The sequence below is a fragment of the Pukyongiella litopenaei genome (assembly GCF_003008555.2).
Taxonomy (GTDB): Bacteria; Pseudomonadota; Alphaproteobacteria; order Rhodobacterales; family Rhodobacteraceae; genus Pukyongiella; species Pukyongiella litopenaei.
This window is the reverse complement of sequence record NZ_CP027665.1, coordinates 893178-1004094: the sequence shown is the minus strand read 5'-3', so window position 1 is coordinate 1004094 and position 110917 is coordinate 893178. Positions and strand designations below refer to the sequence as shown.

Genomic DNA, 110917 nt, shown 5'->3' with positions numbered 1-110917 from the left:
AGCAGGACGATCACGGTGGTGACCTTGATGCCGCCGGCGGTCGAGGTGCTGCCGCCGCCGATCACCATCAGGGTCATGACCATGATGGTGGTGCTGTCATGCATCCCGCCCATGTCGAGCGTGTTGAACCCGGCGGTGCGCGGCGTCACCCCCTGGAACCAGCTGGCCCAGAGCCGGGCGCCGGTGCTGTCCAGCGCGCCCAGCGTGGCGGGGTTGTTCCATTCCAGCGCGGCGAACCCCAGGCCGCCCACCGCGATCAGCGTCGCGGTCCCGGCCAGCATCAGCTTGCTGTGCACCATCAGCCGGGACCAGCGCCGTTTCTGCCAGAGATCGCCCAGCACGATGAAGCCCAGCCCGCCGAGGATGAACAGCAGCGGTATCGCGAGGTTGATGACCGGGTTGCCGACCCAGTGCGCCAACCCGTCGGGAAACAGCGCGAACCCGGCATTGTTGAAGGCCGAGACCGAGTGGAAGACGGAATGCCAGCCACCTTCGGCCCAGCCGAACTCGGGCACGAAGACGGTGGCCAGGACAACCGCGCCCGCCGCTTCGCAGGCCAGCGCGACTGCGGCGATCACCCGCAACAGCCCCATCAGGTTGCTGACCGAGGTCTGGTTGACCTCTTCGCGCAGCACCAGACGGTGCGGCAGGCCGATCGGGATACCCAGCGCCGAAACCAGCAGCACCGCGAATGTCATCAGCCCAAGGCCGCCGAGCTGGATCAGGACCGCGATCACGATTTCGCCGAACAGGGTGAAGGTGCTGCCCACGTCCACCAGCGACAGGCCGGTCACCGTCACCGCCGAGGTCGAGGTGAACACCGCCGCGCCCCAGCTGAGCGGCTGCACATGCGACACCGGCAGCCACAGCAGGAACGCCCCGGTCAGCACCGCCGCGAGATAGAACAGCGCCAGCGTCAGCGGCGGCGGTAGGCGCCACAGCAACGCGGCGCGGCGTCCCGATGGCCAACGCTTGCGCATCGTCAGAGCGACGCGGCGAAGTCGCGCAGGTCCTTGCGCTGACCGAGAAAGACCAGGCGGTCGTCCGGGTTGAGCTGGCAATCCGCGTCGTCGCTGCCCACGAATTCCGATCCGCGCATCACCGCGAGACAGCGCAGGCTGAATGCGCTGGCATGGTTCAGCTCGGACAGCCGGCGGCCCTCCAGCGCCTCGGGGGTGCGGAAATGCACCACCAGGTATCCGTTGCCGAGGCTGACATAGTCCCGCACCATCGGGTTGTTCAGAACCTGCGCGATCTGCTGGCCCACCTCTTCCTCGGGGTGGATGACGCGATCGACGCCCAGCCGGCTGAGAATGCGGTGATGGGTGCGGCTGGTCGCCTTGGCCCAGACCAGCGGTACGCCGACCAGCTTCAGGTTCATCGCCGCCAGGACGCTGCTTTCCACATCGGAGCCGATGGCGACCACCGCCGCGCAGCAATCGCCGATGCCCGCTTCGCGCAGGGCCGCGTCGTCCCGCGCATCCGCGATCAACGCCTGATCCAGCCGTTCAACATAGGAGCCGACCAGATCCCGGTCGACATCCAGCCCGATCACATGATTGCCCAGCCGCACCAGTTCCGAGGCCACCGTGCCGCCGAAATTGCCCAGCCCGATCACGGCAAAGGTCCGGTTTCGCGATAACTTGAATTTGCCCACGCGCCTTGTCACCCGACAGTTCAGTGCCGCAGGCAGGTTAGACACAGCCGGAGCGCTCTGCCAAGCCCGACATCGCGGCGCGCCGGGGTTGAACTGTCTCCGAAACCGGCCAAGATCGGCACAGGAAAGGAATCCCGCCCCATGCCCCATGCCCATACCGACCGCTCCGCGCCGACACCGATAGGGCCGGGTGACGCCCCGCGCGAAAAGCTCGAGGGCGGCAAGCGATTCGTGATGCATACCGAGTTTGCGCCCGCCGGGGACCAGCCCGCCGCGATCGACGAGATCAGCCGCGCGGTCCTGGACGGGGAACGCAACCAGGTGCTGCTGGGGGCCACCGGCACCGGCAAGACCTTTACCATGGCCAAGGTGATCGAGGAAACCCAGCGCCCGGCGATCATTCTCGCGCCCAACAAGACCCTGGCGGCGCAATTATACGGGGAATTCAAGGGGTTCTTTCCCGACAACGCCGTCGAGTATTTCGTCAGCTACTACGATTACTACCAGCCCGAGGCCTATGTGCCGCGCTCGGACACCTATATCGAAAAGGAATCCCAGATCAACGAACAGATCGACCGGATGCGCCATTCGGCCACGCGGGCGCTGCTGGAACGCGATGACGTGATCATCGTGGCATCGGTGTCCTGTATCTATGGGATCGGATCGGTCGAAACCTACGGCGCGATGACGCAGGACCTGAAGGTCGGCAAGACCTATGACCAGCGGCAGGTGATGGCGGACCTGGTGGCCCAGCAATACCGCCGCAACGACCAGGCCTTCCAGCGCGGCAGTTTCCGGGTGCGCGGCGACAGCCTGGAGATCTTTCCCGCCCATCTCGAAGACCGCGCGTGGAAGCTCAGCTTCTTCGGCGAAGAGCTCGAGTCGATCACCGAGTTCGACCCGCTCACCGGCGAAAAGACCGATACGTTCGAGCAGATCCGCGTCTATGCCAATTCGCATTACGTCACGCCGAAACCGACCATGCAGCAGGCGGTCATCGGTATTCGCAAGGAGTTGCGGCAGCGGCTCGATCAGCTGGTCGGCGAAGGCCGGCTGCTGGAGGCGCAGCGGCTGGAGCAGCGGACCAATTTCGATCTCGAGATGCTGGAGGCGACCGGCGTCTGCAACGGCATCGAGAACTATTCGCGCTATCTGACCGGCCGGGCGCCGGGCGAACCGCCGCCGACCCTGTTCGAATTCATCCCCGATCACGCCATCGTCTTTGCCGACGAATCCCATGTCAGCGTGCCGCAGATCGGCGGCATGTATCGCGGCGACTACCGGCGCAAGTTCACGCTGGCCGAACATGGATTCCGGCTGCCCTCCTGCATGGACAACCGGCCGCTGAAATTCGAGGAATGGGACGCGATGCGGCCGCAATCGGTATTCGTGTCGGCCACGCCGCAGAACTGGGAACTGGACCAGTCCGGCGGCGTGTTCACCGAACAGGTGATCCGGCCCACGGGGCTGCTCGATCCCGAGGTCGAGATCCGCCCGGTCGAAACCCAGGTCGACGACCTGCTGGACGAGGTCCGCCGCGTCACCGCCGCGGGGTATCGCACGCTCGTCACCACCCTGACCAAGCGCATGGCCGAGGACCTGACCGAGTATCTGCACGAACAGGGTATCCGCGTGCGCTACATGCATTCCGACATCGACACGCTGGAGCGGATCGAGATCCTGCGCGACCTGCGGCTGGGGGCCTTCGACGTGCTGGTGGGCATCAACCTGTTGCGCGAGGGGCTGGATATTCCCGAATGCGGGCTGGTGGCGATCCTCGACGCGGACAAGGAAGGGTTCCTGCGGTCCGAAACCTCGCTGATCCAGACCATCGGTCGCGCGGCGCGCAACGCCGACGGCCGGGTGATCATGTATGCCGACCGGGTGACCGGCAGCATGGAACGCGCGCTCGGCGAAACCAACCGCCGCCGCGAAAAGCAGATGGCCTACAACACTGAACACGGCATCACCCCCGAAACGGTCAGGAAGAATGTCGAGGACGTGCTGTCGGGGCTCTACGAGGGCGATACCGACATGGCGCGTGTCACCGCCACGGTGGACAAACCCCTGCATGGCGCCAATCTCGAAACCGTGCTGGATGGCATGCGCACCGACATGCGCAAGGCGGCGGAGAACCTGGAATTCGAAGAGGCGGCCCGGTTGCGCGACGAGATCAAGCGGCTGGAAGCGGTCGACCTGGCGGTGGCCGACGACCCGATGGCGCGGCAATGGGCGGTGGAAAAGGCCGGCGACGAGGCAAAGCGCGCGCGCGGGCGGTCCACCGCCGGGCGACCGGGCCAGCGCGGCGGCAACGTGAAACGCAAGCGGCGATAGCGTCCGCGACACCCCGCCTGCCAGCCGCCGGGTGGCGGTGGCCGTTACTCGGTCAGATGCGGCGATTGCGCGGCAAAGCGCTGGATGGCGGCTTCGACATGGCCCCGGCAGGCCGCGCGCAGGGCCTCGATATCGCGCCGTTCCAGCGCGTCCACGATGGCGTCATGTTCCCCGACGACCTGCGCATAGCGGTCGCGCGCGTGATGGCGCTTCAGGCGCATCACTTGCAGCAGCACGCCGGTCTGGCGATAGCGGTCCGAGACCACCGCATTTCCGGCCAGGTCGATGATCGTGTTGTGGAACCGGGCGTCGAGCGGAAGAAAGCCGCGGATCATCTCTTCGGTATCGGCCTGGTCGCTCAGCCGCCGCATTTCGGCGTTGAGCGCGCGCAGGGTCCGGACGGCATCCGTGCCGACATTGGCGACGATCTCGGTCGCGCAGCCCACTTCGAGCGCGAGCCGGAACCAGAAATTCTGGACCGTTCGTTCCGGGTCGATGGTGCTGACAAAGGTTCCGCTGCGCGGTTTCACCTCGATCATGCCGTTTTCGATCAGCCGCTGGATCGCTTCTTTCACCGGCGTCTTGCTGACACCCATGTCGGTGGCCATTTGCGTCAGGTCCAGCCGCGCCCCCGGCGCCAGCGCGCCGCTGAGGATTAGCTCCAGAAGTTTCTCATAGACCTGATCCCGGATCGAACTGCTGTCGATCTTCATCGCCGGTGAATTCTGCATCCTTGCCTCGAACTGTGCTGGGCCTGGCGATCGCCAGGTGGGTGAAGTTTAGCTTGACTCGGTTGCCATGATAACCCTAAGAAATCTGAAATATCAGATTTCAAATGAGGGCGATCACGAAATGGCAAACTGGTACTTCGACAAGGACGCGGACCTCGCCTGGGTTGAGGGAAAGACCATCGGCATCTTCGGATATGGCAACCAGGGGCGCAGCCAGGCGCTGAACATGCGTGATGCCGGTCTGAACGTGATCGTCGGGTCCCGCAGCGACGATTCGGCCCGGAAATCCCGTGACGACGGGTTCGAGACCCTGCCGCTGGCCGAGGCCGCGGAAAAGGCCGATGTGCTTTTCATCCTGGTGCCCGACGAGGTGATGCCGCAGATCTACGAGGAAAGCCTCGCGCCGGGGTTGAGCGCCGGGAACACGCTCGTCTTTGCCAGCGGCTACAACATCCATTTCAAATACATCCAGCCGCGTGCGGACGTGAACGTGATCATGATCGCACCGCGCATGGTGGGGCAGGGCGTGCGCGACACGGTTGTCGCGGGCACCGGGTTCCCCAGCCTCGTTGCGGTTCACCAGGATGCCGACGGCAGCGCCGCGAAAACGATGCTCGGCCTGTCGCGGGCCATCGGATCCACCAGGATGGGCGTGATCGAATCGAGTTTCGAGGAGGAAACGATCGTCGATCTGTTCCACGAACAGTTCGGGTCGCTGCACGCCATCCGCCGCGCGCTGGAAGTGCTGACCGAGGCCGGGTGCAGCCCCGAGGCCGCGATGCTCGAGATGTATGCCTCGGGCGAGGTACGCGAGATCGGCCAGTATTATGTCGATCACGGCCTGTTCGGGCAGCTCAAGCTGCATTCGCGGACCAGCGAATACGGCCAGCTCGTCTATGCCCGCGGCAAGCCCGAGCAGGAGGAGGCGCACAAGAACCAGCTTCGCGCCATTGTCGAACGGATCCGCGATGGCAGTTTCGCGCGGGAATGGACCGAGGTCCAGGCCAATGGCATGACCGCGATGAAAGAGGCGCAGGAAGAAATCGAAAACCATCCGATGATGGTCGAGGAACGCAAGCTCTACGAACGGCTGGGGCGGTTTTCGTCCTGATACCGGGCTGCGGACGGGCCGGGCCGCATGTTTACTGAGGAGGAGAAACGATGAAACACCTATTCGCAGGGCTTGCCCTGAGCGGTCTGGCGGGAACCGCCGCGCTGGCGGTCGACGGCACGCTGCCGAACCAGCTGGCGATCACGTCCTACGGCACCGGGTCGTCGGGCTACAACCAGTCGGTGGCGATCGGCGCGGCTCTGCAGGACAAGCGCGGCGTCAACCTGCGCATCCTGCCCGCCAAGAACGATGTCGCCCGGACCGAGCCGCTGCGCCAGGGCAAGGTCGATTTCTCGATGAACGGCGTCGGCGGCACCTTCATGGCACAGGAAGGCGTCTACCAGTTCGGCGCGAAGTCCTGGGGTCCGCTGCCGATCCGCGCGCTGGCCTCGAACAACAGCGGGACGGTCGGCATCTCGCTGGGCGTCGCGGCCGAGGTCTGCGAGAAGGTCGGCAAACCCGGATGCGAAGGCTTTACCTATGCCGACCTCAAGGGCATGCGCGTGGCCTGGCTGAAGGGGGCGCCGTCGATGAACGTCAACGCCCAGGCCTACCTGGCCTATGCCGGGCTGACGATCGACGATGTGGAACTGGTGGAATTCGGCGGCTTCGGCCCGTCTTGGAAGGGCATGGTCGATGGCAGCGTCGATGCGGCCATCGCCTCGACAAGCTCGGGCAAGGGCTATGAGGCCGCCAGCGGCCCGCGCGGGCTGTTCTGGCCCGAGATCGACCCGGACAACGCCGAGGGCCTGACCCGGATGCAGGAAATCGCGCCGTTCTTTGCCCCGATGACGGCCAAGGTCGGGGCCACCATCGACGGCACCGACGGGGTGCGCACCGCCGGCTATGCGTTCCCGGTCCTGATGACGCTCGCCGATCGCGATGCGGACCTGGTCTATGGCGTCACCAAAGCGATGTTCGAGCTCTACGACACCTACAAGGGCACATCGCCGGGTATCGATGGCTGGTCGCTGGATCATCAGGCGCTGGAATGGGTGGTGCCCTATCACGACGGCGCGATCCGGTATTTCCGCGAGGCCGGTGTCTGGACCGAGGCGCATGACGCCCACAACGCCCGCCTGATCGAACGCCAGAAGGTCCTGAGCGACGCCTGGGCGGCACAGCAGGCCGAAAACCCGGCGGACTGGGACGCGGTTTGGCCCGAACGGCGCCGCGCGGCATTGCAGGCGGCAGGCTTTCAGGTCTTCTACTGATACGCCGGACCGTTTCGGGGGCGTCGAGCCCCCGAAACCCAATTCAGATCGGAACATTCCCAATGCCTGAGACCGTTCAAAGCGCCGGGGCCGGTGCGTCGGGGCCGAGCCCGGCCAGCACGGGCAGCACCGTCCTCGATGCGGAACTGACGACCGCCAATCTGCGCCTGGACGGCGTTCTGCGGTGGTATGTGATCGCGGCGACGCTGGGCGCGGTCCTGCTGTCGGTGAACCAGCTGTTCAACTTGCGGCTGGGCAACTACACCATGCTCGAGGGGCAGTATCTCTACCTGCTGGCCGGGGTGTTCCTTTCGATTGCCTTCGTCTGTTTCCGGATCGACGGCAAGGCGTCGGCGCGGGCGCCGTGGTATGACTGGTTGCTTGCGCTGGTGTCGCTGGTGGTGGCCGCGTTTTTCGCCGCGACCGCGAATGAAAGCCTCGACAGCGGCTGGGAATACGCGGCCCCGCCCTCCGCGGTCTGGTTCTCGGTCCTGTTCTACGGCCTGATCCTCGAGGCCACGCGCCGCGCGGGGGGCTGGGTGCTGTTCGCGATCGTCGGGGTGTTTTCGCTCTATCCCACCTTCGCCGGGTCGATGCCCGACCCGCTCTCGGGGTTCCAGAGCCCGTTTCTCGATCTCGTTCCCTATTTCATGATCTCGTCCGAGGCCTCCTTCGGCATCCCGATGAACGCGTTTGGCAATCTCGTCATCGGCTTCGTCCTTTTCGGCGCGATCCTGCAATTCACCGGCGGCGGCAAGTTCTTCAACAACCTCGCGCTGGCGCTGGTCGGCCAGTTCCGCGGCGGGGCGGCCAAGGTGGCGATATTCGCATCGGGTTTCATGGGGTCGATGTCGGGGTCGGTGATCTCCAACGTGCTGACCACCGGCGCGGTGTCGATCCCGGCGATGAAGCGCACCGGGTTTTCGGCCCGCTATGCCGCCGCGACCGAAGCCTGCGCCTCGACCGGCGGCGTGCTGATGCCGCCGATCATGGGGGCCACCGCCTTTGTCATGGCGGCCTGGCTGTCGCGGCCGTATGTCGAGATCATGATGGCGGCGGCGGTGCCGTCGCTGCTCTACTATTTCGGCCTGTTCGTGCAGATCGACGCCTATGCCGCGCGCAACGGCCTGCGAGGGCTGCCGCGCCAGGATCTGCCCCGGCTGGGCGAGACCATGCGTGGCGGCTGGCAGTATATCGCGGTGTTTGCGGTGCTGATCTTCCTGATGGTCGCGTTCCGGTGGGAAACCACCGCGCCGTTCTATGCCATCGTGCTGCTGCTGGTGATCAACCAGCTGTCGCGCAGGGACCGGTTTTCGCGCGATGCGTTTCTCGACATGATCGTGTCGGTCGGGCGCACCCTGGCCGAACTGACCGCCATCGTCCTGGGGATCGGGATCATCGTCGGCGCCTTCCAGGCAACCGGGCTGACCGGGCCGCTGGCGACCGAGCTGATCTTCATCGCGGGCGACAACCTGTTCGTGCTGCTGGTCATGGGGGCGATCACCAGTTTCGTCTTCGGCATGGGGATGCCGGTGACGGCCTGCTACATCTTTCTCGCCGTGGTGCTGGCACCGACGCTGGTGCAGGCGGGGCTGAACGAACTGGCAGTGCACCTGTTCATTCTCTATTGGGGCATGGTCAGTTTCATCACGCCGCCGGTCGCCATCGGCGCATTCGGGGCGGCGACGCTGGCCGGCGCGGCGCCGATGCGCACCGGGATCGAGGCCATGCGCCTGGGCGGGGTGATCTATATCGTGCCGTTCTTCTTCGTGCTCAACCCGGCGCTGATCGGCGAAGGGACCGTGCCCGAGATGATCGTTATGTTCCTCGGCGCGCTGATCGGCATCTGGCTGATCTCGGCGGCGCTGCAGGGCTATGTCAGCTTTTTCGGGCCGTTGCCGCAGGGTGTCGCGGGCGCTGTGCTGCGCCTGCTGCTCTTTGCCGGCGGGATGCTGATCGCGGCACCCGTAGGGGGCGCCTTCAGCCTGCTGCATCTCGGGGTGACCGGCGCCGGCGTGGCGCTGGCGACCCTTCCCGCGATCGTTGCGCGGCGGACCCGACACCGGGTATCGGGGACCGGCCAGCCCGTCGCGCAATAGTGACTGCGCGGGGCTGGCGCAATCTGGACCGGTCGGCCGACATGGCACCGGGTATCGAGCGAGGGGGGCATCATGCAGGATGATCTGGACAAGCTGGCGGCGCAGATCCTGCCGGGCATGCGGGTCGCGGTGCCGGTCGATTACGGCGGGGTGCCGATGGCCCTGACGCGGCGGGTGATCGCGCAAGGGACGGCGAAAGACCTGCACCTGGTCTGCGTGCCCACCGGCGGGCTGCAGGTCGACATGCTGATCGGCGCCGGGATGGTGGCGACCGTCGAGACCAGCGCGGTCTCGCTTGGCGAGGCCGGCGGCGCGCCGAGGTTCAACGCGGCCGTGCGCGCGGGCGACATTCGCATTCTGGACGCGACCTGCCCGGCGATCCATGCCGGGCTGCTGGCGGCGCAGAAGGCGGTGCCGTTCATGCCGATCCGCGGGTTGCTGGGCTCGGACGTGCTGGACCGCCGCCCGGACTGGACCGTGATCGACAATCCGCTGGCAGGCGGCGGCGATCCGATCGTGCTGATCCCGGCGATCCATCCCGATATCGCGGTGTTCCACGCTCCCATGGCCGACCGGGCGGGGAATGTGTGGATAGGGCGGCGGCGGGAACTGGCGGCGATGGCCTATGCCGCGCGCAGCACGCTGGTGACGGTCGAACGGATCGTGGAAACCGACCTGATGGCCGACGAAACGACAGCGGCGGGCACATTGCCGGCGCTTTATGTAACGGATGTGGCAGAGGCCAGACGCGGGGCGTGGCCGCACGGGTTGTGGGGGGAACACGATCCCGACACGGGTGAAATGCACCGCTACGCCGCCGCCGCCCGAACGCCCGAGGGATTTGCCTCCTACATGGCCGGAACCACGCCGGAGATGTCGGCATGACCCGGCCCGCCACCGCCCGCGAGACCCTGATCACCTGCATCGCCCGCCTGCTGCAAGGCACCCGCCATGTGGCCGTGGGCGCCGCGTCGCCGATCCCCGCCGCCGGCGCCATGCTGGCCCGGGCGCAGGCCGAGGCGGCGGGCGCGCCGCCGCTGCGCATCTCGATCCTGGGGTCGGTCGCGCATAACTTCTTTACCAACGGGTCGGCCGAACTGTTCGACTGCGCGGGTCAGGGGCGGATCGACGCCTTTTTCCTGGGCGGAGGGCAGATCGACGGGGCGGGCAATGTCAACCTGGTCGGTGTCGGCGATTACCCGCAGACCAAGGTGCGCTGGCCGGGGTCGTTCGGCTCGGCCTACCTGTATTTTACCATTCCCCGCGTGATCCTGTTCCGCGAAGAGCATACGCCCCGGGTGATGGTCGACAAGGTCGATTTCGTCAGCGCCCCGGGAACCAGCGCGCCGGGGATCTGGCGCAAGGGCGGGCCCCATGCGCTGCTGACCAGCCGGGGGCTGTTCTCGTTCGATGCCGACCGGCCCGGTTTCCGGCTCGAAAGCCTGCACCGGGGCCAGTCGCTGGCGGGGATCACCGCGGCCACCGGCTTTGTTTTCGAACATGACGACACGCCGCCCGAGACAACGCCGCCGGATGGCTCGACCCTGGCGCTGATCCGGGGCAGGGTGCTGGACGAATTGCAGGAAACCTATCCCGGTTTCGCCGCGACGCTGCGGGCCGGGATCGAGGAAGGCGCACAAGAGGAGCCCACGCCATGACCGAGCCGACCGAACCGACCGGATCGCTTTCGCATCTCAGGGTGATCGACGCCAGCCGTGTGCTGGGCGGGCCCTATGCCGGCCAGATCCTGGCCGATCACGGCGCCGATGTCATCAAGGTCGAACCGCCCGCGGGCGACGAAACGCGCGGCTGGGGGCCGCCGTTCCTGGAGGACACGGCCAGCTATTTCCTCGGCGTGAACCGCAACAAGCGGGGCATGGCGCTGGACCTGTCGAAACCGGCGGGGCAGGAACTGCTGTCGCGGTTGCTCGACGATGCGGATGTGCTGATCGAGAATTTCAAGACCGGCACGCTGGACAAATGGGGGCTGTCGCATGCCGAGATCGAACGCCGTTTCCCGCGGTTGATCCATTGCCGGGTATCCGGGTTCGGCGCCGATGGTCCGATGGGCGGATTGCCCGGGTATGATGCGGCGATCCAGGCCAGTTGCGGCATCATGAGCGTGAATGGCGACAAGGGCGGCGACGGGCTGCGGGTCGGGCTGCCGGTGGTCGATCTGGCAACCGGGCTGAACGCCGTGATCGGCATCCTGATGGCGCTGGCCGAGCGCGAACAAAGCGGCAGGGGCCAGTTCGTCGAGACCGCGCTCTACGATTGCGGAATGTCCCTGCTGCACCCGCATCTGCCCAATTACTACCTCTCGGGCAAGGTCGCCGAACCATCCGGCAACGCGCATCCGAACATCTCTCCCTATGACACGTTCGCCACCCGGACCGAGCCTCTGTTCCTGGCGGTGGGAAACAACCGCCAGTTCGCCACGCTCTGCCGGGTGATCGGTCGCCCCGACCTGCCCGGGGATCCGCGGTTTGCCGACAACAGCGACCGCAACCGGAACCGCGACGCGCTCAAGGCCGAACTGGAACGGGCGATGCGCGGCCATGACTGCGCGGAGCTGGCCGATGAGCTGATCCAGGCCGGCGTGCCCTGCGGTGCGGTGCGCCCCATCGACCGGGTGGTCGATGACGCCCATACGCGGCACCGCGAGATGGTCGTCGATATCGGCGCCTATCGCGGCACGGGCAGCCCGATCAAGCTGTCGCGCACGCCCGCCTCCTACCGGCGCGCGCCGCCGGGCTTTGCCGAGCATAGCCGCGAGATCCTGCAATCGCTGGGCGTGGATCCGGCGGAGTTTCCCGGCGCGGTTCCCGATGTGGTTCCCGGTGCGTTTCCCGGCGGCGGGAAAGGCGGCTGAGATCACCGTTGACCGCAGGCGGGCCGCCCCGCCTGTTGCCCGATGCCCGTCGCGGCTGCGCGACCTTCCAACCTGATGACGAGGACGACCATGAACGGCGCTGACCTGCTCTGCGAAACCCTGCTGGCCAACGACATAGACACCTGTTTCGCCAATCCCGGCACCTCCGAGATGCATTTTGTCGCGGCGCTGGACCGCCAGCCGCGGATGCGCTGCGTGCTGGGGCTGAGCGAGGGCGTGGTCACCGGTGCCGCGGACGGGTATGCGCGCATGGCCGGGAAACCGGCGGCGACGCTGCTGCACCTGGGGCCGGGGCTCGCCAACGGCATCGCCAACCTGCACAATGCCCGCCGCGCGGCTTCGCCGATCGTCAACGTGGTGGGCGATCACGCCACCTATCACCTCGCACTGGACGCGCCGCTGACCTCGGATATCGATTCGCTGGCGCGGCCGGTGTCGCAATGGCTGGGGCGGGCCGAACAGGCGGACCAGGTCGGTGCGCAGACCGCCCGGGCGGTCGCCGCCGCGCGGCAGCGGCCCGGCCATGTCTCGACCCTGATCCTGCACGCGGACGCGGCGTGGAACGAAACCTCGGCCCCCGTTCCCGCGCCTGTAGCACCTGACGCCCCGACCGTCCCGGACGATGCGCGGATCCGCGCGGCGGCGCAGGTGCTGAAATCCGGGCGCAACGTGACCCTGATCGTGTCCGGTGCGGCGCTGATGGCCGGGCCGCTGGACCGGCTGGCGCGGATCGCGGCGGCAACGGGCGCGCGGCTGATGGCCCAGCAGTCGAACGCGCGGATGCAGCGGGGCAGGGGGCGGCCCGATATCGACCGCGTTCCCTATCCGATCGACCCGGCGCTGGCGACATTTGCCGACACCGAGCATGTCATCCTGATCGGCGCCCGCGAACCGGTTGCGTTCTTTGCCTATCCCGGCAAACCGGGCCGATTGCTGCCCGAGGGCTGCGAGGTCCTGACGCTGACGCAGGACGGCGACGATCTGGCGGCCGCGATCGACGCGCTGGCGCAGGAAACGGGGGCCGATGGTGCAACGCTGCCGGATCAACCCGCCGGCCCGCCGCTCGACCTGCCAACCGGGGCGCTGACGCCCGAGGCGATCTTTGTCGCCGCCGCGCGGCACCTGCCCGAGAATGCCGTGATCTGTGACGAAAGCGTTTCGTCGGGGCGCGAATCCTTCCGCTATACCCACGCCGCCGCGCCGCATGATTTCCTGCAACTGACCGGCGGAGCCATCGGCATCGGCATGCCGATGGCCACCGGTGCCGCCATTGCCTGTCCCGATCGCAAGGTCGTGTCGCTTCAGGCCGATGGCAGCGGCATGTACACGGTGCAGGCGCTGTGGACCCAGGCCCGCGAGGCGCTGGACGTGGTCACGGTGATCTTTGCCAACCGGCGCTACCAGATCCTCCATGGCGAATTGCGGAATGTCGGTGCCAATGCACCCGGTGAAAATGCCCGCCGGATGCTGGATCTGGACGACCCGGCACTGAACTGGGTCAGCATCGCCAACGGCATGGGGGTCGAGGCCGCCCGTGCCGAAACCCCGCAGCAATTCGACGATCTTCTGGCGGCGGCCTGCAAACGCAGGGGGCCGTTCCTGATCGAAGCCATGATCTGATCCTACGGGCGCGTTGCCCGATCCCAATCATTCCGACGAGGAGACCACGACCGATGTCCGACCAACCCATCAGCCGCTTTCCGGTTCCCGATCTCGCCGATCTGCCCGACGACATCCGCGCGCGTATCGAGGCAGTTCAGGAAAAGTCGGGCTTCGTGCCCAACGTGTTCCTGACACTGGCCCATCGCCCCGACGAATTCCGGGCCTTCTTTGCCTACCATGATGCGCTGATGGACAAGCCGGGCCCGATCACCAAGGCCGAGCGCGAGATGATCGTGGTCGCCACCAGCAACCTGAACCAGTGCCAGTATTGCGTCGTCGCTCATGGCGCGATCCTGCGCATCCGCGCCAAGGACCCGCTGATCGCCGATCAGGTCGCGGTCAACTATCGCAAGGCGGATATCACGCCGCGCCAGCGCGCGATGCTGGATTTCGCGGTGAAAGTGTCCCGTCACGCCGAAGAGGTGGGCGACGCCGACATGGAGGTCTTGCGCGATCACGGTTTCGACGACGAAGACATCTGGGACATTGCCGCCATCTCGGCCTTCTTCGGCCTGTCGAACCGGATGGCGAATGTGACCAACATGCGTCCCAATGCCGAGTTCTTTGGCATGGCGCGATAGGATGGCGGGCGGCCGCGCCGTAACCGCGATGACCGGTCCGGCCGCCGCTTCATCCCGTCAGGGTCGCCTGCCGGTTTGGATTTCGAATCGTTCAGGCCAACCCGGCCCCTCCGACCAACCGGATTGAGGATATTGCGCAGCGCAGTATGATGCCCGTCACGGCGGTCCACCGGTCTCGCGGTTGGTTTGGCGTCCGGAGACGTGCGGGGGTCGTGCCTGCGCTGCAAAGGTTGGTTGATGATGACAGAGGTGCCGAATTGAGTGCGGAAAAACCGGCCAGGGGAGGTGAGGGCGTGCTGGACTATGACAGCGTGATCGAAACACAGGGTGTCCAGATCCCGTTCGTGCCCAGGATCATCACGCCCAAGATCGAGCGCCCCATGCGCAACAACCGCTATGAGGGGGGCGAAGTCGCATCGCTGCGCAGGTTGCTGAAACCGGGTGACCGCGTGCTCGAACTTGGCGCGGGGGTCGGCCTGTGCTCGACGATCGCGGCCCAGAACCCGGATGTCGACCGCGTCGTGGCCATCGAAGCAAACCCGGACATGATTCCGCTGATCCAGGAGACCTACCGGCTCAACGATGTGTGCGAGCAGGCGGAGCTTCGCAATGGCGTCGCTACGGTCCGGTCAGGGGCGGAGATTCCCTTCTACATCCGTCAGGATTTCTGGGGCTCGTCGATGGAGGCGGAGTCCCGTCCCTTCGCAAGGGTCGAGCAGGTGCCGGCCCTCGCAATTGACGACCTGCTTGCCGAGGTGAGGCCGACAGTGCTCGTCTGCGACATCGAAGGCGGGGAACTGGGGCTGTTCGACGACGCCGATCTGTCGTCGGTCAGAAACGCGATCCTCGAGCTTCATCCGAAGGTCTATGGCCGCGCAGGCAGCGCCAGGATCGTCGCTGCCCTGGCTCGCAAGGGGCTCTATCTGTCGCCGGAAAACAAACCCGACAGCAGTGTTCAGATATTCGAACGCCGCCCTCCACCCCAGCCGATCCGTACCCGGAGTGCCCTGAAAACTGGGTCGGACAGATGGTATGGCGACGAACCGAGAACCCTGATCACAACCTGCATGAAGGACGAAGGCCCCTTCATCCTGGAATGGGTGGCATGGCACAAGGCGCTTGGTATCACCGATCTTGTCGTTTTCACCAACGATTGCAGCGATGGCACGGACCTGATTCTGAACCGCCTGCAACAGATCGGGGTGCTGACACATCTTCCCAATCCGGCCGTTGTCGCGGGGCAAACCGTCTTTCAGCCCATTGCGTTGGCCTATACGCAGCTGATGCCGATCTTCTCGGACGTGGATTTCGTGATATCGATGGATGTCGATGAGTTCGTCAACATCCGGGCGGGCGATGGCCGGCTGACCGATCTGTTCGACGCCGCCGGCCCATTCGACGCGCTGTCGATATTCGAGTTGAACCACGGCTGCAATGGCCAGGTGAAATTCGAACCGGGGCTCATGCGCGACCAGTTTCCCGGTCATTCGACGGAAACCCCCGGCAAATGGCGGGCACATCGGGGGGCAAAGACGATCACCCGTATCTCGTCAAAACTGGTGAAACTGCGCAATCATCGTCCCGATATGGATGCGGGTGCCAATCCGGTCTGGCTCGACGGGTCGGCGCAACCGTTCGATGAATTTCAGTCTGACAGTTCCCTGAACGGGGCAGATGCGCGCGGGCGATACAATCTGGTGGTGCTTGACCATTACGCGCTCCGTTCGATGGAAAGCTACTTCATGAAAATGTTGCGCGGGGACGTTGTGGTTGCCGGCAAACGCGTATCGCTGCGCTATTGGCGTTTGCGCAACAAGTCGGAAGCCCGCACCTCGACGCCCAACCCTGCCCTGGTCGCCGCGGCCAATGCGTTTCACGAGACACATTTCGCGGGGGATCCAGAGTTGATGGCGCTACACGACCAATCCTGCCGCTGGCACAGCGAGCAGATTGAGAGAATTTCTGAACAACAAGAAATCAAAGACCGCCGCGATTGGATCATGGAGAACGCTTGGACCTAGGTGTTTGATCCCACGGTTCTATGGTGAGATCCAGTTGATGGATTGCAAGGAAGCAATATGAACCTCACCGGGTTTTCCGGAGGCTCCAAATCGAGGAAGGTGAGCCACTCCCCAAAGTCTGGACAGTTTTGCACGTAGACTAAGCTACTCTCTGCTCCTGCTGATCGGGTTGGGTTTCGTCTTTTCGCAGCCAACAGACCACGGCTGGGGGTTTGCCGCCAAGGGCGGAATGGGGGCGTTTTCGGTTGTAGAACTCGATCCATTTGCCGACGCCGCCCTTCGCCTCTGATCCTGTCTCCTAGGCATGCCGGTAGACACACTCATGTTTCAGGCTTCGCCAGAACCGCTCCACGAAGATGTTGTCGAGGAACCGGCCCTTGCCGTCCATCCACTGCCCCGGCAGTGCATGTTTACATGCATGAGAGGGGGATACGCACGCCGGATCGGCGCAGCAGGCCGGTCTAGGCAAAGGACGTGAACTGGCTGCCCTGGTCGGTGTTCATGATCTCGGGCGGGCCGAATCGATGACTCGCCTCGTTCAGCGCATCGACGCAGAACTCCGCTTCCAGCGTGTCCGATATCCGCCAGGCCAGCACCTTGCGGGTGTGCCAGTCCATTATTGCGACCAGATACAAGAACCCACGCCGCATCGGCAAACAGGTGATGTCGGCAGCCCAAACCTGATCGGGGCGGGTGACCCGCAGACCGCGCAGCAGATAGGGTTAGGTCTTGTGCCCTTCCGCCGTATTGCTCGTGTTGGGCTTCTGACAGATCGGCATCAGGCCCATGAGGCGCATCAGCCGTCTTTTCCGCTTCTCGTTCACCAGATGCCCCCGTTTCGGAGGTGCAGGGTCATCTGCCGAACACCAAAGAACGGTGTCTCAAGGAATTGTTCATCAATCTGGCGCATGAGCGCGAGGTTCATCACCGTCTCGCCCTTGGGTGTGTAATAGAACGACGACCGCGAGATCGACAGCAACTGGCACTGTTTGCCGATGGACGGGGCAGAATTGACTGGCTCGACCATCTTGTGCCTCACTTGCCGATCCACGGCTTGAGCTTTCTGGACAAAAAACCGTTGGCCACAGCCGGCTCCCCGATCTTGGCAGGCAGCTCCCTCACCTGCTCTTCGTCAATCTCAGGGGCCTTCCTGCCGCCGCGTTCAAACTCACCAGAGGCCCCTTCCAGAAATGCCCGCTTCCAGCTATCGATAACCGTCGGATGAACCCCGAACCGGCTCGCCAGATCGACCACCGTCTGCTCACCCTTCAACGCTTCCAGCGCCACCTTCGCCCTGAACTCAGGCGCATGTTGATCGCGTTTCGACATCTCTGATTGAACCGCCCCGGGTTTCCGAGAGGCTTTTTTGTTCAAGACCTACGCGGCTTTTTCAAGGGTGTTCATCTGTTCGTAGAATGTATCCTCCACTTCCTGTGGCGGCCGGTGCCCGATGGCGCTGTGTAGCCGCTCGTTGTTATACCGGCTGACCCATTGCAGGGTCTCCCATTCGACCTGAGCCATGGATTTCCAGGGGCCGAGGAAGTTGATCACCTCGGTCTTGAACAGGCCGATGACGCTCTCGGCCAGCGCGTTGTCATAGCTGTCGCCCACGCTGCCCACCGAAGTGTCGATACCGGCATCGGCCAGGCGCTCGGTGTAGCGGATGGACAGATACTGGCTGCCGCGATCGGAGTGATGGATCAACCCGCCGCCTGTTGGGCATCGCTGGCAGATGGCCTGGTTCAGGGCATCCAGCACGAAGCCTGTCGTCATCGAGGTCGAGACGCGCCAGCCCACGATCTTGCGGGCGAAGACATCGATGATGAAGGCCACATAGACCATCCCCGCCCATGTCGACACATAGGTGAAGTCCGACACCCAGAGCTGATCGGGCATGGCAGCCACGAACTGCCGGTTGACCTTGTCATCAGGGCAAGGCTGCGCTGGATCGGGGATGGTTGTCTTCTTCTGGCCCCGCACAACCCCTTGCAATCCATGAAGATGCATGAGCCTTTCCACGGTGCAACGCGCGATGTCGTGCTCATCGCGCCGAAGCTGGTGCCAGATCTTGCGGGCACCATAACGGCCCCGGCTCTTGCCGTGGACTGCCTTGATTTTCTCAATATCCACAGCATCCTGCCTGGTGCGGTCCGAGGCAAGCTGGGGATTGCGCGCGATGGCGGCATGGCGATGGAAGGTTGCTGGGGCAATCTGCAGGACACGGCAGATCGGCTCGACCCCAAAGACCCCGCGATGCTTCTCGATGAAGGCGATCATTTGCGGAACAGGCGGTCGAGCTCCGCCTGGGCAAAATAAGCCGACGCCTTCTTCAGGATCTCGTTGGCCGTGCGCAGTTCCTTCACCTCGCGCTCCAGCGCCTTGAGGCGGGCCTTCTGCTCGCTGGTCAGCCCGTCGCGCTCGCCTGCATCGCGTGCCGCCTGGATGCACCAGGCGCGCAGTGTGTCGTGCGAGCAGCCAAGCTTCGGGGCGATCGCCCGATACGCCGCGTTGTCACTGGTGTAATCGGGCCGCCGTTCGCGGAATAGCCGGACGCCGCGCTCGCGGAACTCGGCCGTATATGCCGGCGTGCGCTTCTTCTTCGATTCCATAAGGATCATCCTCTGAGAGTTCTACTCTCTCGGAAACCCGGGGCGGTTCAGATCTCCTCTTCGTCAAAGATCAGCAGACAACAAATCGTAGCTTACGTCAGTGTCCGAAGCTCGGAGGGTAGGTCAACACTGGCTGTTCCCGCATTGATGCAGTTCGCCTCCGCTGGCAGAGCGTGATTGGTTCCCGCATCCAATATCGGTGGCTGAAAACTGAACGATATTCAGAGGTGGTTGTGGATATCCCGATCCACCCAGACCTTCAGAGGGTGCTGGATACGCTGCCCATGTCCAAAATGACTTTCCTTGAAACGACTGGTGGACGGTCGCGTTCAGCAAACGGCTTGGGTAACGCAATGCGCAAATGGTGTAACGCTGCCGGTCTGCCCGACAACACGTCTCACGGGCTGCGCAAGGCTTGTGCCGCTCGTTTGGCCGAGGCAGGGGCATCGGAGCGGGAAATCATGGCGTGGACAGGCCATGCCTCGCCTCAGATGGTTCAGATTTACGCAGGGAAGGCGCGGCGCGGTCTGATGGCCGATCAGGGCTTTGCCAAACTGCGACAGAACGAAACGGGTTCAAATGTTGACGAACCTAGTGGCAATGGTTCGACAAGATGAACAAAAATCTTAATGAAATCAAGTGCAAGGGGGTTGAAGTGGCGGACCGAGGAGGATTCGAACCCCCGACCCCTTGATTCGTAGTCAAGTACTCTATCCAGCTGAGCTATCGGTCCACTGAGGCCCTGCATGTATCCCCGGCATTCGGGTAATGCAACCCCGATTGTGGCTTTTTCCGGATGTTGCGAAGGTTGGCGTTTCGGCGGTACCGGGCGGTTTCGATGGGTGAGGTGGGAAACTAGGGTGACATGGCAATTCAAGGGGTTGGGAATGCGGGGAAAATCTCGGTTTCTTCTGGGTACTGTAGGTTACCCGCGCATATCCGGGACGGCACGGTATGGCTGGTCCGGATAGGTGTTTTGGCCGGCCGAGAAAGGCTGCGCCGGTCCGGCCGGATATCGCCTGAAGCGGGGCGCGCCCGCGGGATCAGGTCCAGGCCAGTATCTCGACCTCGCCCGCGCGGCCCCGGATCGGCACGCGCGATTCGTGCGTGGGCGAAGGCGGCTTTGACAGTGCATCGGCGAAATCGCGGGTGGCCACGATGGTCGCGTGTTCGGACTTGGCCACTTCCATCAGGCGGCTTGCCAGGTTGACGCTGTCGCCGGTCACGGTGACCTGCTGGTGGGTGTCGGCTCCCAGCCGGGACAGTGTCGCGAGGCCCGCATGCAGCCCGATGCGGCAACCCGGCAGTCCTTCCGGCAACGCGTCGATGCGTAACCCGGCCAGCGCCCGGACGAGCGCAAAGGCCGCGGCCAGTGCGGTGTCGGCGGCGCGGTCGCGGTCGGACCGGTCGAGGCCGAACACGGCCAGCGCACCGTCGCCCATATAGTTCAAAACGTCGCCGCCCTGCGCCCCGACTGTTTCGTTTGTCAGGCCATGAAATGCGCGCAGCAATTCCTGCGTGCCCGCTGGCCCGAGCCGCTGCGACAGGCCGGTAAAGCCGGTGAGATCGACGAAGAAGATCACCAGGTGTTGCTCTTCCGGCGTGGCGAGCCAGTCGGGATCGTTTTCCAGGCGTCGCGCCAGCGCCGGTGACTGGAACCGCCGCAGCGAGGCTGCCGCGCGTTCGGTTTGCAACGCCAGGCTGCGCTCGCGCGAATACCGGACGATCCCGGCCACGGTGAGCGGCGGTAAGGCGGCCACCAGAGGCAGGGCGGCGCTCATCCACAGGCCAAAGGCAAAGGCGATCACCACCCCGGTCATGGAAAGCCCGACAAGGGCGAGCGCAACCGGGAGCCCGCGCGACAGTGGCAGCGACAGGGCCGCCAGCACGCAGAGTAGGGTCAGCCCGGCGGCGTGGATCACATCCCAGCGCCGGGTCCGGGCATCGCGCCGCAGCACCGGCCCCCCGGCCAGTTGCGATATCGCGGTCGCGATGATCTCGACCCCCGGGGTGGTGTCGCCGAACGGGGTCGCGAACCGGTCGCCCATGGCCGACGCGGTATAGCCCAGCACCACCAGTTTTCCACCGAGCGCATCGGGCAGGGGGCCGGTCAGCAGCTCGCTGGCGCTGTAGGTCGGCACCGTTCCCATCGGACCCAGATGGCGCAGCGGCATCGACTGCCCCAGATCCAGGGGAACCGCGCGATCGCCCAGCCTCAATCGGTCGGTTTCAACAACAGGCGTGTCACCGGTGAACGTCATGGCCGCGACCAGCGGCAGCGTGGGAAAGGTGCCCGCGCCGGTGGGGATGAGCAGCGGGACATATCGCGGCGTTCCGCCGGTATCCGTCGAGATGTTCACCAGGCCGGTGCGCGCCGCCTCGCGGAAGGACGGTTGCGGCTGGATGATGGTATCGGCACTTGCACCTTCGGCACCCAGGCTGGCCGCCGCCGCGATCACCGAGGGCAGCGCGCCAAGCGCCTGCGCCAGCGCGGCATCGGTGTCGGTATCACCTCCATCGGCCAGCAAGATGTCGACCGCGAGCGTTCCTGCCCGGCTGGCGGCAATATTGCCGATCACCCGGCCAAGCAATGCGCGACCGCTGACATCCGATTGCCCAAGCGTCCGGTCGTCGATGGCGACGATGACCACGTCGCCGGCGGGTTTCTGCGGGCCGATCAGCCTGTGGCGCAGGTCAAGCAGGCGGTATTCGAACCGATCGGTCGGCCCGGCATGTCCCGACAGGTAAGGCAGCCCGAACCCCGCCACCCACAGCGCCGCCACGATCAGCCCCGGGATCACCAGTCGATTGCGGCGCCGGGCGCGGGTTGTCATCTGCCAAAGCGGGCGAGCAGTCGTGCAGCGCGGTCGGCGTCCCAGCGTTTCACCTCGAGCCGGTCGGTCGCGGTGACGTCCGTTCCCTGTCCGGGACGCAGCTGCACAGTGTCCGAGCCGTCATCGAGCTTGCGCACCTCGACACGGCCGGCAATCACGAAGACCGATGTGCGCTGCGCCCCTGCGTCCACGACATAGGTGGTGCCGCGCACGGCGGCGATGGCATGGGGTGTCCTGATCTGGGTCGGGGCGGTTCCGGGCTGGACGTCGATCAGGATCGCGCCGCCTTCGATTTCGATCGCGCGGGGCGGTGCGGCGCCCGCCCGTTCGTCGATGGTCATCGAGGTGCCGGGTTCGCGTTCCACGATCAGGGTTCCGTCGCAGGTCATTACCTGCCGCGCCGGTTCGGTGGCCATCGTGAAGGTGCATGTTCCTTGGGCCGCTGCCCCGCTGCCCAGCGCCAACGCGACGCCAACAGCCAAGTGCCGGGCGATACGAAAATCAGGGAGCAGGCTCGCGGGCATGGCATCACCTTTCAGGCGGTGGTTTCATCTTTGGCCAGGGCCCGGTTGCGCAGGCCTGCCGGTGTCGTTCACACGGGGCAACCGTAATGCAGCAATCCCTGCCCGGCCAGATCAATCTGCCAACCGGCCACGCCCCTGTCGTCCATATGGCCGTGGACAGGAGGGTGTCATCCGGTCCCGCCCGTCGATTGACCGTCATCCGTTTTCCGAATGGGATACCCGGTCGGATGACGATATCTGGCAGGGACGCGTTCGGGGGGCGAACAGGAACCTGTTGCAGTGGGTTCTCAAACATGGGGCGGGACCAAGCGAACATAAGTCATAAAACGAATAGTCGGGGTGCTCTGCGGGACGGGCATGATTGCCCAACTCGCTTACAAAGGATTCTCAGCGCGACTCCTGCGGAGTATGGGCCGAACTGTCGGTATCTTGTTTCATGGCGCGATCTCCCCGCCGGTTGCAGCCGCCGGTTGGGTGGGGGCCGGGTCAACCCGGAGACCACGCCACCTTCCACCACATTCGAGGCACGGCCTGGGGTCCCAAAGATACTCTTTGGCCTGTAAAAGCCGAAAACAATGCTGTATGGAGGCGACGGATTTTAGTGGTTAGATTTTAACTGCTTACGGGAAGGGTCATCCGATGGAACCTGAGCGCCTTACGATCTTGTATATCGCGCGATCGGCCTTCGGCATCATGGGCGAGGCGGCAATCAGCAACTATGTGCGCGTCATGTCACGGTTTCATGATGTGCATGTGGTCCAGACCAAGGCCCCCGGGGAAACCCATGGCCAGCCCCCCGAAGGCGTGCGGCTGCACAGCCTGGCGTCCCGAGAGACGCCGACGCGCAGGCGGGCGCTGTTCGATGTCCTGCGCAAGGTTCGGCCGGACATCGTGCATTTGGTTCAAAGCCCGTATTGCTACGATGACGTGATGATGCTGCAGCCGGTTTTCTCGGAAGCCTCCTGGTGTCTTGATTTTCGCTCACCGCATATCGGGGCGCCCGATGCGCCTGCTTTGGCCAACTATCATGACATGCAGTTGCAGATCGATTGTTTGTTGACCCACTCCATGGAAAGTCTGCGGACCAATTTGCCTAACCGGTATCTCAAGGCAATCGAGATTCCACCCGGCGTTGATATGGCCGCCATTCAAGACGCGACCGCCAACGGGCCTGATGTCCGGCGAGAGGCAGCGATACGTCGTCTGGTTTACGTTGGAAGCCTGTCGCGAACCCGCAAAATGGACCTGCTGTTGCAGATGTTTGCAAAGGCGCTTTCCAGCAACAAGGGACTGACCCTGGACATCTATGGCCAGGGAAATGCGGAAGAACATCTGCAAAATCTCGCGCGTGAACTCGGGGTGGAAGACCATGTATTCTTCCGGGGCATGCTCGACCAAAGCGAACTTTGGAAACGGCTGACCGGCTATGACGCCGGAATAGCCTACGTTCCCGAGGAAATGTTCGGAACCGCGCCATCGTTGAAGTCAATCGAATATGCGGCGGTGGGTTTGCCGGTCTTGGCGTCCGATACCGAGGGCCATCGCGCATTCGCAGGCCGTTTTGGTTTCGATTTTGACCTTTTCAGGAACACCCCCGAAGGTCTGCATGAGGCGTTGACGGCCAATAGGAAAACCGCTTGGGACAAGAAGCGGCTCGACGCAAATATTGCGGCCTCGCAAGCCCTTGATTGGGAACGCGTTGTCATAGATCGTCTCATGCCCGTCTACCGCCAGTTGCGGGCGTAAGATATCGACCTGAACGGCAGTAGCGCAGAAATCCGGCGTTGATCGCACGTCCCTTTTCCCCGGACGGGCTTATCCAGCTGGTTTTGTGATGAATACGCCACGAGCGGTGCAGCGATCGAGCGTGGCGACGCGGATCCGGAATTCCACAACCTGCCGGTCAAAGTCCCTTGCCATCAGGGTTTGGCCGAGGAGTTCGAAGAAATTTATCTACCGCGCTGGTTCACGAGATGAATTCCCCAAACGCATATGGGAAAAGCCTCCCGAACCCGGGCGGTGCCACCGCTGAGGCGGCGGTTTTTCGTTTCGGGTCGGTCGGTGTCAGCCGGCGAACATCTGGTCCATGTTGACCGAGGGCTGGTCGCATCCGGCCTCGCCCACGATCCGCGCCGGGATGCCCGCCACGGTCTTGCAGGGCGGCACGTCCTCCAGCACCACCGATCCGGCGGCAACGCGCGAACAATGGCCGACATGGATATTGCCCAGCACCTTGGCGCCGGCGCCGATCAGAACGCCGTCGGCGATCTTGGGGTGCCGGTCCTCTTCCTCCTTGCCGGTGCCGCCCAGCGTCACCGAATGCAGCATCGACACGTTGTCGCCCACCACGGCGGTTTCGCCGATCACGATGGAATGGGCGTGGTCGATCATGATCCCCTTGCCGATGCGGGCGGCGGGGTGGATGTCGATGCCGAAGATCTCGGAAATCCGCATCTGGAAGAAATAGGCCAGGTCCTTCTTGCCCTGTTCCCACAGCCAGTGCCCGACCCGATAGGCCTGCATCGCCTGATACCCCTTGAAATAGAGGATCGGCTGCAACAGCCGGTGGCAGGCGGGATCGCGTTCATAGACCGCGACCAGATCGGCGCGGGCGGCCTCGACCAGTCCCGGCGCGTCGGCATAGGCCGCATCCGCGATCTCGCGCAGGATCACCATCGACATCTCGTTCGAGGTCAGCTTGGCCGCGATCCGGTAGGACAGCGCCTTGTCCAGCCGCGAATGGTGCAGGATGCAGGCATGGATCAGCCCGCCCATCAGCGGCTCGGACGCCACCGCGTCGCGCGCCTCCGAGGTGATCCGGCTCCAGACCGGATCGACGGGCGCGAGGCTTCTTTTCGGTTCGGTCATGGCCTATCCCCCAGAATACCCCTTAGAATAGTCATTCGCGCCGGGTTTCCCAAACGCAATGCCGTGATGAGGTCCATCTGCACCATGAATGACCGTGACCGCAACCATATTGCCGGGCTGATCCGCGACCGGTTGACCGCCATCGCCGGGGAAAACGACCTGGGCCGCGACGGGCAGGCGGTGGTACAACTCGACCAGCAGGCGGTGGGGCGGCTGTCGCGGATGGACGCGGTGCAGATGCAGGCGATGGCCAAGGCCCAGCAGGCGCGCCGCGATGCCGAGGCCGCCCGCCTGCGTGCCGCTCTGGCCCGGATCGAATCCGGCGATGAGGAATACGGCTATTGTGACGGGTGCGGCGAGGAAATCGCCCGTGCCCGGCTGCATCTGAACCCGGCGGTCGCCACCTGCATTGCCTGCGCCCGCGGCTGAGCCGTCACGACCCGCGCCGGGCGAATTTCTCCAGCGTGATGCCCTCGGCCAGCAGCCGCGCCTTCAATGCGCGGGCCATCGCCACCGCTTCGGCGCCATCGCCATGCAGGCAGATCGTGTCGATGCGGGTGGGGATGCGCTTGCCCGATTCCGCGATGATCGCGCCTTCGCCGAGCATCCCGAGTATCCGCTCGGCGGCGGCATCGGCGTCATGCAGCACCGCGCCCGGCTTGCCGCGGGCGACCAGGGTGGCGTCGTCCTCATAGGCGCGGTCGGCAAAGATCTCGCCCGCCCAGTTGCAGCCCAGATCGCGCACGACCTGTTCCATCGGCGTGGCGGCCAGCACCATGATGATGATGTCCGGGTCGACCTTCAGCGCCGCCTCGTAGCAGGCCCGCGCCATGCCCGCATCCGCCGAGGCCATGTTGGACAGCGCGCCGTGCAGCTTCAGGTGCCGGACCCGCCCCCCGGCGGCATGGGCCATCGCCCGCGCCGCACCCAGCTGGTAGGTGACGAGATTGGCCAGTTCCTCATGCGACAGGGCCATCCGCCGCCTGCCAAAGCCTTGCAGGTCGGGAAAGCCCGGATGCGCGCCGATGCCGACATCCCGCTGCACCGCACGCGCCATCGTCGTCGCCATCACGTCGGCGTCGCCCGCGTGATAGCCGCAGGCGATATTGGCCGATGTGACCACGTTCAGCAGCGCCACGTCGTTGCCCATCACCCACGGGCCAAAGCTCTCACCCATATCGGCGTTCAGATCGACGCTGCGTGTCATGGTTCAGTCCCTTTCCAGATCGTCCCCGGCGGTTGCGCCCGAGACCAGTTGATAGCTCAGAAGATCGGCGATGTCGCAGGGATCGCGCACCAGCGGATGAACGGCGCGGCGCAGATCGGCCAGCATTGCGGGCTCGTCCCGCCAGAGCGCGTCCGCAGCGTCGGTCGTCAGCAACTCGAATCTCAGCGCGGCGCCCGGCGGGGCCTGCGCGATGCGCGGCAGGTCCGCGTCGATCACCGTGGCCAGGCGTGGATAGCCGCCGATGGTCTGGCATTCCGACAGCAGCACATAGGGCGTGCCGTCGCCGGTCATCTGCACGTCCCCGTGCCGGATCATGTCCGAGGCCAGCCCGGCGGCCAGCGCCGAGGTAAAGCCCGCGCCGTCGTGATCCAGCCGCACGCCCTGCCGGTTGCCCGCCGGATTGCGGGTAAACGGCGTCGCCAGGAACCGCGCCAGCGTGGCGTCGTCGAACAGGGCGGTCTGCGGGCCGGGCCGCAGCCGCACCATGCCGCCGGCAAAGCGGTCCGGGGGGGGCAGGCCCAGCAGCGGCGCGGCCGGCTCCGGGTCGTCGCCCAGCGGCAGGGTGTCGCCCGCCTGCAGCAACGCGCCGATCCCGGCGGTCAGATGCACCGCGCGGCTGCCCAGCCAGTCTGGCGTGTCGATGCCCCCCGCCGGGGTCAGGTAGCCATAGACCCCCGAGGTGGCGCCGCCGATGCGCAGCACCTGGCCCGGCGCCAGCAGATGCGCCGCGTTCCAGCGCAGCGGTGTGCCGTCGAGGCTCGCCCGCATCGGCGCCCCGGTCAGCGCCACGCGCATCGGGGCGGTCACGGCAAACTCGCCGCCGGCACCGGCCATCTCGACCGCCGGCGCTACGCGCGGCAGGTTCAGCAGCGCGGTTGCTTCCAGCAGCGCCAGCCGGTCGGCGGCGCCGCCGCGCGACAGCCCCTCGGCGAGATGGCCGGGGCGGCCCGTATCCTGCACGCTCAGCCCGGGCCCGGCGCGGTGGATCTGCAACGCGGCGTTCATGCCAGGACCTCGCAGCGGGCGCCGCCCAGCCCGTCGGGATCGTTGCGGGCCAGGTCCTGCATCTCGCCGTCGGGCACCGCGCTCAGGCGCAGCTCGTCCCCGGGCCGCAGGGCAAAGGGCTGGGCCCGGTCGGCCTTGAACGGGCGGAACCCGGTCAGCCCGACCTGCCGCCAGCCGGTGGTCGACGGGTTGGCAAAGAGCACGATCTGCCGCACCGCCGCGCAGAGCGCGCCCGCGGGCACGGTGGGTGTCAGTTCGGGCTGGCGGGGAAAATCCCAGTGTTCGGGCAGCAGCCCCAGATATGGCTGGCCGGGGGCAAAGCCGATCGCCAGCACCCGCAGCGGCGTGGCCGTGAGCTCGGCCACCGCGCGGGTTTCGTCCAGCCCCGCCAGCCCGGCCGTTTCGGACAGTTGCGGCCCCGCCGACCCGCCGAACGCCGCCGGGATGGTCCAGCGCCGCGCCGGGGGCGGCATGTCGGCGGCGCACCAGTCGCGGCCCGCCACGAGCGCCCGCAACCCGGTTGCGAGGTCGTCGCGGGTGGTTCGGGCCGGGTCGAACCGCACCAGCACCGAGGCCAGCGCCGGGGCAATCTCGTTCACGCCGGGCAGGTCTGCCGCTTCGAGCGCCGCGCGCAGCGCCTGCACTCCGGCGGTTGCGCCCGGATCGGGGCGCAGCGCCAGTCTCAGGACGATCCCGTCGCGCCCCAGCGGCAACAGCTCCGGCGCTTTCGTGGTCCTGTTCTGCAACTGCGTTCCCCCCTTGCCCCAGCGTGATCCACATGGATGGGCTTGCCAAGCTCCCTTTGCATTACAATGGCAAAATGTCAACGATATGTCATCGTGGGGTGAGTGACAGTTCGCGGCGGACCACGGGCGATGGTCCCGCTGCCTGCGATCCGGCCTGCCCGCTGCGAGCCGGGCTCTGGCCTGCCCGCGCGACCGGTGCTAGGGCAGGGCAGAACGCATCGGGAGGGGATATCATGGATCTGGGAATCAGCGGAAAACGGGCGCTGGTCTGCGCCAGCAGCAAGGGGCTGGGGCTGGGCTGCGCCGAGGCACTGGCAGGGGCCGGTGTGAACCTGGTGATGAACGCGCGCGGTTCCGAGGCGCTGGAGGCCAGTGCCGCCGCGATCCGGGCGGAACACGGGGTCGAGGTCGACACCGTCGCGGCGGACGTGGCCACGGCAGACGGTCAGGCGGCGGTGATCGAGGTCGCGCAGGGGGTCGATATCCTTGTCAACAATGCCGGCGGCCCGCCGCCGGGCCTGTGGTCCGACTGGGACCGCGAGGATTTCATCCGCGCGCTCGATGCGAACATGCTGGCCCCGATCGCGTTGATCAAGGCGCTGGTGCCGGGGATGATGGAGCGCGGCTGGGGCCGGGTGGTGAACATCACCAGCCAGTCCGTGCGCGCGCCGATCCCGGTTTTGGGCCTGTCGAACTCGGCGCGCGCCGGGTTGACCGGCTATGTCGCGGGCACGTCGCGGCAGGTGGCGGGCAAGGGCGTGACGATCAACAACCTGTTGCCCGGCATCCATGCCACCGACCGGGCCGATTCGCTCGACCGTGCCGTGGGCGAGGCCAGGGGCACCACGCTGGAAGACGCGCGGGCCGAGCGGGCCGCGACCATTCCCGCCGGTCGCTATGGCACCCGGACCGAGTTCGGCGCGGCCTGTGCGTTCCTGTGTTCCCAGCATGCCGGGTTCATCGTCGGCCAGAACATTCTGCTCGACGGTGGCGCCACCAACCAGACCATGTGACATGGCATCGGGCTTTTCGCTGAAGGACCAGTTGTTCAACCGCGACAAGGTCCGCTACCTGGGCGGGCTGATGGCTGGGGCCAGCGCGGATTTCGATGCCGCCGCCTTCGAGGCGGCGGTGATGTCCCGGCTGCCCGAGCTCGAACTCAAGGCGCGGATGCGCTGGATCGCCGAATGCCTGGCCTATGCGGTGCCGGGTCCGTTGCCGCAGGTGGCGCCGGTGATCCGCGCCGCGCTGCCGCCGCCGCTGGACCCGGATGCCCATGACGGTGAATTCGGCGATTTCATCCACGCGCCGTTCGGTGACTGGGTGGCGGAACTGGCCGGGCCACGGGACACGGCGCTGGCGCTGGACCTGCTCGCCGACATCACCCAGAGGTTCTCGATGGAATGGGCGGTGCGGCCGTTCCTGACGCGCGAACCGGCGGTCGTGCTGGCCCGGATGCGGGACTGGACCACGCATCCCAGCGTGCATGTGCGCCGTCTGGCCAGCGAAGGCAGCCGTCCGCGCCTGCCCTGGGGGCAGGCGGTGGGGCTGGCGCCGGGCGCCACGCTGCCGATCCTCGACGCGTTGCACGGCGACCGCGCACGCTATGTCACCCGGTCGGTCGCCAACCATCTCAACGACATCGCGCGCTCCGATCCCCAGATGGTGCTGGACCGGCTGGGCGACTGGCGCGGGCGGGATGATCAGGCGGCGCGGGAACTGGCGTGGATGGCGGGCCACGCCCTGCGCGGGCTGGTGAAGGCGGGGCATCCCGGCGCGATGGCGGCGCTGGGTTTCGATCCCGATGCCGCCATCGTCGTCGAGGATTTCGCCGTGCCCGGACGGGTGGCGATCGGCGAGATGCTGATGATCACGGCAACGCTGCGCGCCGATGCAGGCGCGCGCGCGCTGGTCGATTGCGTGTTCCGCCGCCGCCGCGCCGATGGCAGCGAGGGGCGCAAGGTGATCAAGCTCAAACAACTGACGCTGCCGCCGGGCGAGCAGGTCGAGATTGCCAAGGCGCACCGGCTCAAGGGGGATGCCACCACCTTCCGGCTGCATCCCGGCCCGCAGGGGATCGACCTGATGAGCAACGGACGGCTGCGGGCACAGGCGACGTTCGAATTGACCGGGGCCTGAACCGAAGCCTGAACCGGGGCCTGAGCGGCCCCGCACCGCGTGGCGGGGCTACTTGGCGTTTTCGTCCGGATCGGCGGCAGCGAGGTCCTCGTCGAACGCTTCCTCGTCGTCGTAATACCCTTCGGCCCGCAGGCGCTCCTCGCGCTTCTTCTCGACGCGGGCGACCAGGAAGATCGATACCTCGTAGAGCCCGTAGACGACCACGAACAGGATGATCTGGGTGATCACGTCAGGCGGCGTCACCAGCGCGGCGAGCACCAGGATCGCCACCACCGCGTATTTGCGCACGCCGCCCAGCCCTTCGGCGCTGACCAGCCCGGCCTTGCCCATCAGCGTCAGCAGCACCGGCAACTGGAAACACAGGCCGAAGGCGACGATGAACTTGATGGTCAGGTTGAGATATTCCTGCGCCGAGCCCTGGAACACCACCGACAGCGGCGCCGCCGCGTCGCCGGTGACCGCCTCGCCCTCGGTGCCGAATTGCTGGAACCCGAGGAAGAAATCATATGCCAGCGGCGTGACCACATAGAAGGCAAAGGCCGCGCCGGCCAGGAACATGAATGGCGACGCGATCAGGAACGGCAGGAACGCGCCCTTTTCGCTCTTGTAGAGCCCCGGCGCCACGAACCGCCACATTTGCAGCGCGATATAGGGAAAGGACAGGATGAGTCCGCCCAGCAGCGACACCTTGATCGCGACAAAGAACCCTTCCTGCGGGGAAATGAAGATCAGCCCGCAATCCTGCCCGCGTTCGGCCAGCACCTTGCACAGCGGCGCGGTCAGGAAATTGAACACCGGCGTCGCCACGGTAAAGCAGATCACCATGCCGACGATGAAGGCCACGACCGAATGGATCAGCCGCTGGCGCAGTTCGGCCAGGTGTTCGATCAGCGGGGCCGAACTGTCGTCGATCTCGTCGGTGGGGCTACTCATGTCGTCTTGTCTTGTCCGGTGCCGGCGGCCAGCGAAGCCTCGGCCTCTTCCGCCTTCTTCAGGGCGTCCTCGGCCTCGCGCGCCTTGCGGTCGGCGGCGGCGCGGGCGGTCGCGGCCTGTATCTTCCTGGCCGATTCGGCCCGGTCGGCGGCCAGTTTGCCGGTTTCGCTGTCGGGGTCGTATTTCGTCGGATCCATGCCCGATGTCAGGTCGCGCGCCGCGTCCTTGAGCCCGTCCATCGCGCTGCTCACCGGGTTGGTGGCAGCCTTCAGCCCCTTGGCCACGTCGTTGACGCCGGCCTCGTCGGCGGCATCATGCATCGCGCGGCTGAACTCGCGGGCCATGCCGCGCGCCTTGCCGACGAAACGGCCGACATTGCGGAACAGCACCGGCAGGTCCTTTGGCCCCACCACGATCAGCGCGACCACGCCGATCACCAGCAGTTCGGTCCAGCCCAGGTCGAACATCGGCGGTTACGCCTTGTCCTTGTCGTGGTCCGGGGTCACGTCCTTGGCCGCCTCCGCGGCGTCATGCTCAAGTTCCTCGGTGCCGTCCTTGACGCCTTTCTTGAACGCGGTGATGCCCTTGCCCACCTCGCCCATGAGCGAGCTGATCTTGCCGCGCCCGAACAGAACCAGCACCACCACCGCGATCAGCAGCAGGCCGGGAAGGCCGATATTGTTCAACATGTCCGTCTCCTCGAATGGAACGCCGGTGCGGTCACGCGCGGCGGTAATGTCTCGGGCCCGTTCTACGCAGCGCCGGGGCGCGGGAAAAGCGGCAATGCCCGGAGGCGGCGGTGAATCCCGTGCCCGGTTGCCGGTGTCGGGCCGGTCCTCTGATAAACTGACGCCATTTTGTCAGTAGATCTGGATATTCGCGGTCCGGTATGGCATGGAGTGCCCATGACCCGCGATGCCCGGCTGTTGCGCCTGATCGACCTGCTGCGTGACGGACAGACCCATCGCGCGGCCGATCTGGCCGTGGCGCTGGGCGTGTCCGACCGCACCATCTGGCGCGACATGGCGCGGCTGGAGCGGGCCGGCGTGCCGGTCGGCGGCACCCGTGGCAGCGGGTATCGGCTGGAACCGGCGATCGCGCTGCCGCCGCTGCAGCTGGCGCCGGGCGAGCTCGAGGCGCTGCTGCTGGGGCTGGCCATCGTGTCCCGCGCCGCCGACCCGGATCTGGCCGCGGCCGCCGCGGCGCTGGCCGACCGGGTCGACGCCGCGCTGCCCGCCGAAACCGTCGCCGAGGGCGCGGCCTGGAAAACCGCGCTGGAGCCGCTGTCGGACCCGGCCCGCGCCCTGCGCCACATGGCCACGCTGCGCGGCGCCATCGCCGGGCGGCAGAAACTGCGGCTGGGCCTGGCCGGACATAAGGAACGCCATGTGGTGCGGCCGCTGCGGCTGGAAAGCTGGGGGGCGCTCTGGGCGCTGACCGCCTGGTGCGACACCCATGCCCGTTTCGCGACCTTCCGGCTCGACCTGATCGAATCCGCCGCCGCGCTGCCCGAAACCTTCGTCGATGAGCCGGGCCGGCGCTATGACGACCATCTCGCCGCGCTCAGGCGCTGAAGCGGTTCAGAATTCCAGGCCCTTGTCCCAGATCATGTGATGGACCGCGCGCCAGGCCCCGTCACCGGCGGCGAACCACAAGGTGATGTTCTGGCTGTCCGAGTAGGACCATGTCCGTTCGCGGATCTGAACGCCCGCGCGGATATCGGCCTCGTCGAATAGCCCGGGCAGGTCGTTGCGAAACTCGGGCAGTTCCGGCGCCAGCGCGAATTCATCGCTGTCCGAAGGGGTGCCGAACCGGATCTCGGCCTGTTCCAGTGTGAGCCCCGCAAGGGTCTGTTCGTCGCTTGCCATGATCGGGATGGCCTCCATGTCCTGTGGTGCCCGCGGCTGGCCGGGCTGAACAGCCCCCAGCGCCAGCAGGCACGAAACGATTGCGGTCTGTCCGGTCATGCCGCGGGTCTACCCGACGCTCTTGACCGAAAAGGTGGTGTTCTTGATCATCTTGTTCAACTCCATGATGAGATGGTCGGCGTGGCGCTTCTTCAGCTTGTTGCCGATATTCATCATGCTGGCCTTGTCGGCGAAATGCGCGCTCGATTTCTTGTATTCGTCGCCATGCCCGGCGGGGCCGTATTTCGAGTTGCCGACCGCGTGGCCGAATTCATGGGCAAAGGGCGATTGCTTGTCATCCTTCTTGCCCGTGCCCTGAAGGTCCTTGAGCTTGGTATCCTCGGAATCGAGGTTGATCGTCTGCTTGTTCCAGTCCACCGAACTGGTCGGCGACTTGCTGCCCTTGGGCACCTTGGTCACGGTGACCTTCCAGTGGCCGCCGGACTTGACGTATTTGATGTCGAAACTGACGTCGAACACGGTGTCCTTGTAGACGCGGGCGAAATCGGACGTGCCCGAACAAGTGATCTTGTACTTGCCGCTCCACCGTGCCCAGATCGCCTTGTCGGCGGCGTTGTGGAAATCCTTCTTTTCCTTGCCCGTCCACTTGGAGACCCCTTTCTGGGTCACGAAGGTATATTCCCATTTCTGCTGCACGAAGATCAGCGCCTTGGTCGCATCGACCGAGATCGACATGCGCGGCATGTCCTTCTTGTGGATGTTCTTGACCGTCTTGGGCGACGGCGGCACGAAGAGCTTGCCGCCCGGCGAGATCTTGTTCGGGTCGGGGTTGTCCTTCTTGAACTTCTTGTTTTCCGGGGCCTCGTAGATGTCTTTCCATCCCTTGAGGCCGTATTTGCGGGCGATACCGCTCAGAGTATCGCCGCGTTTGATGGTATAGCTGGTCGCTGGCATAACGCACCCTCGGCAAAAATCGAACTGAACAAAAATACTGGGCAGTATGCTGAGACAGGCCCGATATCGCTGTCAAGGTTTCGATTCCGGCGCCTGCGTCACATGTGAGTTACGGGGAAAACAAAGCAGCGGTTGCGCGGCACGGTCAGCCACATCGTCTTGCCCGGTGCGGGCAGGAACACGTTGGGGACCGTGGCCTTCAGGATCGAGCCGTCGAAATCCATCCGGAACTCGACCAGGCTTTCATGGCCCATGAACCGCGCGCGCACCACCGTGCCGCGTGCGGGAACGCCATCGGTGGCGGTCGGCAGCGGGCCCGATCCGTTGCGGTCGAAATCCAGCCGGACATGCTGGGGCCGGAACACGATATCCACGTCGGTGCCGTCCGGCACGCCGGGGGCAAGGAACTGGCCAAAGGGCGTGTCGGCCAGCGCCCCGTTCACCTGCGCGCCCAGCACGTTGGCATCCGAGAAGAACGCCACCGCCGCGCGGTCCACGGGCCGGGTATAGACGTTGTAGGGCGCGCCCTGCTGGACGATCCGCCCGTCGCGCATCAGCGCGATCTCGTCGGCCATGCGCATGGCTTCCTCGGGTTCGTGGGTGACCAGCAGGACGGCGGTGTCCTCTTCCTTGAGCAAGGCCAGCGTGTCGTCGCGGATGCCGTCGCGCAGCCGGTTGTCGAGGCCCGAGAACGGTTCGTCCATCAACATGATCCGCGGCCGGGGCGCCAGCGACCGCGCCAGCGCCACGCGCTGCTGTTCGCCGCCGGACAGCTGGTGCGGATACCCGTCGACGAAGCGCAGCAGGTCCACCCGGTCGAGCAGCTCGACCACCCGCGCGCGTTTCTCCTCGGCGCTGCAGCTGCGCAGCCCGAAAGCCACGTTGTCGGCCACCGACAGGTGCGGAAACAGGGCGAAATCCTGGAACATCAGCCCGATGCCGCGACGTTCGGGCGGCACCCGGAATACCGTGTCGCAGACCAGTTTGCCGTCGACCCAGATTTCGCCGCTGTCCTGCATCTCGACACCGGCGATCATGCGCAGCGTCGTGGACTTGCCGCAGCCCGAGGGGCCAAGCAGGCAGGTCACCTGCCCGGGCATGATCGTCAGCGACACGTCATCGACGACCCGGCGGCCTTCGATCACCCGAACCAGATTGCGGATTTCCAGCCTGGGGGCCAGGCTCTGCGGGGGCTGGTGCTGCACGCTGTCCTATCCTGCCGGTTGCGGATGCTGCGGATCCTTGCGGCAGATAGCAACCGCGCACCGCCTGCGCAAGCGATGCCGCGGCGCCGGCGGGTTCCCGGCCGCGCCGGCCCCTTGCCGACATGGCGCGAAAGTGGTTTCAACAGCCGGACGCAGCAGGAGCCGACCAATGTGTGATGATCCCTTGCACCGTATCGCCGCCGCGCTGGAACGGATGTCGCCCGCGCCGTTGCCCACGCCCGATTTCTCGGCCGCGCCCGCCTTTGTCTGGCATGTCGACCCGGACCGGCTGGAGCCCGTGACCCGCGTCAACCGGGTGGCGCTGGACCTGCTGGTGGGGATCGACCGCGCCCGCGAAACCCTGCTCGACAATACCCGCCGCTTTGCCGAGGGGTTCGCCGCCAACAATGCGCTGCTCTGGGGCGCGCGCGGGATGGGCAAGTCGAGCCTGGTCAAGGCGGTGCATGGGCGGCTCGCACGCAGCCACCCGGAGCTGAAGCTGGTCGAGCTGCAACGCGAGGATCTGCCCAGTGTCGGGCGGCTGCTGAACCACCTGCGCGCGGCGCCGCAGCGGTTCGTCCTGTTTTGTGACGACCTGTCCTTTTCTCATGACGACCAGCATTACAAGTCGCTCAAGGCGGTGCTGGATGGCGGCATCGAGGGACGGCCGGAAAACGTGGTGTTCTATGCCACCTCCAACCGCCGCCACCTGATGCCGCGCGACATGATCGAGAACGAGCGTTCGAGCGCGATCAGCCCGTCCGAGGCGGTCGAGGAAAAGGTATCGCTGTCGGACCGGTTCGGGCTGTGGCTGGGGTTCCACCCGTGCAGCCAGGACGAGTTCCTCGCCATGATCGACGGCTATTGCGCCGCCCACGACCTGCGGATCGATCCCGAAACCCTGCGGGCCGAGGCGATCGAATGGCAGGCGACGCGCGGGTCGCGGTCGGGCCGGGTGGCGTGGCAGTTCTTTACCGATCTGGCCGGGCGGCACGGCATCCGTGGCGCGGACTGACCGGCCCTAGTGGTCGTTAACCGGCAACAGCCGGTCCACACCGGGGCCCATGAACTGGATATGCCGCCCATCGGGGCGCAGGATGGTGCGGATCTGGTGAATATCCGCTTCCCAGCCGTTGTCGGTCTGCGTCAGCGGAAAGCTCAGCGGTGTTTCGGTCTGGGCAAAGGCATCGCTGCCCGAAGACTGGAACACGATCTGGCTGCAATCCTGGTTCACGGCGAATTCCGCCCGGAAATCCGGTTCGCCGCCTTCATAGCTGCCTTCGGCCCAGGGGCAGATTTCTGCCGCGACAAGGGTCGCGATGGTGGCAATGCTGATGGCCGGCATCATGGCCATGCCTTTCTCATAGGAGGTCCCGCCCGCTGCCGGGGCGGAACCGGGTCCAACCGGGGCGCGGCGTCGGGCGCACCTATTTCAGATACAGCATCGGATCGACGCTATCGAGACCTTCGCGGACCTCGAAATGCACCGCCGAATTGCCGCCTGAGCGGGTCTGGGCCAGTTTCTGGCCGCGTTTGACGGTATCGCCCTTCTTGACCGCGATGCCGTCCACATTGGCATAGACCGTCACCAGCTTGTTCGAATGGCGCACGATGACGATCGACGTGCCCTCGGTATCTTCGGTGATGGCCAGCACGTTGCCATCCGCGGCGGCGGAAACCTGGGCGCCGGAACTGGCCGAGATGTCGATGCCGTTGTTGCGCCCCGGCGAATATTCGCGGACGATCTTGCCCGAAACCGGCATGCCCAGCCGGCCCGTCTGGGCGGGTTTCGTCGGCTTGTCCGCGGTGACGGTCGGCGGCTTGGACTGGGCGGCGGGTTTGACCTGTTCCGCCGGAAGCGGGCCGGTCGCGCTGGGCGGTGTCGGCGTGGGCGACCCTGCGCCCGGAGCGGTGGTCGCGGCCGCGGCGGCGACCCTGGGCGGCTTGGCGCCCTGAACCGGGATCAGCAGGTATTGACCTTCGCGCACCGCGAAATCCGAGCCCAGCCCGTTCCATTCGGCCAGCGATTTCACCGGCACCTGGTAGAGCCGCGATATCGTATAGGCGGTTTCCCCGCGGGCCACCTTGTGGCGCACCGGCTCCTGTCCCGATTGCGCCGCCGGTTTCGCCGGTTGCCCGCTGGCGGATGGCAGGGCCGTGGTCTGCACCGCGCCGGGTTCGGGTGCGCTGTCGATGGCGCTGCCGGCCAGCGCCGCGATATCCACCCCGCCGCTGGCGGGAACGCGGCGGGGCAGGGCGACCACTTCGCCCTCGCGCAGCGTCGCGTTCGGGTCGAGGCCGTTGTAGCGGGCCAGTTCGGCGGGGGGCAGGCCGACACGGTTCGCAACCGTTCCGACGGTGTCGCCGCGCCGCGCCACTGCGACCTGGTAATTCGGGTAGGAGATCACCCCGCGATCGTCCGGCCTGGGCCGGTCGGCGGTGGCCTGCGATGCCGCGGGCGCGGTGCTGAACGCGCCGATATGGCCGCGCAGGTCATAGTCCAGCGGCTTGGAGCAGGCCGAAACCAGCGCCAGCACCGCAACCGGCGCGCCGACACGGGCGATCTTGCGGGTTCGGGGAAAATTCATCATGCCATCCTCAATCTGCCGCCCCCTGTTCACCGGGGTTTCGGCGCTCAACCCGGGTTCACTCGTCCTTGCCCAGCCCTTCGAGAAGCGGGACGAACCGCACCGGGCGCAATTCATCATAGTCATAGCCGGTATCGTGCCGCCGTACCCGGATCAGGGTCTGCACGGCGTCGGACTGGCCGACCGGCACCACCATGATACCGCCGATCCTGAGTTGCGCCAAGAGCGGCCCCGGCGGATCTTCGGCCGCCGCCGTGACCATGATCCGGTCGAACGGCGCCTGTTCGGGCAGGCCATGCGATCCGTCGCCCACCATCGCGGTGATATTGGCCAGCCCCATCGCGTCGAAAACCGCCTGCGCCTCGCGCACCAGCCGCGCGTGACGGTCCAGCGTATAGACCCGGCGTGCCAGCCGGGACAGCACCGCCGCCTGGTAGCCCGACCCGGTGCCGACCTCGAGCACCTTGTCGCGCGGCCCGACCCCCAGCGCCTGGGTCATCAGCCCGACCACCGAGGGCTGGCTGATGGTCTGGCCGCAGGCGATGGGCAGCGGCGTGTCGTCATAGGCGCGTTCCGAGAACAGCCCGGTGACGAACGGGCCGCGGTCGATCGCCTCCATCACCTCGAGCACGCGGGCATCCGTCACCCCGTGCGAACGCAGCGCGAACAGGAACTGCATCCGGGTCTCGGCGTCGGGACCGGTCATTCAATACCCCGCAGCGCGTCGAGCGCGTCATGGGCGGTCAGGTCCGCGCGCATCGGCGTGACCGAGATGTAGCCGTCCAGGTTCAGGGCCGCGTCCGTGCCCGGCAGCGTCGGCACATGCTGTTCGCCGCCCCGGATCCAGAGAAACCGCCGCCCCGAGGGCGACAGGTGCGGTTCGACCCCGAACCTCGTGCCGCGCCGGTAGCCCTGGGTGGCGATGCGCGTGCCCTTCACCTCGTCCGCCGGGATCGGCGGAAAGTTGACGTTGTAGAACAGCCGGTAGTCGTCGCCGGCCTCGGGGGCCGCGTCCAGGATGCGCCGGATCACCCCGGCGCCATGCCGTGCCGCGGCCTCGAACGGGTTTTCGGCCGAAAAGGTGCGCGGGCCGAGATATTGCGACAGCGCGATGGCGGGCAGGCCCTGCAGCGCGGCTTCCATCGCGCCGCCCAGCGTGCCGGAATAGAGCGCGTTCTCGGCCGAATTGTTGCCACGGTTGACACCGGACAGCACCAGGTCGGGCGGGGCGTCCTTCATCACGTCGTGCAGCCCGGCCATCACGCAGTCGGCGGGGCTGCCCTCGGCGGCATAGCTGCGTTCGCTCATCCGGGCGATCATCATCGGGTGCGAATAGCTGATGCAATGGGCCACGCCGGATTGCTCGAACGCCGGGGCCACGGTCCAGACCTCGCCGTCGGGGCCGGCGAGATCGGCGGCGATATCCGCAAGCACCTGCAACCCCGGAGCGTTGATGCCGTCGTCATTCGTGATCAGGATGCGCATGAAATTCCGCCTCTTTGGCCCTTTGATAGTCGCGGGGCCGAATCAGGGCAAGCGGCGTTGCGCCTGTGGCCCGGCGTCCTAGCGCAACTGCAACAGGTCGAGAAGGCGAGCCGCCTCGTCCGCGGGCCGCGCCAGCCGGTCCCGGTCTTCGCCGGGATGGAACCGGGCGCGGGTCGCGGTCGCCATCGGGCGCGGTTCGACCACCTCGACGCGCGGCCCGGTGCGGACGGTCTCTGCCGCCCAGCTGCGGGCCAGCGCCATCTGCGCCGCCTTGGTCGCGCCATAGGTGCCGTGGAATTTCTCGCCCGCCTGCGGATCGTCGAAGAACACGGCCCGGCCGCTGTCGCCCAAAAGCGGCGATACATAGGGGATCAGCACCGACGTGGCCGTGGCATTCACGGCGACCGATTTCGACCAGTCCTTGGCGTCGATGAAATTGGCCGGTGTCAGCGGCGCGGCATGGATCGCGGCATGCAGCCAGAGGTCGACCTTGCCCCAGCGGTCGTGGATGCCCCGGCACAGCGTCGCCATGGCGTTGGCGTCGGCAATGTCCATCGGCGCCAGCGTGGCCTGTCCGCCCCTGGCCTTGATACGGTCGTCCAGGTCCTCGAGCGCGCCGGTGGTGCGGGCGACGGCAACGATGTGATAGGCAGGCGCCAGCGCCTCGGCCAGCGCGGCGCCGAGCCCGCGCGAGGCGCCCGTGATCAGGGCGATCCGCGTGTCGGAATGGGTCATTGGGTCGGTCATGGGCGCGATCTGCCCCGTGCCGGCAGGCGGGTCAAGCCCGAACCGGCGCGGCTCAGGTGCCCGGCATGCCGATCAGCACCACCTCGCCGCGGCGCAGCAGGTGCACGCCGCGTTCGTCGATCGCCACCACGCGGCCCGACAGGATGCTGGTGCCGTTCTTCACCGTCCTGATCCGTCCGCCCGGCAGGCGCATCAGCGCCTCCATCCGCGTGGTCGGGCCGAACAGCCCGATCAGGACCGTTTCGTTGCGGTCCACGATCTTTTTCTTTGTGGCCATCGCGGCCACGTTCGAAGGCGTTGCGTTCGCCATTGCCTGTCTGCCTGTCTGTCTGCCATCGCATCGGGTGCGAAAACGCGGGCTAGCACCGTCCCGGGCGCGGCAAAAGGCGGACGCCACGACAGCGCGCGCGCGGCTGCGCGGGTTCCAGCGGATGACGTGGCGGTAATCGGCCGGATTTGGCCGGCATGTCGATTTGACGCAGGCCGGGCCTATTCGGCGGCCTTCATTTCGAACCCCTGCGCGATCATGTCGGCGGGTTCCACCGGATATTCGCCCGAGAAACAGGCATCGCAATATTGCGGGCAGGCGCTGTCGCGGCCCCGGGCTTCGCCGACCGCGCGGTAAAGCCCGTCGAGCGAGATGAATTTCAGGCTGTCCACCGCCAGGTATTCGCGCATCTCGTCTTCGGTCATGCTGGCGGCCAGCAGTTTCTCGCGCTGCGGCGTGTCGACCCCGTAGAAACAGGGCCAGGCGGTCGGCGGGCTGGCGATGCGGAAATGCACCTCCTTGGCGCCGGCATCCAGGATCATGTCCTTGATCTTGCGGCTGGTTGTGCCGCGCACCACCGAATCGTCGACCAGCACCACGCGTTTGCCCCGGATCAGGGCGCGGTTCACGTTCAGCTTCAGCCGCACGCCCATGTTGCGGATCTGTTCGGTCGGTTCGATGAAGGTCCGGCCCATATACTGGTTGCGGATGATCCCCATCGCATAGGGAATGCCCGATTCCAGCGAAAACCCGATCGCCGCGGGGGTGCCGCTGTCGGGCACCGGGCAGACCAGATCCGCGTCGACGAGGCTTTCCTTGGCCAGTTCGCGGCCGATCGCCTCGCGCGTTTCATAGACCGAACGGCCGCCCAGGATCGAATCGGGGCGCGAGAAATAGACATGCTCGAAGATGCAGAATTTCGACGGCTGCGGGCGGAACGGGAAATGGCTCTCGACCCCGTCCTCGGCGTTGATCACGACCATTTCGCCCGGTTCGATCTCGCGGATGAACTCGGCGCCGATGATGTCCAGCGCGCAGGTTTCCGAACTCAGCACCCAGCCGCAATCCGATTCCGCGCCGATGCGGCCCAGAACCAGCGGCCGCACGCCCAGGGGATCGCGCACGCCGATCAGCTTGGTCCGGGTCATCGCGACCACCGAAAACGCCCCCTCGACCCGGCGCAGCGCGTCCTCCATCCGCTCGGGGATGGTGCGCTGCAGGCTGCGGGCCATCAGGTGGATGATGCATTCGCTGTCGCTGCTGGACTGGAAGATGCTGCCGCGTTCGATCAGTTCGCGCCGCAGCGCGTTGGCGTTGGTGATGTTGCCGTTATGGGCGATCGCAGCGCCGCCCATGGAAAACTCGCCGAAAAACGGCTGCACGTCGCGGATCGCGGTCTGGCCCTTGGTCCCGGCGGTGGAATAGCGCACATGCCCGATCGCCACCGGGCCGGGTAGGGTCTCCATCACCTTCTGCGAGGTGAAATTGTCGCGGACATAGCCGAAACGGCGGGCGTTGTTGAACCCCTGTTCGGGGTCGTGGGCGACGATCCCGCCGGCTTCCTGCCCGCGATGCTGCAAGGCGTGTAGCCCCAGCGCGACGAAATTCGACGCGTCCTGCACCCCGACCACGCCGAAAATGCCGCATTCCTCTTTCAGCTTGTCGCCGTCGTCGGATGGCGTCCAGGCGTCGAAATCGAAAGGGTGGGCGGGAAGGGGCTTGTGGTCGGACAAGGCGGGCAGCTCCGAATCCGTGGACGGGTCAGCCCCCACATAGTCGCTTGCCGGGGCGGTGTCACGATCCCGTCGCAAATTCGTGGCCCGCGCCCGGTTCTTGATTTTGTCCGGTCCTTGATTTTGCCCTACCCTTGATTTCGCCCCGCCCTTGATTTCGGTCTGGCCGGCGGTTAGGCAGGGGGCATGAACCAGACCTGCACCATTTGCGGTTGCATTATTCCCTGCTGATCCTTCCAGCGGGCCGGTTTCTGTCGTTTTCTTCCACCTGACAAGTTGCTAAGCCCGCGCCGGGAGGCACAGTGCCTGATACCTGCGCCCGAGGTACGCGACATGACGACGATCCGACTGCACAACACCCGGACCCGGTCGAAAGAGGTCCTTGCGCCCATCGATCCCGGCAATGTCCGCATGTATGTCTGCGGCCCCACCGTCTATGACCGGGCGCATCTGGGCAATGCCCGCCCGGTGGTGGTGTTCGACGTGCTCTACCGGCTGCTGCGCCATGTCCATGGCCCCGATCACGTCACCTATGTGCGCAACTTCACCGACGTGGATGACAAGATCAACGCGCGGTCGGCCGAAAGCGGGCGGCCGATCGCCGAGATCACCGCCGAGACCACGCAATGGTTCCTCGACGACATGGCCGCGCTGGGGGCGCTGGAGCCGACGCATATGCCGCGCGCGACGCAGTATATCCCGCAGATGGTGGCGATGATCGAAAAGCTGATCGCCGACGGGTTCGCCTATGCGCGTGACGGGCATGTGCTGTTCCGGGTGCGCAACTATGCCGACTATGGCAGGCTGTCGGGCCGCTCGGTCGATGACATGATCGCCGGGGCGCGGGTCGAGGTCGCGCCCTACAAGGAAGACCCGATGGATTTCGTGCTGTGGAAGCCGTCATCGGAGGACCTGCCGGGGTGGGACAGCCCCTGGGGCCGGGGCCGCCCGGGCTGGCATATCGAATGCTCGGCCATGGCCTATGAATTGCTGGGCGACAGTTTCGACATTCACGGCGGCGGCAACGACCTGATGTTCCCGCACCATGAAAACGAGATCGCGCAAAGCTGCTGCGCGCATCCCGAGGGGCAGTTCGCGCGGGTCTGGCTGCATAACGAGATGCTGCAGGTCGAGGGCCGGAAGATGTCCAAGTCGCTGGGCAATTTCTTTACCGTCCGGGACCTTCTGGATGAGGGCGTGCCGGGTGAGGTGATCCGGTTCGTGTTCCTGTCGACGCATTACCGCAAGCCGATGGACTGGACGGCGGAGAAGGCGCGCGAGGCCGAAAAGACGTTGCGGAAATGGTATGCGCAGGCGTGTCAGGCAATTGGTCGGGGCGATGCCAGCCTATCGCTGGTTGCCGCGTTGGCCGACGACCTGAACACGGCCGGCGCCGTTGCCGAACTGCACAGGCTCTCGCAGGCGGATGACGTGGTCGCGCTGCGTCACTGCCTGCAATTCCTGGGGCTGATGGGCGACGAGGTGCCGGCATGGGCGGTGGCGCCGGATGTGGACCTGTCGGTGCTGGCCGACCGGCTGGCGGGCGCGCGGGCCGCCGCGATGGACAGCAAGAACTTTGCCGAGGTGGACCGGCTCAAGGCGGCATTGGTGGCGGCCGGGGTCGAGGTGCGGATGGGCAAGGCCGGGGTCGAGCTGTTGCCCGGTCCCGATTTCGACGCCGGCAAGCTGGAGGCGGTCTGATGGTCGGGTCATGTCTTGCATGCGATCTGGCGGGCAGGGGGGCTGTCTGCCCCCCGCCGGCTGGCGCCGGCTCCCCCCGAGGATATTTCGGGCAAGAGGAAGAGGGGTTGAAATCGTGACCCGCGAACGCCTCTACCTCTACGACACCACCCTGCGCGACGGGCAGCAGACGCAGGGGGTGCAGTTCTCGACCGCCGAAAAGGCCCAGATCGCCACCGCGCTGGACGCGCTGGGGGTTGACTACATCGAGGGCGGCTGGCCCGGCGCCAATCCCACCGACAGCGCGTTTTTCGATGTCGCGCCGCAGACACGGGCGCGGCTGACGGCTTTTGGCATGACCAAGCGGGCGGGCCGGTCGGCGGCGAATGACGAGGTTCTGGCCGCGGTGACGAATGCGGGCACGCAGGCGGTCTGCCTGGTCGGCAAGAGCCATGATTACCATGTCGAGGCGGCGCTGGGCATCACGCTCGACGAAAACCTGGACAATATCCGCGCATCGGTCGCGCATCTGGTCGCGCAGGGCCGCGAGGCGCTGTTCGATGCCGAGCATTTCTTTGACGGCTACAAGGCGAACCCGGATTACGCGCTGGCCTGTTGCCGCGCCGCGCTGGAGGCGGGCGCGCGTTGGGTGGTGCTGTGCGATACCAATGGCGGGGCGCTGCCGGCCGAGGTCGGGCGCATCACCGCCGCAACCATCGCCGCCGGCATTCCCGGCGACCGGCTGGGCATCCATACCCATAACGATACCGAACAGGCGGTGGCCTGTGCGCTGGCCGCCGTCGATGCGGGCGCGCGGCAGGTGCAGGGCACGCTGAACGGGCTGGGCGAACGCTGCGGCAATGCCAACCTGACCTCGCTGATCCCGACGCTGCTGCTGAAGGAACCCTATGCCAGCGCGTATCAGACCGGCGTGACCGCCGAGGCGCTGAGGGGGCTGACCCGGACCAGCCGGATGCTCGATGACATTCTCAACCGGGTGCCGGTGAAACAGGCCCCCTATGTGGGTGCCAGCGCCTTTGCCCACAAGGCGGGGCTGCATGCCAGCGCGATCCTGAAGGACCCAGGCACCTATGAACACGAGGACCCGAAGCTGGTCGGCAACGAACGTATCGTGCCGATGTCGAACCAGGCCGGGCAGTCGAACCTGCGCAAACGCCTGGCTGAGGCGGGGTTGGAGACCGAACCCGGCGACCCGGCGCTGGCGCGGATCCTCGACCGGATCAAGACCCGCGAGGACGAGGGCTACAGCTATGACACCGCGCAGGCGAGTTTCGAATTGCTGGCCCGGCAGGAACTGGGGCAGCTGCCCGAGTATTTCGAGGTCAAGCGCTACAAGGTCACGGTCGAGCGGCGCAAGAACAAGTATGACCGCATGGTCAGCCTGTCCGAGGCGGTCGTGGTGGTGAAGGTCGATGGCGAGAAGAAGCTGTCGGTGTCGGAATCGCTGGATGACACCGGCAGCGACCGCGGCCCCGTCAACGCGCTGTCCAAGGCGCTGGCCAAGGATCTGGGCCGCTATTCCGCGATCCTGGCGGATATGCGGCTGGTCGATTTCAAGGTGCGGATCACCCAGGGCGGCACCGAGGCGGTAACCCGCGTGATCATCGACAGCGAGGATGGCAAGGGCCGGCGCTGGTCGACGGTCGGGGTCAGCGCCAACATCGTCGATGCGTCCTTCGAGGCGCTTCTGGACGCGATCCGCTGGAAGCTCGTCCGTGACGTTCACCCCTGATCTCAACGCCTGCGCGGCGCTGGTCCGGCGCGCCGATCCGGACCGGTTCCTGGCCACGATGGCCGCCCCGGTGGCGACGCGGCGGGTGCTGTTCCCGCTCTGGGCGTTCAATGTCGAGGTGGCGCGTGCGCCCTGGGTCACCGCCGAGCCGATGATTGCCGAAATGCGCCTGCAATGGTGGCGCGACGCGCTGGAAGAAATCGCCGCCGGCGCGGGCGTGCGCCGCCACGAGGTGGTCACGCCGCTGGCCGACGCGCTGCCGCCCGGCCTGGCCCGCGCGCTGGATGCGGCCGTGGCGGCGCGGCGCTGGGATATCTACCGCGATCCGTTCGGGGATGCCGCAGATTTCGAGGCGTATCTCGACCAGACATCGGGCACGCTGCTCTGGGCCGCGGCGCGGGGCCTGGGCGATGCGGATGAAACCGTGGTGCGCGATTTTGCTTATGCCGCCGGGGTGGCGGGCTGGCTGCGGGCGATACCCGCGCTCGAGGCGCGGGGACGGATACCGTTGCTGGACGGGACGCCGGATGGCGTGCGGGCGCTGGCGGCGCAGGCGTCGGACCGGCTGGCGCGGGCGCGGGCGGCGCGGGCGCGGGTATCGCCCGAGGCGGCCCCGGCGCTGCTGTCGGGCTGGCAGGCCGGCGATATCCTGCGCCAGGCCGAGCGCGAGCCTGAACGCGTGGCGCGTGGTGCGCTTGGGCTCAGCGAAGCGCGCCGCCGCCTGTCGCTGATGCTACGGGCCGCCAGCGGCCGTTGGTAAGGGTCAGCGTTGGGCGGCCGGGTCCTCCGGCCGCAGCACCAGCCAGATCAGCGCGCCGCCCGCCAGCATCAGCGCCGGTGCCATCGCCATGTTGACGGCGGTCCAGCCTTCGGTCGGAGACCCGCCGGAACAGTTCATCAGGCCGCCCGAGGCCAGCGACGCCACCGTCACGCCGCCGAACACGATCAGGTCGTTCAGCCCCTGCATCCGTCCGCGTTCGTGGGGCTCATGGGCGCCCGCGAGCATCGTGGTGGCGCCGATGAACCCGAAATTCCAGCCCAGCCCGAGCAGCACGAGGGCGACGAAGAAATTGGACAATTCGACGCCCGCCATCGCCACGGCCCCGGCGCAGGCAAGGATCAGCAGCCCGGCGGCGACGATGCGTTCCACCCCGAACCGGGCGATCAGGTGGCCGGTGAAAAAGGACGGCGCGAACATGGCCAGCACATGCGCGGTGACGATATCCGCCGCGACGCCTTCGGAAAACCCGCAGCCGACCACCGCGAGCGGGGTCGAGGTCATGACCAGGTTCATCAGGGCGTAGGACACCATCGCGCAGATCACCGCCACCGCGATGCGCGGCGTGGTGATCAGTTCCCACCGCGTGCGCCCGCGCGGGCTGTCGGCGGTGACCGGCGGCGGTTTCGGGATGTCGAGCAGGAAGAACAGCGCCGCGCCGATCACGTTGACCGCGATCACCGCCATGTAGGTGCCCAGAAACGGGATCACGAAGGCCTGCGAGGTGGCCTTGACGATCTGCGGACCCAGCACCGCCGACAGCAGCCCGCCGGCCATCACATAGGAAATCGCCTTGGGCCGGAACGTATCTGATGCGGTGTCGGCGGCGGCGAAACGGTAGAACCCCTGTGCGCTCATGTAGATGCCGGTCAGGAAACTGCCCAGCAGGAACAGGGTGAACGATCCGTGGTAGAGGCCGAGAGCGCCCACCACACCGCCCGCGGCGCCCCCGGTCGCGCCCAGCAGGAACCCGGTCCGGCGCCCCCATCTCTGCATGATCGCCGAGATCGGCGTGGCGCTCAGCATCGAGCCGAGGACGATCAGGGAAATCGGCAGCGTGGCGAGGCAGGCATTGCTGGCCAGCGACTGCCCGGCCAGCCCGCCGATGGTGAATATCATCGGCATCTGCGAACCCAGGAACGCCTGCGCGGCCACCAGCACCGCCACGTTGCGGCGGGCGCGGCTGCTGTCGCTGAACTGGGCGGCCTGGTCCGTCATACTGTCGCCTTAGACGGGATCGCGGGGACGCACAAGCGGGGTTGCCCCGCGCGTCACGCATCCTATGGTCCGCTCATGTCCGCCCCGTCCCAGCCCGCGCCCGGTATCGGGCGCATCATCGAAACCCCGGCCTGCGTCGCCGAGGGCGCGGCGTGGCTGGCCGCCCGCGACGCGCGCCTGGCCGCCGCGCTGCGCAAAACCGGCCCGCTGCCGCTGCGCCGTCGTCCCGACGGGTTCGCGCCCCTGCTGTCGGCCATCGTCAGCCAGCAGGTATCCACCGCCTCGGCCGGTGCGATCTGGACCCGGATGAAGACGGCGCGGCTGACCGGGCCGCGCAAGATCATGTGGGCCAGCGACGACGACCTGCGCGCGGTCGGACTGAGCCGGCAGAAGATCCGATATGCCCGCGAACTGGCCGCGGCGCGGATCGATTTCGATGCCCTGCGCGCGATGCCGACCGAGGCGGTGGTGGCGCGGCTGACCGAGGTGCCCGGCATCGGGGTCTGGACGGCCGAGATCTATGCCATGTTCAGCCTCGGGCGCGCGGATGTCTTCGCACCCGGCGACCTGGCCTTGCAGGAGGCGGCCCGCGCCCTGTTCGATCTGCCGGAACGTCCGCGCGAACGCGCCCTGCGGGCGATGGCCGAGGACTGGGCGCCGTGGCGGTCGGTCGCGGCGCGGCTGCTCTGGGCCTATTACCGGGTGCTGACCGACCGCGAGGGCATCGCGCGATAGCGACCGTCTCGGCGGTTCGCGCCGGGGCGATGCGCCAATCCCCGCTTGCCCGTTGGGGCCGCCCATGGCAGAGGGCGAAGGACAACGATGCGCAAAAACAGGCGGGGACAGCTATGACACGGGTGCTGAACGCGGGCCGCAAGGGGCCGCAATCGGGCGAAACGAAATCGGTGGTGGTGTTCCTGCACGGCTATGGCGCCAACGGGGCGGACCTGCTGGGGATCGCGGATGCGCTGGGCGAACACCTGCCCGATACGCTGTTCGTGGCGCCGGATGCACCCGAGACCATCCCCGGCATGCCCTCCGGCTACCAGTGGTTCCCGATCCCGTGGATCGACGGGTCGTCCGAGGAAGAGGCGATGCGCGGCATGGCCGCGGCGGTGGACGATCTCAACGCGTTTCTCGATGCGCTGATGGTGGACGAGGACGTGCTGCCGGAACAGGTGGCCCTGTTCGGGTTCAGCCAGGGCACGATGATGAGCCTCTATGTCGCCCCGCGCCGCGAAGACCCGGTCGCGGGGATCGTGGCGATCTCCGGGCGGGTGCTGTCGCCGGAAACGCTGGCCGATGAAACGGTGTCGCGGATGCCGGTGCTGCTGGTGCATGGCGATGCCGATGACGTGGTGCCGCCGCAATCGCTGCCCGAGGCGGCCGAGGCGCTGCAGCAGGCCGGTTTCCAGGACGTGTTCGCCCATGTGATGAAAGGGACGGGCCACGGTATCGCGCCCGACGGCCTGGGCGTGGCGCTCGCGTTCCTGCGCGACAAGCTGGGGTTCTGAGCCGGTCCCGGCGATCATTCCCAGAGCCAGGGCTCCGCGAACTCGACCGAGTTTCCGGCCGGGTCGCGCACATAGAGCGACAGCGCCCCGTTGGGCCAGTCGAACCGGGCTTCGGTTTCTACACCTGCCGCTGCCAGCCGCGCGCCCATCGTGTCGATGGCGGCGCGATCCAGCGCAAGACAGACATGCCCCGGCCCGCGCGTGCCGTGGGGCGGGACCGGCAGTTTCGGGTTGCCCGTGGGGATCTCGCTGCGCGCGGGGTCAAAGACCAGCAGCACCCCGGCGCCGACGCGAAAGAACACATGACGGTCGCCGGCGCGCTGGATCCTCTCCAGCCCGATCAGCCCGCCATAGAAGGCCTCGGCGGCGTCGAGATCGTCGACATAGATCGCCGCTTCGAGAATGGCGGCGGGGCGCGGGGCAGCGGGCAGGTCGGTCATGGCCGCAGGCTATCAGCGCCGGGCGGGCTTGTCAGGGGGTCGGCTCAGGGGGCAGCTCAGGGAGTTGCTCTGGGGGGCGGCACGTCCTCCCACGAGCCGGGCGCCAGCCCCTCGGCCGACCACGGGCCGATGCGCCAGCGGATCAGCCGCAGGGTCGGGTGGCCCACGGCGGCGGTCATCCGGCGCACCTGGCGGTTGCGGCCTTCCGAGATCGTCAGCTCGATCCAGCAATCCGGCACCGATTGACGCACGCGGATCGGCGGCACCCGCGGCCAGAGCCCTGCCGGCGTGCCGATCCGCCGGACCCCGGCCGGGCGGGTCGGGCCGTCCCTGAGCGTCACCCCCCGGCGCAGCGCGTCCAGCGCGGCGTCATCGGGCAGGCCCTCGATCTGCACCAGGTAGGTTTTCGGCATCTTGTGGCGCGGATCGCTGATCCTGGCCTGCAACCGCCCGTCGTCGGTCAGCAGCATCAGCCCCTCGCTGTCGCGGTCGAGCCGGCCGGCGGGATAGACGCGCGGGATGTCGATGAAATCCGACAGTGTCGGGCGCGTGCTGCCGGCGAGCCCGCGATCGGTGAACTGGGGCAGCACGCCGAAGGGTTTGTTGAAACGGATCAGCCGGGCCATGCGCGCCCTTAACCCGCGCCGGCGGTGCGGCGCAACCACGCGTCATCCAGGCGGCGCGGAACCGTCACGCATCTGTTACCGAACGCGCCTATCACAGCGGCGAGATGTTGTGGGAATTCCATACTTGTCACGATCAAACCACGATATATAGTTGTGGATAAGCTGGGGCGGGGTTCCCCGCCCTGGTGCCGGGCAACGGGCAGGCAGGGCGGAGACGAAGTTCAATGATGGATGGCGATTTCAGAACCGAATTCGTGCGCGAACCGGGGGCACTGAAACACCACCCGGCGCTGGTGCTGAACGCGGATTACCGCCCGCTCTCCTACTATCCGCTGTCACTGTGGTCCTGGCAGGAGGCGATCAAGGCCGCCTGGCTGGACCGGGTGGCGATCGTGGCCGAATACGACACGGTTGTCCGAAGTCCGTCGACCGAGATCAGGATCCCCTCGGTCGTCGTCCTGAAAGACTATGTGAAACCCAGGAAGCGCGTGGCCTTTACGCGCTTCAATCTTTTTCTGAGGGACGAATTCCGCTGCCAGTATTGCGGCTCGCGCGGAGACCTGACCTTTGATCATGTGGTGCCGCGTGCGGCGGGCGGGGTGACCAGTTGGCAGAACGTGGTCGCCGCCTGTGCGCCCTGCAATCTCAGAAAAGGCTCGCGCAGCCTGCATCGCGCCGGCATGTCGCTGCGCCGCCCGCCGCGCCAGCCCGGCGCCGAGGAACTGCGCAATATCGGCCGCAAGTTCCCGCCCAACCACCTGCATGACAGCTGGATGGACTTTCTCTACTGGGATGCGGAACTGGAAGCCTGATCCGGTCCCGCCCGGCTGTTCATACAGTGCTACAAGCGAACGACGAACAGGCCGCCGCGCGGCCCGTCAGGCGACATGCGGGGCGGCCGGCATTACTGCGAACAGGCGCCGACCAGGTCCTCGTATTGGCGGGTGATCCAGCCCAGTGCCTGTTCCGGGTCGCGTTCCTCGATCCGCCCGGTGAGCCGGTCGAACACCTGCGCGGACCGGCTTTCGTCGATGATGGTGATGGCATCGGTGCTGACCACGGTATCGTAGACGAAAAAGGCGATCGCAACCAGCAGGATGCCGCGCAGAACCCCGAACAGGAACCCCACGCCCTGGTCGACGCCGCCCATGGCGGACCGCTGCACCAGGGTCGAAAACAGCGGGGTAAACACCCCGACCACGATCAGCGCGACGGCAAAGACGGCGGCAAAGGCGGCGATGATGCCCAGTTCGCAGCTCTCGGCGATGAGGTCGCCCAGCATCGGGATCTCGCGGACCAGCGGTTCGACCTGGGGGGCAAAGACAAAGGCCAGGATGGCGGCGGCGACCCAGCCGGCGATGGCCATGGCTTCGCGCACGAACCCCCGCGAATAGGCCAGCAGTGCCGACAGCACGATGACAACGGCCACGACCGCATCGATGATGGTGAATCCGTCCATGTTCCCGCCTGCGTTCCCTGTTCCGCGCGACTCTAACCGGCCCCGAAGGTTTCGCCAACGAACCCCGCCAGATCGGCATGTCGGGTCAGTGACAGCCTGCCTGCGGCCCCGGTCCTGCCCCCGGCGGGGGCAATAGCCGTCGTGAAACCAAGTTTTTGCGCTTCTTTCAACCTGTTTTCGGTCTGCGTCGCCGGTCGCAAGGCCCCGGAGAGGCTGATTTCGCCGAAAACCACCGTTTCCGGCGGCAGCGCGGCGTCCTCGCGTGCGCTCAGCAACGCCGCCGCGACCGCCAGATCCGCAGCGGGTTCGGATATCTTCAGCCCGCCGGCGACGTTGAGATAGACGTCGAGCCCGGCAAAGGGGATGCCGCAGCGCGCCTCGAGCACGGCGAGGATCATCGCCAGCCGTCCCGAATCCCAGCCCACCACGGCGCGGCGCGGCTGCGAATGGGGGCTGGGCGCCACCAGCGCCTGCAACTCGACCAGCACCGGGCGCGTGCCCTCGATCCCGGCAAAGACCACCGATCCGGGCGACGGCGTGCCGCGTTCGCCCAGAAACAGCGCCGAGGGGTTGGCCACCTCGGCCAGCCCGCCGCCGGTCATCTCGAACACGCCGATTTCGTCGGCGGGGCCGAACCGGTTCTTGACGCTGCGCAGGATGCGGAACTGGTGGCCGCGCTCGCCTTCGAAATACAGCACCGTGTCGACCATGTGTTCGACCACGCGCGGCCCCGCGATCTGGCCGTCCTTGGTGACGTGGCCGACCATGATCACCGAGATGCCGCGCCGCTTGGCGAACACGGTCAGTTCATGGGCGGCGGCGCGCACCTGCGCCACGCTGCCCGGCGCGCTGTCGACGTGATCGGCCCACATGGTCTGGATCGAATCGATGATGACCAGGCCGGGGCGTTCGCCTTCCAGCGTGGTCAGGATGTCGCGCAGGTTGGTGTCGGCGGCGAGTTTCACCGGCGCGTCGGCCAGCCCCAGCCGCCGCGCCCGCATCCGCACCTGCGCGCTGGCCTCTTCGCCCGAGACATAGACGGTCGGCAGCCCGCCCTGCGCGAACCGCGCCGCGGCCTGCAGCAGCAGGGTCGATTTGCCGATGCCCGGATCGCCCCCCACCAGTACCGCCGAGCCGGGCACCAGCCCGCCGCCCAGCACCCGGTCCAGTTCGGCCATGCCCGATGCCGCGCGGGGGGGCGGGGCCTCGTCGCTGGCCAGATCGGTCAGCGGCACCGCGGCACCCCGTCTCGCGCCCAGCGATTTGCCCGCCGGCCCGGTGGCCAGCGGCGCCTCTTCGGCGATGGTGTTCCACGCGCCGCAGCTTTCGCAGCGGCCCGACCACTTGGAAAAGGATGCGCCGCATTCCGCGCAGGTGAAAACGGTTCTTGCTTTGCCCATGACAGGGTTCTGCCGCAGCGGGCGCGGTGGCTCAAGCCCCCGCGCGCGCGCCCGTGGCCTATGTTGGTGAAACAGGGGCGCTGTGGTATCCTGGCGCCGGGCCCGAGGGACGGTCCGGACCCTTTTTCAACCGATTTCATTTGCAGGAGACAGATATGACAACCGACGCGGAATTCATGGACGCCATCACCGAGATCGACAGGGAACTGACCGGGCTGGAATCCGAGGCGCTGCCCAGCAAGGCCGAGCTGTGCGAACAGTTCAACAAGATCAAGCCCTGGGTGCAGAAGATCCTGCCCGTGGTCGAGGCGATCCCGGTCTGGGGCGGAACGCTGGCCAAGGTTCTGCGTCTGTTGCTGATGATCGGATCGTCGGTCTGTGCGGACTGATCCGGTGAGGGGCTCTCAGTTCCGCAGCGGGGTCAGGTAGGTGACCGCCAGCGAGGTCAGCACGCAGCCGGTGAACAGCCACAGCCCCCAGGCGGTTTCCACATAGCCGACGCCCACGCCCTTGGCGGCGAGGATGTAGAGCGCGATCAGAAAGATGTCGGCCATCGCCAGCCGGCCCATGACCTTCACCACCGGCATCGCGCGGGCGGTGAGCCATCCGAACTGCACCCCCATCAGCGACAGGGTCTTGGCATAGGGGGCAAAGAGCGCGAACAGCGCGACCAGTGCCGCGAGCGCCGGATCGACCTGCCAGAGCTCGGCCAGCCCGCTCAGAACGGTGATCTCGCTGCCGCCAAAGAACGGCAGCAACCCGGCCCGCAGCAGCGGCGCCGTCCATGCGACCGGGAACAGGACGAGCAGCGAGAGATTGACGAGACGCAGGATCATGCGGGCCTGGGTCCCGCGCGGGTCGGTGAGTGCACAACCGGTTTCATGATACGGCCCGGTAAAGCCTTTGATGGGGGAGAAGACAATGGGGTTTCTATCATTCCGCTCGGTGGTCGATCCGTCGAGCTGCGACTTTCTGGGGCATATGAATGTCTCGCGCTATTTTTTCGCGTGTTCCGACGCGGTCTTCGCGGTTCAAGGCGAACTCGGCCTGACGGCCGACGATATGAGGTCGGGGCGCCGCCTGTCCTTTGCCGTGGTCCGCGCCGAGAGCGATTTCCTCGCCGAACTGACAGCGGGCGATGCGATTTCCATGGAAACCGAAATCCTCGAGATCGGAGGCAAGTCGATGACGTTTCGGCACCGGCTGATCCGCGCCGCGGATCGCAAGGTGGCCTTTGAGACGGTATTCAAATGCGTATTGCTGAATCTCGAGAGCCGTAGGGCTGAAACCGTGCCCGACGATGTTCGTGAAAAGGCACTGGCCTATCTGGCGGCCGGCTGACGGCCGCCTCAGCGCACCGCTTCGATCGGACCTTCGGCGCGGCCGTGGATGAACTGGTCGAGATAGGGATCGCCCGAGTTGTCCATCTCGGAGACCGGCCCGGTCCACTGGATCACCCCGTCATGCAGCATCGCGACATTGTCGGCGATCGCGCGGACCGAGGACATGTCGTGGGTGATGGTCATCGCGGTGGCGCCCATTTCGGTGACGATTTCGCGGATCAGTTCGTTGATGACACCGGACATGATCGGATCGAGCCCGGTGGTCGGTTCGTCGAAGAAGATGATCTCGGGTTCGGCTGCGATGGCGCGGGCCAGGCCCACGCGTTTCTGCATCCCGCCGGACAGTTCGGCGGGGAACAGGTCGGCCACCTTGGCCCGCAGGCCGACACGGCGCAGTTTCTCGATCGCGATCTCGCGGGCCTCGTGGGCCGGGCGTTTCAGCGACCCGCGCAGCAGCCGGAACGCCACGTTCTGCCACACCGGCAGCGAATCGAACAGCGCGCCGCCCTGGAACAGCATCCCGAACCGGGCCAGGAACCGGTCGCGGTCGCCCGCATCGGCCGGGCGACCATCGACGAGGATGCGGCCCGCGTCGGGTTCGATCAGGCCCAGGATACATTTCAGCGCCACCGATTTGCCGGTCCCGGACCCGCCGATGATGACCATCGACGTGCCCTTAGGGATGTGCAGGTTCATCCCGCGCAGCACCTGGTTGTCCCCGAAGGACTTGGCGACGTTCTCCATCCGGATCATAGCGAGAAGAACACCCCCGTGAGCAGGAAGTTGGCGGCCAGGATCAGGACCGCGGCGGCCTCGACGCTGGTCTTGGTGGCACGACCGACGCCCTGGGCGCCCCGGCCCGAATTCATGCCGTAGAAACAGCCCATCACCGCCGCGATCAGGCCAAAGACCGCGCCCTTGACGAGGCTCGACACGATGTCGCGCATTTCGAGGAAATCCACCGTGTTCTGCAAATACGCCGCGGGGTTGAAGCCCAGGTTCTGCACCGCCACCGTATAGCCGCCCGCGATCCCGATCACGTCGCCCAGCGCCACCAGCAGCGGCACGGTGATCAGGGCCGCGACCACCCGTGGCACCACCAGGTATTTCATCGGGTGGGTCGAGAGCGTCACCAGCGCGTCGATCTGTTCCGTCACCTTCATGGTCGCGATTTCCGCCGCGATGGACGAGGTGACGCGGGCGGCGATCATCAGCCCGACCAGCACCGGGCCCAGTTCGCGGACCATGCCGATGGCGACGATCTGCGGCACCACCGCCTCGGCGTTGAACCGCGCGCCGCCGGCATAGATCTGCAGCGCCAGCGCGCCGCCGGTAAAGATCGCGGTCAGCCCCACCACCGGCAGCGACAGCCAGCCGATATTCATCAGCGACAGCAGCAATTCGCGCGGATACCAGGGCGGCCGCAGGACATGGGTGATCGCATCCGCTGCGAACAGGGCCACCCGCCCCACCGCGGCCAGAAACATCAGCACCGAGCGGCCGAGATGGCCGAGAGGGGATAGCAGCCTCATGCCGTGTAGCGCCTTTCATAGCGCCGCCCCAGCGCGGTCAGGATCTCGTATCCGATGGTGCCCGCGGCGCTGGCCAGAACATCGACGCCCTGCTGCGCACCGAGGATCGTCAGCGTTTCGGGGTCTTCCGCCAGGTCAGTCACGTCGACCGTGATCAGGTCCATCGAAACCCGTCCGACAACCGGGCAGGGCGTGGCCCCGGCGAACAGGCGCGCGGATGCGCCCATCGCCCGGATCAGCCCGTCGGCATAGCCCGCCGCCACCGTGGCGATGCGCGACGGCCGCGCCGCCGTCCAGCTGTTCGAATAGCCGACGGTTTCGCCGATGGCGACATCGCGGGTCTGGACCACCGGCAGGGTCAGCCCGACCACGGGCGCGGCATCAGCAAAGGGCATCCCGCCATAAAGCCCGACACCCGGCCGGCAGAGGTCGAAATGATAGTCGCGCCCCAGCAGGATGCCCCCGGTGGCCGATAGCGCACGCGGCAGGCCGGTGCCGTCGGTCATCGCCCGGAACGCGGCCAGTTGCCGGGCATTCATCGGGTGGTCCGGTTCGTCGGCGCAGGCCAGGTGCGACATCACCAGCGTCGGGCTCCGGGCCAGCGCCTCGACCCGCAGGGCGGCCCAGTCGACGGGTTCCAGCCCCAGCCGGTTCATGCCGGTGTCGAGCTGGATGCCAAAGGCATGACCGGGCAGCGCCTCGGCGTGGCGGCGCATCTGTTCGGGCGAATTCAGCACCGGCACCAGGTCATGGTCGCGCAGCGTTGCCGCATCGCCGGCCATATGTCCCGAAAACACCGAAATGCGCGGGCCGGGGCCGAGGGCGCGCCGCACCGCCGCGCCTTCGTCGGCCAGCGCGACAAAGAACTGCCGGGCGCCCGCCGCCGCCAGCGCCGGGGCAACCCGGTCGACGCCCAGCCCATAGGCATCCGCCTTGACCACGGCGCCGGTTTCGCCGGCGGTCATGGCATCAAGGGCGCGCCAGTTGGCGACGAGGGCGGCAAGGTCGATGGTCAGGACGGCGCGGGTCATGGGCCGTTCATGCCAGCCCCGCGCGGGGCGTCAAGGGCAAACGGGGCGGCAAACGGTGGCAAAGGGCGGCAATGGCGGGCAAACGGGGGCAATCGGCGCGGCGTGGCCGGTCAGAATTCGGCGTCCCCCGATTGCTGCCAGGGCTTCACCAGGTTGCCGAACCGGGTGAACCGGCCCTCAAAGGACAGCTCGACCGAGCCGATGGGGCCGTGCCGCTGCTTGCCGATGATCACCTCGGCCTTGCCGTGCAGGGCTTCCATGCGCTGCTGCCAGGCGGCGATCTCCTCGAGCTTGTCGTCCGAGGGCTTTTCGCGTTCGACATAGTATTCCTCGCGGAACACGAACATCACCACGTCGGCATCCTGTTCGATCGACCCGGATTCGCGCAGGTCCGACAGCTGCGGGCGCTTGTCCTCGCGGGATTCGACCTGGCGCGACAGCTGCGACAGCGCGATCACGGGAATGTCGAGCTCCTTGGCGATGGCCTTGAGGCCCTGCGTGATCTCCGACACCTCGTTCACCCGGCTGTCCTTGGCGGTGGCGGGGCGCACCAGTTGCAGGTAGTCGATGATCAGGCAATCCAGCCCGTGGGTGCGTTTCAGCCGCCGGGCGCGCGCGGCCAGCTGGCTGATCGGCAGCGCGGGCGTGTCGTCGATATAGAGCGGGCAGGCCTCGAGCGCCTTGGCCGCATCGACGAAGCGGCGGAATTCGGTCTCGGTCATGTCGCCCTTGCGGATCTGTTCCGAGGGCACCTCGGCGGCTTCCGACAGGATCCGCGCGGCGAGCTGCTCGGCGCTCATTTCCAGCGAATAGAATCCCACGACGCCGCCGTCCACGGCGCCCTCGGAGCCGTCCGTCAGCTTGCCGCGACGATAGGCCTTGGCGATGTTGAAGGCGATGTTGGTGGCCAGCGAGGTCTTGCCCATCGACGGGCGCCCGGCGAGGATCAGCAGATCGGACCGGTGCAGCCCGCCCAGTTTCTTGTCCATGTCGGTCAGCCCGGTGGACAGGCCGGCCAGCCCGCCATCGCGCTGATAGGCGGCATTGGCTACGTTCACCGCGTCGGTGACGGCCTTGAGGAAGCTCTGGAACCCGCTTTCGGTCTTGCCCTGTTCCGACAGCTTGTAAAGCTGCTGTTCGGCCTCGATGATCTGGTCGCGCGGTTCGCTGGTCACGGCGACCCGCGCGGCTTTCTCCGAGATGTCGCGGCCGAGACCGATCAGTTCGCGCCGGATCGCGTGATCATAGATCATCTGCGCATAGTCGCGCGCGGCAAAGGCCGAAATCGCGGCACCCGCCAGCCGGGCGAGATAGGACGGTCCCCCCAGCGCCTTGAGCCCCTCGTCATCCTCCATGAACGCCTTGAGCGTCACTGGCGAGGCCAGCTGGTTGCGGGCGATGCGGGCGCTGGCGATCTCGAAGATGCGGGCGTGAACCGGGTCATAGAAATGTTGCGGGCCGATCACGTCGGCGACCCGGTCGAACACGTCGTTGTTGGTCAGAAGCGCGCCGAGCAGCTGTTGTTCTGCCTCGACCGAATGCGGCATCGTATCGCCGCCCTGCGGTTCCGCGCCCTGCGTCTTTAGCCCTGCGATTTCATTCATGCGTCCTGCCCCCGCCACGTCTGTTCGTGGTCTTGCTTCTGAGGCCAACCTGATACCCCAAGGCGCGGCCCCGGGCAAATGGTATAACGATGTGGATAACGTGTGAACAAGTGGCGAGCCGCAAGGTATTGTGGCTCGCTGCCTGGGATTGTCTTTATGTTGTAGGGGCTTGGCCGCCCTGCCGGGCGTCCTGCCAGGCGCGGGGGGCATTCAGGAACGCCTCGACCTCGGCCAGCGTTTCGGCGTCGAAAGCGTCCATCCTCCGCGCTTCGGCCAGCACGTCATGCCAGGTGCACAGGTGATGCAGCGTGACCCCGTGATCGCCCAGCGTTTTTTCGGTTTCCGGGAAGATCCCGTAATAGAAGATCACGGCGGTATGGGCGCAGCTGGCCCCGGTGTCGCGAATCGCATCGACAAAGGACAGCTTCGATCCGCCATCGGTGGTCAGGTCCTCGACCAGCAGCGCCCGCTGGCCTTCGGTCATCACGCCCTCGATCCGGGCGTTTCGGCCGTAGCCCTTGGGTTTCTTGCGCACATAGGTCATCGGCAGGCCCATGCGTTCGGCCACCAGCGCGGCAAAGGGAATGCCCGCGGTTTCGCCGCCGGCGATGTTGTCGAACGCCTCGAAGCCCGCGTTCCGCATCACGGTCACGGTGAGAAAATCCATCAACGTCGACCGGATGCGCGGATACGAGATCAGCTTGCGGCAGTCGATATAGGTCGGGCTGGGCAGGCCCGAGGCCAGCGTGAACGGCTCGCGCGCGTTGAAATGCACCGCGCCGATTTCCAGCAGCATCCGCGCGGTGATCTGCGCCATGTCCTGCGCGGACGGGTAGGAAGAGGGGATCATGTCGGGTCTCCGGTCGGGGGCTCGGTCAGGCCGTCGCGGGCTGTCCTTGCCAGATGACGCCCGCAAGGGCCAGTTGGATCATGGCTCGACCCGCCAGTGCAGCGCAAAGCCGGGGTCGAACACCGTGACCGGGCCGTCGCCGGCGTCGATCGCGGCAGGATAGCTGACGGGATCGCCCCGGCGCAGGGTCAACGTGTTTTCGTTCACCGGCAGGCCATAGAAGGCCGGGCCGTGGCGCGATGCGAACCCTTCGAGCCGGTCCAGCGCGCCGTTGCGGTCGAACAGCTCGGCCAGCACCGACATCGTGTTGGGTGCGGTGAAACAGCCGGCGCAGCCGCAGGCGGTTTCCTTGTTGGCATCCGTATGCGGGGCGCTGTCGGTGCCGAGAAAGAACCGGGCGTCGCCCGATACCGCCGCCGCGACCAGCGCCTTGCGGTGTTCGTCGCGCTTGGCCACCGGCAGGCAGTAGTAATGCGGCTTGATTCCGCCAACCAGGATGTGGTTGCGGTTGATGACCAGGTGATGCGTGGTGATGGTGGCGCCCAGATCGCTGTCATGGGCGCGCACATAATCGGCGGCCCCGGCGGTGGTGATATGTTCCATCACCACCCGCAGCCCCGGCGTGGCGCGGCGGACCGGGTCCAGCACGCGGTCGATGAACACCGATTCGCGGTCGAAGATGTCGATCTCGGGGTCGGTGACCTCGCCATGCACGCAGAGCGGCAGGCCGATCGCGGCCATCCGGTCGAGCACGCCGCGCACCTTGTCGAAATCGCGCACGCCGCTGGCCGAATTGGTGGTCGCGCCCGCCGGGTAGAGCTTTACCGCCTTCACCAGCCCCGAGGCATGGGCCGCGGCCACATCGTCGGGGTCGGTCTCTTCGGTCAGGTAGAGCGTCATCAGCGGCTCGAACGCCATGCCGTCGGGCAGCGCGGCAAGGATGCGGTCGCGATAGGCGGCGGCCTGATCGCCGGTCACCACCGGCGGCACCAGGTTGGGCATGATGATCGCGCGGGCGAAATGCCGGGCGGTTTCCGGCAGGACGGCCCGCAGCATGGCGCCGTCGCGCAGGTGCAGATGCCAGTCGTCGGGGCGGCGGATGGTCAGCGTGTCACTCATGCGCCTCCGCTAGCACAGGCGGGCGGGGCGGGCCAGAGGGGCGCTCAGCCGCCGGCCTTCGCCATCCCGCGCCGGGCATGGTCGATCATCTGCCGCGCCTGCGCCGGTGTCAGCGGCCGCGCGGGCGGCGTCATCAGCAGCCGGGCATAAAGCGCGCGATTGGGTTCGTCCTCCATCAGCCTCCGGAACCGGGCCTGCCGCCACGCCACCGCCTGCCGGTGCAACTCGCCCAGGACCGGATCGTCCCTCAGTTCGGCGAGCAGCGCATCGCGCCGCGGCCGCAGCGCCGCAATCGAGGTGTCGGTGTCGCTGCAGTAATTGCGCTCGACCCAGTAATCCATGCCCAGGGCGCCGTCGCGGTTGACGCGCCCGCGATCGGCCTTGAGCACATAGCTGTCCATCGCGCCCAGCGGGTAGTGGTTCAGCTGCACCAGCGCGAAATTGTCCTGTCCATAATCGGAATACACCCGCTGTCTTGCGAAACCGGGGCCCAGCCGCCGCCCGGCGCCGTCGAACCAGCGCGCCTGCGCCACCCGGTCGGGGTCGGGGCTGCGGGGGCGGTGCACCCCGAGCTTCCGGTAGGTGCCGTCGTTGCGGTAGAGCGTCTTGAACATCGCCGCGCGCCAGGGCCAGTGGATCACGGATGGCGCGCAGGCCGTGAACCTGTCGGTGACCGGCATGTCCTCATGGGCGGCGATCCCGTCATTGCCGAACAGCCGCCAGGTCAGCGTGATCGCGGTCGCCCCGGGTAGCGCGCCCAGCAGGGCGGGCAGGGTTCGGTCGCCGGCATGGATGTTGACGAACTCGTCGATGTCGAGCACCGCGATCCAGTCGGCCTTGCGCACCGGCTCCAGCCGCGCGGCGCCATTCAGCGCGGTGAACTGGATGCCGCGTTCGTCATAGGGGCCGTCATTGCGGCAATGGGTCAGCCAGCCCATCGCCTGCAACCGGTCCAGCATGGCGTCGGTGCCGTCCTGGCAATCGTTCGAAAACACCAGGAACCCGGTGAACCCGCAGGCGCGGTGATGGGCCAGCCATTCCAGCAGGAACGCCGCCTCGTTGCGGACGGTCAGCACGGCGAGACTGCGCATCCCGCCCTATCCGTCCAGATCCCGCGCGCGGGTGCGCATGGTGCTCTGCATGTCGTCCTTCACCGGCTTGCCGGCCACCCTGATGCCACGGGGGCCGGCGCAGCGTCAACGCCGCCGCCGCGCTTGACGCCGTGGCCGTCGCATGAGTTGTTATGCCCGAAAGGGAGGCCACATGCAGATACCGAACTCGATCGACGCCGTGCAGGAGATGCTGGGCGCGCAGGGCTATGTCTGCGGCCGGGCGCTGGGCACCGTGGTCTACCTGTCGCTGACGTTGGGCCGGCCGCTGTTTCTCGAGGGCGAGGCCGGGGTGGGCAAGACCGAGATCGCCAAGGCGCTGGCCGCCGGGCTGAATCGCCGCCTGATCCGCCTGCAATGCTACGAGGGGCTCGACGCGTCCTCGGCGGTCTACGAATGGAACTTCCCGGCGCAGATGGTGGCGATTCGCACCGCCGAGGCCGGCGGCGGCGCCGACCGCGACGCGCTGCAGCGCGAATTGTTCGGACCCGACTACCTGATCGAACGCCCGCTGCTGCAGGCGATGCGCCCCGACGACCGCGGCGCGCCGGTGCTGCTGATCGACGAACTGGACCGCACCGACGAACCGTTCGAGGCATTCCTGCTCGAGGCGCTGTCCGATTTCCAGGTCACCATCCCCGAACTCGGCACGATCGCCGCACCGGAACCGCCGGTCGTGATCGTGACCTCGAACCGCACCCGCGAGGTGCATGACGCGCTGAAGCGCCGCTGCCTCTATCACTGGGTCGACTACCCCGATTTCGACCGCGAAATGGCGATCCTGCACGCCCGCGCCCCCGAGGCCGCCGCGGCCCTCAGCCGTGAGGTGGTCGCCTTCGTGCAGCAATTGCGCACCGAGGACCTGTTCAAGAAACCCGGCGTGGCCGAAACCATCGACTGGGCGAAATGCCTGCTGGCGCTCGACGCCATCGACCTCAGCCCCGAGGTGATCGCCGACACGCTGGGCGCGATCCTGAAATACCAGGACGACATCGCCAGGCTGCAGGGCTCCGAGGCCGCGCGGCTTCTCGACCAGGCAAGGGCCAGCCTGGAGCCGGCCTGATGCTTCCTCTTGCCGGAAATATCCCGGGGGTGTGGGGGCAGCGCCCCCACGAAAAAAGCCCGGAGACGGATACCGCGTTCCGGGACCGGCCGAATGGCTGAATACGCCCCGCTCGATCTTCCGGCCGATCCGAAACTGACCGCGAACATCACCCATTTCGCCCGCGCGCTGCGCAAGGCGGGCCTGCCCGCCGGGCCGGGCCGGGTGGTCGATGCCATCCGCGCGGTGCAGGCGGCCGGGTTCACCGGGAAACGCGATTTCTACTGGACGCTGCATGCCTGTTTCGTGAACCGTCCCGAACATCGCGCGGTGTTCGCGCAGATCTTCCGGCTCTACTGGCGCGACCCCCGGTTTCTCGAACACATGATGGCCGCTCTGCTGCCTGCGGTGCGCGGCGTGCAGGAAGACCGCGCCGCGAAACCGGCCGAGAAACGCGCCGCCGAGGCCCTGCTCGACGGTGTGGAGCGTGACCTGCCGGATCAGCCGGAACCGGATACCGAAGGCACCGGGATCGAGATCGACGCGAGCCTGACCATGTCCGCCGAGGAACGGCTGCGCGCGCTCGATTTCGAACAGATGAGCACCGACGAGATCGCGCAGGCGAAACGGATGCTGGCGCGGCTGCAACTGCCGGTCAAGCCGATCCCGTCGCGCCGCGCCGCGCCCAGCCTGACCGGCCACCGGATCGACTGGCGCCGGACCCTGCGCGGGTCGATGCGGCAGGGCGGCGAACTGCACGACATCGCCCTGCGCAGGCCACGCCCGCGCTGGCCCAACCTGGTGGCGCTGTGCGACATCTCCGGGTCGATGAGCCAGTACAGCCGGGTGATCCTGCATTTCCTGCACGCGGTTTCGAATGCGCGCGGCGCGGGCTGGGCGCGGGTGCACGCGTTCACCTTCGGCACCCGGCTGACCAACATCACCCGGCACCTGGCGCAGCGCGACGTGGACGCGGCGCTGGCGGCGGCGGGGGCCGAGGCGCAGGACTGGGAGGGCGGCACCCGGATCGGCGCCTGCCTGCACGCGTTCAACCGCGACTGGTCGCGCCGGGTGATGGGGCAGGGCGCGGTGGTGCTGCTGATCACCGACGGGCTGGACCGCGACGACCCCGACATGCTGTCGCGGGAAATGGAACGGCTGCACCTGTCGGCGCGCCGGCTGATCTGGGTCAACCCGCTGCTGCGCTGGGAAGGTTTCGCGCCGCGCGCCCGCGGCATCGCCGCCATGCTGCCCCATGTGGACAGCTTCCGCGCCGGCCATTCCGTCGCCACGCTCGAAGATCTCGCCGCGATGATCTCGCGCACGGACGACGCCGGCGAAAAGGCGCGGCTGCTGGCGACGCTGTAGAATGACGGATCCAACCGGAGGACATATAACACACATGGCTATCGGAAGACTTGAAAAGCAGGACATTCGGTCGATCTGGCCGCTGGAGGATCGGGATTTCACACCATGGCTCGCGCGGCCCGAGAACCTGAACGAACTGGCGGTCGCGCTGGATCTCGGTTCGCTCGACCAGATCGAGGAAGAGGTGCCGGTGGGAAGCTTCCGTGCCGACATCACCTGCCGTGATGAGGATGGGCGTGTGGTGGTCATCGAAAACCAGTTCGGGGTCAGTGATCACCGCCATCTGGGGCAGATCATGACATATCTTGCCGGACGCAAGGCTCATACGGTGGTCTGGGTGACGGAACATCTGCGGCAGGAGCACCGCGCGGCCATCGAATGGCTGAACGCCCATACCGACGAAGGCTATTGGTTCTTCGGCGTCGAGATCGAGGCTTGGCGCATCGGCGACAGCGCGGCGGCGCCAAAGTTCGAAGTGATCGAGCGCCCCAATGACTGGGTGAAGTCCCAGCGCCGCAGGATCGTTGCGGCGGCGGAGGATGCTCACCGGCGCATTGACTACTGGGCGGCGCTGCTCGACAGATTGCCGCGCGACTGGCCGCTGCGCATGCCCGGTGCCGCGCCGAATCAGGGCTGGATGATGGCCGTATTCACCGGGCAGGAGCGTTTGGAAATCTACAACTGCGGGATCTATGTGTATCGCAACGTGGCCAAGAAACGGATCGGCGCCTACCTGTCGCTTGGGCAGTTTCCCGAGGTTGATTTTGCCGATTGGAGCGCCCGCCATGCTGATCTTGACGCATTCGAGGGTGTCGAGTGGTCGGTCGGGAACCGGGGATATTGGCAGTTGCTGCTGAGTGAGCCGGGAGATCCGCTTGATGAGAGCGACTGGAGCAGACAGCATGACTGGATGATCGAGGCCATGCGGCGATTTCATTCGATCTGGCTGGAGCATCTGCGCGACCCGCTGTCGCAACTGATTGATTGACCGGCCGGTCCGGCGCAGACTGTGCCCCGCTGCGGGGGAGTGAGAACGGATGACGGCAACAGGTTACTCGCGTTTCGACCATGCGCCGGAAACCGCGCTGGGCTGGCATCGTGACGGGATCGGCGCGGCGCTGGCCACGGTCGTGGAAACCTGGGGCAGCGCCCCGCGCCGGACCGGCGCGCAGCTTGCCATCGGTGGCGACGGGTGTATCGAGGGCTCGGTCTCGGGCGGCTGCGTCGAAGGCGCGGTGATCGTCGAGGCGCTGGAGGCGCTCGACGAAGGGGATGCGCGGCTGCTCGAATTCGGGGTCAGCGACGCGGATGCCTTTGCCGTCGGGCTGGCCTGCGGCGGCACCATCCGGGTGCTGGTCGAACCGGTGGGGCATGTGCTGCCCGACACCATGCTGGAGGAACTGGTCGCCGCGCGGGCCGCGCGCGAGGCGCTGGCCTATGAGGTGAACGTGGAAACCGGGGCGCGGGCGTTGCGGCGCGGCGCCTATCCGGACCGGATGCGCCTGGACCGCTCGGGGTTCGAACCGGACGGCCGGACCTTCGTGGCGGTGCACAACCCGCCGCTGCGGCTGATCGTCGTGGGCGCGGTGCATATCGCCCAGGCGCTGCTGCCGATGGCGCGGATCGCCGGCTATGACCCGGTGATCGTCGACCCGCGCGAGGCCTTTGCCAGCGAGACCCGGTTTCCGGGCGAAACCATCCTGACCGACTGGCCCGACGAGGCGGTGGCCGCCCTGGGGCTGGATCCGCGCACCGCGCTGGTGCTGCTGACCCATGACCCGAAACTGGACGACCCGGCGCTGATGGCGGCGCTGCGGGCGGATGTGTTCTACATCGGCGCCCTGGGATCGACCCGCACCCATGCGAAACGGGTCGCGCGGCTGGAACAGGCGGGCTTCACCGGGGCCGAGATCGCCCGCATCCACGCCCCTGTCGGCCTCGATATCGGGGCGGCGGACCCGTCCGAGATCGCGGTGGCGATCCTGGCCGAGATGACCGCCGTGCTGCGCGGCAGGCGCCCGTGAGGTTCGGCCCGGTGCCCGTGGCCGAGGCCGAGGGCGCGCTGCTGGCCCATTCCATCCGCGTGGGCGGGCGGCGGCTGCGCAAGGGGCTGATGCTCGACGCGGACCACCTGGCGCAGCTGGCGGCGGCGGAGATCGCCGAGGTGGTGGTGGCCCGGCTCGACCCCGGCGACCTGCACGAAAACGAAGCCGCGCGGCGGCTGGCCGCGGCGCTGGCCCCCGATCCGGCGGCGGCGGGGCTGCGGCTGACCGAGGCGTTCACCGGCCGGGTGAACCTGCTCGCCGCCGGTCCGGGTGTGGCGCGGCTCGATGCCGGGGCGCTGGTGCGGTTCAACACCGTCCATCCGATGATCACGGTGGCCACGGTGCCGCCCTTTCAGCAGATGGCGCCGGGCGGGATGGTCGCCACCGTCAAGGTGATTTCATACGCGGTCGCGGAAACGGACGTGGCGGCGGCCTGCGACGCGGCGTGCGGGGCGGTGGCGCTGTCGGCGCCGGTGATCCGCAGCGCCGGCCTGGTGATCACCGAAATCCCCGGCGGCCCGACCGGCGACAAGGGGCGGCAGGCGATCGAAAACCGGCTGCGGGCGCTGGGCGCGGAGCTTGCCGATTGCCGGGTGGTGCCGCATGACAGCGCCGCGCTGGCGCGCGCGCTGGCCGGGATCGGGGGCGACTTGGTCCTGATCCTCACCGGCTCGGCGACCTCCGACCCCGATGACGTGGCCCCCGCCGCCCTGCGCGCCGCCGGTGGCCGGGTCGAGCGCTATGGCATGCCGGTCGATCCCGGCAACCTGCTGTTCCTGGGCGATCTGGGCGATCTTGGCGATCTGGGCGCGCGGCCGGTGATCGGCCTGCCCGGCAGCGTGCGCTCGCCCAAGCCCAGCGGCGCCGACTGGGTGCTCAGCCGCGTCGTCTGCGGGATCCGGGTTTCGGCCGTCGATATCGCGGCGATGGGGGTCGGCGGGTTGCTCAAGGAGATACCGACGCGCCCGCAGCCGCGCGCGGCACCTGCGACCAAAGACTGAGTTTCAAAGCAAGAATTCTGTTCTCAAGCGGGGAATGGCGTGATTTACTCCGCACAGGGAACCAGGAATACGAGGGGAGGATCCGATGCCACAGGTCTCGATGACCGTGAATGGAAAGCTACGCAGCGGGGAGGTCGAGGGGCGCACGCTTCTGTCCACCTTCCTGCGGGATGGGCTGGGCCTGACAGGAACGCATGTCGGGTGTGACACCAGCCAGTGCGGTGCCTGCGTCGTGCATGTGGATGGCGCGGCGGTGAAATCCTGCACCATGCTGGCGCTGGAGGCCGAGGGGGCCGAGGTCGCCACGATCGAGGGGCAGGCGGCGCCGGACGGCACGCTGAACGTGATCCAGCAGGCGTTCCAGGACCATCACGGGCTGCAATGCGGATTCTGCACGCCCGGCATGGTGATGTCGGCGGCGGCGCTGCTGAAGGACAATCCCAGGCCGACCGAAGCCGAGGTGCGTGACTATCTCGAAGGCAATATCTGCCGCTGCACCGGCTATCACAACATCGTCAAGGCGATCATGGCCGCGTCCGGTCAGGACGTGGGCGCCATCGCCGCCGAATGATCGGCGCGCCCGCCCGCCGGTGACGGGGGCAGCGCGCAGATGAAGGATACAGGGGAGGAGAACCAGCAAATGCCAAAGGACAGTGGCATCGGAGCCAGTTCGAAACGGCGCGAGGACGTGCGTTTCCTGACAGGCGCCGGCAATTACACCGACGACATCAACATGCCCGGCCAGGCCTATGCGTATTTCCTGCGCTCGGACGTGGCGCATGGCAGGATCAACAGCATCGACACCGCCGCGGCCGAGGCCATGCCCGGCGTGGTGCGGATTTTCACCGGCGCCGATTTCGAAGGCGTGGGCGGGCTGCCCTGCGGCTGGCAGGTGACCGACCGGCATGGCGAGCCGATGCAGGAACCCGGACACCCGGTGCTGGCGCAGGGCAAGGTGCGCCATGTGGGCGACCCGATCGCCGCCGTGGTTGCCGATAGCGCCGAACAGGCGCGCGACGCCGCCGAGGCCATCGAGGTCGATATCGAGGACCTGCCCGCGGTCGTGGACATGAAGGCGGCGCTGGAGGACGGCGCGCCCAAGGTGCATGACGACCTGACCAGCAACCTCTGCTACGACTGGGGGTTCGTCGAGGAAAACCGCGAGGCGGTGGACCAGGCGATCAAGGGCGCGGCCCATGTGACCACGCTGGACCTGGTGAACCAGCGCATGGTGGCGAACCCGATGGAACCGCGGGTGGCGATCGGCGATTACAATCGCGGCACCGGCGAGCACACGCTCTATACCTCCAGCCAGAACCCGCATGTGATCCGGCTGCTGATGGGCGCCTTCGTTCTCGGCATCCCGGAACACAAGCTGCGCGTGGTGGCGCCGGATGTAGGCGGCGGCTTTGGCTCCAAGATCTTCCACTATGCCGAGGAAGCCTTCTGCACCTTTGCCGCCAAGGCGGTGAACCGGCCGGTCAAATGGACCGCCAGCCGGTCCGAGGCTTTCATGACCGATGCCCATGGGCGCGATCATGTGACCCGGATCGAACTGGCGCTGGATGCCGACAACAATTTCGTGGCGCTGCGCACCGACACCCACGCGAATATGGGGGCCTATCTTTCGACCTTCGCCCCCTCGGTGCCGACCTGGCTGCACGGGACGCTGATGGCGGGCAACTACAAGACGCCGCTGATCTATGTGAACGTGAAGGCGGTGTTCACCAACACGGTGCCGGTCGATGCTTATCGCGGGGCCGGGCGGCCCGAGGCGACCTATCAATTGGAACGGGTGATCGACAAGGCGGCGCGTGAACTGGGTGTCGATCCGGTGGCGCTGCGGCGGCAGAATTTCGTGACCGAGTTCCCCTATGCCACCCCGGTGGCGGTGGAATACGACACCGGCGATTACAACGCGACGATGGACAAGCTCGAGGAGATCGCGGATTTCGCGGGCTTCCCGGCGCGGCGCGCGCAAAGCGAGGCAAAGGGCAAGCTGCGCGGCCTCGGCGTGAACTGCTATATCGAGGCCTGCGGCATCGCGCCCAGCAATCTCGTCGGCCAGCTGGGCGCGCGGGCGGGGCTATATGAATCGGCCACCGTGCGCGTCAACGCCACCGGCGGGCTGGTGGTGATGACCGGCAGCCACAGCCACGGGCAGGGGCATGAAACTGCCTTTCCGCAGGTGATCGCCGAGATGATCGGGATCGACGAAAGCATGGTCGAGGTCGTGCATGGCGATACCGCCAACACGCCGATGGGCATGGGCACCTACGGGTCGCGCTCGCTCGCGGTGGGCGGGTCCGCGATGGTGCGGGCGGCCGAGAAGATCATCAACAAGACCAAGAAGATCGCCGCCCATCTGATGGAGGCCGCCGAGGCCGATATCGAACTGAAGGACGGCCAGTTCTCGGTGGCGGGCACCGACAAGTCGGTGGCCTGGGGCGATGTCTGCCTGGCGGCCTATGTGCCGCATAACTACCCGCTGGAGGATATCGAACCGGGGCTGGAGGAGACCGCGTTCTATGACCCGGCCAACTTCACCTTCCCCGCCGGCGCCTATGCCTGCGAGGTCGAGGTCGATCCCGAAACCGGCAAGGTCAGCATCGAGCGGATGATGGCGGCGGATGATTTCGGCAATATCGTCAACCCGATGATCGTCGACGGCCAGGTTCATGGCGGGCTGGCGCAGGGGATCGGCCAGGCGCTGCTCGAAGGGTGCGTCTATGACGAGACCGGCCAGTTGCTGAGCGCGTCCTACATGGATTACGCGATGCCGCGCGCCGACGACCTGCCGAGTTTCGAGGTCGACCATTCCTGTTCGACGCCCTGCACCCACAACCCGCTGGGGGTGAAGGGCTGCGGCGAGGCCGGCGCCATCGGGTCGCCGCCCTCGGTGGTGAACGCGGTCGTGGACGCGCTGCGGTCGGCCGGCCGGGACGTGACCCATATCGACATGCCGCTGTCGCCGGCACGGGTCTGGGCGGCGCTGCAGGGCTGATCGGTGGGGATGCCGGGGGCGCTGCCCCCGGACCCCCGGGATATTTCTGGCAAGAGGAAGTGGGGCGGTCTGCCCCGCCTCTCGGAAAGGAAAACGAGATGTATGAGTTTGAGTTTGTGAAGCCGGGAACGGTGGAAGAGGCGGTCGCGGCGCTGGCCGCCGAGGATGCGCAGGCGCTGGGCGGCGGTCAGACGCTGATCCCGACGCTGAAGCAGCGGCTGGCGAGCCCGTCGAAACTGGTGTCGCTGGCGGGAATTGCCGGGATGCAGGGCATCAGTGCGGGCGATGGCGGGGTGCGGATCGGCGGGGCCGCCACCCATGGCGCAGTTGCGGCCGGCGCGGGGGCCTATCCGGCGCTGGCGGCGCTGGCGAGCCATATCGGCGATCCGGCGGTGCGCAATCGTGGCACCATCGGGGGCAGTCTGGCCAACAATGACCCGTCGGCCGATTACCCGGCGGCGGCGTTGGCCTCGGGTGCGACCATCGTCACCGACCGGCGCGAGATCGCGGCGGACGACTATTTCACCGGCCTGTTCGAAACCGCGCTGGACGAAGGTGAGATCATCACGGCGGTGAATTTCCCGATCCCGCAGGCGGCGGCCTATCAGAAGTTCGAGCAGCCCGCGTCGCGTTTTGCGCTGGTCGGCGTGTTCGTGGCCAGGTTCGCCGATGGCGTGCGGGTCGCGGTCACCGGCGCGTCGGAGGGTGGCGTGTTCCGCTGGAGCGATGCGGAGGCGGCGCTGGATGCCGGGTTCTCGGCCGCGGCGCTGGACGGGCTGAGCCTGTCCGCCGACGGCATGATCGGCGATCTGCACGGCACGCCGGAATACCGGGCGCATCTGGTCGGCGTGATGGCAAAACGCGCGGTGGCGGCCGCCGGCTGAGCGGTCTGCCGATGGAAAGACGGACGCCCCGGTCCCGGCCGGGGCGTATCGCGTTCAGGCGCGGGTGCCGGCGAAACGGCCCTGCCAGTCTTCGCGCTGGTCGTCGGTGATCTTGGCGAACAGCACGTCGGGCACGGCAAAGGCGTGGCCCGGTGACAGGGTGGACAATGCGGCGGCGACGTCGTCGGGCCAGCTGTCGTCGTCGCTGCCCATCGCGGCCAGCATCCGGGCGCCGGCATCGGGAATGAACGGCATCGACAGCACCGCGTAGAGCCGGACCAGGTTCAGCCCCAGCCGCACCTGCGCCGCCGCGCGGTCGGGATCGGTCTTGAACGTGGACCAGGGCGCGGCGGATTGGAGGTATTCGTTGCCGGCGACCCAGATCGCCCGCAATTCCTGCGCGGATTTGCGCACCTCCATCGCCTCCATGTGGCGTTCATAGGCGCGGATGCGGGTGGTCAGATCGGCGATCAGGGCCTGTTCCTTTTCGCCGTAGGCGCCGGCCGGGACCTCTTCGCCGAATTTCGAGCGGCAGAACTTGGTGATCCGTGACACGAAATTGCCCAGAACGTCGGCCAGGTCCTTGTTCACCCCCTGCTGGAAGTTTTCCCAGGTGAATTCGGCATCCGAGCTTTCCGGGCAGTTCGACAGCAGCCACCAGCGCCAGTAATCCGCCGGCAGGATCTCCAGCGCCTGATCCATGAACACGCCACGGCCCTGCGAGGTGCTGAACTGGCCGCCATCATAGTTGAGATAGTTGAAGCTCTTGAGGTGATCGACCAGTTTCCACGGCTCGCCGGACCCGATGATCGTGGCCGGGAAGGACAGGGTGTGGAATGGCACGTTGTCCTTGCCCATGAACTGGACGTAGCGCACGTCCTCGGCGCCCTTGTCCGTGCGCCACCAGCGTTGCCAGTCGGCATCCGGCCTGCCATGGGCCTCGGCCCATTCGGCGGCGCAGGCGATGTATTCGATGGGCGCGTCGAACCAGACGTAGAACACCTTGCCTTCCATGCCGGGCCAGTCCCGGTCGCCACGTTTCACCGGGATGCCCCAGTCGAGATCGCGGGTGATGCCGCGATCCTGCAACCCGTCGCCGTCATGCAGCCATTTCTTGGCGATCGAGGTGGTCAGCACCGGCCAGTCGGACTTGCTGTCGATCCAGGCGTCCAGCCGGTCCTTCAGCGCCGACTGGCGCAGGTAGAGATGCTTGGTTTCGCGCACCTCCAGGTCGGTCGAGCCCGAGATCGCGCTGCGCGGGTCGATCAGGTCGGTCGGGTCGAGTTGCTTGGTGCAGTTTTCGCACTGGTCGCCACGGGCGCGGTCGTAGCCGCAATTGGGGCAGGTGCCTTCGATATAGCGGTCGGGCAGGAACCGCCCGTCGGCGTTGGAATAGACCTGTTTCTCCGCAACCTCGCGGATCAGCCCGGCATCGGCCAGCCGGCCCGCGAAATGCTGGGTCAGCGCGTGGTTCTGCGGGCTCGAGGATCGCCCGAAATGATCGAAGCTGAGCCCGAAACGGCGCGCGATATCCGCCTGCACCTCGTGCATCCCGGTGCAGTATTCGGCAACCGGCTGGCCGGCCTTGGCCGCGGCCAGTTCGGCCGGGGTGCCGTGTTCGTCGGTGGCGCAGAGGAACATCACCTCGTTGCCCCGGCCGCGCTGGTAGCGGGCGAACAGGTCGGCGGGCAGCTGGCTGCCGACGAGATTGCCCAAATGCTTGATCCCGTTGATATACGGGATTGCCGAGGTGATGAGGATCCGTGCCATGGGAATGTCCGTCCTGTGATGCGCGGGCGTATGTAGCGCAGGCGCGCAGGCCCGTCACCCCCGGAACGTGCGGCGCCGCTCAGCGGCCGCGGTCGCGGCGCTGGCCGAAGATCCGCCCGATCTGGAATGACGTGCGCGGGGTAAACACATAGCTGGTGCGGGTTCTTGCCGGGCGCGCGCGCATCCGGGCCAGCCCGAACACCAGCAGCCCCAGGTGGCCGACCGAGATGAACAGGAACAGGGCTTGCGGGCCGTAGGCGGCAATCAGCCCCGAGGTGACCAGCGGCGAGGCGATGGCACCGAGCGCATAGAGGAACATCAGCGCCGCCGACAACTCGACCCGTTCCTCGTTGCTGGCATAGTCATGCGCATGGGCCGCCGAGATCGAGAAGATCGGAAAGGTGGTCAGCCCGAACAGCCCGGCCGACAGCATGATCGCGGTTTGCGCCCCCATCGGCGCGGCGATGGTGACGCCGCAGGACAGGATCGCGGCGATGGAAAACCCGATCAGGACGTGGCGGCGGTCATACTTGTCCGCCAGCCACCCGGCCGGGTATTGCGCCAGCGCGCCGCCCAGCACGAAGGCGGCGAGGAACACGCCGATCTGGTCGGCGCGCAGCCCGACCTCCTGCCCGTAGAGCGGCCCGATCATGCGGAAGGCGGCGGTGCTCAGGCCGGCGACGATGACCCCGACTGCGGCAAGGGGCGACAGCCTGACGGCCAGCATCGGGCGCAGGCGCGGGGCGGCGGGCGTTTCGGGCTGGGTCACCCGCGTAAGCGTCAGCGGCAGCAGCGCGGCGCAGCAGATGATCGCCAGGATGTTGTAGGAAACATAGCTGGCCGGATCGAGCACGCCGATCAGCAGCTGCGCCACCAGCGACCCGGATGTGTCCACCATCCGGTAGATGCCCATCGTGCGGCCCCGGTTGGCATTGGTGGCCTTGGCGTTCAGCCAGGCCTCGATCACGGTATAGCAGCCCGCCACGCACAGCCCCGATGCCACCCGCATCGCGGCCCAGGCCCAGGGATCGATCACCAGCATATGTGCCAGCAGGCCGATCGAGCCGGCGGCGGTGAAGGCGGCGAAGGCGCGGGAATGGCCGACCGTTCCCAGCAGGCGGGGCGCCCACCAGCAGCCGATGAAGAACCCGAAGAAATGCGCCGAGCCGAGCAGGCCGATCTCGGCGGCGGTGAAATCCAGCGCCAGCCCCGACAGCGCGTCCAGCGGCCCGACGCCCCCGGTGGCCAGTTGCAGCAGCAATACGGACAGGAACAGGGCGGCAAAGGACAGGATGGTTCGCATGACCGGCCCAGAATGATCACCGCGCATGGCGGGGCTTGTGGAAAATCGACACGCTCGGGTCGTTTTTGCCCTCATCTGCGCGGCCACCGGTTCGCGGATCGAAGGTCCGGTGTGAACCCGGGGCCGTGTCAGGCGGCGCGGATGGCTGCGTCGATGCTCAGCCCGACGGTATCGCCGACCATGTCCGCATAGGCGGTCAGCCCGAAGGCGGCACGGCTCAGGTGGCCGCGCAGATGCACCGTCAGCCGGCTCAGATCGTCCGCCGCGCTGCCGCGCGGGCGATAGAGATCGGCGGCAAAGGTCAGCGGTCGCGTGATCCCATGCAGGGTCAGGTCGCCGGTGATCCCGGCGCCGTCGGACAGCCGCCCGCCAGCGCCCGGCCGGATCGCGGTGGAACGGAAGCGGATTTCGGGAAAGCGGCGGGCATCGAGCATCTGGGGGCCGATCAGGGTCGTGGTGACAAAGCCGATGCCGGTGCGCGCCCGCCCGGCATCCAGCCTCACATCGACCGACGAGGCGGTCAGCCGCGCCGGGTCGATCCGGATGTCGGCCTGGCGCACCGGCAGGGTTCCGCTCTGCGGGGTGCCGTTGAGAGTGAAGGTGAACCCGACCCGTGTCGCCCCCGGATCGAGGCGGTAACGCCGCGCCGCCGCGCCCGCCCGGACCGGCAGGACCATGCAGGCGGCCAGCGCCAGCAACAAGGTGCGGCGGGGCAGCCTATGGTGAAGCGGAGCGGTCATCGGGTCTCCTGCCCCGACTGCGGACGTGGCCAGTATGGACCCAGTATAGACCAGGCGCGGATGATGCGGGGCGATAGAGCACGGGGTGTCACCCGATTGTCATGCCGCCGTGATCTGCATCCCGATCCTGCCGCTGTCACGCCGCGCCGGGCGGGCAATCCATGCCTTGGGTGGCGCGCTGCGGGCGCGTCGGCGTTCCAGCTGCCAGGCCCGTCCCGGCGGATCATGTCGTCCGGCCATGTGCCAGCGGCTCTCGGCCCCGGCGGCGCCGCCATCGCCCGGGGTCAGCAGCAGGCCCAGCGGCGCCGCCCCCTTCGGCGCGGCCTCCGCCCCGGTCTCGGCGGCCAGATGCAGCCGCCGCACCGGGGTCAGCGGCGGCGGTTCGGGCAGTTCGGCCACCACCAGCGGCGCGGCGCCCGACCGCAGCGCCTCTTCGGCGCACCACAGCAGGTCGGGGGCGCGGTCGGGACGCACCAGCAGGACCCGCGCCGGGTCGGCCCAGGGCAGGATGCCCGCAGGGTGCAGCCCTTCGGCGGACCAGGACGGGGCGATCCACAGCACCGGCCCGGCGGCCCGGCCCATCACCCGCCCGGCCAGCCACATGGCAAAGGTCCAGCGCGCCGGGCCGCAGGCCTCATGTACCCGCGCCCGCGTCAGCGCGATCCCGTCCCCGAGGGTCAGGGCAGGGCGCGGGCGCGATCCGGACGGAATATGCAGGCGAGTCGGCATCGGCAGGAACCATACAAGTTCTTCCTTTGTTCTTGAAGGCGGAGCTGCGGTTGCCCGGTTTCCGGCTCCGAAAATTCGGTGGTTTACCCTGTCAGGAGGGCTGGCTAGTCTCCGGCCGGCAGCAATGGGGGAGCCGTCACATGCAGCTGAACGAACTGGGCCGCTCCGGTCTGAAGGTGAGCGAACTGTGCCTTGGCACCATGACCTTCGGCACCCAGACCGGCGAGGCCGAGGCCCATGCGCAGATCGACCATGCGCTGTCATCGGGGGTGAATTTCGTCGACACCGCCGAGGTCTATCCGGTCAATCCGGTCAGCCGCGACACTGCCGGGCGCACCGAGGACATCATCGGCAACTGGAACGCCGCCCATCCGGCGCGGCGGGGTGATTACATCCTGGCCACCAAACATTCGGGGCAAGGGCAGAAGGCGGTGCGCGACGGCGCCCCGATCACCGCCGAAACCATCCCCGTCGCGATCGAGGGGTCGCTGCGGCGGCTGCGCACCGACTATATCGACCTCTACCAGTTCCACTGGCCGAACCGGGGCAGCTACATGTTCCGCCAGCACTGGACCTACGACCCGTCGCGGCAGGATCCGGCGGCGGTGCGCGACAACATGCAGGACTGCCTGCAGGCATTGCAGCGCGAGGTGGACAGGGGCACCATCCGCCATTTCGGCCTGTCCAACGAAACCGCCTGGGGCATCGCGCAATGGCTGCGGCTGGCCGAGGCGGGGGCGGGTCCGCGCGCGGTTTCGGTGCAGAACGAATATTCGCTGCTCTGCCGGCTCTTCGACACGGACATGGCCGAACTGAGCGTCAACGAGGATGTGGGCCTGATGGCGTTTTCGCCGCTCGCGGCGGGGCTGCTGACCGGCAAGTACCAGGACGGCGCGGTGCCCGGCGGTAGCCGGATGACGCTGAACCCGGAACTGGGCGGACGCAGGACACCGCGCGCATTCACGGCGGTCGATGCCTGCCTGCAAGTGGCGCGCAAACACGGGCTGGACCCGGTTCACATGGCCCTGGCCTGGTGCCGGACCCGGCCGTTCATGGCGACGACGATCATCGGGGCGACCACGCTGGCGCAGCTCGACCATGCGCTGGGCTCGGTCGACGTGACGCTGACGCAGGAGGTGCTGGACGACATCGTCGCCGCGCACCGGCAGCACCCGATGCCCTTCTAGACGCGATGTCGGAAACCGACACGATACTTCGCTGGCGGAACAGATGGCGGCAGGCGGCTGGATGAGCCTGCCCGTGACAGACAGGAGAACCCGATGCCATTGACCATGAACAAGGAGGTGTTCATCACCTGCGCCGTAACCGGATCGGGCAGCACCCAGGACCGCAGCCCGCATGTCCCGCGCTCGCCCGCGCAGATCGCCGACAGCGCGATTGCCGCGGCCAGGGCCGGGGCGGCGGTGGTGCATTGCCATGTGCGCGACCCCGAGACCGGGGCGCCGAGCCGTAGGCTCGACCTTTACCGCGAAGTGACCGAGCGCATCCGCGATGCCGAGGTGGACGTGGTGCTGAACCTGACCGCCGGTATGGGCGGCGACATGGTGTTCGGCGGCGTGGAAAGCCCGCTGCCCACGGTTGCCGGCACCGACATGGTGGGGGCCAGCGAACGGGTGGCCCATGTGGCCGACTGCCTGCCCGAGATCTGCACGCTGGATTGCGGCACGATGAACTTCGCCGAGGCCGATTACGTCATGACCAACACGCCGGGCATGTTGCAGGCGATGGGCCGGATGATGACCGACCTGGGCGTCAAGCCCGAGATCGAGGCCTTTGACACCGGCCACCTGTGGTATGCCAGGCAACTGGTCGCCGACGGTATCCTCGAGCCGAACGCGCTGGTGCAGCTGTGCATGGGCGTGCCCTGGGGGGCGCCGGACGACCTGAACACCTTCATGGCGATGGTCAACAACGTGCCCGACGACTGGACCTTTTCGGCCTTCGCGCTGGGCCGCAACCAGATGGCCTATGTCGCGGCCAGCGTGCTGGCGGGTGGCAATGTGCGCGTGGGGCTCGAGGACAACCTGTGGCTCGAAAAGGGCGTGCTGGCCGAGAACTGGCAACTGGTCGAACGCGCGGCGAATATCGTCGAGAACATGGGCGCCCGCGTGATCGGCCCCGCCGAGGTGCGCGCGCGGCTGGGGCTGACCAAGCGCGCGCCCGGGTCATGAGGCACGCCGGATGCGGCATTGAAAGCAGTTGTTGCTGGCGCTGCGGACATCCGCGAAGGCGATGTCCGGGTTTTCGAACAGGCGGGCCGCATAGGCGGCGATCCCGGCGGTCGGAACGAGTTTTCCCGTGCCATAGAGAATGCGTTCCCCGGCCGAATAGCCGCGGACGAGATAGCTGTCGGCGCGCAGTATCGCGGGCAACCGGGCCGATGGTTCGGCGGTCGGGCAATCATCGGCGCACAGGAATATCGGGCCGGTTTCGGCATAGGGATTGCGCGTTTCGAATGGCCGATGCGCGAGGATCAGGTAATCATGGCCGGGTGGTGTCTCGGTCAGGCAATGGCGGCAGGGATAGCCGCCGCCATCCGACCTGTGCCGCTCGACCGGATTGCCATAGGCATCGATCCCGCTGTCGCGGATCTGCGCCACGACGGAACCCGGCAGCGGTAGAAACTCGATATCCATCATCTGTCTCCTTTTCCGCCATGCTGACCTGGCCGGGCAGAACGGGCGACCCGAAACATGCGGAAACAGGATCATGACGAAAACGGCTGCAATCATCGGTGGCGGTGTCATTGGCGGGGGCTGGGCCGCGCGGTTCCTGCTGAACGGCTGGAACGTGCGGGTGTTCGACCCGGACCCGCAGGCAGAACGCAAGATCGGCGAGGTTCTGGACAATGCCCGCCGGTCGCTGCCGGGGCTCAGCGATGTGCCGCTGCCGGATGAAGGGAAGCTCGGCTTTCACGACACCCTCGGCGAGGCCGTGCGCGGCGCGGTCTGGATACAGGAAAGCGTGCCGGAGCAGCTGGAACTGAAACGCGCGACTTATGCCGGGATCGAGGCCGCCTGCGACCCGGATGCGATCATCGGGTCGTCCACCAGCGGCTTCAAACCGTCGGAATTGCAGCAGGGACGGGCCGATCCGGGGCGGATCGTCGTGGCGCACCCGTTCAACCCGGTCTACCTGCTGCCGCTGGTCGAACTGGTGACGACCCCGGCCAACCCGGCGCCGGTCGTCGAACGGGCCTCTGCCCTTCTGTCGTCGCTGGGGCTCTACCCGCTGCACCTGAAACACGAGATCGACGCCCATGTGGCCGACCGGTTCCTCGAAGCGGTCTGGCGCGAGGCGTTGTGGCTGGTCAAGGACGGCATCGCCACCACCGGCGAAATCGACGAGGCGATCCGCATGGGCTTTGGCCTGCGCTGGGCGCAGATGGGCTTGTTCGAAACCTACCGGGTGGCGGGCGGCGAGGCCGGGATGCGTCATTTCATGGCCCAGTTCGGCCCGGCGCTGAAATGGCCGTGGACGAAACTGATGGACGTGCCCGAGTTCACCGACGACCTGGTGGACCTGATCGCCGGCCAGTCGGACGCGCAATCGGGCGCGCACGGCATTCGCGATCTCGAGCGTATCCGCGACAACAACCTGGTGTCGATCCTGCGTGGCCTGAAATACCACGACCAGGGCGCGGGGCGGGTGTTGCGCGAACATGATGCGCGGCTCAGGGCGCAGGGGCCGCTGGCGGGGCGGCTGGACGATATCGGCGACCTGTCGCGGCCGATCCTGACCCTGGCCCGCGCGGTGCCGATCGACTGGACCGACTACAACGGCCACATGACGGAATCGCGATATCTCGACGCCTTTGCCTGCGCCACCGATCGGTTCATGGAGATCATCGGATGCGATGACGCCTATATCGCGGCCGGCGGCAGCTATTTCACCGCCGAAACCCATATCCGCCATCTGGACGAGACCCATGCCGGCGCCCGGATCGAGGTGCGCACGCAGATGCTGCTGGGTGAGGGCAAGAAACTGCACCTGTTCCACTCGATGTATGAAGGCGACCGGCTGCTGGCCACCGGGGAACATTTCCTGCTGCATGTCAGCCTGGAAACCCGCCGGCCCTGCGCGCCCTCGGCCGGGATCGAAACCGCGATGGCCCGGATCGCGGCGGCGCAGGCAAACCTGCCCTATCCCGACGGCGCGGGCCACGCGATCCGCCGCCCGCGCTGACCCGCGGCGGCCCGGGTTCAGAGCGCCGCGAGATGGGCGGCGAAGGCGTCGGAGCGCATCAGCGCCTTGCAGCGGTCGAACCGGCCGGTCGCATAGGCCCAGAAATCCTCGGCAGGGTTGCCGTCTGCATGCTGGATCAGCCCCCACAGCGTCCAGAGCAGGTCGCACATGGCCTTGTAGATCACCATGCGGGCGGTTTCCGCCGCCTCCGGCGCGCGGCCGAAATAGGCGTGCATCATCTCGGCCTCCTGATCCGCGCCGAACCCGGCCTCGACCGACAGGTCGCCCAGATCCCATAGCGGATCGTTCATGCCGGAATATTCCCAGTCGACGATCCACATCCGTTTGCCGTCATCCAGGAAGTTCTCGCACAGCGGGTCGCAATGGCAGGGCGCCAGCGGCGCGGGGTTCGCGGCCAGCGCCGCCTTGACCGGTGCGGCGGCGCGGGCGATATCGTGGTAGCCTTCTGGCAACTCCGTGTTCCTGCCCGCGAGTATCCCGAGATAGTCGTCGATCATCGCGAACAGTTCGAACCGGAACCGGAATTCCCGCCCCGAGCCGTGCAGCCGTGCCAGCGCGGCACCCGCGCGCCCCGGTGAGCCGCTGCGGCTGGCGAACTGGTCCGGGGTCATCGTGGTGATGGGATCGAGGCTGCGGGTGATCATCACGCCGGTTGCGGCATCGGCCCACAGCACCTCCGGTGACACGCCCGCCGCCGCCGCCGCATGGGCGTTGTGCAACTCGACCGCACGGTCGATATAGTCGTCTGTGCCCACGCCCGCGATACGGACGATCACCGTCCCGGCGGAGGTTTCCGCGCGATACACCCGGTTGGTCAGCCCGCCGAGCCGCGTAAGGCGGCGGTCGGTCTCGGGAATGGCGGCCAGGTGCGGCAGGTTGGCCAGCGCGTCATGCACATCTGTCAGGTCATCCGGCATCGGGTCTCCTTCATGATTTCAGGCGCAGGTTCTCGGGATCATAGAGCGGCGCGGCAACGCGGCGGATCGGGTGGCGGGTGCCGAACGCTTCGAGTTCGAAATCGGTTTCGCCCCACAGCGCCCGGTCGAGATAGCCGTAGAGAATGGTCTGCCCGGTGGTGAACCCGTAGGCCGCCGAACTGGCCAGCGACACGGTCCGGCCCCCGTGCAGGATGGTTTCGCCCCCGTAGAGCGGCAGCCTGACACCGGAGGTGAAGCAGAACAATTGCCGGGCGATGCCCTGTTCCTTCTGCCGTTCCAGCGCGGCGCGGCCGATGAAATCGCCGCCCGTTCTGAAATGCACGCGCCCGCCCAGCCCGGCCTCGAACGGGGTATGATCGGGGGTGATGTCGGCGCTCCAGTAGAGATAGCCCTTTTCCATCCGCAGGCTCTCGATGGCCCGATACCCGATGTCCCGCAGCCCATGCGCCGCGCCCGCATCGCGCAGCCGGTCATGGACGTGGCAGGCAAACTCGGTTGGGATGTGCAGTTCCCAGCCCAGTTCGCCCACATAGCCGATGCGGATCGCCCGCACAGGTGCAGCACCGATCGCAACCTCGCGGCAGGTGGCAAAGGGGAACAGGTCGGGCGATACGTCCTCTTCGGCGACCGCCGCCAGCACGGCCCGCGCCTTTGGTCCGGCGAGGTTGAGCACGGCCATGCCCGATGTCACCTCGGTCAGCACCGCGTCGTCGGGCAGGTGGCGTCGGATCCAGTCGCCGTCATGCACGCCGAACCCCGCGCCGGTGACGATGTAGAACCGGTTTTCGGCCAGCCGGGTCACGGTCACGTCCGCCTCGATCCCGCCGCGGTCATTGCAAAGCTGGGTATGGATCACCGTGCCCGCGGGCCGGTCCATGTTCGACACTGCCAGCCGTTGCATGGCCGCCAGCGCGCCGGGTCCGGCCAGTTCGAATTTCGAGAAACTCGACTGGTCGCACAGCGTCACGCCATTGCGGGCCGCGCGGTGTTCCCCGGCCACGAAATCGAGCCAGCCGGGGTTCAGAAAATCCAGCCGGTCGCGTGGCGCGATGCCCTCGGGCGCGAACCACAGCGGGCGTTCCCAGCCGTTTTTCGACCCGAACACCGCCCCGCGCGCGGCCAGCCGGTCATGCACGGGGCTGAGCCGCAGGTTGCGCGCGGCCTCGGCTTCGGTCCCCGGCGGGCGCAGCTTGTAGTGATGGGCGTAATGTTCGACCGCGCGGGGATACATGAAGGCGTTGGTGCCGTGATGCGGGCCGAACCGGCGGTTGTCGAGCGGCCACAGGTCAAGGCCGGGGCGGCCCTCGGTCAGCCATTCGGCGATCATCTCGCCGGCGCCGCCGCCCGCGGCGATGCCATAGAGAAACCCAGTGGCCAGCATCAGGTTGTCGAAGCCGGGCGCCGGGCCCATCACGAAATCGCCATCCGCCGAATAGGGGATCGGACCGTTGATGACCTGCCGGATGCCGACCTGTCCGACGATGGGCGTGGTGATGGCGGCCTGTTCGGCCAGCGGCGCGAACCGGTCCAGATCGTCGGGCAGCAGCTGGCGCACGAAATCGCCCGGAATGCCGGTTTCGCCGAACCCCAGCGTGTTGTCCTCGTAGCCGCCGACCACCAGCCGCCCGCCCGCATCGGGTTTGTAATAGACCAGCCGGTCGGGGTCGCGCAGGGTCGGCAGATCGTCGGGGAAATCCGGGATCGGTTCGGTGACGACATATTGATGTTCGACCGCGCAGGCCGGGATGCGCAGGCCCAGCTTGCGCCCCAGTTCCCGGCTCCACATCCCGGCGGCAAGCGTGACGGTCTCGGCCTCCCAAATGCCCTCGCTGGTGTGGACCTGCGTGATGCGCCCGCCGCGCAGGGTGAAATCCAGCACCTTGACCCGCTGGCGCAGGTCGGCCCCATGCAGCCGCGCGCCCGCCGCGATGGACTGGCACAGGCCGCCGGGATCCACATGACCGTCGCTGGGAATATGGGCCGCGCCCTGCAGGCCGTCGGTCGAGATATAGGGAAACAACGCCTGCGCCTCGTCCGGCGAGATCAGCCGCATCTCGAGCCCGAAGCTGCGGGCCATCGTCGCCAGCCGCCGGTTTTCCAGCATGCGTTCGGGCGATGCCGCCAGGCGCAGGCTGCCGGTCTGTTTCCAGTCGCAGGCCAGCCCGGTCTCGGCCTCCAGCCGGTCATACATGGCAACCGAACGTTGCAGCATCCGCGTGGTGTTGCGCGACGACCGCAATTGCCCCACGAGCCCGGCCGCATGCCAGGTGGCGCCCTCGGTCAGCTGCGCCTTCTCCAGCAGCACCACGCCCTGTTCGCCGCGCCGGGCAAGGTGATAGGCAATCGAACAGCCGATGATGCCGCCGCCGATAATCAGATGTTTCGCGGCATGATCGGCCATGGCGTTACCCTTCGTTCAGCAGGCGAATGAGTTCGGCGTGCAATGCCGGGGTGGCGGCGCTGACCACCGCGACATCGCTGGCCAGCGCCGGCGGGCGCCCCTGCCAGTCGGTGACCACGCCGCCGGCGGCTTCGATCACCGGCACCAGCGGCAGATAGTCATAGGGTTGCAGCTGGTAGTCGACGCAGGCGTCGACATGGCCCGCCGCGACCAGCGCATGCGGATAACAGTCGCAGCTGAACCGCCGGTCCCGCCCGGCCCGGTTCAGGCGGTCAAAGACCCGTGGCCGGTCGCGGATGATCTTGTCCGCCTCGTTGATATAGACAAAGGCATCGGCGAGCCGGGTGGCGGATGACGTGCGCAGCGGATGCGACCCGTTCAGCATCGCGCCGGCGGGGCCGCCGGAATAGACCTCGCCCAGTTCGGGCATGGCGATGGCGCCCAGGACCGGCCGGTCCCGTTCGAGCAATCCGACCAGCATCCCGTAGAGCGGCATCCCCGTGATGAACGACCGCGTGCCGTCGATGGGGTCGATCACCCAGCGGAACCGGCTGCCGCCGTCCCGGCCCCGGCCCGTATCGCCGAATTCTTCGCCCAGGATGGCATCGCCGGGAAACCGGGCGGCGATGGCCTCGCGCAGGACGGTTTCGGTTTCGCGATCCGCGATGGTGACGGGTGTTTCATCGGCCTTCAGCGCGATATCCACGCCGCCGCGGAAATAGCGGCGCGGCACCTCGGCGGCGCGGTCGACGAACTCGAGCAGAGCCTCCTGCCTGTCCTGCATCGCCTAGGCTCCGTTCCCGTTTTCGCCACCGGCCTGGACCAGCGCGATTTCGTTGCGCTCCAGCATGTCGGCAATGGCGCGCGGCGGCGGTGCCTCGGTGATCAGCAGGTCCAGTTCGCACTGGTCCGACACCGCGATCGGCGCCCGGCGGCCGAACTTGTCGCTGTCGGCCAGAACGATGCGCGTCTGCGCGCGGCGCGCCGCTTCGCGGGACAGGTCGGCCTCCTGGATGTCATGCAGCATGAAACCGATATCACCGTTGATGGCACCGGCCGAAAACACCGCGTATTGCACGTTGAACCGGTGCAGAAAGCGGATCGCATCCTGCCCGAACGACCCGCCGTCATGCGGACGAAGCTCGCCGCCGGCAAAGAACACGCGGTTGCCGTTGATCGTGGCCAGCGTGCCGGCCACCGCCAGCGAATTGGTCACGATATAGAGGTTGCGATGCCCCGCCAGCGCCTGCGCCGCGTAGGCCGTGGTCGAGCCGATGTCGAGAAACAGCGAATCACCGTCGCGGATGATTTCGGCCAGTTTCGCGGCGATGGTGCGCTTGGCCTCGGCATTGTGCCGCATCCGGGTCTGGAACGGCTGTTCGTTAAGCGTCAGCCCCTCGGACAGCAGCACCCCGCCATGCACCTTCCGGACCAGCGATTTTTCCTGAAGCGTCCGGATGTTGCGCCGAACGGTTTCATCCGAAACGCCCAGGCGTTCGGCCAGGAACCCGACCCGGCACGACCCGCCCGAGAGCCGGATTTCGCGCAGGATTTCCTGTTCGCGGTGGCTGGTCGTGGGGGGTGGGGCGGTCATGCGCGGTGCTTCCGGATGTGGCATCTGCCCGTATTGCATACCAAAAAACCCACAAAATCCAACATTGTTTGGCAATAGATGTAGCAAAAGCCACAAGTTTTGTTGACCTGTGCGGTTTTTTGGCTGAACTTTCGCTTGATGCGGGACGAACCCCGCGCGATCCACACAGGGGGATGAACAATGAAGAATATCACGAACCTTGCGCTTGCCTGCGCCATGGCGGGCGGTCTTGCCACCACCGCGATGGCCGAGGCCGAAAGCCAAGACCCGATCAAGCTGACGCTGCACGACTGGTCGGGGCAACTGATCAACACCCAGATCATGGGCGCGGTCCTCGAAGAGGCCGGGTACAATGTCGAATATGTGCAGGCCGACTATCTCGCCCAGTTCGCCGGGCTGAAGACCGGTGACCTGACGCTGGCGATGGAGATCTGGGCCACCACCGGGCAGGAGGCGCTGGACGAGGCGACGGCCTCGGGCAACGTGGTCAATGCGGGCGAAACCGGCCTGCAGGCGATCGAGGAATGGTGGTATCCGATCTATATGAAAGAGCGCTGTCCGGGCCTGCCCGACTGGGAGGCGCTGAAATCCTGCGCCTCCGAATTCGCCACCGCCGAAACCGCGCCCAAGGGGCGCTATGTCGGCGGGCCGGTGACCTGGGGCGGGTTCGACGAGGAACGGGTCGAGGCGCTGGGCCTGGATTTCGAGGTGGTGCATGCGGGCACCGACGCGGCGCTGTTCGCCGAGCTTGAGAGCGCCTATCAGCGCGAAGCGCCGGTGATCCTCTGGATCTATGTGCCGCATTGGGCATCGGCGAAATACGAGGGCGAATTCGTCGAATTCCCGCCCTATTCGGCGGAATGCTATGACGATCCCGCGGTCGGGGTGAACCCTGACATGGCCTATGATTGCGGCAAGCCGCGCGGCCCGATCTGGAAGGCCGCCTGGGCCGGAATGGAAGAGAAATGGCCCGGCGCCTATGCCGCGGTGCAGGCCTATACGCTCAACAACGAGGAAATGAGCGCCATGGTGGGCGATGTCGATCTGGACGGCAAGTCGGTCGAGGATGTGGTCGATGCCTGGATGGATGCCAACGAGGACCGCTGGAAAGCCTGGATCGGGCAGTAACGCGGACCGCACCGACATGCGCCGGGGCATGATCGTGCCCCGGCCTCCCATTTCCCTGGCAGGCGACGGATGACGGCACCCGAAAAACTGGTTTGCAGGAATGTCTGGAAGCTCTACGGCGCGCAGGCGGACGGTTTCCTGAACGACAACCCCGACCCTGATCTGGACCGGATTCGGCGGGCCGGGCTGATCCCGGCGGTGCGCCGCGCCAACCTGTCGATCCGCGAAGGCGAGATCTTTGTCATCATGGGCCTGTCCGGTTCGGGCAAATCGACGCTGGTGCGCTGCCTGTCGCGGCTGATCGAACCCACGGCGGGCGAATTGTTTCTCGACGGTCGCGATCTGCTCAAGGCGAGCGAGGCCGAGATGATCGAGGTGCGCCGCCACAAGATGGGCATGGTGTTCCAGCATTTCGCCCTGCTGCCGCATCTGACCGTGCTGCAGAACGTCGCCTTCCCGCTGACCATCCAGGGCCGCCGCCGGGCCGGGGCCGAGGCCCGCGCCCGCGAGGTGATCGAACTGGTGGGCCTGGCCGGGCGGGAAAGCTATTATCCGCGTCAGCTCTCGGGCGGCCAGCAACAACGGGTCGGGATCGCCCGGTCGCTGGCGGACGAACCCGAGCTGTGGTTCCTCGACGAACCGTTTTCAGCCCTCGATCCGCTGATCCGCCGCGAGATGCAGAGCGAATTCCTGCGTCTGCAGGGCATGCTGACCAAGACCATCGTGTTCATCACCCATGATTTCGACGAGGCGATCCGGCTCGCCGACCGTATCGCGATCATGAAGGACGGCGAGATCATACAGGTGGCCACGCCCGAGGAACTGGTGCTGAACCCGGCCTCGGACTATGTGGGCGAATTCACCCGTCACGTTCCGCGCGCCAAGGTGATGTCGGTGCGCTCGGTGATGGTCGCCGGTGCCGACGGCGCGGGCGACGGCATCGCCGCCGGTGCGACAATCGCCGAGGTGGCCGCGCAGGTGGTCGGGGCGGAGGGGCCGCTGCGCGTCGTCGACGAAACCGGTGCGCCGGTGGGGGCCGTCGATGCACAGGCGGTGATCCGTGTGCTGGCCGGCCTGGACGGGTGAACATGCAGGCGGCGCGACCAGTTCTGATGCGCGGGCCGGTCTGGGCGGCGGCGGGGCTGATGCTGGCCACGCTGGCGCTGGCGCGGCTGTCGGCGGGCTGGCCGGACAACCCGGCGCTGGCCTGGGCGCTGGAATATCCCGGCGCATGGGTGGTGCCGCTGAAGGACTGGATCTCGGCGGCGATGAGCTGGCTGGTCGAGGATGCGCGGATCGGCCCGGTGTCCTTTACCGATGTGACGCGCGCCATCGCCTGGCTGATCGAACAGCCCTATGATCTGGCGCGGGCGCTGCTGGCCGACGGGTTCCTCGATGGGGTGGGGCGCCGCGCGAAACAGATCCTGCCGCCGCTGAGCTGGATCGCCATCATCGCCGGCGTCATGGCGCTGGGGCAATATGCGCGCAGCTGGGGGCTGGCACTGCTGGTCGGGCTGTCGTTTCTCTACCTCGCCATGTTCGGCCAGTGGGAAAGCGCGATGGTGACGCTGTCCTCGGTGCTGATCGCGGTGCCGATCGGGGTCGCGGGCGGGCTGTGGCTGGGCATTCTGGCCTATCGTCACCCGCTGTTCGACCGGATGCTGGCGCCCCTGCTGGACCTGATGCAGACGATCCCGATCTTTGCCTACCTGGTGCCGATCCTGTTCATGTTCGGCTTTGGCCCGGTCGCGGCGCTGGTGGCGACGGTCATCTATGCCATGCCGCCGATGGTGCGGATCACCACGCTGGCGCTGAGAGGCGTCGATTCCGAGATCAAGGATTTCGGCGTGATGGCGGGCTGCACCCGGCGCCAGATGACATGGCGCATCCTGGTGCCGTCGGCGATCGACGGGCTGATGGTCGGGGTCAACCAGGTGATCATGCTGTCGCTGAACATGGTGATCATCGCGTCGATGATCGGCGCGGGCGGGCTGGGGTTCGACGTGCTATCGTCGCTGCGGCGGCTGGATATCGGCGCCGGATTCGAGGCGGGCATCGCCATCGTCATCCTCGCCATCGCCGTGGACCGGCTGTCGCAGGCCATGTCCGACCGCGCGGCCACGGTTCATCCCGGCGCAGTGGCTCCGCAAGGCGGCTGGATCGCCCGCCACAGGCGCATGGTGGCGGTGCTCGGGGTGATGATCGCGGCCTTCCTGCTGGGGCGCGTGATCCCGTTCTTCCAGACCTATCCCGAGACATTGTGGCTGACCACGGGCGGGTTCTGGGACGGCCTGGTGAAATATCTCAACGTCAATTACTACGATGCGTTCGAGGCGGTAAAGCTGTTCTTTCTCAACTACTTCCTGTTGCCGATCAAGCGGTTCTTCCTGGGTGTTCCATGGCCCTGGGCCATCGTCATGCTGGGGCTGCTGGGCGCCTGGTTCGGCGGCTGGCGGCTGGCGGTCATGACGGTCGCGATGGCCGGGTTCATCGTCGTGACCGGCATGTGGGAAAAGGCGATGATCACCGTCTACCTGTGCGGCGCCTCGGTGGTGATCGCCACGGCGATCGGTGTTCCCATCGGCGTGCTGGCGGCCACCAACCCCCGTGCCGGACGCGTGATCGGCGTCATCATCGACACGCTGCAGACCCTGCCCAGCTTCGTCTACCTGATCCCGGTGGTGATGCTGTTCCGCATCGGCGATTTCACCGCGATGATCGCCATCGTGCTCTATGCGCTGGTGCCGGCGGTGCGCTATGCCGCGCACGGGGTCCGGTCGGTCAGCCCGGACCTGATCGAGGCCGGCGTGGTCGCGGGCTGCACGCGGTGGCAATTGCTGACCCGGATCCGGCTGCCGCTGGCGCTGCCCGAGATCCTGCTGGGGCTGAACCAGACCATCATGCTGGCACTGTCGATGCTGGTGATCACCGCGCTGGTGGGAACGCGCGACCTCGGCCAGGAGGTCTATATCGCGCTGACCAAGGCCGATACCGGGCGCGGGCTGGTCGCGGGGCTGGCCATCGCCTTTATCGCGATCATCGCCGACCGGGTGATTTCGGCGGGTGCGCGCAATGCCCGCATCCGTTTCGGACTGGAGGAGCAGACCCATGGATGACGCGCAGGCCGTGGCCCGTATCCGCGCGCTGCCCTGCTGGCGCAGCGAGGTGACGGTCGCGCCGCTGGGCGGCGGGCTGACCAATCACAACTACCTCGTCAGCGATGGCGCGGACCGGCGGGTGGCACGCCTGGGCGAGGATATCCCCGTGCATCATGTTCTGCGGTTCAACGAACTGGCCGCCAGCCGGGCCGCCCATGCCGCCGGGTTGTCGCCCGCCGTGCTGCATGTCGAACCCGGCGTGACCGTGTTCGAGTATGTCGACGCGCGCACCTATGGCGAAGAGGACGTGCGCGCGCCCGGTGCGCTCGAACGTATCGTGCCGCTGATCCGGCGCTGCCATCGCGAGGTGCCCGATCACCTGCGCGGGCCGGCGCTGGTGTTCTGGGTCTTTCATGTGATCCGCGACTATGCCGCCACGCTGCGCGACGGCGGCAGCGCACATGCCGCGCTGCTGCCGGGATTTCTCGATATCGCCGCGCGGCTCGAAGCCGATGCGGGGCCGTTCGACATCGTGTTCGGCCACAACGACCTGCTGGCGGCGAATTTTCTCGATGACGGCGACCGGCTGTGGCTGATCGACTGGGATTATGCCGGGTTCAACTCCCCGCTGTTCGATCTGGGCGGGCTGGCGTCGAATAACGGGCTGTCCGAGGCGCAGGAGACGCGGATGCTGGAGCTCTATTTCGAGGCGCCCGCCGATGACGCGCTGCTGCGGCGCTACCACGCGATGAAATGCGCGTCGCTCCTGCGCGAAACTATGTGGAGCATGGTGTCCGAGATCACCTCGGCGCTCGATCTGGATTTTGCCGCCTATACCGCCGAGAACCTGACCCGTTTTCGCGCCGCCCATTCCGATTACATGAACAGCTGAGGCCATCGTGATGACCGATATTCCTTCTTCCGCGCAGGTTGTGATCATTGGCGGCGGCATCGTCGGCTGCTCGACCGCCTATCATCTGGCCCGGCTGGGGATCGATTGCATCCTGCTGGAGCGCCGGAAACTGACCTCGGGCACCACCTTTCACGCCGCCGGCCTGGTCGGGCAATTGCGCTCGAACGCCAATATCACCCAGCTGCTGGGCTATTCGGTCGATCTCTATCGCGGGCTCGAGGCGGAAACCGGGCTTGGCACTGGCTGGAAGATGAATGGCGGGCTGCGGCTGGCCTGCAACGCCGAACGCTGGACCGAGGTGAAACGGCAGGCCACCACCGCCCATTCCTTTGGTCTCGATATGGAATTGCTGACCCCGAACGAAGCCCGGGACCTGTGGCCGTTGATGGACGTGTCCGACGTGGTGGGCGCGGCTTTCATGCCGACCGACGGGCAGGCCAACCCGTCCGACATCACCCAGGCGCTGGCCAGGGGCGCGCGCATGAAGGGCGCATTGATCCGCGAGGATACCAAGGTCACGGATATCGAGATCGAGCACGGCACGATCCGCGCCGTGATCACCGATCGCGGCCGCATCGGCTGCGAAAAGGTCGTGCTCTGCGCCGGCCAGTGGAGCCGCGAATTTGCCGCGCGGTTCGGGGTCAATGTTCCGCTGGTGTCGATGCAGCACCAGTATCTCGTGACCGAAGCCTTCGGCGTTCCCGGCAACCTGCCGACGCTGCGCGACCCGGATCGGCTGACCTATTTCAAGGAAGAGGTCGGCGGGCTGGTGATGGGCGGTTACGAACCCAACCCGATCCCCTGGGCCGTCGACGGTATCCCGTCCGGGTTCCACTATTCATTGCTGGATTCCGATTTCGACCATTTCGAGCCGATCATGGAACTGGCGCTGGGCCGTGTTCCGGCATTGGAAAAGGCGGGCATCAAGACGCTGACCAACGGCCCCGAGAGCTTTACGCCCGACGGCAATTTCATCATCGGCGAGGCGCCCGAGCAGCGGAACTTCTTTGTCGGCGCCGGGTTCAATGCCTTTGGCATCGCCGCCGGGGGCGGGGCGGGGATGGCGCTGGCCGAATGGGTCAAGTCGGGCGAACCGCCCTATGATCTGTGGTCCGCCGATATCCGCCGGTTCGGCGCACCGCATTTCGACACCGACTGGGTGCGCACCCGCACCATCGAGGCCTATGCCAAGCACTACACGATGGCCTGGCCGCATGAAGAACACCGGTCCGGACGGCCGTGCCGCCGCTCGCCGCTCTATGACGAACTGGCCCGGCAGGGCGCCTGTTTCGGGGAAAAGCTGGGCTGGGAACGACCCAACTGGTTTGCCGATGCCGCGCAGGGCGAGGTGGCAGAGGATGTCTACAGCTTTGGCCGCCAGAACTGGTTTGCGGCGGTGGCCCGCGAACATGCGGCCGTGCGCAACGCCGCCGTGCTGATCGACCAGACCTCGTTCGCGAAATTCGTGCTGAAGGGGCCGGATGCGGCGGCGGCGCTGGACTGGATCGCCGCCAATGACACCGACCGGCCCGTGGGGTCGCTGGTCTATACCCAGATGCTGAACGATCGTGGCGGCATCGAATGCGACCTGACCGTGGCCCGCGTGGCGCGGGACGAATATTACATCGTCACCGGCACCGGCTTTGCCACCCATGATTTCAATTGGATCGCCCGCAACATACCCGACGGGATGAACTGCCAGCTGTTCGATGTGACATCGGGCCGGGCGACGCTGTCGCTGATGGGGCCGAACGCGCGCGATGTCCTGACGCAGGTGACCCGCGCCGACCTGTCGAACGCGGGCTTTCCCTTCGGGACCGCGCGCACCATCGGGATCGCCGGTTGCCCGGTGCTGGCGCTGCGGGTCACCTATGTCGGTGAACTGGGCTGGGAACTGCACCTGCCGGTGGAATATGCGGTCACCGTCTATCGCGCGCTGATGCGGGCAGGGGCCGATCACGGGCTGGTCAATGCCGGCTATCGCACCATCGAAAGCTGCCGGCTGGAAAAGGGCTATCGCGCCTGGGGGGCTGACATCGGCCCCGACCATACGCCCGACGAGGCCGGGCTGGGCTGGGCGGTCAAGATGAAGCGGAACACGCCGTTCAAGGGGCGCGAGGCGGTGGCGGCGCAGCGTGCGGCCGGGGTGGCCAAGATGCTGGCCTGTTTCACCGTGGACGATCCCGGGGTGGTGCTGCTGGGGCGGGAAACGATCTATCGCGACGGGCAGCGCGTCGGCTGGCTGAGCTCGGGCGGGTTCGGCCATCATCTGGGGATGCCCATCGGGCTGGGCTATGTGCGCAACCCCGACGGCGTGGACCGCGATTTCGTGCTGAGCGGCCGCTATGAGCTGGAGGTGGCCACCGAACGGGTGCCCTGTTCGGTCACGCTGGCACCGCTCTACGATCCGAAGATGGAGCGGGTGAAGATCTGAGCGGATACGAAAACGGCCCGCGCGGGGCGCGCGGGCCGTTTCCCGATCTCACCGGCGCTCAGCGGCCGGCCAGCGGCATCCAGTCGGCCATCGCCACATCCGCATGGGCAAAGGCGGGCATCTTGGCCGCCAGGTCGTCCATGTTCTTGATGTCCTCGTCGTTCAGGAACTGCTGCGTGATCAGGGTCGGCGGCACCACGACCTGCTGTCCGGGGTCTTCGCCGGCCAGCATCAGCGCCAGCGTGCGCACCGACACCTCGCCCACCACGGCGGGGTTGGTGGCCACGGTCGCGGCCCAGGCAGACCCCGGTTCGCGCATCGCCGAGATGTCGGCGGTCGAGACATCGGCGGAATAGATGTCCACATCCCCGGACATGCCGGCCTCGTCCACCGCGATCTTCACGCCCTTGGCGAACTCGTCATAGGGCGCGAACACCACCGAGATCGTTGGATTGGCCTGCAGCACCGACCGCGCCTGGTTGGCGACCGAATTGGCGATCGGGTTGTCGAGCGTGCCGAACATGGCGGCTTCGGTGATGCCGGCATTGGCCTCTTTCACCTCTTCCCACGCCACATGGCGGCGGTCGAGCGGGGCGATGCCCGGCACATAGACGTAACCGGCGGTGAATTCGGTGCCGTTGTCCTTCAGCGCCTGCTCCAGCGCCAGCTTGCCCAGCAGGTAATCGGATTGCTCGATCTGCGGGATCGCCGGGTTTTCCACGTTCACGTCGAAGGCGACCACCTTGATGCCCGCGTCCACCGCGCGCTGGGCGGCCTCTTTCATCGATTCGGTCAGCCCGTGCTGGATCACGATGCCGTCCACGCCCAGCGCGATGGCCTGATCGACCATATCCGCCTGCAGCGCGGCATCCTGGCGGCTGTCGAGCACGCGCAGGTCGACCCCCAGCGCCTCGGCCTGCCGTTCGACGCCGGCCAGGTAGGCCTGGAAGAAGTCGCCGGTGGACAGGTAGCGCACCAGCGCGATCTTGACCTCGCCCGGATTGTCGAACGGCGCCGGCATGTCCGCCGCCAGCGCGGGCGCCGCGCCCAGGCCGGCCCCCAGCGCCAGCGCCGCCGCGCCGGCCAGTTTCATCATCTCACGTCTCAGCATGTCTTCCTCCCTCTGTCAGATCAGTTATGTCCACCCGTGCCGCGCCGCGCGGACAGGTAGAAGGTGAACACCAGCGCGACCACCAGGACCACGCCCTTGACGAAATCCTGCGTGTAATAGGGCGCGTTCATCATCGTCAGCCCCTGCAGCAAGATGCCCACGAACAGCGCGCCGACCGCGGTGCCGAATGCGTTGGGCCGGGCCGCGCCCAGCACGGCAAACCCGATCAGCGCGGCGGCGACGCTGTCCAGCAACAGGTTGTTGCCGGACGCGATATCGCCGCGCCCCAGCCGCGCCGCCAGCAATATGCCCCCCACCGAGGCCATCACGCCCGAGATCATGTAGGCCACGATCTTGTAGCGGTTCACATTGGTGCCGACGAGCGCCGCCGCCCGTTCGTTCGACCCGATCGCATACATCAGCCGCCCGTGCCGGGTGAACCCGAGAAAGACCCAGATCGCCAGCGCGATCAGCAGGAACAGCACCACCGGCACCGGCACCAGCCGCTCGAGGACGACATCGAACCGGTGCCGCCCGATCCACAGGAACGCGGCCGAGAAACTGCCCTCGGCCACCGACCCGTCGGGCAGGCTCATGCCGGTGGCGATGGAATTGCCCTGCGTGGGAATGCGCTGCAAGCCGATCAGCAGGAACATCATGCCCAGCGTCGCCAGCAGGTCGGGCACCTTGAATTTCACGATCAGCAACCCGTTGACCAGCCCGACCAGCGCCCCCATCGCCAGGCACAGCAGCACCGCCACCACCGCCGGGTATTCGAGGATCACCATCGCATAGGCCGACAGCATCAGCGCCGAGGTGGCGACCGACCCGATCGACAGGTCGAACCCGTCCACCACCAGCGTGCAGGTCACCCCCAGCGCGAGGATGCCGGTGATGGCCACCGATTGCAGGACGAACACGGCCGAACGCGGGCTGGCGAACCCGCTGGCGGACAGGCTGAAATAGAGCACCAGGCAGACCAGCAGGATCAGGAAGCCATAGCGGATGGCGAAATTGAGAAAGCGCTGGTCGTTCATGGTCTGCCTTGTGTTCCCGTTATCCCGGCTGTGCCGCGCCCGAGACCTGTGCCACCACGCGGCCCAGATCCAGGTTTTCATTGCGATGATCCCCGGCCACCGCGCCTTCGTGCAGCACCACGATGCGGTCGGCCACCTCCAGCGCCTCGTCGATCTCGGAGACGAAAACCAGCGTCGCGCGGTCGCGGGCGGTTTCGCGGATATAGTGGCCGATGTCGCGGCGCGCGCCGATATCCACCCCCTGGAACGGCTCGTCGAGCAGCAGCAGCCGGCAGGGCCTGAGCAGCCACCGCCCGATCATCACCTTTTGCTGGTTGCCGCCCGACAAGGTGCCGATCCCGTCCGCGTTCGACTGGCAGACGACGCCGATCCTGCCGATCATGTCGTCGGCGGCGCGGCGCTGGGCGCGGTCCGACAGCAGCGACAGGCGCGAAAACGCGCCCAGGAAGGGCAGGGTCATGTTGTTGGCGATGTCAAAGGCCGGGATCACCGCGTTCGTGGCCCGGTCCTTGGGCGACAGGAACACGCCGCGCGCCATGGCGCCCGCCGGGTTGCCGGGCGCATAGGCCGCCCCGTCCAGCGTCATCGTCCCCGCCGCCGGGGTCGCGGTGCCGTGGATGATCTCGGCCAGCCGGCTCTTGCCGCTGCCCAGAAGGCCGGTGACGGCGACCACTTCGCCTTCATGCGCGGAAAGGTCGATTGGGGCGGTGTTGTCCCACAGCCGCAGGCCGTCGAGGTTCAGCACCGGCGCACCGGCGGTGGCGGGGGTGATGTCGACCTCGGTCATGCGATGGCCCAGCATCGCGGTCACCGCGCCCTCGTAATCCAGTGGTTCGCTGGCGAACGTGCCCGAAATCGCGCCGTCGCGCATGCAGACGATGCGGTCTGCGATGCGGCGGATATCGGACATCCGGTGCGAGATATAGAGGATCGACACGCCCTGGTCGCGCAGCCGGTCGACCAGCGTGAACAGGCGGTCGGCCTCGGCGGTGGACAGCGACGATGTGGGTTCGTCCAAGATCAGCAGGCGCGGGGCGCGCGCCATCGCGCGGGCGATCGCGATCATCTGCCGGTCGGCCACGGACAGGTCGGCGACACGGCTGCGCACGTCCATCGTCAGCCCCATGCTGCGCGCCACCCCGGCCGCCTCGTCGCGCATCCGGCGCGCGCGCACGAACAGGCCCGCGCCCGGCTCGGTCAGCCGGTCCAGCATCAGGTTTGAGGCCACGTCGAGATCGGGGATGACCCCGTCGTCGATGTTCTGGTGGACGGTGACGACCCCCTGCGAAATCGCGTCCGAGACGCTGGCCGGCGCAAAGGGCGCGCCGGCCATCCGCATCTCGCCGCCATCGGGGGCGTGATGGCCGCACAGCACCTTGACCAGTGTCGACTTGCCCGCGCCATTGGCCCCCATCAGCACCGTCACCTCGCCGGCGGACAGGGCAAGATCGATTCCGCGCAACACGCGGTTACGTCCGAAGGACTTGGTCAATCCCCTGATTTCGCAAACGGTTTCCGGCATGAATGGCCCCAGGCACTGGCCGCCCCCGGGGGCGGTGTTTCGATATTCAGCATAGGAAATCAGCAGATGTCAACGGCGTTGACTTTTGTGCAAGCAATCGGAAAGTTCAGGGCCGAGCGAGGAGGAATCACGGTATGACGACGTCGGATGCATATGAGCCGCTGACCCCCGAAACGCTGGGCCCCCGGCTGGCGGGGCTGGCCCCGGTCGCCGCGCAGGTGGGTGCCGATCCGGAACGGTGGACCGTGCGCGAGGTCGGCGACGGCAACCTGAACCTGGTCTTCATCGTCGAGGGTCCGAACGGCGCGGTGGTGGTCAAGCAGGCGCTGCCCTATGTGCGGCTCGTCGGCGACAGCTGGCCGCTGCCGCTCTACCGCGCCTTCTATGAATATCACGCGCTGACCCGCCAGGCCGAGCGCGACCCCGGATCGGTGCCGCGGGTGTTCCATTTCGACGAGGCGCAGGCGCTGATCGTGATGGAATACCTGTCGCCGCACCTGATCCTGCGGCGCAAGCTGATCAATGGCGAACGGGTCGAGGGGCTGGGCGCGTTCCTCGGGCGGTTCTGCGCGCGCACCGCGTTCCGCGGGTCCGAACTGTCGATGCGCAGCGCCGACAAGAAGGCCGACGTGGCGCTGTTCGCCGGCAATGTCGAGATCCCGGCCATCACCGAGGCGCTGGTGTTCACCGATCCCTATTTCGACGCCGGGATGAACAATCATACCGAGGGGCTCGACCCCGTGATTGCCGGCATTCGCGGCAATGCGGCGCTCAAGGCGCGGGCGCAGCGGGCGCTGATGAAATTCGCCTCGAACACCGAAACGATGGTGCATGGCGACCTGCATTCCGGCTCGATCATGGCCACCGATACCGAGGTGAAGGTGATCGACCCCGAGTTCGTTCAATACGGGCCGCTGGGATTCGATATCGGGATGCTGATCGCTAATTTCCTGATGGCCTATTTCAGCCAGCCCGCCCATCGCGGCGGGGATCCGGACCGCTATCAGGACTGGATCCTGTCGGTGATCTCCGACACCGTGGCGGATTTCGAGGCGGAATTTGCCCACCTGTGGGAGACGGAGCGGACCGGGATGCTGTATCCTGCCGCCCTGTTCGAGGATCAGGGCCACGATTCGGCGCCGGCGCGCGAGGCGCTGCTGCGCGACATCTGGCAGGATGCAGTCGCGATCTGCGGGATCGAGATGCACCGGCGCTGCCTGTCGCTGGCCCATAACGCCGATTTCGAGGATATCGCGGATACGCGGCTCCGGGCGCGGCTCGAGGCGCGAAACCTGGCGATGGGGGCCGAGCTGATCCTGCGTGCCGAGGCGATCCCCGATACCGCCGCGCTGATCGCGCTGGCCCGCGACTACAACGGGAAGGACATCCTATGAAGGTCAACGGAACGCATTACCGGTCGCTCTGGTGGGACGATGCGAAGGGCGCGGTGCAGATCATCGAACAGCGCCTGCTGCCCCATGAATTCCGGGTTCATCAGCTCGACACGCTCGATGACTATGCCTTTGCCATCGTCGAGATGCAGGTGCGCGGTGCGCCGCTGATCGGGGCGACGGCGGCCTATGGCATGGCGCTGGCCATGGCCCAGGACGCCACGGATGCGAACATGGACCGGACCTGGGATTTCCTGCACGCCACCCGGCCCACGGCGATCAACCTGCGCTGGGCGCTGGATCGCGCCCGCGACCTGCTGCGCCCGCTGCCCGTGGGCGACCGCGCCGCCGCGGCGCTGCAGCTGGCGCATGACATCGCCGACGAGGATGTCGAGATCAACCGCCGTATCGGCGAACACGGGTTGCGGATCATCCGTGACATCGCCGCGCGCAAACCGGCGGGCGAACCGGTGCACCTGCTGACCCATTGCAACGCCGGGTGGCTGGCGACGGTGGACTGGGGCACCGCCACCTCGCCCATGTACCAGGCCCATGATGCCGGTATCCCGCTGCATGTCTGGGTCGATGAGACCCGCCCGCGCAACCAGGGGGCGCTGACCGCCTGGGAACTGGGCAGCCACGGGGTGCCGCATACCTATGTGGTGGACAATGCCGGCGGCCACCTGATGCAGCACGGGCAGGTCGACATGGTGATCACCGGGACCGACCGCACCACCCGCGCGGGCGATGTGTGCAACAAGATCGGGACCTATCTCAAGGCGCTGGCGGCGCAGGACAACGGGGTGCCGTTCTATGTGGCGCTGCCGTCGCCGACCATCGACTGGCGGGTGTCGGACGGGGTGGCCGAGATCCCGATCGAGGAACGCACCGGACGCGAGATCACCCATGTGCAGGGCGCGGGCGCGGATGGCGGGCTGGAGGTGGTGCAGGTCACGCCCGAGGGCACGCCCGGCGGCAACCCGGCCTTTGACGTGACGCCCCGGCGGCTGGTCACCGGGCTGATCACCGAACGCGGCGTCTGCGACGCCTCGCCCGAGGCGCTGGCGGCGCTGTTTCCCGACCTTGCCGCGGCTGTCTGATCGGTGGGGGGCGGTCAGCGCAGGGTCAGCGACGACGGCGTGACGCCCTCCGGCCGGTTACCGCCCGGCGATGCGATCGTCGAGGCCGCATGGTGCTATTACCGCTGCGGCATGAACCAGCAGGACATCGCGCGCCGGCTCGGGGTCAGCCGCGCCAGCGTGGTCAACTACCTGTCCGAGGCGCGGCGGCGCGGCTATGTCCGGGTCACGCTGGAACCCGAGATATTCCGGACCCACGAGCTTGCCCGCGACCTAGTCGACCGGTTCGGCCTGGCCGACGCGCTGGTGGTGCCGCCGGACATGGCGGAACCGGGCCGCAGCCTGGAACGGGTGACGGTCGCGGCGGGCGAATGGCTGCCGCGCCTGCTCGGCCCCGGCGACAGGCTGGGCGTGGCCTGGGGCGAAACCGTCTATCGCATCGCCGAGGCGGCGCCGCGGGTGGCGCTGGCCGACCTGACGGTGGTGCAGCTGGTGGGCTCCCGCCCCGCCGCGCTGGGTTTTGCCGCCGAAACCTGTTCGGCGACGCTGGCGCGGCGGTTCGATGCGCATTGCGTCAACCTGCATGTGCCGCTGCTGCTGTCGGATCGCGACCTGGCCGACCGGCTGCGCAATGAACCGGTGATCGCCGAGCAGCTGCGCGCGGTGGCGGGCTGCAACAAGGTGCTTTTCGCCTGCGGCACCTGCCATTCGGGCAGCCATGTGGTGCGCACCGGGCTGATCGACGCCGACAGCCTGGCGCAGGAGGTCGCTACGCGCGGCGCGGCCGGCGTGATCTGCGGCCGGCTGATCGACGGCGACGGAAACCCGGTCGTCACCGAATCCGAGGAGCGCATGATCGGCGTGTCGCTGGACGAGATGCGCGGCAAGGACATGGCGCTGCTGGTCGGGTCGGGGGCAAACCGGGTGCGGCCGATGCTGGCGGCGATCCGTGGCGGCTATGCCACCCATGTCGCGACCTGCGCCGATACCGCCCGGCGCCTGCTGGCAGGGACGGGCGCGCGCGGCTGATCCTCAGGCGACCCGGCGCCGCAGCCCGTGCAGGTGGTCGGGCAGGTCCCGTGCCGACAGGTCGGCCTCGCGCACCAGCCGGTCGAAATGGCTGGTGAAGGTTTCGATCCGGTCGCGGTCGCGGAAGGCCAGGTAATGCCCGCCCGCGTAGAACACGCATAGCAGCGGGCCGAAAATGGTGATCGGCGCGGAATAGAGCCGCTTGGCGTCGAACAGGTAGAGCCGCAGCCGCGGATAGAGCTGTTCGCTCAGCGCCGCCAGCCGGTCCAGCTGCTCGGCCCGCAGCGCGGCGGGCAGCCCGGCATAGTAACCGGTGCCGTCGGCGAAGCTGGCCAGTTCATAGGCGGGCAGGGCGATTTCATAATCCGACCGCGCCCGCCGCATCCAGCTCAGCCGGTCCTCGGAGGCGCCGATGGCCTGGTCGGCGGTGCGGCCCAGATGCGGCTTGTATTCCCATTCCAGCAACGCGCGGGTCTTGAGCATGTCGGGCAGGGCGGCGGGCACATGCCGGATCTTGTAGCCGGCGGCCTCCTTGTGCCAGTCGAAGATGCGCTGATCGACCAGCGCGCGCGGGGCTTCGGTCAGGCTGAGGCTGGTCGACAGCAGGTCGGCGGCGCTCTCGGGGCGGTCCGACAGGCCCAGCAGCCAGTCCGCCGACACGCCGAGCGCAGAGGCACAGGCGCCGACCACATGGGCGTTGGGCAGGCGCGCGCCCGCGTCACCCAGCAGTTGCGACACCGTCGACCGGTCCACGCCGATGGCGCGGGCCAGCGCGCTCTGGTTGCTGCCGGCCTCCTGCATGGCGCGGGCCAGCCGGGTGCGAAACAGCGCCGCCCGCTGCCGCTTGTCCACCTTTTCTGTCATGTGGTGAAAAATATCATATCTGCCGAATTTTGTTAATCATATTCGGAATACTCAAGCCCCCGGCCCGGCGCTAATCGGAAGAAAAGCAAGAGGAACCACATGGAAAGCCGGGTACGTTCAATGGTCAAGGCGGTCATCTGGACCCTGATCGGGGTGGCGACGATGACGCTGGTCGGGGTCGCGGCCACCGGATCGGTGGCGCTGGGCGGCACCATGGCGGCGGTCAACGCCGTGCTGGGGCTGCTGTCCTATCTCGTGTATGAACGGATCTGGGCGCATGTGCGGTGGGGGCGCGATGTCTGATTTCGCCCCCTCCCCGGAACTCACGCTGCCGCGCGGGCCGGAATGGGGCACCTTTGCGCTGATGACCGGATGCTACGCGGGCTGGGGCGCGGCGGTGTTCGGGCTGGCGGCAGTGTCGGTCTGGCTGGCGATCGCGGCGGCGGCGGTGCTGGGCGCACTGCATTCGTCGCTGACCCACGAGGCGCTGCACGGCCACCCGTTTCGCACCCGCTGGCTGAACGAGGCGCTGATGGCGCTACCGCTGACGCTGTTCATCCCCTATGGCCGGTTTCGCGACCTGCACCTGGCGCATCACCGCGACGAGAGCCTGACCGACCCCTATGACGATCCGGAATCGAACTACATGGACCCGGCGGTCTGGTCGCGGCTGCCGGCGTGGCTGCAAGGGATCCTGCGGTGCAACAACACGCTGGCGGGGCGCGTGCTGCTGGGTCCGCTGATCGGCCAGGTCCTGTTCATGGCCGGGGACTGGCGCGCGCTGCGCGCCGGCGATCGGGCGGTGCGGCGGGCCTGGCTGCTGCACATCCCCGGCATGGCGGCGGTTCTGGCGCTGGTGGCGCTGTCGCCGATGCCGGTCTGGGCCTCAATCCTGGCCGCCTACCTGGCGCTGGGTATCGTCAAGATCCGCACCTTCCTGGAACACCGCGCGCATGAGGCCGCCCCGGCCCGCACCGTGATCGTCGAGGATCGCGGCCCGCTGGCGTTTCTGTTCCTCAACAACAACCTGCATGTGGTGCATCACACCCATCCCGGCGTGCCCTGGCACCGGCTGCCCGCGCTCTACCGGGCGCACAGGGCCGCCTACCTGGCGCGGAACCGGGGCTATGCCTACCGGTCCTATGCCGAGGTATTCCGGCATCATCTCTGGCGGGCCAAGGACCCGGTGCCGCATCCGCTCTGGCGGCGCCGCTGAATTGCCGCCATAGAGGGGGCGATGTCGCTTTGGATCCCCGTCACGCTGGCCGCCGCCGGTTTCCAGACCGTGCGCTTCATGCTGCAGAAGTCGCTGGCCACCGTCAGGCTGTCGCCGGCCGGTGCGACCTTTGCGCGGTTTGCCTATTCCGCGCCGCTGGTGCTGCTGGGGCTGGCGGCCTATCTCGCCGCCTCCGGGCGCGGCCTGCCGCCGCTGCCGGCGGCGTTCTGGGCCTTTGTCGTCATCGGCGGAACCGCGCAGATCCTCGCGACGGTCTGCGTGGTGGCCCTGTTCAAGCAGCGCAATTTCGCCGTCGGCATCACCTTCAAGAAAACCGAGGTCATCCAGACCGCCATCGTCGGGCTTCTGGTCCTGGGCGAAGGCGTCAGCGCGGGCGGGCTCGGCGCGATCCTCGTCGGGCTGGCCGCGGTGCTGCTGCTGTCCAAACCGCCCGAAGGCTCGGGGCGGTGGTGGTCCCACCTGACCAACCGCGCGTCGCAGCTGGGGCTGGGATCGGGTGTCCTGTTCGCGGTTTCGGCGGTCAGCTATCGGGGCGCGTCGCTGCAACTGGGCGATCTGGAGCCGGCCTTCCGCGCGGGCGTCACGCTCGCGGCGGTGGTCACGTTCCAGATGCTGTCGATGGGGCTGTGGCTGGCCTGGCGGGACCGGGCCGAACTGGCCGCGGTCTGGGCCACCCGGCGCACCGCTGTGTTCGTCGGCCTGACCAGCCTGTGCGGGTCGTTCTGCTGGTTCTGGGCCTTTACCCTGCAGAACGCCGCCTATGTAAAGGCGCTGGGCCAGGTCGAACTGGTGCTGAGCCTGCTGGCGTCGCTGCTGTTCTTCCGTGAACGCGTGAGCGCGCGCGAAATCGGCGGCATGGCGCTGCTGGGGCTGTCGATCCTGCTGCTGGTGCTGACGATCTGAACCGGGGCGGCGATTGCCGCCGGTCAGGGGTGATCGGGCATCGGCGTGCCGTGCAGGCGCAAGAACAGGCTGGCTTCGTCGTCGTTGCGGAAGAACGGCACCGATGCGGGCGGCGCGGTTTCGGTCACGCGGGCCTCGATCTCGGCCAGGACCACCTCGGTGATGAAAGGCAGGTCAAAGCTGCGCGCATCGCGCAGCGGCACCCATTGCAGATGCGACAGCTCGTCGGAGGCATGGGTGAAATCGTCGAGATCGCCGCTGATGGCGCCGGCATCGACGAGGAAGAACCGCGCATCGAAGCGTCGGGGACGGCCCGGAGGCGTGATGGCGCGGAACACGAATTGCAGCCCGTCGGCGGCGGGAACATGGCCGGTGTCGGCATAGCTCCGCCAGTCGGACGGCACCGGGCCGGACCAGCTGCCGGGGCGACCCAGCACCAGCCCGGTTTCTTCCCACAACTCGCGGATCGCGGCCACGGCCAGCGCGTGGTGCAGGTCTTCCACCGCGTCCTCGCGGACCCGGGACTGGCACGGATCGGGCAGCGGCGCTGCCAGCGGCACCGCGGCATCCCCGGCATCGACCGCGCCGCCGGGAAAGACGAATTTGTTGGGCATGAAGGCGGCCCTGGAGCCGCGCTGCCCCATCAGGATCGCGGGATCGCCCAGCCTGTCGCGCAATGCGATCACGGTGGCCGCGTTGCGTATGGCTGTCTTGTCGATCATCATGTCGCTGCTGCTCATGTGGCCTCGCATCGGTTGCGAAGGGTCACGCGGATTTCCCGAACCCGTGCATCTGCCGCGCCCACTGGAACCCGACGACAGCGCCCTTCAGCCTCGGCAGAAGGTAGAGCGAGAGACCGACGCAGCCAACCGCAAATATGGTGAACAGCGTCAGCGGGTCGGGGCGCCAGGTGACGAAGGTGAGGTGCAGCAGCGGCGCCATCAGGTGGCCGACCACCAGGATCGTCAGATAGGCCGGCCCGTCATCGGCGCGGTGGTGATACAGTTCCTCGCGGCAGACATTGCAGGTGTCGTTGACCTTCAGATAGCTCTTGAGCAGCGGACCGCTGCCGCAGCAGGGGCATTTCCGCCTCCAGCCGCGCCCTATCGCGGGCCACACCGTCCGCTCGTCATCAGCGTGATCGTTGGCGTGATCGTTGGTCTGTAGATCTGACATTCCGGGGCCTCTCCTTGAGCTGCCAAGATGGGCGCAAACACGGTTCGGGAAAAGAGGCCGCGTTCCCGTGCGGCGCCATGTCGCAAATATCTGTCCCGCGAAGTCATGTTTCGCAAAAAGAAGGCGTCCTGTCGAAAAAATTTCGACGGAATTGGCCATGGGCGGCGTTTGAACAGTATGATCGGCGGCACGGTGTCGCCGGCGTAGAGGAGTTCAGGCATGAAAACCCATCTGTTTCTCAGCGGCATCGTCGTTGCCGCCACTGCATTGACCGCGGCGCAGGCGATGGCCGAACGGGGGCAGCAGGGCCACCATCGGTTCAACGACGTGAGCTTTGCCCAGTTCGACGCCGACGGGGATGGCGAAATCACCCGCGCCGAGATGACCGCCTTCGGCGAGGCCCGCGCGACCGAACGGTTCGGGGAAACCGACACCAATGGCGATGGCGCGCTGAGCCAGGCGGAGTTGCAGGCGGCGATGGCAAAGAAGATCGAGGACCGCGCCGCGCAGATGATCAAGCGGATGGACAAGAATGGCGACGGCCAGCTGACCCGTGATGAGATGAAACCGCCACGGCGTGCCGGGCGGATGTTCGACCGGATCGACGCCGATGGCAGCGGCGGCATCTCGCAGGAGGAATATGACGAGGCCCGGTCGCACATGAAGAACCGCAAGCACCGGCACGGTGACAAGGCCAGAGACAAGGCCGGTAACAAGGCCGGAGACAAGAGCTGAGTGGGGGCCGCATGGCCAGATCTGACCGCGCGGCGCGATGCCGTCCGAGTTGAACGCGCCCGCGGATATCGACGCCGCGCTGCTGCAGAGATTTGCGCGCGGCGACGCCCGGTCGGCACAGGTGCTGACCGGGCGGCTGACGCCGCGCGCCTTCGCGGTGGCGTTGCGGATGCTTGGCGACCGCGCCGAGGCCGAGGACGTGGCGCAGGACGCCATGTTGCGGCTGTGGCGCATGGCGCCCGACTGGAAACCGGGGCAGGCGCAGGTGTCCACATGGTTGCTGACGGTGGTGATCAATCTCTGTCGCGACCGTCTGCGGCGGCGCGGGCGGGTGCATGTGGGCATCGACGCGGTGCCCGATCCCGCCGATCCGGCGCCGTCCGCGCCCGAGCGGCTGCAGGACAGCGAACGTGCCGCGGCGTTGCAGAACGCGCTGATGCGCCTGCCCGAGCGCCAGCGCCAGGCGGTGGTGCTGCGTCATATCGAAGGGTTGCCGAACCCGCGGATCGCCGAAATCCTCGGGATTTCGGTCGAAGCGGTGGAAAGCCTTACCTCGCGGGGGCGGCGTGCGCTGTCCGCGATGCTGGCGGGGCGGCGTGCCGAACTGGGGTTTGCCGATGACTGACAGACAGGATGATCTCGACCTCGATCTCGACCGGTTCTGGGAGGCGGCGCGCAGCGAAGCGCGCGACCTGCCCGACGGGCTGGCCGACCGCGTGCTGAAGGACGCGCTCGCGGTTCAGGACGCGCGCCGGGGCGGGCATCGCGCCGGTTGGGGCAGCTGGTCGGCGGTCGCGGGGCTCGCCGCCGCCTGCGCGGCCGGGTTCTGGATCGGATTTGCCCCGCCGCAGAACCTGCCGGACCCGGCCAGCCTGCTGTCATCGGGCGATGACATCAACCTGCTGGCGCCCGGCGAAATGACCTTTGCGATGCTGGAAGACGAACAATGAGCGATTACGACGACATGGAACGCCGCCGCTGGCCCTGGCTGAAAATCGCGCTGGGGGTGTCGCTGGCGCTGAACCTGGTGGTGGCCGGGGTGGTGATCGGCGCGGTGGCCCGTCCCGGCGGCCACGATCCGCACCGTGGCGAACCGGTCGGGGCGGCGCTGTTTCGCGACCTTCCGCGCGAGGACCGCCGCGCGATGTGGCGGGCGATGAACGGAACCAAGCGGCCCGACGGGCAGGCGGAACGGCGCGAGATCGCGGCGCTGCTGCGGGCCACCCCGTTCGATGCCGCCGCGCTGGGCGACTATCTCGACCGGCGCCAGATCAGCCATGCCGAGCGGCAGCGCGTCGTGCGGGAAAAATGGCTGGAGCGGGTCGTGGCCATGAGCGATGACGAACGCGCCGCCTTTGCCGCGCGGCTGGAAAAGCCGCGCAAGACCCGCAAGGGCGACCGCGACCGGCAACATCACGACCGGCGCCCGGATTGAGCCCCGGAAACGTCCCCGCGAACATCCCCGCGCGGATCAGGCGGCGGCGCGAAACAGCGTGACCTGGTTGCGTCCCGCCCCCTTGGCGGCATAGAGCGCCCGGTCGGCCTGTCCGATCAGGGCGTTGACGGCGGCGATCTCACCGGTTCCGGGGGTCGCGATGGCGATGCCGATGCTGGTGGTGACGCGGATCGGGACGCTGCCGGGACCGGCGTCGAAGGGGCAGCCGTCGATCTGGCGGCAGATCCTGTCGGCGGCCAGAACCGCGTCGGCGCGTTCGACATCCGGCATCACGATCAGGAATTCCTCGCCGCCGACACGCGCGATCATGTCGGCGGGGCGCATCTGCGCGCGCATCCGCCGGGCCACCTCGATCAGGACGGCGTCGCCGGTGGGGTGGCCATACCGGTCGTTGATCTGCTTGAAGTGATCGAGATCGGCGACCATCACCGCGAAACCGCGGCCGCTCCGGGCCGCCTGCCGGGCGATGCCGGCCAGCTTGGGCAGGGCATAGCGGCGGTTGTGCAGCCCGGTCATCGGGTCGAGGAACGCCGCCTGTAGCCCGTCGCGCAGGCTGTTGCGCAGCCGGTCCGACCGCGCCTTGCGGGCCAGTTGCGCGCCCAGCCGCACCGCCAGTTCCTCGGCGCAGAACCCGCCCAGCAACAGGTCGTCGGCGCCCCGGTCCAGCGCGTCGGCGGCCTGCTGGGAATCGTGCAGCCGGGCGACCACGACAATGGCCGCGTGGCGGGTGCCCGCGCGGGATTTCAGGTCGGCCAGCAGCCGCAGCCCGTCACCGGGCCGCGCGGTGTCGAGATCGACCACGATGGCATCGGGCGCGGGATCGTTCATCAGGCCGTGAATGTCGTCGATGGCGTGCCAGCGCAGGTGATGCGGCAGCCGGTCCTTCAGCCGGTTGCGCCACAGCGCGCCGGTCGCGGCATCCCGCGTCACCAGCGCCACGCTGGCGGTTGTCTCGGGTTTGGCGCCGGCAAAGCCCGCCTGGCTTTCGGCAAAGCCGAAGGCGCCCGACGCGTCGCTCCGCAGTTCAAGCTCTTCGGTGCTGCTGCGCATGCGAAGCTGGCGGCGGATCCGCGCCTGGAGGATCATGTCATCCACCGGCGAGGACAGCACGTCCTCGATGCCCGCGCGCAGGGCGTCCAGCCGCGCCTTGCGGTCGTTCTGCGGGGCGATCGCGATCACCGGGGTCCGCGCCAGCGCATCGTCTGCCAGCAGCACCCGCTTGACGGCCTGCGCATCCCCGTCGGGCAGCGCCATCGCGGTGATCACCAGGTCGGGCCGGACCCGGCGCATGAGCATGTCCAGCCCGGCCAGCCCCTCGGCCTGCACGACATGGAAATAGGCCGATGACAGCTGCACCTTCAGCATGATCCGGTTGGTCGCCACGCCGTCGATGATCAGGATCGTTCCTTGCATGGCCCACCTTTCGACTCTTGCCTTTGCCGTGTTCGGATTTCATATGGTTGTGGTTAACAAACCCTTTCCTCCTCCCGCCGCCCGGACTCGTTATGCAAGAATCCGCCGAAAGCGCCGAGACACTCGCCCTGCAGGCCCTTGGCTGGCTCGCCGCCGACCAGGATCTGCTGCCGGTGTTCCTGGGGGCCACCGGTGCCGGGGTGGACGATCTGAAGACCCGCGCCGGGGATCCCGAATTCCTGGCATCCGTACTCGATTTCCTGCTGATGGATGACCGCTGGATCGCCGGGTTCTGCGATGCGGTATCGGCGCCCTATGACCGGCCGATGCGGGCGCGGGCCGCGCTGCCGGGCGGCGCGCAGGTAAACTGGACCTGAACCGGGGTGGACGCGATGCGATATGAGGCGATCCTGTTCGACAAGGACGGCACGCTGTTCGATTTCGAGGCGACCTGGGGGCTGTGGGCGCAGGCGTTCCTGCTGCGGCTGACCGATGGCGATGCCGCGCGGGCCGAGCGGCTGGGACGGGCGATCGGGTATGACATGGGCGAAAACCGGTTCGAACCGGACAGCGTGGTGATCGCCAACACCCCGTTCGAGATCGTCACCGTGCTGGAACCGCACGCCCCCGGCCTGTCGCGTGCGGCGCTGCTCGACCTGCTCAACGGCGAAGCCGAGCGGGCCGCGCAGGTCGAGGCGGTGCCGCTGGCCGCGTTCCTGGGCGGGCTGCGCGACCGCGGGTTGCGGCTCGGGGTGGCCACCAACGATGCCGAGGCGCCGGCAAAGGCGCATCTCGGCGCGGCGGGGATCCGCGACATGTTCGACTTCGTTGCCGGGTATGACAGCGGCCACGGGTCCAAGCCCGGGCCGGGTCAGCTGCTGGCCTTTGCCGATCACGTCGGCGCAGATCCCGCGCGGGTGGTGATGGTGGGCGACAGCACCCACGATCTGGTTGCGGGCCGGGCCGCGGGCATGGCCACGGTCGGGGTGCTGACCGGGGTGGCCAGCCAGGCCGACCTGGCGCCGCTCGCCGATGTGGTGTTGCCCGATATCGGCCACCTGCCGGGCTGGCTGGCGGCCTGACTGCTGGCCTGACTTCTGGCCTGATTGCCCCGGCCCGGAGGGGCCGCCATCGCTGCGCCACCGTCCTTTGAGCCCGAAAAACATGAAAAGCGACACCGGCTGTCGCATTCAGGGCGGCGTTTTGGCGCGGATTGGGTCCTGATCCGCATACGGACGCGGAGACACGGACATGGCACGCAGGTCAGGACCGGGGCGGCGCGGCGGGGGCCGCGCGGGAAATGTCGAACGGCGCGCAATAGCGGGTATCGCGCAGATGCCGTGGCGGTTGCCGCAGAACTGCGACCGGCCGACCGAACCGCTGGACGGGGACGGGATAGAGGCGATCCATGACGGGGCGATGCGCATTCTCGAAGAGATCGGCATCGCGATCCTCAACGCCGAGGCGCTGGAGATCTACCGCGAGGCGGGGTGCCTGATCGACGGCAACGTGGTGCGCATGGGCCGCGATTTCGTGATGGAGATGGTCGGCAAGGCGCCCGATCGTTTCACGCTGACCCCGCGCAACCCGGACCGGGCGATCGAGATCGGCGGGCGCACGATCCTGTTCGGCAACGTGTCGTCCCCGCCCAACTACTGGGACATGGAAATCGGCCGCAAGGTGTCGGGCACGCGCGAACAATGCCGCAACCTGCTGAAGCTGACCCAGTATTTCAACTGCATCCATTTCGCCGGCGGCTACCCGGTCGAACCGGTGGATATCCATGCCGGCATCCGGCATCTGGACGTGCTGCATGATAAGCTGACGCTGTGCGACAAGGTGGTGCATGCCTATTCGCTGGGCGCCGAGCGCGTCGAGGACGTGATGGAGATGGTGCGCATCGCCGGTGGCCTCAGCCACGAAGACTTCGAGGCGATGCCGCGGATGTATACCAACATCAACTCGACCTCGCCGCTGAAACATGACGAACCGATGCTGGACGGCTGGATGCGCATGGCCCGGCGCGGGCAGGCCTGCGTTGTCACGCCGTTCACCCTGGCCGGTGCGATGGCCCCGGTGACGATGGCCGGCGCCGTGGCGCAGTCGCTGGCCGAAGGGCTGAGCGCGATCGCGCTGGCGCAGTACATCAGGCCCGGCTGCCCCTGCGTGATCGGCACCTTCACCTCGAATGTCGACATGAAATCGGGCGCGCCTGCCTTTGGAACGCCGGAATACATGCGCGCGACCCAGATGACCGGGCAGATGGCGCGGTTCTACGGCCTGCCGCTGCGGGCCTCGGGGGTCTGCGCGGCCAACGTGCCGGACGGACAGGCGATGTGGGAAACCTCCAATTCGCTGTGGTCGGCGGTGCAGTCGGGCACGCATATGGTCTATCACGCGGCGGGCTGGCTCGAAGGCGGGTTGATCGCCAGCCCCGAGAAATTCGTGATGGATTGCGAGGTCCTGCAGCAGATCCAGCGCTATCTCGAACCCGAGGTGTTTGCCACCCGCCCCGAGAACATCGCGCTGGATGCGATCGCCGAGGTGGGCCAGTCCGGCCATTTCTTCGGCATCCAGCACACGCAGGACCGGTATGAAACAGCCTTTTACCAGCCGTTCCTGAGCGACTGGAAAAACTACGAAGCCTGGGAACTGGCGGGCGGCGTCTGGACCGCCGAGCGCGCGCACCGCACCTTCAAGGAGATCCTGGCAGAGTTCGAAGCGCCGCCGATGGATGCGGCGATTGCCGAGGAACTGGCCGCCTTTGTCGCCCGCCGGAAACGAGAGGGCGGCGCTCCCACCGATTTCTGACCGGCCCGAAAAGCGCTTCGATTTTTAGCTGTTGGTGGAATTTTAAGGCCGCCGCACCAGTTTCATTCCCGGTAGTGTTGTTGGAGTGTCGGGGATGCATGGGTTGATCAACAGCGCGGTGCAGTCGTTTTTCTGTTCCGCCTATGGCGGCGACCGCTGGCGCCGGGTGACCGCTGCGGCGGGGCTGGATTTCAGCGAATTCGAGGCGATGCTGGTCTATGACGACGACCTGTCGATGCGGGTGCTGGCCGCGGCCTGCGCGGAATCGGGGCGACCGCAGCCCGAACTGCTCGAGGATCTGGGGACCTACCTGGTCTGCGATCCGGCGCTCGAACCGCTGCGCCGCCTGCTGCGCTTCGGCGGCGCCAGCTATCCCGAGTTTCTGCATTCGCTCGACGATCTGCCCGACCGGGCGCGGCTGGCGGTATCCGACCTGCATCTGCCCGACATGGAACTGCGCGACCATGCCGAGGGGTCGTTCACGCTGACCTGCCGTCCGGGCCTGCCCGGTTTCGGCAGCGTGATGATGGGCGTGCTGCGGGCGATGGCGGACGATTACGGCGCGCTGGCGACGCTGGATCACGGCGGCGTGCGCGACGGGTGCGAGGTGATTTCGATTTCGCTGATCGAAACCGCCTATGCCGAGGGGCGCGAGTTCGATCTCGGCGCGCGGACGGGGTGACGCGATGAACGATCTCGACGCCCTCTTTGACCGGCTGTGCCCGATGCATGTGAACCTGGGGCCGACCGGCCATCTGCGCCGGGTCGGGCCGGCAATGGCCAAGCTGCGCCCGGACCACCGGCTGCGGGGGCGGCGGTTTCTCGAACTGTTCGAATTGCAGCGCCCGCGCACGGCGGCGACGATGTGCGACCTGGCCGCGCTGGCGGGGCAGCCGCTGCACCTGAGGTTCCGCGACGAACCCTCGACCGCGCTCAAGGGCGTGCTGATGCCGCTGCCCGGCGCGGGGGGCGCCATCGTCAACCTGTCCTTCGGCATTTCCGTGCTTGAGGCGGTGCGGGACTACGATCTGACCAGCACCG

At 67.2% G+C, this 110917-nt stretch carries 108 protein-coding genes, 1 tRNA gene, 2 pseudogenes and 1 other annotated feature (2 of these 112 only partly in view); of the genes and pseudogenes, 56 read left to right on the top strand and 55 right to left on the bottom strand.

The window, feature by feature from the left end:
* Together C6Y53_RS04970 and C6Y53_RS04965 are read right to left on the bottom strand one after the other, a co-directional pair.
* Nucleotides 1-980: the 5' portion of a TrkH family potassium uptake protein gene (locus C6Y53_RS04970; protein WP_106471426.1), read on the bottom strand. It extends 370 nt beyond the left edge of the window; the window shows 980 of its 1350 coding nt (coding positions 1-980); its start codon is at nucleotides 978-980; its stop codon lies beyond the left edge, outside the window.
* Nucleotides 981-982: 2 nt separating this feature from the next.
* Nucleotides 983-1657 (bottom strand): potassium channel family protein, encoded by a 675-nt coding sequence (locus tag C6Y53_RS04965; RefSeq protein WP_244614944.1) that lies wholly within the window; start codon nucleotides 1655-1657, stop codon nucleotides 983-985.
* 141 nt (nucleotides 1658-1798) lie between these two features.
* Here C6Y53_RS04965 and uvrB point away from each other — a divergent pair, with 141 nt between their 5' ends.
* Nucleotides 1799-3991: an excinuclease ABC subunit UvrB gene (gene uvrB, locus C6Y53_RS04960; RefSeq protein WP_106471425.1), complete on the top strand. Its 2193-nt coding sequence runs from the start codon at nucleotides 1799-1801 to the stop codon at nucleotides 3989-3991.
* A gap of 44 nt (nucleotides 3992-4035) precedes the next feature.
* On the opposite strand, the gene C6Y53_RS04955 is transcribed toward uvrB, so the two are convergent.
* A complete protein-coding gene (locus tag C6Y53_RS04955; protein ID WP_106471424.1) occupies nucleotides 4036-4722 on the bottom strand; it encodes a GntR family transcriptional regulator in 687 nt (228 codons plus the stop codon).
* Between the two features lie 121 nt (nucleotides 4723-4843).
* On the opposite strand from C6Y53_RS04955, the gene ilvC reads away from it, so the two are divergent.
* The 9 genes from ilvC (at nucleotide 4844) to C6Y53_RS04910 (ending at nucleotide 16303) form a co-directional block, all read left to right on the top strand.
* The gene (gene ilvC / locus C6Y53_RS04950; RefSeq protein WP_211299459.1) at nucleotides 4844-5833 is read left to right on the top strand and encodes a ketol-acid reductoisomerase; all 990 of its coding nucleotides are present in this window, start codon (nucleotides 4844-4846) and stop codon (nucleotides 5831-5833) included.
* A 50-nt stretch (nucleotides 5834-5883) separates the two neighbouring features.
* Nucleotides 5884-7047, top strand: coding sequence for a TAXI family TRAP transporter solute-binding subunit (locus C6Y53_RS04945; RefSeq protein WP_106471422.1), 1164 nt, complete (start codon nucleotides 5884-5886; stop codon nucleotides 7045-7047).
* Nucleotides 7048-7109: 62 nt separating this feature from the next.
* Nucleotides 7110-9146, top strand: a complete 2037-nt coding sequence (locus C6Y53_RS04940) for a TRAP transporter permease (protein WP_106471421.1) — start codon at nucleotides 7110-7112, stop codon at nucleotides 9144-9146.
* A 72-nt stretch (nucleotides 9147-9218) separates the two neighbouring features.
* On the top strand, nucleotides 9219-10031 hold the full coding sequence (locus tag C6Y53_RS04935) for a CoA transferase subunit A (RefSeq protein ID WP_106471420.1): 813 nt from the start codon (nucleotides 9219-9221) through the stop codon (nucleotides 10029-10031).
* Nucleotides 10028-10804: a CoA transferase gene (locus C6Y53_RS04930; RefSeq protein ID WP_106471419.1), complete on the top strand. Its 777-nt coding sequence runs from the start codon at nucleotides 10028-10030 to the stop codon at nucleotides 10802-10804. The genes C6Y53_RS04935 and C6Y53_RS04930 overlap by 4 nt, the downstream gene beginning before the upstream one ends.
* On the top strand, nucleotides 10801-12018 hold the full coding sequence (locus tag C6Y53_RS04925) for a CaiB/BaiF CoA transferase family protein (RefSeq protein WP_106471418.1): 1218 nt from the start codon (nucleotides 10801-10803) through the stop codon (nucleotides 12016-12018). The genes C6Y53_RS04930 and C6Y53_RS04925 overlap by 4 nt, the downstream gene beginning before the upstream one ends.
* A 90-nt stretch (nucleotides 12019-12108) precedes the next feature.
* Nucleotides 12109-13659, top strand: a complete 1551-nt coding sequence (locus tag C6Y53_RS04920; RefSeq protein ID WP_106471417.1) for an acetolactate synthase large subunit — start codon at nucleotides 12109-12111, stop codon at nucleotides 13657-13659.
* A 53-nt stretch (nucleotides 13660-13712) separates the two neighbouring features.
* Nucleotides 13713-14282, top strand: a complete 570-nt coding sequence (locus C6Y53_RS04915) for a peroxidase-related enzyme (protein ID WP_106471416.1) — start codon at nucleotides 13713-13715, stop codon at nucleotides 14280-14282.
* Between the two features lie 293 nt (nucleotides 14283-14575).
* A complete protein-coding gene (locus C6Y53_RS04910) occupies nucleotides 14576-16303 on the top strand; it encodes an FkbM family methyltransferase (RefSeq protein WP_211299458.1) in 1728 nt (575 codons plus the stop codon).
* A 139-nt stretch (nucleotides 16304-16442) separates the two neighbouring features.
* Here the strand turns inward: C6Y53_RS04910 and C6Y53_RS04905 are convergent.
* Nucleotides 16443-17632: pseudogene (locus tag C6Y53_RS04905) on the bottom strand (IS3 family transposase).
* A gap of 48 nt (nucleotides 17633-17680) precedes the next feature.
* Nucleotides 17681-18912, bottom strand: a protein-coding gene (locus C6Y53_RS04900) for an IS3 family transposase (protein ID WP_106470855.1) whose coding sequence is annotated in 2 segments (ribosomal slippage) — nucleotides 17681-18615 and nucleotides 18615-18912 — 1233 coding nt in all. Because the reading frame shifts where the segments join, the coding sequence is not laid out codon by codon here.
* Nucleotides 18506-18622: a sequence feature (AL1L pseudoknot), on the bottom strand. (Overlaps the previous gene by 117 nt.)
* Nucleotides 18913-19085: 173 nt before the next feature.
* Between C6Y53_RS04900 and C6Y53_RS04895 the strand changes: the two genes are divergently transcribed.
* Nucleotides 19086-19529 carry a tyrosine-type recombinase/integrase gene (locus C6Y53_RS04895; RefSeq protein ID WP_211299457.1) on the top strand — a complete coding sequence of 148 codons (444 nt, stop codon included), beginning with the start codon at nucleotides 19086-19088 and terminating at the stop codon, nucleotides 19527-19529.
* A 39-nt stretch (nucleotides 19530-19568) separates the two neighbouring features.
* Here C6Y53_RS04895 and C6Y53_RS04890 read toward each other — a convergent pair.
* The 3 genes from C6Y53_RS04890 to C6Y53_RS04880 form a co-directional block, all read right to left on the bottom strand.
* A tRNA-Arg gene (locus C6Y53_RS04890) sits at nucleotides 19569-19645 on the bottom strand.
* A gap of 310 nt (nucleotides 19646-19955) precedes the next feature.
* Entirely contained in the window at nucleotides 19956-21746 is a 1791-nt protein-coding gene (locus C6Y53_RS04885; RefSeq protein WP_106471413.1) for a CHASE2 domain-containing protein, read from the bottom strand.
* Entirely contained in the window at nucleotides 21743-22162 is a 420-nt protein-coding gene (locus C6Y53_RS04880; RefSeq protein ID WP_244614943.1) for a FecR domain-containing protein, read from the bottom strand. Before C6Y53_RS04880 ends, C6Y53_RS04885 begins: the two co-directional genes overlap by 4 nt.
* 747 nt (nucleotides 22163-22909) lie before the next feature.
* On the opposite strand from C6Y53_RS04880, the gene C6Y53_RS04875 reads away from it, so the two are divergent.
* Nucleotides 22910-24016 (top strand): glycosyltransferase family 4 protein, encoded by a 1107-nt coding sequence (locus tag C6Y53_RS04875; protein WP_106471411.1) that lies wholly within the window; start codon nucleotides 22910-22912, stop codon nucleotides 24014-24016.
* A 69-nt stretch (nucleotides 24017-24085) separates the two neighbouring features.
* Here the strand turns inward: C6Y53_RS04875 and C6Y53_RS04870 are convergent.
* Together C6Y53_RS04870 and cysE are read right to left on the bottom strand one after the other, a co-directional pair.
* Nucleotides 24086-24211: pseudogene (locus C6Y53_RS04870) on the bottom strand (IS5/IS1182 family transposase); the annotation flags it as partial.
* Between the two features lie 123 nt (nucleotides 24212-24334).
* Complete coding sequence (gene cysE, locus C6Y53_RS04865) at nucleotides 24335-25138, bottom strand: serine O-acetyltransferase (protein ID WP_106471410.1); 804 nt, start codon at nucleotides 25136-25138, stop codon at nucleotides 24335-24337.
* Nucleotides 25139-25222: 84 nt separating this feature from the next.
* On the opposite strand from cysE, the gene C6Y53_RS04860 reads away from it, so the two are divergent.
* On the top strand, nucleotides 25223-25567 hold the full coding sequence (locus tag C6Y53_RS04860) for a TraR/DksA C4-type zinc finger protein (protein WP_106471409.1): 345 nt from the start codon (nucleotides 25223-25225) through the stop codon (nucleotides 25565-25567).
* A gap of 4 nt (nucleotides 25568-25571) precedes the next feature.
* Here C6Y53_RS04860 and C6Y53_RS04855 read toward each other — a convergent pair whose 3' ends face one another.
* Genes C6Y53_RS04855 through C6Y53_RS04845 form a run of 3 tightly spaced genes read right to left on the bottom strand, consistent with a single transcriptional unit; the run spans nucleotide 25572 to nucleotide 28117 of the window.
* Nucleotides 25572-26345 (bottom strand): LamB/YcsF family protein, encoded by a 774-nt coding sequence (locus tag C6Y53_RS04855; RefSeq protein ID WP_106471408.1) that lies wholly within the window; start codon nucleotides 26343-26345, stop codon nucleotides 25572-25574.
* Between the two features lie 3 nt (nucleotides 26346-26348).
* Nucleotides 26349-27371: a 5-oxoprolinase subunit C family protein gene (locus C6Y53_RS04850; RefSeq protein ID WP_106471407.1), complete on the bottom strand. Its 1023-nt coding sequence runs from the start codon at nucleotides 27369-27371 to the stop codon at nucleotides 26349-26351.
* Nucleotides 27368-28117: a 5-oxoprolinase subunit B family protein gene (locus C6Y53_RS04845; RefSeq protein ID WP_106471406.1), complete on the bottom strand. Its 750-nt coding sequence runs from the start codon at nucleotides 28115-28117 to the stop codon at nucleotides 27368-27370. The genes C6Y53_RS04850 and C6Y53_RS04845 overlap by 4 nt, the downstream gene beginning before the upstream one ends.
* 233 nt (nucleotides 28118-28350) lie before the next feature.
* On the opposite strand from C6Y53_RS04845, the gene C6Y53_RS04840 reads away from it, so the two are divergent.
* Together C6Y53_RS04840 and C6Y53_RS04835 are read left to right on the top strand one after the other, a co-directional pair.
* The gene (locus tag C6Y53_RS04840) at nucleotides 28351-29130 is read left to right on the top strand and encodes an SDR family oxidoreductase (RefSeq protein ID WP_106471405.1); all 780 of its coding nucleotides are present in this window, start codon (nucleotides 28351-28353) and stop codon (nucleotides 29128-29130) included.
* 1 nt (nucleotide 29131) lies between these two features.
* The gene (locus tag C6Y53_RS04835; RefSeq protein ID WP_106471404.1) at nucleotides 29132-30256 is read left to right on the top strand and encodes a hypothetical protein; all 1125 of its coding nucleotides are present in this window, start codon (nucleotides 29132-29134) and stop codon (nucleotides 30254-30256) included.
* A 48-nt stretch (nucleotides 30257-30304) separates the two neighbouring features.
* On the opposite strand, the gene tatC is transcribed toward C6Y53_RS04835, so the two are convergent.
* Genes tatC through C6Y53_RS04820 form a run of 3 tightly spaced genes read right to left on the bottom strand, consistent with a single transcriptional unit; the run spans nucleotide 30305 to nucleotide 31878 of the window.
* A complete protein-coding gene (gene tatC / locus C6Y53_RS04830) occupies nucleotides 30305-31189 on the bottom strand; it encodes a twin-arginine translocase subunit TatC (protein WP_106471403.1) in 885 nt (294 codons plus the stop codon).
* Complete coding sequence (tatB, locus tag C6Y53_RS04825) at nucleotides 31186-31656, bottom strand: Sec-independent protein translocase protein TatB (RefSeq protein WP_106471402.1); 471 nt, start codon at nucleotides 31654-31656, stop codon at nucleotides 31186-31188. Before tatB ends, tatC begins: the two co-directional genes overlap by 4 nt.
* A gap of 6 nt (nucleotides 31657-31662) precedes the next feature.
* On the bottom strand, nucleotides 31663-31878 hold the full coding sequence (locus C6Y53_RS04820) for a twin-arginine translocase TatA/TatE family subunit (protein ID WP_106471401.1): 216 nt from the start codon (nucleotides 31876-31878) through the stop codon (nucleotides 31663-31665).
* Between the two features lie 216 nt (nucleotides 31879-32094).
* Here C6Y53_RS04820 and C6Y53_RS04815 point away from each other — a divergent pair, with 216 nt between their 5' ends.
* Entirely contained in the window at nucleotides 32095-32763 is a 669-nt protein-coding gene (locus C6Y53_RS04815; protein ID WP_106471400.1) for a helix-turn-helix transcriptional regulator, read from the top strand.
* 6 nt (nucleotides 32764-32769) lie between these two features.
* On the opposite strand, the gene C6Y53_RS04810 is transcribed toward C6Y53_RS04815, so the two are convergent.
* From C6Y53_RS04810 to C6Y53_RS04800, 3 genes are all read right to left on the bottom strand, one after another.
* Complete coding sequence (locus tag C6Y53_RS04810) at nucleotides 32770-33156, bottom strand: hypothetical protein (protein WP_149615457.1); 387 nt, start codon at nucleotides 33154-33156, stop codon at nucleotides 32770-32772.
* A gap of 9 nt (nucleotides 33157-33165) precedes the next feature.
* The gene (locus tag C6Y53_RS04805; protein ID WP_106471398.1) at nucleotides 33166-34011 is read right to left on the bottom strand and encodes a LysM peptidoglycan-binding domain-containing protein; all 846 of its coding nucleotides are present in this window, start codon (nucleotides 34009-34011) and stop codon (nucleotides 33166-33168) included.
* Nucleotides 34012-34109: 98 nt separating this feature from the next.
* On the bottom strand, nucleotides 34110-35216 hold the full coding sequence (locus C6Y53_RS04800) for an ABC transporter ATP-binding protein (RefSeq protein ID WP_244614942.1): 1107 nt from the start codon (nucleotides 35214-35216) through the stop codon (nucleotides 34110-34112).
* Nucleotides 35217-35385: 169 nt separating this feature from the next.
* On the opposite strand from C6Y53_RS04800, the gene C6Y53_RS04795 reads away from it, so the two are divergent.
* Complete coding sequence (locus tag C6Y53_RS04795; RefSeq protein ID WP_106471397.1) at nucleotides 35386-36231, top strand: ATP-binding protein; 846 nt, start codon at nucleotides 35386-35388, stop codon at nucleotides 36229-36231.
* Nucleotides 36232-36237: 6 nt separating this feature from the next.
* Here the strand turns inward: C6Y53_RS04795 and C6Y53_RS04790 are convergent, their stop codons facing one another.
* The 7 genes from C6Y53_RS04790 to purF form a co-directional block, all read right to left on the bottom strand.
* The gene (locus tag C6Y53_RS04790; RefSeq protein WP_106471396.1) at nucleotides 36238-36570 is read right to left on the bottom strand and encodes a hypothetical protein; all 333 of its coding nucleotides are present in this window, start codon (nucleotides 36568-36570) and stop codon (nucleotides 36238-36240) included.
* 73 nt (nucleotides 36571-36643) lie between these two features.
* Nucleotides 36644-37804: a M23 family metallopeptidase gene (locus C6Y53_RS04785; protein WP_106473961.1), complete on the bottom strand. Its 1161-nt coding sequence runs from the start codon at nucleotides 37802-37804 to the stop codon at nucleotides 36644-36646.
* A 58-nt stretch (nucleotides 37805-37862) separates the two neighbouring features.
* The gene (locus tag C6Y53_RS04780; RefSeq protein ID WP_106471395.1) at nucleotides 37863-38510 is read right to left on the bottom strand and encodes a protein-L-isoaspartate(D-aspartate) O-methyltransferase; all 648 of its coding nucleotides are present in this window, start codon (nucleotides 38508-38510) and stop codon (nucleotides 37863-37865) included.
* Nucleotides 38507-39289, bottom strand: coding sequence for a 5'/3'-nucleotidase SurE (gene surE / locus C6Y53_RS04775; protein ID WP_106471394.1), 783 nt, complete (start codon nucleotides 39287-39289; stop codon nucleotides 38507-38509). The genes C6Y53_RS04780 and surE overlap by 4 nt, the downstream gene beginning before the upstream one ends.
* 78 nt (nucleotides 39290-39367) lie before the next feature.
* Complete coding sequence (locus C6Y53_RS04770) at nucleotides 39368-40036, bottom strand: SDR family NAD(P)-dependent oxidoreductase (protein ID WP_244614941.1); 669 nt, start codon at nucleotides 40034-40036, stop codon at nucleotides 39368-39370.
* Between the two features lie 52 nt (nucleotides 40037-40088).
* Nucleotides 40089-40346 (bottom strand): hypothetical protein, encoded by a 258-nt coding sequence (locus C6Y53_RS04765; RefSeq protein ID WP_106471393.1) that lies wholly within the window; start codon nucleotides 40344-40346, stop codon nucleotides 40089-40091.
* Nucleotides 40347-40525: 179 nt separating this feature from the next.
* Nucleotides 40526-42037: an amidophosphoribosyltransferase gene (gene purF / locus C6Y53_RS04760; RefSeq protein WP_106471392.1), complete on the bottom strand. Its 1512-nt coding sequence runs from the start codon at nucleotides 42035-42037 to the stop codon at nucleotides 40526-40528.
* 333 nt (nucleotides 42038-42370) lie between these two features.
* Here purF and cysS point away from each other — a divergent pair, with 333 nt between their 5' ends.
* The 3 genes from cysS (at nucleotide 42371) to C6Y53_RS04745 (ending at nucleotide 46230) form a co-directional block, all read left to right on the top strand.
* Nucleotides 42371-43738: a cysteine--tRNA ligase gene (gene cysS, locus C6Y53_RS04755; RefSeq protein ID WP_106471391.1), complete on the top strand. Its 1368-nt coding sequence runs from the start codon at nucleotides 42371-42373 to the stop codon at nucleotides 43736-43738.
* A 115-nt stretch (nucleotides 43739-43853) separates the two neighbouring features.
* Nucleotides 43854-45470, top strand: coding sequence for a citramalate synthase (cimA, locus tag C6Y53_RS04750; protein WP_106471390.1), 1617 nt, complete (start codon nucleotides 43854-43856; stop codon nucleotides 45468-45470).
* Nucleotides 45454-46230: a squalene/phytoene synthase family protein gene (locus tag C6Y53_RS04745; protein ID WP_244614940.1), complete on the top strand. Its 777-nt coding sequence runs from the start codon at nucleotides 45454-45456 to the stop codon at nucleotides 46228-46230. Before cimA ends, C6Y53_RS04745 begins: the two co-directional genes overlap by 17 nt.
* A 3-nt stretch (nucleotides 46231-46233) precedes the next feature.
* Here the strand turns inward: C6Y53_RS04745 and C6Y53_RS04740 are convergent, their stop codons facing one another.
* On the bottom strand, nucleotides 46234-47466 hold the full coding sequence (locus tag C6Y53_RS04740; protein WP_106471388.1) for an MFS transporter: 1233 nt from the start codon (nucleotides 47464-47466) through the stop codon (nucleotides 46234-46236).
* 75 nt (nucleotides 47467-47541) lie between these two features.
* Here C6Y53_RS04740 and C6Y53_RS04735 point away from each other — a divergent pair, with 75 nt between their 5' ends.
* Both C6Y53_RS04735 and C6Y53_RS04730 read left to right on the top strand, forming a co-directional pair.
* Entirely contained in the window at nucleotides 47542-48201 is a 660-nt protein-coding gene (locus C6Y53_RS04735) for a DNA-3-methyladenine glycosylase family protein (RefSeq protein WP_106471387.1), read from the top strand.
* A 113-nt stretch (nucleotides 48202-48314) separates the two neighbouring features.
* The gene (locus C6Y53_RS04730; RefSeq protein WP_106471386.1) at nucleotides 48315-48980 is read left to right on the top strand and encodes an alpha/beta hydrolase; all 666 of its coding nucleotides are present in this window, start codon (nucleotides 48315-48317) and stop codon (nucleotides 48978-48980) included.
* A 14-nt stretch (nucleotides 48981-48994) separates the two neighbouring features.
* Here the strand turns inward: C6Y53_RS04730 and C6Y53_RS04725 are convergent, their stop codons facing one another.
* Both C6Y53_RS04725 and C6Y53_RS04720 read right to left on the bottom strand, forming a co-directional pair.
* Complete coding sequence (locus C6Y53_RS04725) at nucleotides 48995-49420, bottom strand: VOC family protein (RefSeq protein WP_106471385.1); 426 nt, start codon at nucleotides 49418-49420, stop codon at nucleotides 48995-48997.
* A gap of 56 nt (nucleotides 49421-49476) precedes the next feature.
* Nucleotides 49477-50046, bottom strand: a complete 570-nt coding sequence (locus C6Y53_RS04720; protein ID WP_106471384.1) for a pseudouridine synthase — start codon at nucleotides 50044-50046, stop codon at nucleotides 49477-49479.
* 227 nt (nucleotides 50047-50273) lie between these two features.
* Here C6Y53_RS04720 and C6Y53_RS04715 point away from each other — a divergent pair, with 227 nt between their 5' ends.
* Nucleotides 50274-50858 carry an HNH endonuclease gene (locus tag C6Y53_RS04715; RefSeq protein WP_106471383.1) on the top strand — a complete coding sequence of 195 codons (585 nt, stop codon included), beginning with the start codon at nucleotides 50274-50276 and terminating at the stop codon, nucleotides 50856-50858.
* A 92-nt stretch (nucleotides 50859-50950) separates the two neighbouring features.
* On the opposite strand, the gene C6Y53_RS04710 is transcribed toward C6Y53_RS04715, so the two are convergent.
* The gene (locus tag C6Y53_RS04710) at nucleotides 50951-51505 is read right to left on the bottom strand and encodes a CvpA family protein (protein ID WP_106471382.1); all 555 of its coding nucleotides are present in this window, start codon (nucleotides 51503-51505) and stop codon (nucleotides 50951-50953) included.
* Nucleotides 51506-51537: 32 nt separating this feature from the next.
* Nucleotides 51538-52905: a DNA repair protein RadA gene (gene radA, locus C6Y53_RS04705; protein ID WP_106471381.1), complete on the bottom strand. Its 1368-nt coding sequence runs from the start codon at nucleotides 52903-52905 to the stop codon at nucleotides 51538-51540.
* Between the two features lie 155 nt (nucleotides 52906-53060).
* Between radA and C6Y53_RS04700 the strand changes: the two genes are divergently transcribed.
* Nucleotides 53061-53294, top strand: coding sequence for a hypothetical protein (locus C6Y53_RS04700; RefSeq protein ID WP_106471380.1), 234 nt, complete (start codon nucleotides 53061-53063; stop codon nucleotides 53292-53294).
* Between the two features lie 15 nt (nucleotides 53295-53309).
* On the opposite strand, the gene C6Y53_RS04695 is transcribed toward C6Y53_RS04700, so the two are convergent.
* The gene (locus tag C6Y53_RS04695; protein ID WP_106471379.1) at nucleotides 53310-53741 is read right to left on the bottom strand and encodes a paraquat-inducible protein A; all 432 of its coding nucleotides are present in this window, start codon (nucleotides 53739-53741) and stop codon (nucleotides 53310-53312) included.
* An 85-nt stretch (nucleotides 53742-53826) separates the two neighbouring features.
* Between C6Y53_RS04695 and C6Y53_RS04690 the strand changes: the two genes are divergently transcribed.
* Nucleotides 53827-54246, top strand: a complete 420-nt coding sequence (locus tag C6Y53_RS04690) for an acyl-CoA thioesterase (protein ID WP_211299456.1) — start codon at nucleotides 53827-53829, stop codon at nucleotides 54244-54246.
* Nucleotides 54247-54254: 8 nt separating this feature from the next.
* Here C6Y53_RS04690 and C6Y53_RS04685 read toward each other — a convergent pair whose 3' ends face one another.
* From C6Y53_RS04685 to C6Y53_RS04655, 7 genes are all read right to left on the bottom strand, one after another.
* Entirely contained in the window at nucleotides 54255-55001 is a 747-nt protein-coding gene (locus tag C6Y53_RS04685; protein WP_106471377.1) for an ABC transporter ATP-binding protein, read from the bottom strand.
* Nucleotides 54998-55780 (bottom strand): MlaE family ABC transporter permease, encoded by a 783-nt coding sequence (locus C6Y53_RS04680; RefSeq protein WP_106471376.1) that lies wholly within the window; start codon nucleotides 55778-55780, stop codon nucleotides 54998-55000. Before C6Y53_RS04680 ends, C6Y53_RS04685 begins: the two co-directional genes overlap by 4 nt.
* Nucleotides 55777-56811 (bottom strand): alanine racemase, encoded by a 1035-nt coding sequence (gene alr, locus C6Y53_RS04675; RefSeq protein WP_106471375.1) that lies wholly within the window; start codon nucleotides 56809-56811, stop codon nucleotides 55777-55779. The genes C6Y53_RS04680 and alr overlap by 4 nt, the downstream gene beginning before the upstream one ends.
* Before the next feature lie 110 nt (nucleotides 56812-56921).
* Nucleotides 56922-58415 carry a replicative DNA helicase gene (locus C6Y53_RS04670; RefSeq protein WP_106471374.1) on the bottom strand — a complete coding sequence of 498 codons (1494 nt, stop codon included), beginning with the start codon at nucleotides 58413-58415 and terminating at the stop codon, nucleotides 56922-56924.
* Between the two features lie 154 nt (nucleotides 58416-58569).
* Nucleotides 58570-59265 carry an orotate phosphoribosyltransferase gene (locus tag C6Y53_RS04665; RefSeq protein WP_106471373.1) on the bottom strand — a complete coding sequence of 232 codons (696 nt, stop codon included), beginning with the start codon at nucleotides 59263-59265 and terminating at the stop codon, nucleotides 58570-58572.
* A 78-nt stretch (nucleotides 59266-59343) separates the two neighbouring features.
* Nucleotides 59344-60384, bottom strand: coding sequence for a dihydroorotase (gene pyrC / locus C6Y53_RS04660; protein WP_106471372.1), 1041 nt, complete (start codon nucleotides 60382-60384; stop codon nucleotides 59344-59346).
* Nucleotides 60385-60428: 44 nt separating this feature from the next.
* Nucleotides 60429-61475 carry a glycosyltransferase family 2 protein gene (locus C6Y53_RS04655; RefSeq protein ID WP_106471371.1) on the bottom strand — a complete coding sequence of 349 codons (1047 nt, stop codon included), beginning with the start codon at nucleotides 61473-61475 and terminating at the stop codon, nucleotides 60429-60431.
* Nucleotides 61476-61647: 172 nt separating this feature from the next.
* On the opposite strand from C6Y53_RS04655, the gene C6Y53_RS04650 reads away from it, so the two are divergent.
* The 8 genes from C6Y53_RS04650 (at nucleotide 61648) to C6Y53_RS04615 (ending at nucleotide 70837) form a co-directional block, all read left to right on the top strand.
* Complete coding sequence (locus C6Y53_RS04650) at nucleotides 61648-62556, top strand: AAA family ATPase (RefSeq protein ID WP_106471370.1); 909 nt, start codon at nucleotides 61648-61650, stop codon at nucleotides 62554-62556.
* 93 nt (nucleotides 62557-62649) lie between these two features.
* Nucleotides 62650-63903, top strand: coding sequence for a vWA domain-containing protein (locus C6Y53_RS04645; protein WP_106471369.1), 1254 nt, complete (start codon nucleotides 62650-62652; stop codon nucleotides 63901-63903).
* Nucleotides 63904-63937: 34 nt separating this feature from the next.
* Entirely contained in the window at nucleotides 63938-64891 is a 954-nt protein-coding gene (locus C6Y53_RS04640) for a hypothetical protein (RefSeq protein ID WP_106471368.1), read from the top strand.
* A gap of 49 nt (nucleotides 64892-64940) precedes the next feature.
* A complete protein-coding gene (locus C6Y53_RS04635; RefSeq protein ID WP_106471367.1) occupies nucleotides 64941-65927 on the top strand; it encodes an XdhC family protein in 987 nt (328 codons plus the stop codon).
* Nucleotides 65924-66949, top strand: a complete 1026-nt coding sequence (locus C6Y53_RS04630) for a molybdopterin-binding protein (protein ID WP_106471366.1) — start codon at nucleotides 65924-65926, stop codon at nucleotides 66947-66949. Before C6Y53_RS04635 ends, C6Y53_RS04630 begins: the two co-directional genes overlap by 4 nt.
* An 85-nt stretch (nucleotides 66950-67034) precedes the next feature.
* The gene (locus tag C6Y53_RS04625; protein ID WP_106471365.1) at nucleotides 67035-67520 is read left to right on the top strand and encodes a (2Fe-2S)-binding protein; all 486 of its coding nucleotides are present in this window, start codon (nucleotides 67035-67037) and stop codon (nucleotides 67518-67520) included.
* 69 nt (nucleotides 67521-67589) lie between these two features.
* A complete protein-coding gene (locus tag C6Y53_RS04620) occupies nucleotides 67590-69953 on the top strand; it encodes a xanthine dehydrogenase family protein molybdopterin-binding subunit (protein ID WP_106471364.1) in 2364 nt (787 codons plus the stop codon).
* Nucleotides 69954-70051: 98 nt separating this feature from the next.
* Nucleotides 70052-70837 (top strand): FAD binding domain-containing protein, encoded by a 786-nt coding sequence (locus tag C6Y53_RS04615; RefSeq protein WP_106471363.1) that lies wholly within the window; start codon nucleotides 70052-70054, stop codon nucleotides 70835-70837.
* Nucleotides 70838-70891: 54 nt separating this feature from the next.
* On the opposite strand, the gene metG is transcribed toward C6Y53_RS04615, so the two are convergent.
* From metG to C6Y53_RS04595, 4 genes are all read right to left on the bottom strand, one after another.
* On the bottom strand, nucleotides 70892-72607 hold the full coding sequence (gene metG / locus C6Y53_RS04610) for a methionine--tRNA ligase (protein WP_106471362.1): 1716 nt from the start codon (nucleotides 72605-72607) through the stop codon (nucleotides 70892-70894).
* Nucleotides 72608-72686: 79 nt separating this feature from the next.
* The gene (locus tag C6Y53_RS04605) at nucleotides 72687-73910 is read right to left on the bottom strand and encodes an MFS transporter (protein ID WP_106471361.1); all 1224 of its coding nucleotides are present in this window, start codon (nucleotides 73908-73910) and stop codon (nucleotides 72687-72689) included.
* 128 nt (nucleotides 73911-74038) lie between these two features.
* Nucleotides 74039-74650: a YceI family protein gene (locus tag C6Y53_RS04600; RefSeq protein WP_106471360.1), complete on the bottom strand. Its 612-nt coding sequence runs from the start codon at nucleotides 74648-74650 to the stop codon at nucleotides 74039-74041.
* A gap of 99 nt (nucleotides 74651-74749) precedes the next feature.
* Nucleotides 74750-75379: an ImuA family protein gene (locus C6Y53_RS04595; RefSeq protein ID WP_106471359.1), complete on the bottom strand. Its 630-nt coding sequence runs from the start codon at nucleotides 75377-75379 to the stop codon at nucleotides 74750-74752.
* A 140-nt stretch (nucleotides 75380-75519) separates the two neighbouring features.
* Between C6Y53_RS04595 and C6Y53_RS04590 the strand changes: the two genes are divergently transcribed.
* Complete coding sequence (locus C6Y53_RS04590; protein WP_106471358.1) at nucleotides 75520-76566, top strand: aldo/keto reductase; 1047 nt, start codon at nucleotides 75520-75522, stop codon at nucleotides 76564-76566.
* A 93-nt stretch (nucleotides 76567-76659) separates the two neighbouring features.
* A complete protein-coding gene (gene bcoG, locus C6Y53_RS04585) occupies nucleotides 76660-77571 on the top strand; it encodes a 3-dehydrocarnitine:acetyl-CoA trimethylamine transferase BcoG (protein ID WP_106471357.1) in 912 nt (303 codons plus the stop codon).
* Here bcoG and C6Y53_RS04580 read toward each other — a convergent pair.
* Complete coding sequence (locus C6Y53_RS04580; RefSeq protein ID WP_106473959.1) at nucleotides 77566-78036, bottom strand: DUF1203 domain-containing protein; 471 nt, start codon at nucleotides 78034-78036, stop codon at nucleotides 77566-77568. The genes bcoG and C6Y53_RS04580 overlap by 6 nt on opposite strands.
* 73 nt (nucleotides 78037-78109) lie before the next feature.
* Between C6Y53_RS04580 and C6Y53_RS04575 the strand changes: the two genes are divergently transcribed.
* A complete protein-coding gene (locus tag C6Y53_RS04575; protein ID WP_106471356.1) occupies nucleotides 78110-79585 on the top strand; it encodes a carnitine 3-dehydrogenase in 1476 nt (491 codons plus the stop codon).
* A gap of 17 nt (nucleotides 79586-79602) precedes the next feature.
* Here the strand turns inward: C6Y53_RS04575 and C6Y53_RS04570 are convergent, their stop codons facing one another.
* Genes C6Y53_RS04570 through C6Y53_RS04555 form a run of 4 tightly spaced genes read right to left on the bottom strand, consistent with a single transcriptional unit; the run spans nucleotide 79603 to nucleotide 84539 of the window.
* Nucleotides 79603-80523, bottom strand: coding sequence for a choline/ethanolamine kinase family protein (locus tag C6Y53_RS04570; protein ID WP_106471355.1), 921 nt, complete (start codon nucleotides 80521-80523; stop codon nucleotides 79603-79605).
* 10 nt (nucleotides 80524-80533) lie between these two features.
* Nucleotides 80534-82945, bottom strand: a complete 2412-nt coding sequence (locus tag C6Y53_RS04565; RefSeq protein ID WP_106471354.1) for a GcvT family protein — start codon at nucleotides 82943-82945, stop codon at nucleotides 80534-80536.
* 4 nt (nucleotides 82946-82949) lie between these two features.
* On the bottom strand, nucleotides 82950-83729 hold the full coding sequence (locus tag C6Y53_RS04560) for an inositol monophosphatase family protein (RefSeq protein ID WP_106471353.1): 780 nt from the start codon (nucleotides 83727-83729) through the stop codon (nucleotides 82950-82952).
* A gap of 3 nt (nucleotides 83730-83732) precedes the next feature.
* Complete coding sequence (locus C6Y53_RS04555) at nucleotides 83733-84539, bottom strand: DeoR/GlpR family DNA-binding transcription regulator (protein WP_106471352.1); 807 nt, start codon at nucleotides 84537-84539, stop codon at nucleotides 83733-83735.
* Nucleotides 84540-84719: 180 nt separating this feature from the next.
* On the opposite strand from C6Y53_RS04555, the gene C6Y53_RS04550 reads away from it, so the two are divergent.
* From C6Y53_RS04550 to C6Y53_RS04530, 5 genes are all read left to right on the top strand, one after another.
* Nucleotides 84720-85667 (top strand): ABC transporter substrate-binding protein, encoded by a 948-nt coding sequence (locus C6Y53_RS04550; RefSeq protein WP_106471351.1) that lies wholly within the window; start codon nucleotides 84720-84722, stop codon nucleotides 85665-85667.
* 69 nt (nucleotides 85668-85736) lie between these two features.
* Nucleotides 85737-86753, top strand: coding sequence for a quaternary amine ABC transporter ATP-binding protein (locus C6Y53_RS04545; RefSeq protein WP_106471350.1), 1017 nt, complete (start codon nucleotides 85737-85739; stop codon nucleotides 86751-86753).
* Between the two features lie 2 nt (nucleotides 86754-86755).
* Nucleotides 86756-88783: an ABC transporter permease gene (locus C6Y53_RS04540; protein ID WP_244614939.1), complete on the top strand. Its 2028-nt coding sequence runs from the start codon at nucleotides 86756-86758 to the stop codon at nucleotides 88781-88783.
* Nucleotides 88776-89657, top strand: coding sequence for a choline kinase family protein (locus C6Y53_RS04535; protein WP_106471349.1), 882 nt, complete (start codon nucleotides 88776-88778; stop codon nucleotides 89655-89657). Before C6Y53_RS04540 ends, C6Y53_RS04535 begins: the two co-directional genes overlap by 8 nt.
* A 10-nt stretch (nucleotides 89658-89667) precedes the next feature.
* Nucleotides 89668-92112, top strand: a complete 2445-nt coding sequence (locus tag C6Y53_RS04530; RefSeq protein WP_106471348.1) for a GcvT family protein — start codon at nucleotides 89668-89670, stop codon at nucleotides 92110-92112.
* Nucleotides 92113-92170: 58 nt separating this feature from the next.
* Here the strand turns inward: C6Y53_RS04530 and C6Y53_RS04525 are convergent, their stop codons facing one another.
* The 3 genes from C6Y53_RS04525 to C6Y53_RS04515 are packed head-to-tail and all read right to left on the bottom strand — an operon-like array spanning nucleotide 92171 to nucleotide 95782.
* Nucleotides 92171-93223, bottom strand: a complete 1053-nt coding sequence (locus tag C6Y53_RS04525; protein WP_106471347.1) for a substrate-binding domain-containing protein — start codon at nucleotides 93221-93223, stop codon at nucleotides 92171-92173.
* 20 nt (nucleotides 93224-93243) lie between these two features.
* Nucleotides 93244-94260: an ABC transporter permease gene (locus C6Y53_RS04520; protein WP_106471346.1), complete on the bottom strand. Its 1017-nt coding sequence runs from the start codon at nucleotides 94258-94260 to the stop codon at nucleotides 93244-93246.
* Between the two features lie 19 nt (nucleotides 94261-94279).
* Nucleotides 94280-95782 carry a sugar ABC transporter ATP-binding protein gene (locus tag C6Y53_RS04515; RefSeq protein ID WP_106471345.1) on the bottom strand — a complete coding sequence of 501 codons (1503 nt, stop codon included), beginning with the start codon at nucleotides 95780-95782 and terminating at the stop codon, nucleotides 94280-94282.
* Between the two features lie 134 nt (nucleotides 95783-95916).
* Here C6Y53_RS04515 and mtnK point away from each other — a divergent pair, with 134 nt between their 5' ends.
* From mtnK to C6Y53_RS04500, 3 genes are read left to right on the top strand one after another with little or no spacing between them, the layout of a single operon-like run.
* Nucleotides 95917-97176 carry an S-methyl-5-thioribose kinase gene (mtnK, locus tag C6Y53_RS04510; protein WP_106471344.1) on the top strand — a complete coding sequence of 420 codons (1260 nt, stop codon included), beginning with the start codon at nucleotides 95917-95919 and terminating at the stop codon, nucleotides 97174-97176.
* Nucleotides 97173-98273, top strand: coding sequence for an S-methyl-5-thioribose-1-phosphate isomerase (gene mtnA / locus C6Y53_RS04505; RefSeq protein WP_106471343.1), 1101 nt, complete (start codon nucleotides 97173-97175; stop codon nucleotides 98271-98273). Before mtnK ends, mtnA begins: the two co-directional genes overlap by 4 nt.
* Nucleotides 98274-98276: 3 nt before the next feature.
* Nucleotides 98277-99281, top strand: a complete 1005-nt coding sequence (locus tag C6Y53_RS04500; RefSeq protein WP_244614938.1) for a sugar-binding transcriptional regulator — start codon at nucleotides 98277-98279, stop codon at nucleotides 99279-99281.
* A gap of 3 nt (nucleotides 99282-99284) precedes the next feature.
* On the opposite strand, the gene C6Y53_RS04495 is transcribed toward C6Y53_RS04500, so the two are convergent.
* On the bottom strand, nucleotides 99285-100145 hold the full coding sequence (locus C6Y53_RS04495) for a helix-turn-helix domain-containing protein (RefSeq protein ID WP_106471342.1): 861 nt from the start codon (nucleotides 100143-100145) through the stop codon (nucleotides 99285-99287).
* A 99-nt stretch (nucleotides 100146-100244) separates the two neighbouring features.
* On the opposite strand from C6Y53_RS04495, the gene C6Y53_RS04490 reads away from it, so the two are divergent.
* Genes C6Y53_RS04490 through C6Y53_RS04480 form a run of 3 tightly spaced genes read left to right on the top strand, consistent with a single transcriptional unit; the run spans nucleotide 100245 to nucleotide 102285 of the window.
* Complete coding sequence (locus C6Y53_RS04490) at nucleotides 100245-100448, top strand: DUF2061 domain-containing protein (RefSeq protein WP_106471341.1); 204 nt, start codon at nucleotides 100245-100247, stop codon at nucleotides 100446-100448.
* Complete coding sequence (locus tag C6Y53_RS04485) at nucleotides 100441-101361, top strand: fatty acid desaturase (RefSeq protein WP_106471340.1); 921 nt, start codon at nucleotides 100441-100443, stop codon at nucleotides 101359-101361. Before C6Y53_RS04490 ends, C6Y53_RS04485 begins: the two co-directional genes overlap by 8 nt.
* Nucleotides 101362-101382: 21 nt before the next feature.
* Complete coding sequence (locus C6Y53_RS04480; protein ID WP_106471339.1) at nucleotides 101383-102285, top strand: EamA family transporter; 903 nt, start codon at nucleotides 101383-101385, stop codon at nucleotides 102283-102285.
* A 23-nt stretch (nucleotides 102286-102308) separates the two neighbouring features.
* Here C6Y53_RS04480 and C6Y53_RS04475 read toward each other — a convergent pair whose 3' ends face one another.
* On the bottom strand, nucleotides 102309-103010 hold the full coding sequence (locus C6Y53_RS04475) for an NUDIX hydrolase (RefSeq protein WP_106473956.1): 702 nt from the start codon (nucleotides 103008-103010) through the stop codon (nucleotides 102309-102311).
* 40 nt (nucleotides 103011-103050) lie between these two features.
* Nucleotides 103051-103461, bottom strand: a complete 411-nt coding sequence (locus C6Y53_RS04470) for a DUF983 domain-containing protein (RefSeq protein ID WP_106471338.1) — start codon at nucleotides 103459-103461, stop codon at nucleotides 103051-103053.
* Between the two features lie 219 nt (nucleotides 103462-103680).
* Between C6Y53_RS04470 and C6Y53_RS04465 the strand changes: the two genes are divergently transcribed.
* Genes C6Y53_RS04465 through C6Y53_RS04450 form a run of 4 tightly spaced genes read left to right on the top strand, consistent with a single transcriptional unit; the run spans nucleotide 103681 to nucleotide 105631 of the window.
* Nucleotides 103681-104196: an EF-hand domain-containing protein gene (locus C6Y53_RS04465; RefSeq protein WP_106471337.1), complete on the top strand. Its 516-nt coding sequence runs from the start codon at nucleotides 103681-103683 to the stop codon at nucleotides 104194-104196.
* A gap of 37 nt (nucleotides 104197-104233) precedes the next feature.
* Nucleotides 104234-104821 carry an RNA polymerase sigma factor gene (locus C6Y53_RS04460; RefSeq protein ID WP_106471336.1) on the top strand — a complete coding sequence of 196 codons (588 nt, stop codon included), beginning with the start codon at nucleotides 104234-104236 and terminating at the stop codon, nucleotides 104819-104821.
* On the top strand, nucleotides 104814-105146 hold the full coding sequence (locus C6Y53_RS04455) for a hypothetical protein (RefSeq protein ID WP_106471335.1): 333 nt from the start codon (nucleotides 104814-104816) through the stop codon (nucleotides 105144-105146). Before C6Y53_RS04460 ends, C6Y53_RS04455 begins: the two co-directional genes overlap by 8 nt.
* On the top strand, nucleotides 105143-105631 hold the full coding sequence (locus tag C6Y53_RS04450) for a periplasmic heavy metal sensor (protein WP_106471334.1): 489 nt from the start codon (nucleotides 105143-105145) through the stop codon (nucleotides 105629-105631). The genes C6Y53_RS04455 and C6Y53_RS04450 overlap by 4 nt, the downstream gene beginning before the upstream one ends.
* 36 nt (nucleotides 105632-105667) lie before the next feature.
* Here the strand turns inward: C6Y53_RS04450 and C6Y53_RS04445 are convergent, their stop codons facing one another.
* Nucleotides 105668-107065, bottom strand: a complete 1398-nt coding sequence (locus C6Y53_RS04445) for a diguanylate cyclase (RefSeq protein WP_106471333.1) — start codon at nucleotides 107063-107065, stop codon at nucleotides 105668-105670.
* Nucleotides 107066-107157: 92 nt separating this feature from the next.
* Between C6Y53_RS04445 and C6Y53_RS04440 the strand changes: the two genes are divergently transcribed.
* The 5 genes from C6Y53_RS04440 to C6Y53_RS04420 all read left to right on the top strand — a co-directional run.
* A complete protein-coding gene (locus tag C6Y53_RS04440) occupies nucleotides 107158-107442 on the top strand; it encodes a DUF3572 domain-containing protein (protein ID WP_106471332.1) in 285 nt (94 codons plus the stop codon).
* Nucleotides 107443-107457: 15 nt separating this feature from the next.
* Nucleotides 107458-108147 (top strand): HAD family hydrolase, encoded by a 690-nt coding sequence (locus C6Y53_RS04435; RefSeq protein WP_106471331.1) that lies wholly within the window; start codon nucleotides 107458-107460, stop codon nucleotides 108145-108147.
* Between the two features lie 169 nt (nucleotides 108148-108316).
* Nucleotides 108317-109876: a trimethylamine methyltransferase family protein gene (locus C6Y53_RS04430; protein WP_106471330.1), complete on the top strand. Its 1560-nt coding sequence runs from the start codon at nucleotides 108317-108319 to the stop codon at nucleotides 109874-109876.
* Between the two features lie 94 nt (nucleotides 109877-109970).
* Nucleotides 109971-110558: a heme NO-binding domain-containing protein gene (locus C6Y53_RS04425; protein ID WP_106471329.1), complete on the top strand. Its 588-nt coding sequence runs from the start codon at nucleotides 109971-109973 to the stop codon at nucleotides 110556-110558.
* A 4-nt stretch (nucleotides 110559-110562) separates the two neighbouring features.
* Nucleotides 110563-110917, top strand: partial view of a GGDEF domain-containing protein gene (locus C6Y53_RS04420; RefSeq protein ID WP_106471328.1) — the 5' end (the start) only. The gene runs 665 nt beyond the window's last position; the window shows 355 of its 1020 coding nt (coding positions 1-355); its start codon is at nucleotides 110563-110565; the stop codon falls past the right edge of the window.

Bases quoted from the DNA above. Each gene is read 5' to 3' on its own strand.
- C6Y53_RS04580 (WP_106473959.1), bottom strand. From the start codon at position 78,036: ATGGATATCGAGTTTCTACCGCTGCCGGGTTCCGTCGTGGCGCAGATC.
- C6Y53_RS04590 (WP_106471358.1), top strand. From the start codon at position 75,520: ATGCAGCTGAACGAACTGGGCCGCTCCGGTCTGAAGGTGAGCGAACTG.
- C6Y53_RS04555 (WP_106471352.1), bottom strand. From the start codon at position 84,539: ATGACCGCCCCACCCCCCACGACCAGCCACCGCGAACAGGAAATCCTG.
- C6Y53_RS04820 (WP_106471401.1), bottom strand. From the start codon at position 31,878: ATGTTGAACAATATCGGCCTTCCCGGCCTGCTGCTGATCGCGGTGGTG.
- metG (WP_106471362.1), bottom strand. From the start codon at position 72,607: ATGGCACGGATCCTCATCACCTCGGCAATCCCGTATATCAACGGGATC.
- C6Y53_RS04665 (WP_106471373.1), bottom strand. From the start codon at position 59,265: ATGATCCCCTCTTCCTACCCGTCCGCGCAGGACATGGCGCAGATCACC.
- C6Y53_RS04515 (WP_106471345.1), bottom strand. From the start codon at position 95,782: ATGCCGGAAACCGTTTGCGAAATCAGGGGATTGACCAAGTCCTTCGGA.
- C6Y53_RS04835 (WP_106471404.1), top strand. From the start codon at position 29,132: ATGGCATCGGGCTTTTCGCTGAAGGACCAGTTGTTCAACCGCGACAAG.
- C6Y53_RS04480 (WP_106471339.1), top strand. From the start codon at position 101,383: ATGTCGCTTTGGATCCCCGTCACGCTGGCCGCCGCCGGTTTCCAGACC.
- C6Y53_RS04495 (WP_106471342.1), bottom strand. From the start codon at position 100,145: ATGACAGAAAAGGTGGACAAGCGGCAGCGGGCGGCGCTGTTTCGCACC.
- C6Y53_RS04840 (WP_106471405.1), top strand. From the start codon at position 28,351: ATGGATCTGGGAATCAGCGGAAAACGGGCGCTGGTCTGCGCCAGCAGC.
- C6Y53_RS04535 (WP_106471349.1), top strand. From the start codon at position 88,776: ATGGATGACGCGCAGGCCGTGGCCCGTATCCGCGCGCTGCCCTGCTGG.
- C6Y53_RS04450 (WP_106471334.1), top strand. From the start codon at position 105,143: ATGAGCGATTACGACGACATGGAACGCCGCCGCTGGCCCTGGCTGAAA.
- C6Y53_RS04605 (WP_106471361.1), bottom strand. From the start codon at position 73,910: ATGCGAACCATCCTGTCCTTTGCCGCCCTGTTCCTGTCCGTATTGCTG.
- surE (WP_106471394.1), bottom strand. From the start codon at position 39,289: ATGCGCATCCTGATCACGAATGACGACGGCATCAACGCTCCGGGGTTG.
- C6Y53_RS04720 (WP_106471384.1), bottom strand. From the start codon at position 50,046: ATGGCCCGGCTGATCCGTTTCAACAAACCCTTCGGCGTGCTGCCCCAG.
- tatB (WP_106471402.1), bottom strand. From the start codon at position 31,656: ATGTTCGACCTGGGCTGGACCGAACTGCTGGTGATCGGCGTGGTCGCG.
- bcoG (WP_106471357.1), top strand. From the start codon at position 76,660: ATGCCATTGACCATGAACAAGGAGGTGTTCATCACCTGCGCCGTAACC.
- C6Y53_RS04620 (WP_106471364.1), top strand. From the start codon at position 67,590: ATGCCAAAGGACAGTGGCATCGGAGCCAGTTCGAAACGGCGCGAGGAC.
- C6Y53_RS04540 (WP_244614939.1), top strand. From the start codon at position 86,756: ATGCAGGCGGCGCGACCAGTTCTGATGCGCGGGCCGGTCTGGGCGGCG.
- C6Y53_RS04595 (WP_106471359.1), bottom strand. From the start codon at position 75,379: ATGCCGACTCGCCTGCATATTCCGTCCGGATCGCGCCCGCGCCCTGCC.
- mtnA (WP_106471343.1), top strand. From the start codon at position 97,173: ATGAAGGTCAACGGAACGCATTACCGGTCGCTCTGGTGGGACGATGCG.
- C6Y53_RS04730 (WP_106471386.1), top strand. From the start codon at position 48,315: ATGACACGGGTGCTGAACGCGGGCCGCAAGGGGCCGCAATCGGGCGAA.
- C6Y53_RS04930 (WP_106471419.1), top strand. From the start codon at position 10,028: ATGACCCGGCCCGCCACCGCCCGCGAGACCCTGATCACCTGCATCGCC.
- C6Y53_RS04440 (WP_106471332.1), top strand. From the start codon at position 107,158: ATGCAAGAATCCGCCGAAAGCGCCGAGACACTCGCCCTGCAGGCCCTT.
- C6Y53_RS04715 (WP_106471383.1), top strand. From the start codon at position 50,274: ATGGATGGCGATTTCAGAACCGAATTCGTGCGCGAACCGGGGGCACTG.
- C6Y53_RS04670 (WP_106471374.1), bottom strand. From the start codon at position 58,415: ATGAATGAAATCGCAGGGCTAAAGACGCAGGGCGCGGAACCGCAGGGC.
- C6Y53_RS04635 (WP_106471367.1), top strand. From the start codon at position 64,941: ATGACGGCAACAGGTTACTCGCGTTTCGACCATGCGCCGGAAACCGCG.
- C6Y53_RS04725 (WP_106471385.1), bottom strand. From the start codon at position 49,420: ATGACCGACCTGCCCGCTGCCCCGCGCCCCGCCGCCATTCTCGAAGCG.
- uvrB (WP_106471425.1), top strand. From the start codon at position 1,799: ATGCCCCATGCCCATACCGACCGCTCCGCGCCGACACCGATAGGGCCG.
- C6Y53_RS04525 (WP_106471347.1), bottom strand. From the start codon at position 93,223: ATGCTGAGACGTGAGATGATGAAACTGGCCGGCGCGGCGGCGCTGGCG.
- ilvC (WP_211299459.1), top strand. From the start codon at position 4,844: ATGGCAAACTGGTACTTCGACAAGGACGCGGACCTCGCCTGGGTTGAG.
- C6Y53_RS04770 (WP_244614941.1), bottom strand. From the start codon at position 40,036: ATGACCGACCCAATGACCCATTCCGACACGCGGATCGCCCTGATCACG.
- C6Y53_RS04785 (WP_106473961.1), bottom strand. From the start codon at position 37,804: ATGAATTTTCCCCGAACCCGCAAGATCGCCCGTGTCGGCGCGCCGGTT.
- C6Y53_RS04490 (WP_106471341.1), top strand. From the start codon at position 100,245: ATGGAAAGCCGGGTACGTTCAATGGTCAAGGCGGTCATCTGGACCCTG.
- C6Y53_RS04710 (WP_106471382.1), bottom strand. From the start codon at position 51,505: ATGGACGGATTCACCATCATCGATGCGGTCGTGGCCGTTGTCATCGTG.
- pyrC (WP_106471372.1), bottom strand. From the start codon at position 60,384: ATGAGTGACACGCTGACCATCCGCCGCCCCGACGACTGGCATCTGCAC.
- C6Y53_RS04625 (WP_106471365.1), top strand. From the start codon at position 67,035: ATGCCACAGGTCTCGATGACCGTGAATGGAAAGCTACGCAGCGGGGAG.
- C6Y53_RS04850 (WP_106471407.1), bottom strand. From the start codon at position 27,371: ATGAACGCCGCGTTGCAGATCCACCGCGCCGGGCCCGGGCTGAGCGTG.
- C6Y53_RS04765 (WP_106471393.1), bottom strand. From the start codon at position 40,346: ATGGCGAACGCAACGCCTTCGAACGTGGCCGCGATGGCCACAAAGAAA.
- C6Y53_RS04690 (WP_211299456.1), top strand. From the start codon at position 53,827: ATGGGGTTTCTATCATTCCGCTCGGTGGTCGATCCGTCGAGCTGCGAC.
- C6Y53_RS04945 (WP_106471422.1), top strand. From the start codon at position 5,884: ATGAAACACCTATTCGCAGGGCTTGCCCTGAGCGGTCTGGCGGGAACC.
- C6Y53_RS04445 (WP_106471333.1), bottom strand. From the start codon at position 107,065: ATGCAAGGAACGATCCTGATCATCGACGGCGTGGCGACCAACCGGATC.
- C6Y53_RS04695 (WP_106471379.1), bottom strand. From the start codon at position 53,741: ATGATCCTGCGTCTCGTCAATCTCTCGCTGCTCGTCCTGTTCCCGGTC.
- C6Y53_RS04475 (WP_106473956.1), bottom strand. From the start codon at position 103,010: ATGATGATCGACAAGACAGCCATACGCAACGCGGCCACCGTGATCGCA.
- tatC (WP_106471403.1), bottom strand. From the start codon at position 31,189: ATGAGTAGCCCCACCGACGAGATCGACGACAGTTCGGCCCCGCTGATC.
- C6Y53_RS04860 (WP_106471409.1), top strand. From the start codon at position 25,223: ATGAATGACCGTGACCGCAACCATATTGCCGGGCTGATCCGCGACCGG.
- C6Y53_RS04575 (WP_106471356.1), top strand. From the start codon at position 78,110: ATGACGAAAACGGCTGCAATCATCGGTGGCGGTGTCATTGGCGGGGGC.
- C6Y53_RS04645 (WP_106471369.1), top strand. From the start codon at position 62,650: ATGGCTGAATACGCCCCGCTCGATCTTCCGGCCGATCCGAAACTGACC.
- C6Y53_RS04520 (WP_106471346.1), bottom strand. From the start codon at position 94,260: ATGAACGACCAGCGCTTTCTCAATTTCGCCATCCGCTATGGCTTCCTG.
- C6Y53_RS04455 (WP_106471335.1), top strand. From the start codon at position 104,814: ATGACTGACAGACAGGATGATCTCGACCTCGATCTCGACCGGTTCTGG.
- C6Y53_RS04640 (WP_106471368.1), top strand. From the start codon at position 63,938: ATGGCTATCGGAAGACTTGAAAAGCAGGACATTCGGTCGATCTGGCCG.
- C6Y53_RS04915 (WP_106471416.1), top strand. From the start codon at position 13,713: ATGTCCGACCAACCCATCAGCCGCTTTCCGGTTCCCGATCTCGCCGAT.
- cysE (WP_106471410.1), bottom strand. From the start codon at position 25,138: ATGACCGAACCGAAAAGAAGCCTCGCGCCCGTCGATCCGGTCTGGAGC.
- C6Y53_RS04685 (WP_106471377.1), bottom strand. From the start codon at position 55,001: ATGATCCGGATGGAGAACGTCGCCAAGTCCTTCGGGGACAACCAGGTG.
- C6Y53_RS04740 (WP_106471388.1), bottom strand. From the start codon at position 47,466: ATGACGGACCAGGCCGCCCAGTTCAGCGACAGCAGCCGCGCCCGCCGC.
- C6Y53_RS04885 (WP_106471413.1), bottom strand. From the start codon at position 21,746: ATGACAACCCGCGCCCGGCGCCGCAATCGACTGGTGATCCCGGGGCTG.
- C6Y53_RS04460 (WP_106471336.1), top strand. From the start codon at position 104,234: ATGCCGTCCGAGTTGAACGCGCCCGCGGATATCGACGCCGCGCTGCTG.
- C6Y53_RS04650 (WP_106471370.1), top strand. From the start codon at position 61,648: ATGCAGATACCGAACTCGATCGACGCCGTGCAGGAGATGCTGGGCGCG.
- C6Y53_RS04435 (WP_106471331.1), top strand. From the start codon at position 107,458: ATGCGATATGAGGCGATCCTGTTCGACAAGGACGGCACGCTGTTCGAT.
- C6Y53_RS04925 (WP_106471418.1), top strand. From the start codon at position 10,801: ATGACCGAGCCGACCGAACCGACCGGATCGCTTTCGCATCTCAGGGTG.
- C6Y53_RS04425 (WP_106471329.1), top strand. From the start codon at position 109,971: ATGCATGGGTTGATCAACAGCGCGGTGCAGTCGTTTTTCTGTTCCGCC.
- alr (WP_106471375.1), bottom strand. From the start codon at position 56,811: ATGACCCGCGCCGTCCTGACCATCGACCTTGCCGCCCTCGTCGCCAAC.
- cysS (WP_106471391.1), top strand. From the start codon at position 42,371: ATGACGACGATCCGACTGCACAACACCCGGACCCGGTCGAAAGAGGTC.
- C6Y53_RS04550 (WP_106471351.1), top strand. From the start codon at position 84,720: ATGAAGAATATCACGAACCTTGCGCTTGCCTGCGCCATGGCGGGCGGT.
- C6Y53_RS04855 (WP_106471408.1), bottom strand. From the start codon at position 26,345: ATGACACGCAGCGTCGATCTGAACGCCGATATGGGTGAGAGCTTTGGC.
- C6Y53_RS04935 (WP_106471420.1), top strand. From the start codon at position 9,219: ATGCAGGATGATCTGGACAAGCTGGCGGCGCAGATCCTGCCGGGCATG.
- C6Y53_RS04680 (WP_106471376.1), bottom strand. From the start codon at position 55,780: ATGAGGCTGCTATCCCCTCTCGGCCATCTCGGCCGCTCGGTGCTGATG.
- C6Y53_RS04465 (WP_106471337.1), top strand. From the start codon at position 103,681: ATGAAAACCCATCTGTTTCTCAGCGGCATCGTCGTTGCCGCCACTGCA.
- C6Y53_RS04955 (WP_106471424.1), bottom strand. From the start codon at position 4,722: ATGCAGAATTCACCGGCGATGAAGATCGACAGCAGTTCGATCCGGGAT.
- C6Y53_RS04795 (WP_106471397.1), top strand. From the start codon at position 35,386: ATGTGTGATGATCCCTTGCACCGTATCGCCGCCGCGCTGGAACGGATG.
- C6Y53_RS04470 (WP_106471338.1), bottom strand. From the start codon at position 103,461: ATGTCAGATCTACAGACCAACGATCACGCCAACGATCACGCTGATGAC.
- C6Y53_RS04805 (WP_106471398.1), bottom strand. From the start codon at position 34,011: ATGCCAGCGACCAGCTATACCATCAAACGCGGCGATACTCTGAGCGGT.
- C6Y53_RS04545 (WP_106471350.1), top strand. From the start codon at position 85,737: ATGACGGCACCCGAAAAACTGGTTTGCAGGAATGTCTGGAAGCTCTAC.
- C6Y53_RS04920 (WP_106471417.1), top strand. From the start codon at position 12,109: ATGAACGGCGCTGACCTGCTCTGCGAAACCCTGCTGGCCAACGACATA.
- C6Y53_RS04485 (WP_106471340.1), top strand. From the start codon at position 100,441: ATGTCTGATTTCGCCCCCTCCCCGGAACTCACGCTGCCGCGCGGGCCG.
- C6Y53_RS04570 (WP_106471355.1), bottom strand. From the start codon at position 80,523: ATGCCGGATGACCTGACAGATGTGCATGACGCGCTGGCCAACCTGCCG.
- C6Y53_RS04940 (WP_106471421.1), top strand. From the start codon at position 7,110: ATGCCTGAGACCGTTCAAAGCGCCGGGGCCGGTGCGTCGGGGCCGAGC.
- C6Y53_RS04780 (WP_106471395.1), bottom strand. From the start codon at position 38,510: ATGACCGGTCCCGACGCCGAGACCCGGATGCAGTTCCTGTTCGCGCTG.
- C6Y53_RS04530 (WP_106471348.1), top strand. From the start codon at position 89,668: ATGACCGATATTCCTTCTTCCGCGCAGGTTGTGATCATTGGCGGCGGC.
- C6Y53_RS04810 (WP_149615457.1), bottom strand. From the start codon at position 33,156: ATGACCGGACAGACCGCAATCGTTTCGTGCCTGCTGGCGCTGGGGGCT.
- C6Y53_RS04430 (WP_106471330.1), top strand. From the start codon at position 108,317: ATGGCACGCAGGTCAGGACCGGGGCGGCGCGGCGGGGGCCGCGCGGGA.
- radA (WP_106471381.1), bottom strand. From the start codon at position 52,905: ATGGGCAAAGCAAGAACCGTTTTCACCTGCGCGGAATGCGGCGCATCC.
- C6Y53_RS04565 (WP_106471354.1), bottom strand. From the start codon at position 82,945: ATGGCCGATCATGCCGCGAAACATCTGATTATCGGCGGCGGCATCATC.
- C6Y53_RS04655 (WP_106471371.1), bottom strand. From the start codon at position 61,475: ATGCGCAGTCTCGCCGTGCTGACCGTCCGCAACGAGGCGGCGTTCCTG.
- C6Y53_RS04560 (WP_106471353.1), bottom strand. From the start codon at position 83,729: ATGCAGGACAGGCAGGAGGCTCTGCTCGAGTTCGTCGACCGCGCCGCC.
- C6Y53_RS04815 (WP_106471400.1), top strand. From the start codon at position 32,095: ATGACCCGCGATGCCCGGCTGTTGCGCCTGATCGACCTGCTGCGTGAC.
- C6Y53_RS04700 (WP_106471380.1), top strand. From the start codon at position 53,061: ATGACAACCGACGCGGAATTCATGGACGCCATCACCGAGATCGACAGG.
- mtnK (WP_106471344.1), top strand. From the start codon at position 95,917: ATGACGACGTCGGATGCATATGAGCCGCTGACCCCCGAAACGCTGGGC.
- C6Y53_RS04875 (WP_106471411.1), top strand. From the start codon at position 22,910: ATGGAACCTGAGCGCCTTACGATCTTGTATATCGCGCGATCGGCCTTC.
- C6Y53_RS04735 (WP_106471387.1), top strand. From the start codon at position 47,542: ATGTCCGCCCCGTCCCAGCCCGCGCCCGGTATCGGGCGCATCATCGAA.
- C6Y53_RS04615 (WP_106471363.1), top strand. From the start codon at position 70,052: ATGTATGAGTTTGAGTTTGTGAAGCCGGGAACGGTGGAAGAGGCGGTC.
- C6Y53_RS04790 (WP_106471396.1), bottom strand. From the start codon at position 36,570: ATGGCCATGATGCCGGCCATCAGCATTGCCACCATCGCGACCCTTGTC.
- C6Y53_RS04600 (WP_106471360.1), bottom strand. From the start codon at position 74,650: ATGACCGCTCCGCTTCACCATAGGCTGCCCCGCCGCACCTTGTTGCTG.
- C6Y53_RS04880 (WP_244614943.1), bottom strand. From the start codon at position 22,162: ATGGCCACCGAACCGGCGCGGCAGGTAATGACCTGCGACGGAACCCTG.